The organism is Rhodococcus sp. 14-2470-1a, from assembly GCF_002259425.1.
Classification (GTDB): domain Bacteria; phylum Actinomycetota; class Actinomycetes; order Mycobacteriales; family Mycobacteriaceae; genus Rhodococcoides; species Rhodococcoides fascians_E.
In genome coordinates this window covers 1-111470 of record NZ_NPFZ01000025.1, presented here as the reverse complement: position 1 = coordinate 111470, position 111470 = coordinate 1, and the positions used below count along the sequence as shown (strand labels likewise).

Annotated in this window: 120 protein-coding genes and 1 pseudogene (1 of these 121 running past the window's edge); 59 read left to right on the top strand and 62 right to left on the bottom strand. The window is 65.4% G+C overall.

Features of this window, described 5'->3' with window-relative positions; all coding sequences use genetic code 11:
• The 3 genes in view from CH292_RS14015 to CH292_RS14005 are tightly spaced (at most 40 nt apart) and all read right to left on the bottom strand, a layout consistent with a single transcriptional unit that may run on beyond the window.
• Positions 1-188, bottom strand: partial view of an LLM class F420-dependent oxidoreductase gene (locus CH292_RS14015; RefSeq protein WP_020110461.1) — the 5' end (the start) only. It extends 583 nt beyond the left edge of the window; the window shows 188 of its 771 coding nt (coding positions 1-188); it begins with the start codon at positions 186-188; its stop codon lies off the left edge, out of view.
• 17 nt (positions 189-205) lie between these two features.
• Positions 206-724, bottom strand: coding sequence for a TIGR04338 family metallohydrolase (locus CH292_RS14010; protein ID WP_094627647.1), 519 nt, complete (start codon positions 722-724; stop codon positions 206-208).
• Between the two features lie 40 nt (positions 725-764).
• Positions 765-1100 carry a TfoX/Sxy family protein gene (locus CH292_RS14005; protein WP_020110459.1) on the bottom strand — a complete coding sequence of 112 codons (336 nt, stop codon included), beginning with the start codon at positions 1098-1100 and terminating at the stop codon, positions 765-767.
• Between the two features lie 82 nt (positions 1101-1182).
• Here CH292_RS14005 and CH292_RS14000 point away from each other — a divergent pair, with 82 nt between their 5' ends.
• The 4 genes from CH292_RS14000 to CH292_RS13985 all read left to right on the top strand — a co-directional run bounded on the left by CH292_RS14000 (position 1183) and on the right by CH292_RS13985 (position 3764).
• Entirely contained in the window at positions 1183-1587 is a 405-nt protein-coding gene (locus CH292_RS14000; protein ID WP_231383743.1) for a hypothetical protein, read from the top strand.
• A gap of 1 nt (position 1588) precedes the next feature.
• Positions 1589-1780, top strand: a complete 192-nt coding sequence (locus CH292_RS13995) for a helix-turn-helix transcriptional regulator (protein ID WP_033189486.1) — start codon at positions 1589-1591, stop codon at positions 1778-1780.
• A 77-nt stretch (positions 1781-1857) separates the two neighbouring features.
• Positions 1858-2592 carry a MerR family transcriptional regulator gene (locus CH292_RS13990; RefSeq protein WP_256978128.1) on the top strand — a complete coding sequence of 245 codons (735 nt, stop codon included), beginning with the start codon at positions 1858-1860 and terminating at the stop codon, positions 2590-2592.
• Between the two features lie 95 nt (positions 2593-2687).
• Positions 2688-3764 (top strand): ABC transporter ATP-binding protein, encoded by a 1077-nt coding sequence (locus CH292_RS13985; protein WP_026347797.1) that lies wholly within the window; start codon positions 2688-2690, stop codon positions 3762-3764.
• 6 nt (positions 3765-3770) lie between these two features.
• On the opposite strand, the gene CH292_RS13980 is transcribed toward CH292_RS13985, so the two are convergent.
• From CH292_RS13980 to CH292_RS13970, 3 genes are read right to left on the bottom strand one after another with little or no spacing between them, the layout of a single operon-like run.
• Positions 3771-4754 carry a hypothetical protein gene (locus CH292_RS13980; RefSeq protein ID WP_094655056.1) on the bottom strand — a complete coding sequence of 328 codons (984 nt, stop codon included), beginning with the start codon at positions 4752-4754 and terminating at the stop codon, positions 3771-3773.
• Entirely contained in the window at positions 4751-5938 is a 1188-nt protein-coding gene (locus tag CH292_RS13975) for a sensor histidine kinase (protein WP_094655033.1), read from the bottom strand. The genes CH292_RS13980 and CH292_RS13975 overlap by 4 nt, the downstream gene beginning before the upstream one ends.
• A 12-nt stretch (positions 5939-5950) precedes the next feature.
• On the bottom strand, positions 5951-6769 hold the full coding sequence (locus tag CH292_RS13970) for a DUF2786 domain-containing protein (protein WP_094655032.1): 819 nt from the start codon (positions 6767-6769) through the stop codon (positions 5951-5953).
• Between the two features lie 196 nt (positions 6770-6965).
• Here CH292_RS13970 and CH292_RS13965 point away from each other — a divergent pair, with 196 nt between their 5' ends.
• Genes CH292_RS13965 through CH292_RS28915 form a run of 4 tightly spaced genes read left to right on the top strand, consistent with a single transcriptional unit; the run spans position 6966 to position 10374 of the window.
• Complete coding sequence (locus tag CH292_RS13965; protein WP_019665128.1) at positions 6966-8237, top strand: ABC transporter substrate-binding protein; 1272 nt, start codon at positions 6966-6968, stop codon at positions 8235-8237.
• A gap of 30 nt (positions 8238-8267) precedes the next feature.
• Positions 8268-9383, top strand: coding sequence for a carbohydrate ABC transporter permease (locus tag CH292_RS13960; RefSeq protein WP_179277970.1), 1116 nt, complete (start codon positions 8268-8270; stop codon positions 9381-9383).
• On the top strand, positions 9380-10201 hold the full coding sequence (locus tag CH292_RS13955; protein WP_019665130.1) for a carbohydrate ABC transporter permease: 822 nt from the start codon (positions 9380-9382) through the stop codon (positions 10199-10201). Before CH292_RS13960 ends, CH292_RS13955 begins: the two co-directional genes overlap by 4 nt.
• Positions 10198-10374, top strand: a complete 177-nt coding sequence (locus CH292_RS28915; protein WP_020110448.1) for a hypothetical protein — start codon at positions 10198-10200, stop codon at positions 10372-10374. The genes CH292_RS13955 and CH292_RS28915 overlap by 4 nt, the downstream gene beginning before the upstream one ends.
• A 7-nt stretch (positions 10375-10381) precedes the next feature.
• Here the strand turns inward: CH292_RS28915 and CH292_RS13950 are convergent, their stop codons facing one another.
• Positions 10382-11068: a TetR/AcrR family transcriptional regulator gene (locus CH292_RS13950; RefSeq protein WP_019665132.1), complete on the bottom strand. Its 687-nt coding sequence runs from the start codon at positions 11066-11068 to the stop codon at positions 10382-10384.
• 152 nt (positions 11069-11220) lie between these two features.
• Between CH292_RS13950 and CH292_RS13945 the strand changes: the two genes are divergently transcribed.
• From CH292_RS13945 to CH292_RS13935, 3 genes are read left to right on the top strand one after another with little or no spacing between them, the layout of a single operon-like run.
• On the top strand, positions 11221-12138 hold the full coding sequence (locus CH292_RS13945; RefSeq protein WP_051127723.1) for an alpha/beta fold hydrolase: 918 nt from the start codon (positions 11221-11223) through the stop codon (positions 12136-12138).
• Positions 12116-12994: a metal-dependent hydrolase gene (locus CH292_RS13940; protein ID WP_094655031.1), complete on the top strand. Its 879-nt coding sequence runs from the start codon at positions 12116-12118 to the stop codon at positions 12992-12994. Before CH292_RS13945 ends, CH292_RS13940 begins: the two co-directional genes overlap by 23 nt.
• Entirely contained in the window at positions 12991-14046 is a 1056-nt protein-coding gene (locus tag CH292_RS13935) for a PDR/VanB family oxidoreductase (protein ID WP_019665135.1), read from the top strand. Before CH292_RS13940 ends, CH292_RS13935 begins: the two co-directional genes overlap by 4 nt.
• Before the next feature lie 155 nt (positions 14047-14201).
• On the opposite strand, the gene CH292_RS13930 is transcribed toward CH292_RS13935, so the two are convergent.
• The 4 genes from CH292_RS13930 to CH292_RS13915 all read right to left on the bottom strand — a co-directional run bounded on the left by CH292_RS13930 (position 14202) and on the right by CH292_RS13915 (position 17708).
• Positions 14202-15299: an inositol-3-phosphate synthase gene (locus tag CH292_RS13930; protein WP_019665136.1), complete on the bottom strand. Its 1098-nt coding sequence runs from the start codon at positions 15297-15299 to the stop codon at positions 14202-14204.
• The gene (locus CH292_RS13925) at positions 15292-15873 is read right to left on the bottom strand and encodes a PadR family transcriptional regulator (protein ID WP_019665137.1); all 582 of its coding nucleotides are present in this window, start codon (positions 15871-15873) and stop codon (positions 15292-15294) included. The genes CH292_RS13930 and CH292_RS13925 overlap by 8 nt, the downstream gene beginning before the upstream one ends.
• 157 nt (positions 15874-16030) lie before the next feature.
• Positions 16031-16885, bottom strand: coding sequence for a DUF1707 domain-containing protein (locus tag CH292_RS13920; RefSeq protein WP_019665138.1), 855 nt, complete (start codon positions 16883-16885; stop codon positions 16031-16033).
• A gap of 7 nt (positions 16886-16892) precedes the next feature.
• A complete protein-coding gene (locus CH292_RS13915) occupies positions 16893-17708 on the bottom strand; it encodes a DUF1707 domain-containing protein (protein ID WP_080738070.1) in 816 nt (271 codons plus the stop codon).
• An 88-nt stretch (positions 17709-17796) separates the two neighbouring features.
• Between CH292_RS13915 and CH292_RS13910 the strand changes: the two genes are divergently transcribed.
• The 3 genes from CH292_RS13910 to CH292_RS13900 all read left to right on the top strand — a co-directional run bounded on the left by CH292_RS13910 (position 17797) and on the right by CH292_RS13900 (position 22533).
• Positions 17797-18228 carry a DUF5318 domain-containing protein gene (locus CH292_RS13910; protein WP_026347800.1) on the top strand — a complete coding sequence of 144 codons (432 nt, stop codon included), beginning with the start codon at positions 17797-17799 and terminating at the stop codon, positions 18226-18228.
• Positions 18229-18419: 191 nt separating this feature from the next.
• The gene (locus tag CH292_RS13905) at positions 18420-20924 is read left to right on the top strand and encodes a transglycosylase domain-containing protein (protein WP_373454681.1); all 2505 of its coding nucleotides are present in this window, start codon (positions 18420-18422) and stop codon (positions 20922-20924) included.
• Between the two features lie 10 nt (positions 20925-20934).
• Positions 20935-22533 carry a glycosyltransferase family 87 protein gene (locus CH292_RS13900; RefSeq protein ID WP_179277969.1) on the top strand — a complete coding sequence of 533 codons (1599 nt, stop codon included), beginning with the start codon at positions 20935-20937 and terminating at the stop codon, positions 22531-22533.
• A gap of 132 nt (positions 22534-22665) precedes the next feature.
• On the opposite strand, the gene CH292_RS13895 is transcribed toward CH292_RS13900, so the two are convergent.
• From CH292_RS13895 to CH292_RS13855, 9 genes are all read right to left on the bottom strand, one after another.
• Positions 22666-23901 carry a TerD family protein gene (locus tag CH292_RS13895; RefSeq protein ID WP_179277968.1) on the bottom strand — a complete coding sequence of 412 codons (1236 nt, stop codon included), beginning with the start codon at positions 23899-23901 and terminating at the stop codon, positions 22666-22668.
• Positions 23902-23969: 68 nt separating this feature from the next.
• Positions 23970-24194, bottom strand: coding sequence for a helix-turn-helix transcriptional regulator (locus CH292_RS13890; protein ID WP_019665144.1), 225 nt, complete (start codon positions 24192-24194; stop codon positions 23970-23972).
• On the bottom strand, positions 24194-24793 hold the full coding sequence (locus tag CH292_RS13885) for a hypothetical protein (protein ID WP_256978127.1): 600 nt from the start codon (positions 24791-24793) through the stop codon (positions 24194-24196). Before CH292_RS13885 ends, CH292_RS13890 begins: the two co-directional genes overlap by 1 nt.
• A 72-nt stretch (positions 24794-24865) precedes the next feature.
• On the bottom strand, positions 24866-25627 hold the full coding sequence (locus tag CH292_RS13880; RefSeq protein ID WP_094655029.1) for an ESX secretion-associated protein EspG: 762 nt from the start codon (positions 25625-25627) through the stop codon (positions 24866-24868).
• Positions 25624-27078, bottom strand: coding sequence for a hypothetical protein (locus CH292_RS13875; protein WP_094655028.1), 1455 nt, complete (start codon positions 27076-27078; stop codon positions 25624-25626). Before CH292_RS13875 ends, CH292_RS13880 begins: the two co-directional genes overlap by 4 nt.
• Before the next feature lie 107 nt (positions 27079-27185).
• Positions 27186-27998, bottom strand: coding sequence for a hypothetical protein (locus CH292_RS13870; protein ID WP_020110437.1), 813 nt, complete (start codon positions 27996-27998; stop codon positions 27186-27188).
• Complete coding sequence (locus CH292_RS13865) at positions 27995-30322, bottom strand: phosphoribosyltransferase (protein WP_094655027.1); 2328 nt, start codon at positions 30320-30322, stop codon at positions 27995-27997. Before CH292_RS13865 ends, CH292_RS13870 begins: the two co-directional genes overlap by 4 nt.
• Positions 30319-31476, bottom strand: a complete 1158-nt coding sequence (locus CH292_RS13860) for an HpcH/HpaI aldolase/citrate lyase family protein (protein ID WP_094655026.1) — start codon at positions 31474-31476, stop codon at positions 30319-30321. The genes CH292_RS13865 and CH292_RS13860 overlap by 4 nt, the downstream gene beginning before the upstream one ends.
• A gap of 30 nt (positions 31477-31506) precedes the next feature.
• On the bottom strand, positions 31507-32610 hold the full coding sequence (locus CH292_RS13855) for a hypothetical protein (protein ID WP_019665151.1): 1104 nt from the start codon (positions 32608-32610) through the stop codon (positions 31507-31509).
• A 248-nt stretch (positions 32611-32858) separates the two neighbouring features.
• Between CH292_RS13855 and CH292_RS13850 the strand changes: the two genes are divergently transcribed.
• Both CH292_RS13850 and CH292_RS13845 read left to right on the top strand, forming a co-directional pair.
• A complete protein-coding gene (locus CH292_RS13850; RefSeq protein WP_019665152.1) occupies positions 32859-33434 on the top strand; it encodes a TerD family protein in 576 nt (191 codons plus the stop codon).
• Positions 33435-33559: 125 nt separating this feature from the next.
• Positions 33560-34657 carry a DUF475 domain-containing protein gene (locus CH292_RS13845; protein WP_019665153.1) on the top strand — a complete coding sequence of 366 codons (1098 nt, stop codon included), beginning with the start codon at positions 33560-33562 and terminating at the stop codon, positions 34655-34657.
• Positions 34658-34660: 3 nt separating this feature from the next.
• On the opposite strand, the gene CH292_RS13840 is transcribed toward CH292_RS13845, so the two are convergent.
• On the bottom strand, positions 34661-34948 hold the full coding sequence (locus CH292_RS13840) for a LuxR C-terminal-related transcriptional regulator (protein WP_051104900.1): 288 nt from the start codon (positions 34946-34948) through the stop codon (positions 34661-34663).
• A gap of 212 nt (positions 34949-35160) precedes the next feature.
• Here CH292_RS13840 and CH292_RS13835 point away from each other — a divergent pair, with 212 nt between their 5' ends.
• On the top strand, positions 35161-38934 hold the full coding sequence (locus CH292_RS13835; protein WP_094655025.1) for an AAA family ATPase: 3774 nt from the start codon (positions 35161-35163) through the stop codon (positions 38932-38934).
• Between the two features lie 43 nt (positions 38935-38977).
• Here the strand turns inward: CH292_RS13835 and CH292_RS13830 are convergent, their stop codons facing one another.
• The 3 genes from CH292_RS13830 to CH292_RS13820 all read right to left on the bottom strand — a co-directional run bounded on the left by CH292_RS13830 (position 38978) and on the right by CH292_RS13820 (position 41793).
• Positions 38978-39376: a response regulator transcription factor gene (locus tag CH292_RS13830; RefSeq protein WP_094627666.1), complete on the bottom strand. Its 399-nt coding sequence runs from the start codon at positions 39374-39376 to the stop codon at positions 38978-38980.
• Between the two features lie 170 nt (positions 39377-39546).
• Positions 39547-40230, bottom strand: coding sequence for a response regulator (locus tag CH292_RS13825; protein WP_170947527.1), 684 nt, complete (start codon positions 40228-40230; stop codon positions 39547-39549).
• 207 nt (positions 40231-40437) lie between these two features.
• Positions 40438-41793, bottom strand: coding sequence for a glycosyltransferase family 87 protein (locus CH292_RS13820; protein WP_019665158.1), 1356 nt, complete (start codon positions 41791-41793; stop codon positions 40438-40440).
• A 229-nt stretch (positions 41794-42022) separates the two neighbouring features.
• Here CH292_RS13820 and rpsF point away from each other — a divergent pair, with 229 nt between their 5' ends.
• From rpsF to dnaB, 6 genes are all read left to right on the top strand, one after another.
• Positions 42023-42310 carry a 30S ribosomal protein S6 gene (gene rpsF, locus CH292_RS13815; RefSeq protein WP_026347802.1) on the top strand — a complete coding sequence of 96 codons (288 nt, stop codon included), beginning with the start codon at positions 42023-42025 and terminating at the stop codon, positions 42308-42310.
• A gap of 58 nt (positions 42311-42368) precedes the next feature.
• Entirely contained in the window at positions 42369-42908 is a 540-nt protein-coding gene (locus CH292_RS13810; protein WP_019665160.1) for a single-stranded DNA-binding protein, read from the top strand.
• A gap of 43 nt (positions 42909-42951) precedes the next feature.
• Positions 42952-43194, top strand: coding sequence for a 30S ribosomal protein S18 (rpsR, locus tag CH292_RS13805; RefSeq protein WP_019665161.1), 243 nt, complete (start codon positions 42952-42954; stop codon positions 43192-43194).
• 16 nt (positions 43195-43210) lie between these two features.
• Positions 43211-43666 carry a 50S ribosomal protein L9 gene (gene rplI, locus CH292_RS13800; RefSeq protein ID WP_019665162.1) on the top strand — a complete coding sequence of 152 codons (456 nt, stop codon included), beginning with the start codon at positions 43211-43213 and terminating at the stop codon, positions 43664-43666.
• Positions 43667-43908: 242 nt separating this feature from the next.
• A complete protein-coding gene (locus tag CH292_RS13795) occupies positions 43909-46167 on the top strand; it encodes a bifunctional SulP family inorganic anion transporter/carbonic anhydrase (protein WP_033189499.1) in 2259 nt (752 codons plus the stop codon).
• Positions 46168-47000: 833 nt separating this feature from the next.
• Complete coding sequence (dnaB, locus tag CH292_RS13790; protein ID WP_027498586.1) at positions 47001-48398, top strand: replicative DNA helicase; 1398 nt, start codon at positions 47001-47003, stop codon at positions 48396-48398.
• Positions 48399-48414: 16 nt separating this feature from the next.
• On the opposite strand, the gene CH292_RS13785 is transcribed toward dnaB, so the two are convergent.
• On the bottom strand, positions 48415-49101 hold the full coding sequence (locus CH292_RS13785; RefSeq protein WP_094655024.1) for a methyltransferase domain-containing protein: 687 nt from the start codon (positions 49099-49101) through the stop codon (positions 48415-48417).
• A 282-nt stretch (positions 49102-49383) separates the two neighbouring features.
• Positions 49384-49995: an NAD(P)H-dependent oxidoreductase gene (locus tag CH292_RS13780; protein ID WP_019665166.1), complete on the bottom strand. Its 612-nt coding sequence runs from the start codon at positions 49993-49995 to the stop codon at positions 49384-49386.
• Between the two features lie 79 nt (positions 49996-50074).
• On the opposite strand from CH292_RS13780, the gene CH292_RS13775 reads away from it, so the two are divergent.
• Both CH292_RS13775 and CH292_RS13770 read left to right on the top strand, forming a co-directional pair.
• A complete protein-coding gene (locus CH292_RS13775) occupies positions 50075-50659 on the top strand; it encodes a TetR/AcrR family transcriptional regulator (protein WP_094627213.1) in 585 nt (194 codons plus the stop codon).
• Positions 50660-50741: 82 nt separating this feature from the next.
• On the top strand, positions 50742-51161 hold the full coding sequence (locus tag CH292_RS13770) for a glyoxalase superfamily protein (protein WP_256978125.1): 420 nt from the start codon (positions 50742-50744) through the stop codon (positions 51159-51161).
• Positions 51162-51167: 6 nt separating this feature from the next.
• On the opposite strand, the gene CH292_RS13765 is transcribed toward CH292_RS13770, so the two are convergent.
• Positions 51168-52388, bottom strand: coding sequence for an ATP-binding protein (locus CH292_RS13765; RefSeq protein ID WP_094627215.1), 1221 nt, complete (start codon positions 52386-52388; stop codon positions 51168-51170).
• Positions 52389-52752: 364 nt separating this feature from the next.
• On the opposite strand from CH292_RS13765, the gene CH292_RS13760 reads away from it, so the two are divergent.
• Positions 52753-54555, top strand: a complete 1803-nt coding sequence (locus CH292_RS13760; RefSeq protein WP_033190258.1) for a DEAD/DEAH box helicase — start codon at positions 52753-52755, stop codon at positions 54553-54555.
• Positions 54552-55082, top strand: coding sequence for an SWIM zinc finger family protein (locus tag CH292_RS13755; protein ID WP_019665171.1), 531 nt, complete (start codon positions 54552-54554; stop codon positions 55080-55082). The genes CH292_RS13760 and CH292_RS13755 overlap by 4 nt, the downstream gene beginning before the upstream one ends.
• Before the next feature lie 10 nt (positions 55083-55092).
• On the opposite strand, the gene CH292_RS13750 is transcribed toward CH292_RS13755, so the two are convergent.
• Positions 55093-55665 (bottom strand): nucleotidyltransferase family protein, encoded by a 573-nt coding sequence (locus tag CH292_RS13750; protein WP_094655022.1) that lies wholly within the window; start codon positions 55663-55665, stop codon positions 55093-55095.
• 143 nt (positions 55666-55808) lie between these two features.
• On the opposite strand from CH292_RS13750, the gene CH292_RS13745 reads away from it, so the two are divergent.
• Genes CH292_RS13745 through CH292_RS13730 form a run of 4 tightly spaced genes read left to right on the top strand, consistent with a single transcriptional unit; the run spans position 55809 to position 58042 of the window.
• On the top strand, positions 55809-56069 hold the full coding sequence (locus CH292_RS13745; RefSeq protein ID WP_019665173.1) for a PLD nuclease N-terminal domain-containing protein: 261 nt from the start codon (positions 55809-55811) through the stop codon (positions 56067-56069).
• A gap of 41 nt (positions 56070-56110) precedes the next feature.
• Positions 56111-56680 carry a hypothetical protein gene (locus CH292_RS13740; RefSeq protein WP_256978124.1) on the top strand — a complete coding sequence of 190 codons (570 nt, stop codon included), beginning with the start codon at positions 56111-56113 and terminating at the stop codon, positions 56678-56680.
• Positions 56681-56723: 43 nt separating this feature from the next.
• Positions 56724-57479, top strand: a complete 756-nt coding sequence (locus CH292_RS13735; protein WP_094655055.1) for an LLM class flavin-dependent oxidoreductase — start codon at positions 56724-56726, stop codon at positions 57477-57479.
• Complete coding sequence (locus CH292_RS13730) at positions 57476-58042, top strand: DUF6188 family protein (RefSeq protein WP_094655020.1); 567 nt, start codon at positions 57476-57478, stop codon at positions 58040-58042. Before CH292_RS13735 ends, CH292_RS13730 begins: the two co-directional genes overlap by 4 nt.
• A 34-nt stretch (positions 58043-58076) precedes the next feature.
• Here the strand turns inward: CH292_RS13730 and CH292_RS13725 are convergent, their stop codons facing one another.
• Positions 58077-58985, bottom strand: coding sequence for a LysR family transcriptional regulator (locus tag CH292_RS13725; protein WP_094655019.1), 909 nt, complete (start codon positions 58983-58985; stop codon positions 58077-58079).
• A gap of 67 nt (positions 58986-59052) precedes the next feature.
• Here CH292_RS13725 and CH292_RS13720 point away from each other — a divergent pair, with 67 nt between their 5' ends.
• Both CH292_RS13720 and CH292_RS13715 read left to right on the top strand, forming a co-directional pair.
• Positions 59053-60489 carry a malate:quinone oxidoreductase gene (locus CH292_RS13720; protein WP_256978123.1) on the top strand — a complete coding sequence of 479 codons (1437 nt, stop codon included), beginning with the start codon at positions 59053-59055 and terminating at the stop codon, positions 60487-60489.
• Positions 60490-60528: 39 nt separating this feature from the next.
• On the top strand, positions 60529-61041 hold the full coding sequence (locus CH292_RS13715) for a hypothetical protein (RefSeq protein WP_256978122.1): 513 nt from the start codon (positions 60529-60531) through the stop codon (positions 61039-61041).
• 9 nt (positions 61042-61050) lie between these two features.
• Here CH292_RS13715 and CH292_RS13710 read toward each other — a convergent pair whose 3' ends face one another.
• Entirely contained in the window at positions 61051-61968 is a 918-nt protein-coding gene (locus CH292_RS13710; RefSeq protein WP_256978121.1) for a LysR family transcriptional regulator, read from the bottom strand.
• A gap of 84 nt (positions 61969-62052) precedes the next feature.
• On the opposite strand from CH292_RS13710, the gene CH292_RS13705 reads away from it, so the two are divergent.
• On the top strand, positions 62053-63363 hold the full coding sequence (locus CH292_RS13705; RefSeq protein WP_094655016.1) for an NAD(P)/FAD-dependent oxidoreductase: 1311 nt from the start codon (positions 62053-62055) through the stop codon (positions 63361-63363).
• 18 nt (positions 63364-63381) lie between these two features.
• Here CH292_RS13705 and CH292_RS13700 read toward each other — a convergent pair whose 3' ends face one another.
• From CH292_RS13700 to CH292_RS13685, 4 genes are all read right to left on the bottom strand, one after another.
• Positions 63382-63750 (bottom strand): VOC family protein, encoded by a 369-nt coding sequence (locus tag CH292_RS13700; RefSeq protein WP_094655015.1) that lies wholly within the window; start codon positions 63748-63750, stop codon positions 63382-63384.
• 101 nt (positions 63751-63851) lie between these two features.
• A complete protein-coding gene (locus tag CH292_RS13695; RefSeq protein WP_094655014.1) occupies positions 63852-65075 on the bottom strand; it encodes an RNA polymerase sigma factor in 1224 nt (407 codons plus the stop codon).
• Positions 65076-65086: 11 nt separating this feature from the next.
• Entirely contained in the window at positions 65087-65455 is a 369-nt protein-coding gene (locus CH292_RS13690; RefSeq protein WP_020110410.1) for a YciI family protein, read from the bottom strand.
• 111 nt (positions 65456-65566) lie between these two features.
• Complete coding sequence (locus CH292_RS13685) at positions 65567-66724, bottom strand: epoxide hydrolase family protein (protein ID WP_094655013.1); 1158 nt, start codon at positions 66722-66724, stop codon at positions 65567-65569.
• A gap of 267 nt (positions 66725-66991) precedes the next feature.
• Between CH292_RS13685 and CH292_RS13680 the strand changes: the two genes are divergently transcribed.
• Together CH292_RS13680 and CH292_RS13675 are read left to right on the top strand one after the other, a co-directional pair.
• A complete protein-coding gene (locus CH292_RS13680; RefSeq protein ID WP_094655012.1) occupies positions 66992-68233 on the top strand; it encodes a CdaR family transcriptional regulator in 1242 nt (413 codons plus the stop codon).
• On the top strand, positions 68233-68970 hold the full coding sequence (locus CH292_RS13675) for an EAL domain-containing protein (protein WP_020110407.1): 738 nt from the start codon (positions 68233-68235) through the stop codon (positions 68968-68970). Before CH292_RS13680 ends, CH292_RS13675 begins: the two co-directional genes overlap by 1 nt.
• Here the strand turns inward: CH292_RS13675 and CH292_RS13670 are convergent.
• The 7 genes from CH292_RS13670 to CH292_RS13640 form a co-directional block, all read right to left on the bottom strand.
• Positions 68905-69555: a DUF998 domain-containing protein gene (locus CH292_RS13670; RefSeq protein ID WP_051127722.1), complete on the bottom strand. Its 651-nt coding sequence runs from the start codon at positions 69553-69555 to the stop codon at positions 68905-68907. The genes CH292_RS13675 and CH292_RS13670 overlap by 66 nt on opposite strands.
• Positions 69556-69805: 250 nt before the next feature.
• Positions 69806-70684 (bottom strand): hypothetical protein, encoded by an 879-nt coding sequence (locus tag CH292_RS13665; RefSeq protein ID WP_094655011.1) that lies wholly within the window; start codon positions 70682-70684, stop codon positions 69806-69808.
• Complete coding sequence (locus CH292_RS13660) at positions 70681-71025, bottom strand: Asp23/Gls24 family envelope stress response protein (protein ID WP_230621082.1); 345 nt, start codon at positions 71023-71025, stop codon at positions 70681-70683. The genes CH292_RS13665 and CH292_RS13660 overlap by 4 nt, the downstream gene beginning before the upstream one ends.
• Entirely contained in the window at positions 71015-71215 is a 201-nt protein-coding gene (locus CH292_RS13655) for a DUF2273 domain-containing protein (RefSeq protein WP_019665198.1), read from the bottom strand. The genes CH292_RS13660 and CH292_RS13655 overlap by 11 nt, the downstream gene beginning before the upstream one ends.
• 26 nt (positions 71216-71241) lie before the next feature.
• Positions 71242-71466 (bottom strand): hypothetical protein, encoded by a 225-nt coding sequence (locus tag CH292_RS13650; protein WP_019665199.1) that lies wholly within the window; start codon positions 71464-71466, stop codon positions 71242-71244.
• A gap of 19 nt (positions 71467-71485) precedes the next feature.
• Positions 71486-71761: an Asp23/Gls24 family envelope stress response protein gene (locus CH292_RS13645; protein WP_020110402.1), complete on the bottom strand. Its 276-nt coding sequence runs from the start codon at positions 71759-71761 to the stop codon at positions 71486-71488.
• A gap of 14 nt (positions 71762-71775) precedes the next feature.
• Entirely contained in the window at positions 71776-72255 is a 480-nt protein-coding gene (locus CH292_RS13640) for an Asp23/Gls24 family envelope stress response protein (protein WP_019665201.1), read from the bottom strand.
• Positions 72256-72448: 193 nt separating this feature from the next.
• Between CH292_RS13640 and CH292_RS13635 the strand changes: the two genes are divergently transcribed.
• The 4 genes and pseudogenes from CH292_RS13635 (at position 72449) to CH292_RS13620 (ending at position 75270) form a co-directional block, all read left to right on the top strand.
• Complete coding sequence (locus CH292_RS13635) at positions 72449-73030, top strand: RNA polymerase sigma factor (RefSeq protein ID WP_019665202.1); 582 nt, start codon at positions 72449-72451, stop codon at positions 73028-73030.
• Between the two features lie 7 nt (positions 73031-73037).
• Entirely contained in the window at positions 73038-73496 is a 459-nt protein-coding gene (locus tag CH292_RS13630; RefSeq protein WP_019665203.1) for a hypothetical protein, read from the top strand.
• A gap of 17 nt (positions 73497-73513) precedes the next feature.
• A pseudogene (locus tag CH292_RS13625) lies at positions 73514-74587 on the top strand (ATP-binding protein); the annotation flags it as partial.
• The gene (locus CH292_RS13620) at positions 74584-75270 is read left to right on the top strand and encodes a response regulator (protein WP_019665205.1); all 687 of its coding nucleotides are present in this window, start codon (positions 74584-74586) and stop codon (positions 75268-75270) included. The pseudogene CH292_RS13625 and the gene CH292_RS13620, both read left to right, overlap by 4 nt.
• A gap of 30 nt (positions 75271-75300) precedes the next feature.
• Here CH292_RS13620 and CH292_RS13615 read toward each other — a convergent pair whose 3' ends face one another.
• Positions 75301-77559 (bottom strand): bifunctional diguanylate cyclase/phosphodiesterase, encoded by a 2259-nt coding sequence (locus CH292_RS13615; protein ID WP_019665206.1) that lies wholly within the window; start codon positions 77557-77559, stop codon positions 75301-75303.
• Positions 77560-77762: 203 nt separating this feature from the next.
• Here CH292_RS13615 and CH292_RS13610 point away from each other — a divergent pair, with 203 nt between their 5' ends.
• The 4 genes from CH292_RS13610 to CH292_RS13595 are packed head-to-tail and all read left to right on the top strand — an operon-like array spanning position 77763 to position 80282.
• On the top strand, positions 77763-78200 hold the full coding sequence (locus CH292_RS13610) for a DUF6069 family protein (protein ID WP_094655054.1): 438 nt from the start codon (positions 77763-77765) through the stop codon (positions 78198-78200).
• A gap of 22 nt (positions 78201-78222) precedes the next feature.
• Positions 78223-78789 carry a MaoC family dehydratase N-terminal domain-containing protein gene (locus CH292_RS13605; RefSeq protein WP_019665208.1) on the top strand — a complete coding sequence of 189 codons (567 nt, stop codon included), beginning with the start codon at positions 78223-78225 and terminating at the stop codon, positions 78787-78789.
• Positions 78786-79508, top strand: a complete 723-nt coding sequence (locus CH292_RS13600; RefSeq protein WP_179277967.1) for a hypothetical protein — start codon at positions 78786-78788, stop codon at positions 79506-79508. The genes CH292_RS13605 and CH292_RS13600 overlap by 4 nt, the downstream gene beginning before the upstream one ends.
• 51 nt (positions 79509-79559) lie before the next feature.
• The gene (locus CH292_RS13595) at positions 79560-80282 is read left to right on the top strand and encodes a Clp protease N-terminal domain-containing protein (RefSeq protein WP_094655008.1); all 723 of its coding nucleotides are present in this window, start codon (positions 79560-79562) and stop codon (positions 80280-80282) included.
• Between the two features lie 40 nt (positions 80283-80322).
• Here the strand turns inward: CH292_RS13595 and CH292_RS13590 are convergent, their stop codons facing one another.
• Positions 80323-81519, bottom strand: a complete 1197-nt coding sequence (locus CH292_RS13590; RefSeq protein ID WP_020110396.1) for a multidrug effflux MFS transporter — start codon at positions 81517-81519, stop codon at positions 80323-80325.
• A 43-nt stretch (positions 81520-81562) separates the two neighbouring features.
• Here CH292_RS13590 and CH292_RS13585 point away from each other — a divergent pair, with 43 nt between their 5' ends.
• Positions 81563-82012 carry a MarR family winged helix-turn-helix transcriptional regulator gene (locus CH292_RS13585; protein ID WP_256978120.1) on the top strand — a complete coding sequence of 150 codons (450 nt, stop codon included), beginning with the start codon at positions 81563-81565 and terminating at the stop codon, positions 82010-82012.
• Here CH292_RS13585 and CH292_RS13580 read toward each other — a convergent pair.
• Positions 82009-82977 carry an NAD(P)/FAD-dependent oxidoreductase gene (locus CH292_RS13580; RefSeq protein ID WP_094655006.1) on the bottom strand — a complete coding sequence of 323 codons (969 nt, stop codon included), beginning with the start codon at positions 82975-82977 and terminating at the stop codon, positions 82009-82011. The two genes, CH292_RS13585 and CH292_RS13580, sit on opposite strands and share 4 nt — an antisense overlap.
• Before the next feature lie 118 nt (positions 82978-83095).
• Here CH292_RS13580 and CH292_RS13575 point away from each other — a divergent pair, with 118 nt between their 5' ends.
• The 3 genes from CH292_RS13575 (at position 83096) to CH292_RS13565 (ending at position 85101) form a co-directional block, all read left to right on the top strand.
• Entirely contained in the window at positions 83096-83770 is a 675-nt protein-coding gene (locus CH292_RS13575) for a thiamine pyrophosphate-dependent enzyme (protein ID WP_094655005.1), read from the top strand.
• Positions 83771-83772: 2 nt separating this feature from the next.
• Positions 83773-84693 (top strand): transketolase family protein, encoded by a 921-nt coding sequence (locus CH292_RS13570; RefSeq protein WP_094655004.1) that lies wholly within the window; start codon positions 83773-83775, stop codon positions 84691-84693.
• Between the two features lie 192 nt (positions 84694-84885).
• A complete protein-coding gene (locus CH292_RS13565; RefSeq protein WP_141216333.1) occupies positions 84886-85101 on the top strand; it encodes a hypothetical protein in 216 nt (71 codons plus the stop codon).
• 19 nt (positions 85102-85120) lie between these two features.
• Here CH292_RS13565 and CH292_RS28910 read toward each other — a convergent pair whose 3' ends face one another.
• From CH292_RS28910 to CH292_RS13555, 3 genes are read right to left on the bottom strand one after another with little or no spacing between them, the layout of a single operon-like run.
• Entirely contained in the window at positions 85121-85288 is a 168-nt protein-coding gene (locus CH292_RS28910) for a hypothetical protein (protein WP_019665217.1), read from the bottom strand.
• Positions 85289-85316: 28 nt separating this feature from the next.
• Positions 85317-86957 carry an alpha/beta-hydrolase family protein gene (locus CH292_RS13560; RefSeq protein ID WP_179277966.1) on the bottom strand — a complete coding sequence of 547 codons (1641 nt, stop codon included), beginning with the start codon at positions 86955-86957 and terminating at the stop codon, positions 85317-85319.
• 41 nt (positions 86958-86998) lie between these two features.
• On the bottom strand, positions 86999-87904 hold the full coding sequence (locus CH292_RS13555; RefSeq protein ID WP_019665246.1) for a hypothetical protein: 906 nt from the start codon (positions 87902-87904) through the stop codon (positions 86999-87001).
• 272 nt (positions 87905-88176) lie between these two features.
• Here CH292_RS13555 and CH292_RS29360 point away from each other — a divergent pair, with 272 nt between their 5' ends.
• From CH292_RS29360 to CH292_RS13540, 4 genes are all read left to right on the top strand, one after another.
• Complete coding sequence (locus CH292_RS29360) at positions 88177-88353, top strand: hypothetical protein (protein ID WP_256978119.1); 177 nt, start codon at positions 88177-88179, stop codon at positions 88351-88353.
• Positions 88275-88781 (top strand): serine hydrolase, encoded by a 507-nt coding sequence (locus CH292_RS13550; protein WP_306437380.1) that lies wholly within the window; start codon positions 88275-88277, stop codon positions 88779-88781. The genes CH292_RS29360 and CH292_RS13550 overlap by 79 nt, the downstream gene beginning before the upstream one ends.
• Before the next feature lie 11 nt (positions 88782-88792).
• The gene (locus CH292_RS13545) at positions 88793-89770 is read left to right on the top strand and encodes an SGNH/GDSL hydrolase family protein (protein WP_094655003.1); all 978 of its coding nucleotides are present in this window, start codon (positions 88793-88795) and stop codon (positions 89768-89770) included.
• Between the two features lie 110 nt (positions 89771-89880).
• Positions 89881-90522, top strand: a complete 642-nt coding sequence (locus CH292_RS13540; RefSeq protein ID WP_094655002.1) for a LysE family translocator — start codon at positions 89881-89883, stop codon at positions 90520-90522.
• Here the strand turns inward: CH292_RS13540 and CH292_RS13535 are convergent.
• From CH292_RS13535 to CH292_RS13525, 3 genes are all read right to left on the bottom strand, one after another.
• Complete coding sequence (locus tag CH292_RS13535; RefSeq protein WP_094655001.1) at positions 90418-91005, bottom strand: helix-turn-helix domain-containing protein; 588 nt, start codon at positions 91003-91005, stop codon at positions 90418-90420. The genes CH292_RS13540 and CH292_RS13535 overlap by 105 nt on opposite strands.
• 16 nt (positions 91006-91021) lie before the next feature.
• Entirely contained in the window at positions 91022-91525 is a 504-nt protein-coding gene (locus CH292_RS13530; protein WP_094627236.1) for a PaaI family thioesterase, read from the bottom strand.
• A 106-nt stretch (positions 91526-91631) separates the two neighbouring features.
• Positions 91632-92669 (bottom strand): NAD(P)-dependent alcohol dehydrogenase, encoded by a 1038-nt coding sequence (locus tag CH292_RS13525; RefSeq protein ID WP_094655000.1) that lies wholly within the window; start codon positions 92667-92669, stop codon positions 91632-91634.
• 126 nt (positions 92670-92795) lie between these two features.
• On the opposite strand from CH292_RS13525, the gene CH292_RS13520 reads away from it, so the two are divergent.
• From CH292_RS13520 to CH292_RS13510, 3 genes are read left to right on the top strand one after another with little or no spacing between them, the layout of a single operon-like run.
• On the top strand, positions 92796-93377 hold the full coding sequence (locus CH292_RS13520) for a TetR family transcriptional regulator (protein ID WP_094654999.1): 582 nt from the start codon (positions 92796-92798) through the stop codon (positions 93375-93377).
• Positions 93378-93401: 24 nt separating this feature from the next.
• Positions 93402-94289 carry a spermidine synthase gene (locus CH292_RS13515; protein WP_094654998.1) on the top strand — a complete coding sequence of 296 codons (888 nt, stop codon included), beginning with the start codon at positions 93402-93404 and terminating at the stop codon, positions 94287-94289.
• Between the two features lie 59 nt (positions 94290-94348).
• Positions 94349-94642: a putative quinol monooxygenase gene (locus CH292_RS13510; RefSeq protein ID WP_094654997.1), complete on the top strand. Its 294-nt coding sequence runs from the start codon at positions 94349-94351 to the stop codon at positions 94640-94642.
• Here CH292_RS13510 and CH292_RS13505 read toward each other — a convergent pair.
• From CH292_RS13505 to CH292_RS13480, 6 genes are all read right to left on the bottom strand, one after another.
• On the bottom strand, positions 94639-96498 hold the full coding sequence (locus CH292_RS13505; RefSeq protein ID WP_094654996.1) for a bifunctional diguanylate cyclase/phosphodiesterase: 1860 nt from the start codon (positions 96496-96498) through the stop codon (positions 94639-94641). The two genes, CH292_RS13510 and CH292_RS13505, sit on opposite strands and share 4 nt — an antisense overlap.
• Positions 96499-96648: 150 nt before the next feature.
• The gene (gene argG, locus CH292_RS13500) at positions 96649-98064 is read right to left on the bottom strand and encodes an argininosuccinate synthase (protein WP_094654995.1); all 1416 of its coding nucleotides are present in this window, start codon (positions 98062-98064) and stop codon (positions 96649-96651) included.
• A gap of 21 nt (positions 98065-98085) precedes the next feature.
• Positions 98086-99195: a DNA alkylation repair protein gene (locus tag CH292_RS13495; protein WP_094654994.1), complete on the bottom strand. Its 1110-nt coding sequence runs from the start codon at positions 99193-99195 to the stop codon at positions 98086-98088.
• Between the two features lies 1 nt (position 99196).
• Positions 99197-101572, bottom strand: a complete 2376-nt coding sequence (locus CH292_RS13490; RefSeq protein ID WP_094654993.1) for a lysylphosphatidylglycerol synthase transmembrane domain-containing protein — start codon at positions 101570-101572, stop codon at positions 99197-99199.
• A 39-nt stretch (positions 101573-101611) separates the two neighbouring features.
• Positions 101612-102199 carry a GNAT family N-acetyltransferase gene (locus CH292_RS13485; protein ID WP_019665261.1) on the bottom strand — a complete coding sequence of 196 codons (588 nt, stop codon included), beginning with the start codon at positions 102197-102199 and terminating at the stop codon, positions 101612-101614.
• Entirely contained in the window at positions 102196-103407 is a 1212-nt protein-coding gene (locus CH292_RS13480) for an MFS transporter (RefSeq protein ID WP_094654992.1), read from the bottom strand. Before CH292_RS13480 ends, CH292_RS13485 begins: the two co-directional genes overlap by 4 nt.
• On the opposite strand from CH292_RS13480, the gene CH292_RS13475 reads away from it, so the two are divergent.
• Positions 103406-103546: a hypothetical protein gene (locus CH292_RS13475; RefSeq protein ID WP_218830177.1), complete on the top strand. Its 141-nt coding sequence runs from the start codon at positions 103406-103408 to the stop codon at positions 103544-103546. The genes CH292_RS13480 and CH292_RS13475 overlap by 2 nt on opposite strands.
• Before the next feature lie 42 nt (positions 103547-103588).
• Positions 103589-104746 (top strand): macrolide family glycosyltransferase, encoded by a 1158-nt coding sequence (locus CH292_RS13470; RefSeq protein WP_094654991.1) that lies wholly within the window; start codon positions 103589-103591, stop codon positions 104744-104746.
• A 16-nt stretch (positions 104747-104762) separates the two neighbouring features.
• Here CH292_RS13470 and CH292_RS13465 read toward each other — a convergent pair whose 3' ends face one another.
• The 5 genes from CH292_RS13465 to CH292_RS13445 are packed head-to-tail and all read right to left on the bottom strand — an operon-like array spanning position 104763 to position 108234.
• Entirely contained in the window at positions 104763-105134 is a 372-nt protein-coding gene (locus CH292_RS13465; protein WP_020110368.1) for a hypothetical protein, read from the bottom strand.
• 26 nt (positions 105135-105160) lie between these two features.
• Complete coding sequence (locus tag CH292_RS13460; protein ID WP_019665266.1) at positions 105161-105904, bottom strand: AIM24 family protein; 744 nt, start codon at positions 105902-105904, stop codon at positions 105161-105163.
• Between the two features lie 8 nt (positions 105905-105912).
• Entirely contained in the window at positions 105913-106590 is a 678-nt protein-coding gene (locus CH292_RS13455; RefSeq protein WP_094654990.1) for an AIM24 family protein, read from the bottom strand.
• A gap of 1 nt (position 106591) precedes the next feature.
• Complete coding sequence (locus CH292_RS13450) at positions 106592-107215, bottom strand: AIM24 family protein (protein ID WP_371828326.1); 624 nt, start codon at positions 107213-107215, stop codon at positions 106592-106594.
• Positions 107216-107253: 38 nt separating this feature from the next.
• Positions 107254-108234, bottom strand: a complete 981-nt coding sequence (locus CH292_RS13445; protein WP_026347813.1) for an LLM class F420-dependent oxidoreductase — start codon at positions 108232-108234, stop codon at positions 107254-107256.
• 110 nt (positions 108235-108344) lie between these two features.
• Here CH292_RS13445 and CH292_RS13440 point away from each other — a divergent pair, with 110 nt between their 5' ends.
• Complete coding sequence (locus CH292_RS13440) at positions 108345-109547, top strand: thiolase family protein (RefSeq protein ID WP_094654989.1); 1203 nt, start codon at positions 108345-108347, stop codon at positions 109545-109547.
• 47 nt (positions 109548-109594) lie between these two features.
• Positions 109595-109975 (top strand): VOC family protein, encoded by a 381-nt coding sequence (locus CH292_RS13435; protein ID WP_020110364.1) that lies wholly within the window; start codon positions 109595-109597, stop codon positions 109973-109975.
• A 16-nt stretch (positions 109976-109991) separates the two neighbouring features.
• Here CH292_RS13435 and CH292_RS13430 read toward each other — a convergent pair whose 3' ends face one another.
• The gene (locus CH292_RS13430; RefSeq protein WP_026347815.1) at positions 109992-111086 is read right to left on the bottom strand and encodes a S1C family serine protease; all 1095 of its coding nucleotides are present in this window, start codon (positions 111084-111086) and stop codon (positions 109992-109994) included.
• Between the last annotated feature and the right edge of the window lie 384 nt (positions 111087-111470).

The following is a 111470-nucleotide window of genomic DNA, read 5'->3' as shown; positions in this document are numbered from 1 at the left end:
GCCCACGCGCCGAGCATGGTCCAGCACTCGAAATGCTCGCCGTCGAGGTCGCCGTACAGCGGATAGAAGTGGTCCCAGTTGAAGACGATGTCGACGCCTGCGTCCTCGGAACGGAGAACCGCGTCGCGGATGAGCTGGTAGTCGGGAGCGTGCTGGGGCTGAAGCTGAACGCCGATTTTCACAGTCATGACCTCCAGTATGCGCGCTATCCGATGCTGACGCCGCAGTCCAGCATCGTCGCGCGCAGCACGAACCCGGCTTCCTGGCCGATGATCTCGCCGACCAAAGTGATGAACAGATCCACGAACTCTCCACCGTGCGAGGAGTTCTCGGCGCGATCGAAGTGATGCGCCAGCTCGTGCAGAACCACCAGTTCACGCAGCGCCCACGCCTCGTTCCGGCGGTGAAGCGGAACGGCGATGGTCTGAGTGTCCGGTTCGTAGTGCGACGCCCCGGTGCCGGACCGCTCACGAACATGTACGACGCCGTCCGCATGCGGCCACCGGGCCTGCACCCAGTTCATCGCCAGAACCGCATCGACATACCTCTGCACGGACTCGATCGACGCGAACTTCCGCTCCACCGGCAGCGTGATGGTGGAGCCGTGTATCTCCACGGACCGCACAGTGTGCTCCTCGGCGCGATCGAACATGCGCCGGACCATCGTCTCCGCCTCGTACACCTTGGAACGCTGCGAGTCCCTCGTCTTCACCGGCGCGATCATAATGCCGCCCACCGACCGTTCACGTCCGGTTCCGGCGGATTCACCTCTGCGGGTGGGTGCGCTCGCTGTACTCCAGGGCAACGCCGATCCAGTAGTCCAGACCGTCACCGGCCACACCGTCGGAGTCGACGGTGATCCAGCCGTTGCCCATGTCGCGATCTCCCATGACCGCGGCTCGTGCTCCTCGTCGAGAAACCAGTTCTTCCGTCTGCGCGGGATCGGTTTTGACGAGCAGTTCGCCGTCGAAGTGGGCACCGACGGCGATCTTGCCGCGGACCATGAACTGCAGTCCGCCGAACATTTTCTTCTCCACGACGGACGGCTCGTCGACGAGTGCTTCGCGGATCCGATCCGCCAATTCCGCGTCGTACGCCATGGACGGATACTAGGACGCGGGAGGCGCCTCGTCGATGTATAGTCCGCTATACGTATAGCTTCCTATACATCGGAGGATGGACATGACCCGTCGTTGGTTCTACGCCGGATCGACCGGGCTTGCTGCAGCCCTGCTCGTCGCCGCAGCGGCCTGGCTCCTGTCCCCGGTCGCGCCGGGGCTGTCCGCGATAGTCTTCGGACTGTGTGCGCTCCCGGCGTGTGGCGCACTCGGATGGTTGTTCTGGGTGGCGCCTGTGACGATTCCGAAACAGGGACCGTCCGAGGGTGACGTCGAATCCACTTGGCTCAGTGCAGCATTGAGCGGAACAGCTACCGATCTGATCATCGTGATCGGCCTCGGCCTCGCGGCAGTGTCCATCGGTCGAATCGATGTCCCGGCAGCGACACTGTTGATCGGACTGCTGCTCGTCGCCCTCGCATCGTGCACCACACGCTACGCGATCGAGCGCCGACGAACCCTCGCGTGAGATGAAGAACGACGTTCGACGACGACGACTCCAACTCGGTTGGTCCCAAGCAGATCTCGCCGACCGCATCGGCGTCACACGGCTCACCGTCATCTCGATCGAGAAGGAACGCTACGACCCGAGCCTGCCCGTCGCATTCCAGCTTGCCGCGGTCTTCCGATGCCGAATCGAGGACATCTTCGACCCGCAATGACGCCGGACCGGACCTACGGCCGGATACGAAGAACTCGAATCTTCTCGGCGTCGTCCAGCTCGAAACAGAACCGCAGAGTGACGGGACTGCCCGAATCCGGCATGCTCGAACCCGCCGAGGTCGACGCCCACTCCGGTTATCGCTATTACACGACGGCGCAGGTACCGACGGCTCAGATCATCCGCCGATTTCGCAGTTTCGACATGCCGGAGCGCGAGGTGCGGGCGATCGTCACCACCCCGGACCCGACGCAGCGGGCCGGGCTGATTCTGGGGCATCTGGAACGGCTCGAACGTCAGGTGAAGGAAGCGGAGTCGTCGATCAGCGCGATGAAGAGGCTCCTCCGACCGACCGGGGCTTCCGTGGAGGTCACGCGTCTCGTCACCGACAAGGTCACGATCGCGGCGATATCCGGCGAGGTGGACTCGTCGAACATGCTCGAGTGGTATTCCGACGCCATGGCCGAGCTCGCCGCGGTGGTCTCCCCCGTCGGCAGTCCTGGCGGGTTGTACGACAACGACCTGTTCACCGACGGCCGCGGAACGATGACGGTGTACCTGCCCACGACCGATGCACCCCGGCTGGGACGGGTGCAACCGCTGACGATCGGCGGAACGGAGCTGGCGACGACGGTGCACCACGGCAGCCACGACGACATCGATGTCACCTACGGTGCGCTCGGGGTGTACGTCGAATCGAACGGCCTCGCGATCGCCGGGCCGGTGCACGAGATCTATCACGTCGGACCACGCGACACTGCCGACCCGAGTCGATGGCGAACCGAGATCGGCTGGCCGGTTTTCGGAACGTAGCCGACGGGTGCGGTTACCATTCGTCGTCGGCATCCGTCGGCACCCAACACTCGGATCGTCCGGCACGTTCCTGCCGGTGGAGGGATCTGTTTTTCATGGCTTCGATCACGTTCGACCGTGCCACCAGGCTTTTTCCCGGCTCCGACACCCCCGCGGTGGATGCGTTGGACCTGGAGATCGCCGACGGCGAATTCCTTGTCCTCGTCGGCCCGTCGGGCTGCGGTAAGTCCACGTCGCTGCGCATGCTCGCCGGTCTGGAGGAGGTGAACAGCGGCCGCATCCTCATCGGCGGCAAGGATGTCACCCACGCCGAGCCCAAGGATCGCGACATCGCGATGGTGTTCCAGAACTACGCGCTGTACCCGCACATGTCCGTCGCCGAGAACATGGGCTTCGCCCTCAAGCTCGCGAAGGCGAGCAAGGACGAGATCCGCAATCGCGTCCTCGAGGCGGCCAAGCTTCTCGACCTGGAGGCGTACCTCGACCGCAAGCCCAAAGCGCTGTCCGGTGGTCAGCGACAGCGAGTTGCCATGGGGCGGGCCATCGTTCGTCAACCACAGGTGTTCCTGATGGACGAACCGCTGTCCAACCTCGACGCAAAACTTCGAGTGCAGACGCGCACGCAGATCGCTCAGCTGCAGCGCAGGCTCGCGACGACCACCGTCTACGTCACCCACGATCAGGTCGAGGCGATGACCATGGGCGACCGGGTGGCGGTGCTCAAAGGTGGTGTGTTGCAGCAGTGCGCATCACCCCGCGAGTTGTACCGCACGCCGACCAACGTCTTCGTCGCCGGATTCATGGGCTCGCCGTCGATGAACTTGTTCCGCGTACCCGTCACCGATGGTGGCGTGCGGATCGGTGACCAGATCATCCCGGTGTCGCGGGGCACGCTCGCCGGCTCGACCGGTAGCGAAGTGGTGTTCGGCATTCGCCCCGAGCACGTCGACATCGTGTCCGACGGGCTGAAGTTGGAGGTCGACGTCGTCGAAGAACTCGGTTCCGAGGCCTTCGTCTTCGGTCGGGCCGACATCAACGGCACCACCCAGACGATCGTCGCCCGCGCGGACTGGCGTGATCCCCCGCAGAAAGGTGACGTGGTCGGCATCCGATTCGACGAGGCGCATGCGCACGTGTTCGACGGCTCCGAGGCCGGGGTCCGGCTCAGCTGACCCCACTCACGTAGGGAGTTCCGTACGAACAACGTCGTCGCCGTCGGTCACCACGATCGTCGCCAGTGCCGTCCGCCCCGCCGGGTGGATGCGCACGGTGACGGTCCCTGCGTCCGCACCGTCCAAACTGCGCGCCACCGCGCGGCGTACCTCGTCAGCGACCCGACGAGGTTGGTCGGTCAGGCCACCGTCGTCGAGCAACTGCACGGTGACGCCCCGCTCGCGGGCGGCTCGCGCTGCGGCCACCACCACCGGCACGTCCAGTGCGCGGGCGCGAATGCTGTCCCGCAGGGTGGCTTCCACCAGCAGCGCCTCGGTGCGGGCGGCGTCGTCCAGTGGGTTGTCGGCGATGCGCCTCAGGACAGGGCGAACCAAGTCGTCGAGCCGGTGTAGTTGGTGCTCACGTTCCTGTTCGGCCGCGCTCACGGCGGCGCGCTCGGCGAACGTCGCTGCGCGTTCTCGGCGGAGCGAGTAGATCGACGCTGCTGCCGGCCGGACGGCGAAAGCGAAGAACGTCGCCATGATCATGACCCCGGCACCCGTGACGAAAGTCGATGCTGCACCGGCGAAGTCAGGGGCAGCGGTCCAGTACACCGCGAACGCGGCCAGTTGGCCTGCCCACGCCCAGCGAATCCTCCCCCGTACACAGAGGAACGCGCAGAGCGCCGCCCCTCCCCCGACCGTGGTGGTCACCGCCTGGGACTGAGTCGCCCCCGTGTCCACGACGCGGATCAGTGCAACGAACTGCGCGGCCGGCACCGCTGCGACGGTCACTGCGGCCCACTTCGGAAACGGATCGCCTGGAACGGCGACGAGGAGCGCAGCGCCGACCGCGAGAAGCGCTATCACCAGGCACTTCTCGGCGACACCGTCGCCGCCGGGGCCCAGAATCGCGACCGCAGCCGCAGTCACGACCGACGCGGTGACGGCGTAAGAGCCCCGTGACTGCATTCCGATGATCGTCGACGCGTCACCCCGCAGCGAGCTCATACCGCCGCCCACTCGACGATCACCGTCGTGCCCGCACCCGGCTCGCTGCGGATACGAGACCATCCGCCGTCGAGCTGCGCCATCCGGCCGACGATGCTGACGTCGATGCCGAGACGGCCGGACCCTGTTGTAGCGGTGTCGAATCCGACACCGTCGTCCTCGACGGTCACACGGACGAGGCCGGGACGTAGCTCGACGGCGATACGGCACTGCGCGGCGGGGCCCGCGTGCACGACGCTGTTGCGTACGGCCTCTGCCGAGGCGCCCACCACCGCGGACGCCACAGCTCCCGGGTATTGAGAGCGACCGTCGTCGACGGTTGCTCCGACGGCGACACCGTGGTCCACTCCCAACGTGGACAGTTGCGCGAATATGCCGTCGGCCGACACCGTCGCGTCTCGGCTGGAATCGTCGACGACGCGGTCCAGCTCGGCCAGAGCAGACCTCGCGTCGGTCACGAGCCTGCCACCGGGATCGGCGCGATCCGTTGCCAGCAGAGTGCTCAGCACCTGGTCGTGGATCAGCGAATCGAACCGCGCTTTCTCGCGTTCGCGCGCCTGCGCGGCAGCGGCTAGCGCAGCACTGCGATCGAGCGATTGCTTGGTGGAATCCAGTATCGATCCGCTCCGCAGCGCCATGATCACCGCGGCGGTCAACAGCGCCGACAACCCGAACGACCACACCGCGGCATAGACGATGTCGGACTGTGATGCGCGGTTGCCGAACAACCCGACCTGGTCGACGGTGGCGATGGTCGAGGTTGCGACGAACTGGACGGCGAACGCGATCCACGGCTTCCACGCGAGTGTCGCGCACAGACCAGCCATACCCGCGAACGCCGACATCCACGTGCCCCGTGCAGAACCGTGCAGCACATCCCCGTTCCACGCGAGGAACCACAGGCAGGCGGCGATCAGAATTCCGACGGCCGCCGAACCTGCCGCTGGACCGATACGGCGGGGACGAGCCAGCGCCGCGACCAGCAATCCGACACCGGGACCGAAGATCAGCACCACGGCCAGCGGCGTCCACCATGACGCGAGAATGCCAGCGCCCTCCGCAATTCCGGACAGCGACACGAAGAAATATCCGACGAAACCTACCCCGAGGAAGCGGGCGACCAGGATGCGTAGGCGCTCGCCGGGTGAGAATTCACGGCTGTCCGTCTGCCTACGCCACGTCACGATGAGGTCAGATTACCGCCCGAGCTGCTTCGAACCGCGGCTGATCTCGGTTTCACCCCCGAGCCGCGCAGTGCGGCCCGCCCTGTCCCCCGCGCGACTGGCGCCGTGCGAGTACCCCGCACCCGCGCTTCGGCTCCGCCAGGTGCCGCGCGCGGTGGAGTTCGACGAGTAGTAATCCTTCAGCTCGACCTCCTTGTTCCGCAGGACAAGAGCCGTGCCCGCGTCCGGTTTCTCCTCGGACACTGCCTTCGATTCCGCCTCCTTCTTCACCGCGGCGAGGCGCTTGCCCACCCGCGTGGCGAAGGCAGTCTGAAAGTTCAACCGCGCCGTGACCGCAGCGACGACGACCGTCTCCTGGCGCTTGTAGCGTCGGCGACCGATCTTTTCCACCACCGTGCGTACCGCAGTCTCGTTCTTGTACTCGCCCGATTTGATGTAGGCGTCCGACGCCCGCACCATCTGGACGAGAAGGCTCGAATACAGCGCCTCGGTGGTGTCGATGTCCGACGCGAAACCGTAGGCGAACACCTGCGTCGACGACCGTGCGACGTCGCACGTCACGTCGTTGGCCGCAGCGATCGAGACGAACAACTGGACGAACGTCTTCAGACCGCGTTTGCCTGCCTCTCCGATGGGGACGACGCGCTGCGTCGGCGTCGCCTGCTTCTCGCGCGAAGCGCTGTGCGAGCGGGCCACGGCCAGATCGATCGACGTCGACGTCGCGAGACGCTGTGCGGCCTCCATGAACGCTTCCGCCTCGTGCGGATTGTCCGTCGACTCCGCCTGGCGGAGAAGCCCACCGATTCTGGTCAGCATCTTGTCCGAAGTCACCTGGGCGAGGCTACAACCACTCACCGACAGACCCGTCGCGTGAGGGTTGACCGATTCAGCAACGCCGGTAATGGCCCGCGGCGACCGAAATGTGTATAAGTTCCTATCGACATGTGCGTCGGGGGGAGCACATTCGCACATCAACTGTGCCGCCTCCCACACACACCACCGTGTACGAAGCAAGTGGAGAGAACTCATGGCGTCTTTGATCTCGAAGGTGGCGGTGCTCGCAACAGCAGCCTCGCTACTGACGCTCACCGCATGTTCCAGCGACAGCGGATCCAGTGATTCCGCATCCGAGAACACCGACGGCCGCGGACCCATCACCTACGTCGAAGGCAAGGACACCACCGAAACCGGTGTCGTCCGTCAGATCATCGAAGAGTGGAACGCGGCCAACCCGGACGAGCAGGTCACCTTCAAGGAACAGTCCAACGACGCCGACCAGGCACACGACGACCTGGTCCAGCACCTTCAGGCCGAGCAGAGCGACTACGACGTGATGGCTCTCGACGTCATCTGGACGGCCGAGTTCGCGGCGAAGGGCTGGCTGGTGCCGCTCGAGGGCGAATTCGCCCTCGACAACGCCGGAATCCTCCCGTCGACGGTGGACAGCGCGACGTACAACGGCACCCAGTACGCGGCCCCGAAGAACACCAACGGCGGTCTGCTGTTCTACCGCACCGACCTCGTGCCCGCAGCCCCAACCACCTGGGACGAGCTGACGGCCAGCTGCACCGTCGCCGTGGAGAACAACATCGACTGCTACGCAGGACAGTTCGCGTCCTACGAGGGCCTGACGGTCAACGCGTCGGAGATCATCAACGCCCACGGCGGATCGTTCGTCGCCGAGGACGGCAAGACCCCGACCGTCGACTCCCCCGAAGCCAAGGCAGGCCTGCAGGCACTCGTGACGGCGTTCCAGAACAACGTCATCCCCGCCCAGGACACCACGTTCAAGGAGCCCGAGAGCCAGCAGGCATTCGAGGACGGCAAGGCGCTCTACCTGCGTAACTGGCCGTACGTCTACGGCACAGCAGCCAAGGAAGGCTCCGCAGTCGCCGGAAAGTACGGTGTCGCACCACTTCCCGGCGTCACCGGCGTCGGAACCTCCACCCTCGGCGGATACAACGCAGCGATCAGCGCGTTCTCGCAGAACAAGGCCACGGCCGCCGACTTCCTTCGCTTCCTCCAGGGTGAGCAGGCTCAGCGCATCATCGCCGAGGGCGCACTGCCTCCCGTACTTGCATCGCTGTACGACGACCCGGCTCTCATCGCCGAGATGCCGTACCTCCCGGCCCTGAAGGAATCGATCGAGAACGCGGTCCCGCGTCCCGTCACGCCGTTCTACCCGGCAGTGTCGAAGGCCATCCAGGACAACACCGCCGCCGCGATCAAGGGTGAGAAGCAGGTCGACCAGGCTATCGCCGACATCCAGGCCGGCATCGAGTCCGCAGGCGCTAACTAAGCCTTCGGCTTTCGATTTCAGGAGAATTTCATGGCTCTACCTACTGGTGAACCCAGTGGGGCTGTAAACGTCGACGCGGCCGGGGGATCATCCTCCGGCCGCGGCGGGAGCGCAGCCAGCGGAGTGACCTCATCAGGCGGGAGCGCAGCCAGCGGAGTGACTCCATCAGGTCGGCATGTGCGCACCGACAAGAAGAGGCGATTCGGGCTGAGTGCCGGGCGCGCCTGGTTGCTCATCGCCCCGACTCTGGTGATTCTCGCAATCGTCATCGCCTATCCGGTAATTCGTGCCGTCGTCATGTCCTTCCAGAAGGACGCCGGTCTCGATCCCGCGACGGGAATGTTCGTCAAGGGCGGTAGCGCCGGATTCTCCAACTACACACACTGGATCCTGCAGCAGTGCACGTCGGCGTCGGGCACGCTCGTCCCGTGCCCACCGGGAACCCTGGGCTCGCAGTTCTGGGGTGCGGTCGGCAACACGGCGTTCTTCACCGTCGTGACGGTGTCCATCGAGGTGGTCATCGGATTCGCGATGGCCGTCATCATGGGCAAGACGTTCGCCGGCCGTGCCTTGTTGCGTGCCGCCATTCTGATCCCGTGGGCGATCCCGACGGCGGTGACCGCTAAGCTCTGGTACTTCATCTTCAGCTACGACGGAATCGCCAACAAGCTTCTCGGCACACAGATCCTGTGGACGGGAGACGCGTGGCCGGCAAGGTTCGCGGTCATCATCGCCGACGTCTGGAAGACCACACCGTTCATGGCACTGCTGATTCTCGCAGGCCTGCAGATGATTCCGTCCGATGTGTACGAGGCAGCGCGCGTCGACGGGGCGTCCGCGTGGCAACGGTTCACCAAGATCACACTTCCGCTCGTCAAGCCCGCGCTGATGGTGGCCATTCTCTTCCGCACGATGGACGCGCTCCGGATGTACGACCTGCCCGCCATCCTCACCGAGGGCAACCCGGCGACGCGGACCATCTCGATTCTCGTGGTCGAGCAGATCCGGCAAGGGTTCAACGCAGCGGCGTCCCTGTCGACCATCTCGTTCGTCATGATCTTCATCGTCGCCTTCGTGCTCGTGAAATTCCTCGGCGCGAACGCGGTTGCCACACAGGAGAACCAAAGAAAAGGCACGATCCGATGAAGACCGCCCGTATCTACCTCGGCGTCGTGATCATCCTCGTATGGGGGCTCGCGCCGTTCTACTGGATGGCCGTCACTGCGTTCCGCGACCCGCGGTACACGTTCGACACCACACCCTGGCCGACGCACGTGACCACGGAGAACTTCAGCAACGCTCTGTCCACGAGCAACGGAAACAACTTCCTCCGTGCAGTCGCCAACAGCCTGATCATCGGCGGCGTCACCACGTTCATCGCGCTGGTGATCGGAATCTTCTGCGCATACGCGCTGTCCCGCATCGACTTTCGATTCAAGTACATCGTCGTCGGCATCGTCCTGGGAGCATCGATGTTCCCCGTCGTCGCTCTGGTGACACCGCTGTTCCAGTTCTTCACGAACATCGGATGGATCGGCAGCTACCAGGCGATGATCATCCCCAACATCTCCTTCGTGCTGCCCCTGACCATCTACACACTGACGGCATTCTTCGCCGAACTGCCCTGGGAACTGGAAGAAGCCGCCCGCATCGACGGCGCCGGACGGTTCCAGGCATTCCGCCTGGTGATGCTTCCGTTGGCCGCGCCGGCACTCTTCACCACCGCAATCCTCGCGTTCATCGCCGCAGTCAACGAGTACCTGCTCGCCAGCCAGCTCTCCAGCGACAAAACCGAACCCGTCACCGTGGCCATCGCACGCTTCTCCGGCAACGACCCACACGTCGTGCCGTATGCGGCGATCATGGCAGCGGGAACCATCGTCGCCATCCCACTCGTCGTCATGGTGCTGATCTTCCAGCGCCGCATCATCTCCGGACTCACCGCAGGCGGCGTGAAATCATGACCGCTCAGGATCACCTGCAGATCCTCGCCGGCATCCTCGGCTTCTTCGCACTGATGGCCTTCATCGCCGCAGTCGCAGGCATCCTCGGCGGCGACCCGCCCGTCTGGCCCTCCGTCCTTCTGCTCGGCCTCCTCGCCGCCCTGACCTACGTGGTGCGCAAAATCCGAGCCTGACGGCGGGTCACTCCGCCGGCTCCGCTCCTGCCTTGAGCTTTGCCAGGGTCATGAAGATCGGCACGTCGCCGTCGAGGTCGATTTCCTTGCGCTGCAGGAATGCGTCGAGCAGTCCCCAGACAAGGGTCGTGAGTTGGTCGACGAAGTCGCCTGCGTCGAGTTCCGTGTCGTCCAGCCAGAGGTCGGTTGCGGCCAGGAGAGCCCCGACGGCGGCGCGGCACGCGTATTCGATGCCCGAGGTGTCGGCGTCGACCGAATCGAGAATCGTCTTCGCGACGGTGGCGAAGCGTGTCGCGATATCACGCCCGATGTCGAGGGGCGGAGCGATCGCAGGGTCTTCGGGAGTGGATCTGGACTGGGCGAGGAACCGGAAGACGTTGGGGTGGCGCCCCACCACATCCGCGTAACCGGAGATCGCATGTCGTAGCGCGGACACCGGTGCGTCGAGCAGGAAGTTGAAGTCGGATACGGCGAGCGTGTAGACCTCGTCGGCCATGCGCTGTGCCACGGCGCTGTACAGATCTGCCTTGTCCGCGAACTGCCGGTACAGCCTCGGCTTCGTGGCACCTGCCTCCCGCGCGATGTCGTTCATGCTCGGGTTCGGTCCGTGCGCGTCGATGACCCTGAACGTCGCGTCGACGAACTCCTCACGTGCCCTGGTTCTGCGGGCTTCGGGATCTCGCGAGGTAGGCATCTGGTCATTCTAGGTGTCGCCCCAGGTGGAGGCGGTCGTGTCTTGACACCTCCGCGGAGATTGTGGAGAGTTCACAGCAATGGCGTACCGGCGGTAACGTTAAACGTACTATCGGTACGGGGCGGATCGACGGGAACAAGCGGGGAGTGGGCATGACCATCGAGAAGGCGCGCGACCGAACACGCACCGTGCGTGTCGACGGTGCGGGGCTCTACGTGCAGGAGTTCGGCAACTTCGACGGCCCGGTGCTGGTGCTGGTGCACGGCTGGCCGGACACCCATCACCTGTGGGACGCGGTGGTCCCGTTGCTGACCGACAAGTTCCACGTCGTCACGTACGACACGCGTGGTCACGGCGAGTCCTTCGGTGACGGCACCGTCACGGAGATGACGCTCGAACAGTTGGCCGCGGATTTCATGGCCGTCGTCGACGCAGTGGCGGGGTCGATACCGGTGCACGTTCTCGCTCACGACTGGGGATCGGTTCAGGTGTGGGAGGCAATTTGCGAGCCGGGTGCCGACACCAGAATCGCGTCGTTCACCTCGATCTCGGGCCCGAGCCTCGACCATATGGGAATGTGGCTGCAGTCCACACCGACGAGCCCGAAAGCGCTGTGGCAGAAACTCACTCAGCTGGTCTCGGGTGCGTACACGCTGTTCTTCATGTCGGGGCCGCTGTCTCGGACTTTCTTCCGCATCTTCGGTAGGCGCTGGATCTGGTCGTTGCTCCTGCGCATCGTCGAACGCGTGGACAAGCGAAATCTCCATGTCGCGCCGACCCTGAACCGCGACATGGTCGACGGGTTGCGCATCTACCGCGCCAACGTCCTTCAGAAGGTCCTGAGGCCGACGGAGCGGTACACACACGTTCCGGTCCACTTGCTGGTCACGCGACGGGACCCTGCCATCAGACCCGCATCGTTCGACGGCATCGAGCGGTGGGTGTCACGGGTCAGCCGCACCGATGTGCGCTCCGGGCACTGGCTCCCCCTGAAGAACCCGGCTCTCGTCGCCGCCGAAACAACGAAGTTCGTGGAAAGGATCGATCGTGAACGATCACGACCCCGGTGAAGTGTCCTTGCAGGCACGTAACGTCGCCTTCGACTGGTCGGATACTCCGTTGCATTGGATGCCGAAAGAGCCCATCGCCTCGCACAGTCTCAGCGCGTTGAATCTGCTACTCCCCGAGGGGGAGCGGTGGTTCTGCGCCACCTACACCGAAGCTCTCCCCCTGATCGCCGACGCGAAACTGCGCGAGGACGTCCTCGGCTTCATCGGGCAGGAAGCCATGCACGCCGAGACGCACAATGTGGTGTTGTACGACTACCTCGACGCACACGGCGTCGATCCGAGGCCGTTCACGTCGCACTCCGAATATTTGATGCGCAAGGTGCTCGGGCCTCGGCCGGCGCTGTCGGCGAGAGCCCAGAAGCAGCAGCTGGTCGGACGAATCGCGATGATCGGCGCGATCGAGCACCTGACGGCTTTTCTCGGTGACTACGCGCTGAACTCGAGATGGGACGACTTCGACGGCGACCCCGCGATGGTGGATCTCTATCGCTGGCACGGTGCCGAGGAAGTGGAGCACCGCAACGTCGCCCACGACGTGGCAACGTATTTCGGCGTCGGGTACTTCCGGCGAAACTTCTCGATGCTCATCGCCTTTATCGGCTTCATCGTACTGATGCTGCGCGGCACGCGATTCATCGTCCGCCAGGATCCGACGCTGACCGACCGGGGTTACCTCGTCCTGTGGCTGCAATGGTTGGGTGCGATGCGCAGAGGATCACTCCCGTCGCTCGCCCAGATGACGAAAGGCGTTGCACGGTATCTGAAACCGTCGTACACCCCGGAGGACGAGGGCGACACCGCCCAAGCCGTCGCCTATCTGGCGAAGTCCCCCGCTGCCCGATCGGCACTGCCGTGAACCTCCAGCTACCTGTACCGACCACGATGCCCGGTGACCTCTACGGTCGTCACGAACGGGACCCGCTCCTCCGAGTGCTGGAACGGGTCATGAACGCGCACATGGGCACGATGCGTCTACTGCATCGCAAGGAGTTCGTGGGCGCGACGGACGATCGGCGACTCGAGGTAGTCGTTTCCGAGCGTCGCATCGAGGCGTTCGACGAGAACGTCGTGAGCTTCGTTCTGTCGGCGGCGCACGGCGGCGAGCTACCGTCCTGGCGCGCAGGAGCGCACATCGACGTCGAGATGCCCTCGGGGAGGCTGCGTCAGTACTCTCTGTGCGGGGATCCCGCGGACAGCACCCGCTATCGCATTGCAGTGCGGCGCATTCCGGACGGCGGCGGCGGATCGATCGAGATGCACGACCTGGAGGTCGGCAGCAGTTTGACCGTCCGAGGTCCGCGAAACGCGTTCGCCTTCGCAGTTCCCGGTTTCGGATCACCCGCGGACAGTCTACATTTCGTCGCGGGCGGGATCGGGATCACGCCGATTCTCCCGATGATGAGGCTGGCGCACCGACTGGGACTCGACTGGTCGATGGTCTACACCGGCAGAAGCCGAGAGTCGTTGCCGTTCCTGGGTGAACTCGACGAGTTCGGCGGCTCGGTGACGCTTCGAACCGACGATGTCGACGGAATCCCGACGTCGGAGATGTTGCTGGAAGGATCGCAGCCGGGAGCGGCGATCTACGCGTGCGGACCGATGCCGATGATCGGCACACTGCAACGCGGAGTCGACCCGGAGTCGGAATTTCACTTCGAAAGGTTCTCGGCACCACCGATTGTGAACGGCGTCGAATTCCAGGTGGTCCTCGCCAGTACCGGCGAACGGGTGACGGTCCCGGCGGACAGGTCGATCCTGGACGCGGTCATGCCGTTGCGCCCCGACGTCGCGTACTCCTGTCGTCAGGGCTTCTGCGGTACCTGCCGAGTCCCTGCAACGCACGCGCCCGACGGAATGCTGATCTGCACCGAGCGCACCGACGGGGACGAAGTGACCCTCGCCTTGTGAGCGGAGCCTGCCGAGTGACCTGCAGGCCACCGGGAGTGGAGCCTGCGGAGTGACTCGCAGGCCACCCGGGAGCGGAGCCTGCGGAGTGACTCGCAGGCCACCCGGGAGCGGAGCCTGCGGAGTGACCGTCAGGCTCCGCTCCACTCATGTGAGGGCTAGGCGTCGATGATGAACGCTTCGAGCTGCTGGCGCGCGACGTCGTCGGCGAGCTGCTTGGGAGGGCTCTTCATCAGGTAGGCCGAAGCCGGGATGACCGGTCCACCGATGCCGCGGTCGAGGGCGATCTTGGCGGCGCGGACGGCGTCGATGATGACACCGGCCGAGTTGGGCGAGTCCCATACTTCGAGCTTGTACTCGAGGTTCAACGGCACGTCACCGAAGGCGCGGCCTTCGAGGCGGACGTACGCCCACTTGCGGTCGTCGAGCCAGCCGACGTGGTCGCTCGGCCCGATGTGGACGTCCTTCGTGTTGAATTCGCGCTGCAGGTTCGACGTGACGGCCTGGGTCTTGGAGATCTTCTTCGACTCGAGGCGGCTGCGCTCGAGCATGTTGAGGAAGTCCATGTTGCCGCCGACGTTGAGCTGCATGGTGCGGTCGAGCTGAACACCGCGATCCTCGAACAGCTTTGCCATGACGCGGTGCGTGATGGTGGCACCGACCTGGCTCTTGATGTCGTCGCCGACGATGGGAACGCCTGCGTCGACGAACTTCTGGGCCCAGACGGGGTCGCTGGCGATGAACACGGGCAGAGCGTTGACGAACGCGACACCGGCATCGATAGCGGCTTGTGCGTAGAACTTGTCTGCCTCTTCCGATCCCACGGGGAGGTAGGACACGAGCACGTCGACCTTGGCGTCGCGGAGGGCCTGGGCGACGTCCACCGCTTCGCCGTCGGCCTCGGTGATGGTCTCGCGGTAGTACTTTCCGAGCCCGTCGAGGGTCGGTCCGCGCAGAACCTGAACGTCCTTCGGCGGTACGTCGGCGATCTTGATGGTGTTGTTCTCGCTCGAGAAGATCGCGTCGGAGAGGTCGAATCCGACCTTCTTGGCGTCGACGTCGAACGCGGCGACGAATTCCACGTCGCGGACGTGGTACTTGCCGAACTTGACGTGCATGAGGCCGGGAACGGTGACGTTCTCGTCGGCGTCCTTGTAGTACTCGACGCCTTGGACGAGCGACGCGGCGCAGTTGCCCACACCCACGATGGCTACCCGGATGGCGTTGCCGTCCGAAGTGTTGTTGTTCTCACCCATGTTCGGGTTCTCCTTCTTTGTTCGTAACGCTTTTCGGGTTGGGCGTGGCGGTCGGGCCCGCCTGCTCGGCAGCGATCACTTCGTTGAGCCAGCGGACTTCTCGTTCGCTGGATTCGAGTCCGAGCTGATGTAACTGACGGGTGTAGCGGTCGAGCGTCCCGCTGGCTCGATCCACCGCTTCGCGGAGCCCTTCTCTGCGCTCCTCGACTTGACGACGTCTGCCTTCGAGGATGCGCAGCCGCGCTTCCGCCGGCGTCCGGCTGAAGAAGGCGAGATGCACGCCGAAACCGTCGTCCGTGTAGTTCTGCGGTCCCGTGTCCGCAACGAGCTCGGCGAATCTCTGCTTGCCCTTGGGTGTGAGCTCGTAGACCCGACGTGCTCGCCGCTTCACGAGTGTGTCCGGACCGTCGTTCTCGGCGATCAGCCCATCCGCCTGTAGGCGGCGCAGGGCCGGGTAGAGCGAACCGTAGGAGAACGCTCTGAATGCTCCGAGGAGTCCGGTCAGTCGTTTACGCAGCTCGTATCCGTGCATCGGGGATTGAAGTAGCAGACCGAGAATTGCCAGCTCGAGCATGCCTACCTCTCCCCTCGACGTGTAGTCGTGCACCTGATGCGGTTCCCGAGCATATACACAAAATGTATCGGCTCGATATATGTACATACATCTATACAAGTCATAATGTAAGGACATTAATCTAAAGCGCAGATTCCTGCCGACGCAGGTGAAGGGGTCAGCCGGAGTACGGCGAGACGCGCACGATGTTGCCCGCGAGATCCGCCACGATCCGGCCGCCGCGACGGTCGGCGTCGTACGCCGTCACTGCAATCTGCGGAACGCCGTCGTCGGTGTCGATGGTCACCCAGTCGGCAACTGCATCGGGAACCCCCACGGCCGCCGGTGCTCCGGCGATCAGACCGGCCACGACGCCTGAGTCGACGAGCGTCCAATCGAACGGAATCTCCGACGGATCCAGCAGGTCGGTGGTGCGATACACCTCGAAACCGCCTGCGACGAAGACGCGTTCCCGACGTCCGTCTGCCGAGACCCGGTACACATCCGCGCGGTTGTCGTCGTCGACCTGAATGCTCAACTCCAGGACCTCGGTCGTTCCGAAACGTTCGATGTACCGATTGCGGAAGTCCTCGAGGCCCGCGGCGGTGTCGAAGACGAACGGCTGCGCGACGATCGGCGTCACGTCCGCCGGCAGGGGCATCGACGGTTGCGAGGGTGGTGACACCGTCGTCTCCTGTTGCGCTACAACGGGTTCCTCCTCGGAGTCTCGGGTCGCGAAGAACAGTGCCAACCCGGCGGCGATGATCACGACGGATCCGAGAGCGAGAAACACGCGGGGTTTCGGCGCGGACCGTCGGGCAACGGGTTCGGGGAGATCGACGTCGAGTTGCAGATCGCTGACCAGACGGTGCAGTTCGTCCAAGGTCACCGCGTTGCGGGCCCGTTCGCTGCGCAGACGATGCTCGCCGAAGGACAGCTGACCGTCGGCGTAGGCCGTGTCGAGCGCCGACGCGGTGAGCGCGCGGTCGATGTCGCGTGCGCGGAATGCGGTGGAACGGTATTTCGCCGCCATGAGAGTCCTACTTCCCGAACTGGAACGGGGTCACGTACAAGAAGTTGCCTGCCGGATCGACCGACATGGTGCCGCTTTCCTCGTCGGTGTTGTCTGCGCTGATCAACACCTCGGGACCGTCGGACTCACCTCGCATCTGAATGTTGAGGCTGTCGATCCTCGACAGATTCAGGCTCGCCGCAGCTCCGGCCACGACGGCAGCCAACTTCGGTAGGTCGACCGTCGCGAGATCGATCTGCTGCTGATCCGCCCGCCTGGACGTCGACCAGTCCTCGTCGAATTCGAGCACGCCGTCGCGGAAGTCGTAGGTGACCTGCTTCTGCGGCGCCCCGGGCGCGGGCATCCTGAGGATCGCGTAGGACTCGTACAGACCGAGACTGTCCACGACGGTGGTGCCCGTCCGAGCCTGCAGAGCGGCTGCGATATCCGCCACGATGGCGGGGTTCTGGTAGCCCATCTCACCGTAGGTGGCGACGGGGTCGCCCTCCGCAGCGCACGACCTGACACCGAACGTGATCGCGACGGCCGCTGCCACCAGCGGAATCGCGACCGCGAAGAACCCCAGGCGCGACGACCTCGCCGTGCGAACCGGATGTACCAGCTCGATCGGGTCGGCCATGGGAGCAAGGTCGGTCTCGTTCTGCAGGTCCTCGATGAGCGAGTGCAGATCCGCCAGCGTCTCCGCTTCCATCGCCAGGTCGATACGCGCCGCGTGCTCCTCCTCGGACAATTGACCGTCGGCCCGGGCCTCGTCGAGAGTGGCGCATGCCTGAGTTCGGTCGGTATCCCTCGCCCGGGTGGAGGGCGGAAGTCGCGTCGGCACAGGTGGAGCATAGTTTCGGGTCCCCGAATTGCCCAGATGCGGTGACACCGGCGCCCACCCGTCGGCGGCCGCACGTACTCTGGTTCTCGTGCGACTTCAGCGACAGGTGGTGGACTACGCCCTTCAGCGACGGTCGCTGCTTGCCGAGGTGTACTCGGGCAGGACCGGAGTGAGCGCCGTGTGCGACGCCGATCCCTATCTGCTCCGGGCCGCCAAGTTCCACGGCCGCGGCAGCGACGTCGTCTGCCCGATCTGCAGGAAGGAACAGCTCACCCACGTCTCCTGGGTGTTCGGCGAGAAACTGGGCCCACTGTCCGGGTCCGCTCGCACCGCGGACGAGCTGGTACGCCTCGCCGCGACGCAGGAGGAATTCTCCGTCCACGTGGTGGAGGTCTGCAGGTCCTGCAGCTGGAACCACCTCGTGCAGTCCTATGTCCTCGGCGCCGTGCCCGCGCCCAAGCAACCGCGACGGTCCCGGTCCAATTCTCGCGGACCTGGCCGTCGAACAGCGAGCGAGTGACACAATCGCATGCGCTGACCGACCCCGGTCTTCCATGTGAGTAGTGCCCGCCCAAGACCACTGGAGTTCTGTACGTGAGTTCCCCCTACGACAACACCCCCGGCGGTAGCTCCGGGGATCGTGACCCGTCCAGGCGCCCACCGAACGTGCCTCCCGGCACCTCCGGTCGTCCGCCGGGCCCACGTCCCCCGATGCCACCCCCCGGGCGTCGTCCGGCAGGACCTCCCCCCGGTGTCAGGCGCGACGCGCAAGGCCGTCCTCTCGGCCCACCGGCCGGGCCCCCGCCCCTGCGTCGTGACGCCCAGGGTCGGCCGATTCCGCCGAATCCACGCCCCCCGGCACGTGACGCCCAAGGGCGCCCTCTGCAGAACCCGCCTCCCGGCCGTCCCCCGCTGCCGAACGCCCGGCAGGATGTCCGACGCCCTGCCGCCGGTCCGCCGCCTCCCGTTCCACCAAACAATCTTCCGCCGACCGGACCTCCGGACGACGGTGTTCCACGCTCTTCGGGCAACGAACCGCCCGAACCGCCCGAGAGAGGTTCCGCCGCGAAAACGAAGAAGAAGTCCAAGTGGCGCACAGTTCGACGGACCTTGTACGTGCTGGTCGCGTTGGGTCTGATCGTTCCGATCCTCACCTTCATGGTGGCGTACACCGTCGAGGACGTCCCTCGTCCCGGCGACATCAAGACCAATCAGGTGGCGACGATTCTCGCCTCCGACGGCACCACCGAGCTGGGCCGGGTCGTCCCACCTGAAGGCAACCGGACCGACGTCACGATCGACCAGATCCCGCTGCACGTGCGCAACGCCGTGCTGTCGGCGGAGGATCGTGACTTCTACTCCAACCCCGGCTTCTCGATCACCGGCTTCGGTCGCGCGTTGCGCGACAACGTACTGGGCCGCGACAGCGCCGGCGGTGGCTCGACCATCACTCAGCAGTACGTGAAGAACGCACTCGTCGGATCCGAGCGCACTCTGACTCGAAAGATGCGTGAGCTCGTCATCTCCTCGAAGATGGCTCGCCAGTGGTCCAAGGACGACATCCTGGCCGCGTACTTGAACACGATCTACTTCGGTCGCGGTGCGTACGGCATCGCGGCAGCGTCGACGGCGTACTTCGGCAAGCCGGTCGACCAGCTGACGATCGAAGAAGGTGCCGTCCTCGCCGCGACGATTCAGCAGCCCTCCGGCTTGGACCCCGAGTTCAATCCCGAGGGTGCCCAGTCGCGGTGGAACTACGTGCTCGACGGCATGGTCAGCCAGGGCAACATCGATCAGGCTCAGCGCGCAGCCATGGTCTATCCGCCATGGATCCCCAGCTCGGCTGCATCGAACGACGACACCGACAGCGGCCCCAACGGACTGATCAAGGCGCAGGTTCTCCGCGAACTGTCCGCCGCGGGAGTCAGTGAGCAGGACCTGAACACCGAAGGCCTGCAGATCACCACGACGATCGACCCGGCCGCGCAAGCGGCCGCCATCGACGCGGTGAACAGCAATCTCGAAGGAGAGCCGGGCGACCTGCGCACTGCATCGGTGTCCATCGATCCCAGAACCGGTGCGGTCAAGTCGTACTACGGCGGCGCCGACGGCCGTGGATTCGACTTCGCGCAGTCCGGTCTGCAGACGGGCTCGTCCTTCAAGGTGTTCGGTCTCGCCGCGGCGCTCGACCAAGGCATCCCGCTGTCGCAGATGTACGACAGCTCCCCGCTGACGGTCAACGGCATCTCCATCGGCAACGTCGAGGGCGAGTCCTGCGGAACGTGCACCATCGCAGAGGCACTCAAGCGATCCTTGAACACGAGCTTCTATCGCATGCAGCTCGCCATGGACAACGGCCCCCAGTCCATCGCGGACATGGCGCACAAACTGGGTGTCGCCGAGGAAATTCCAGGCGTCGGACCCACGCTGACCGAAGGCGACGGCGTCGGACCCAACAACGGGATCGTCCTCGGGCAGTACCAGTCACGCGTCATCGACATGGCTTCCGCCTACGCCACCCTCGCCGCATCGGGCGTCTACCACGCACCGCATTTCGTGCAACGCGTCGTGACGGCCGACGGCACCGTCCTCCTCGATCGAGGCGCCGAGCCCGGCCAGCAGGTCGTCCCCGCTGCAGTGGCGGACAACGTCACCGCCGCGATGCGTCCCATTGCCGGATACTCGAACGGGCACAACCTCGCCGGTGGACGACAGTCCGCAGCGAAGACGGGCACGGCGCAGCTCGGCGACACCGGCGAGAACAAGGATGCCTGGATGGTGGGTTACACCCCGTCGCTGTCCACCGCCGTGTGGGTCGGTACCGAGCAGGGGCTGCCGCTGCAGAACAGCTACGGCGGCTCGATCTACGGCTCCGGAATTCCGTCGGACATCTGGAAGGACACGATGGACGGAACCCTCGAAGGAACGACCAACGAGACGTTCCCGACGCCCGAGCCCATCGCGGGACAGGCAGGCGTGCCGCAGTATTCGGCGCCGGCCGCGCCGACGACCGTCGCGCCGACGTCCGAGCCTCCGCCCATCACACTGCCGATCCCGACGGAGATCTCGCCGCCCGTGGTGATCACCCCGCGGCAGGTGGAAATCCTGCCCGGCGTGACCATCCCGCTACCCGGACTGGCGCCCGCTCCGACGCCGGAGACTCCTGCCGAACCGGAGGCTCCAGCGCAGGAACCCGAACCGGCCCCGGGCCGGTAACCTGTCCGGAGTGAGCGACAGCAACCCCGGCACCCCCGTCGAACGCAGGGTTGCAAGTCCGGGGCCGCTCGCGCCGGATCTTCGCTCGAACAGCGCCCGGGATCTACCCGCCACGTCGGACCCGATGGCGGCCGAACTCACGGCCGCCATCGGAGGCCCCGCCGGTCGGCACGCGCTGATCGGCAGGCAACGCTTCTTCACCCCGCTGCGGGTTCTGTTGCTGCTCGCCGTCGTGTTTCTCGCATTCGGCTGGTTCGCGAAGGCAGGCTGTATTCAACAGGCCCCCAACGGTCCCGACGGCGAGCTCGGGCTCGACTGGAGCGGCAGCCGTCAGTACGTGGCAATGTGCTACTCCGACACCGTGCCGTTGTTCGGAGCCGAACGTCTCGACGAAGGCGCCTTCCCGTACAAGAAGTCCTGGGAGGAAGTAGCTGCCGACGGCACAACCCAGATCCGCTACATGGAGTACCCGGTGCTGTCCGGGCTGTACCAATACGGGTCGATGGTCGTGGCCGAGGCATGGAGTTCGGTGTCCTGGTTGCCGCAAGCGCTCCCGGTCGCCGTCTACTTCAACGTCGTCGTCATCGGCTTGGCGATCGCCTGGCTGGTGACGGTGTGGGCCACCGCCATATCCGCCGGACGCAGAATATGGGACGCCGCCCTCGTTGCCGCGTCACCACTCGTCGTGGTACACGGCTTCACCAATTTCGACGCTCTCGCAACCGCTTTCGCCGCCGGCGCCCTCCTCGCCTGGGGCCGTAAGAGACCGATCCTCGCAGGTGTTCTGCTGGGGCTCGGCGGCGCCGCCAAGCTGTATCCTCTCCTGCTGCTCGGACCGCTCCTCGTACTGTGTTGGCGCGCCGGCAAGATGAGGGAATGGGGACAAGCCACCTGTGCGGCCGTCGCCGCCTGGCTCGCCGTCAATCTTCCCATCGCACTGCTCTATCCGAGCGGATGGTACGAGTTCTTCCGCCTCAACTCCGCCCGCGGCGCCGACCCCGACTCGATCTACAACGTCATCACGTCCTTCACGGGCTGGGGAGGCTTCGACGGCACCCTCTACCCCGGCGACAAACCGTTGGTACTCAACGCCGTCACCCTCGGACTCTTCGCAATCGTCTGCGTCGCAATCGCCTACATCGCAGTCAACGCCCCGATGCGCCCCAGGCTGGCGCAACTCTGCTTTCTCGTCGTCGCGGGATTCCTCCTGACCAACAAAGTCTGGAGCCCCCAGTACTCCCTCTGGCTCGTACCGCTCGCCGTCCTCGCACTACCGCACCGCCGACTCCTCCTCGCCTGGATGGCCGTCGACGCCCTCATCTGGTTCCCGCGGATGTACTACTACCTCGGCATCGGCAACAAAGGCGTGCCCGAGCAATGGTTCACCGCCGCAATCGTTCTCCGCGACATCGCCGTCATCGGCCTCTGCGCACTCGTCGTCCGGCAGATCTACCGACCCCAGGAAGACCTCATCCGCCGCAACGGCACCGACGACCCCATCGGCGGCGTCCTCGATCACACCCGCGACGTCCACCGCGTTTCCACCGGTACCCCTGCAACCCAGCCACCCGGGGACCGAACGGTTCATTCGGTCACTTGGAGTGACTGAACGGCACGTTCGCTCCGACGGGCGTCCGGTGCAACCCGGCCACCCGGGGACCGAACGGTTCGTTCGGTCACTTGGAGTGACTGAACGGCACGTTCGCTCCGGCGGGATGCGGGCGGCGGCGGGGCGAGGTTGTCAGGGCCGGATGTAGGGCCCGAGTTGAGGGACGGCTTCGCCGGCGTGTTTGGCGTTGATGCCTTCGCCGATGGCCTGGAGTTTCCAGTTGCCGCCGTCGCGGTAGACCTTGGCCATGACGAGGCCGGTGAACGGCATGCCGCCTTGCAGGGTGAAGCGTGCGAGTTCGGCGTTGTTGGTGTCGTCGACGAGCCGGCAGAAGGCGTTCTGGATCTGCTCGAAGGTCTGCCCTCGGTAGGAGGTCACGGTGAAGACGATGGCCGTGACCTGCGGGGGTACGCGGGTGAGGTCGACGTTCACTACCTCGTCGTCGCCTTCTCCTTCGCCGGTGAGGTTGTCACCCTGGTGCAGGATGGATCCGTCCTTGGCGCGGAGTTGACCGTAGTAGACGACGTCGGCGACGTTGTTTCCGGCGAACATGATGGCCGACGCGTCGAGGTCGACGTTGCCGCCTTTGCCGCCCCCGCCGAAGAAGCTGGTCTTCTTCGGTGCCTGGACGGGGTCCCAGCCGAGTCCCATGCGGATGATGGTCAGCGCGACTCCGCCGTCCTTCTTCAGCGTGACCTTCTGGCCTTTGCTGAGGCTGACGGGGCGTGCTTTCGTGAGGTTGACCTCGGGTGGACCTGCCGGCGCGGCCGGTGGTGGCGGCACGGGCGCGGCCGCCGGAGCGGGTGGTGGTGTTGCGGCGGGAGGCGGTGTCGGTGCTGCGGGGGCAGCCGGCGCGTCGTCGACGGATACGCCGTGGTCGGTCACCAGGGCTGCGAACCCGCCGGCATACCCCTGCCCGACGGCACGGACCTTCCATGCTCCGGAACGACGGTAGATCTCGACTGCGATGACGATGGACTCGCTGCTCAGGCCGTCGATGGTGTAGTGGTAGAGGGGATTTCCCTGACCGTCGCTCACGTACGCAGCCGGGGGTGCGGACCGGCCGAAGTTGGACGATGCATCCTCGAGCGTGATGACCGCGCGAATCTGCTCGATGTCCGCCGGTATCTGCGCGAGCGACACGGCGAGCTGTGCCGGTTGCCCGCCTTGGCCGGAGACCAGCCGAACGCCAGGTCCGGTCGGCTGGTTGAAGAAGACGAAGTCTGCGTCGGTTCGCACCTTTCCGTCCGCTGTCACCAGTAGGGCGGACAGGTCGGCGGGTGCGGACAGTTGCACAGAGACGAGAACATCGGCTGCTGTGATCGGGCCGTTCTGACCCTTTGCCAAGGGTTGGCCGGGAGCAGACATGAAAGAAGTCCTTCGGTCGGATGCGGATGCTGCACACCAATGTACTGGGTGGATTTGTCCGGATGGGGCTACTGCGTCCGGACGCTGAACAGGTCGCCGGGCGTGCACCCGAGCGCGAGGCACACCGCCGTCAGTGTGCTGAACCGAATTGCTTTGGCTCGGTCGTTCTTCAGCACCGACAGGTTCACGACGCTGACGCCCGCGACACGGGAGAGCTCGGCCAAGGTCATTCCGCGGGCATCGAGTATCTCCCCGAGATGGCAGGTGATCAGGTGTTCGGTGGGCTCACCCATCAGACCAATCCCTCGGTGTCCTCGACGAGCCTCGTGCCCTGTTGGATTGCTGCGTAGACGAATTGAAGGAATGCGGCGACCGCAATCGCGATCCAGACCCCGTCGAAGCTGGCCGCGGTGTCCAGCACATCGGTCAGCTCGAGCGATCCCAGGACGGAGTTGGTGCCCATCTGCCGCAGCATTCCGGTGAGGAACGGGTAGAGCACGACGACGCCGGCTACCACCGTCAGGTCGACCGTCGCACCCTTCCCGAAGGCCCGGCCGTCGATGACTCGGTCGCAGAATCGGTAGAGGAATGTCATCCCCACCAGCAACAGAACCAGCCCGACGACTGTCTCGGAGTATCGGAAGAAATCGATCATTCCCATCAGGCGTTGCACGTCGGACTTGGCGAATGCCAACTCGACCACGTTGCCGGGCTGGAGCTCACCGCCGTAGAGGCCGACGACGGGAGTGTCGACGACGGGCTCGACCGAGACCCGAACGTAGGACGACAGCCCGTACTCGAACAGCCTCCACGCCGACCAGCCGACGGCGATCAGGGCATAGATTGCCATCACTATCCGGTTCGATCGTCGCGATCCCAGTGACGAGCCCATGACAACTCCATATCGATAGTCGATAACAACGAATATCGATATAGTATCGAGAATCGTTATGGTGTCAACGGGTCATCGAACCGCCGTGGCTTTCCCGACGAGCCCCCGAACCTCCGCTACCAGCTCCGACACCGACACCGGAATCACGCTGATGATCGACGTGTGCCGGATCATGTAGCGCCCGTCGCCGGCGAAATCCACCCACTGCACACCGGTCGTTCCCTCGGTCAGCCTGCTGTCCGGTGCCGGGCCGGCGCACACCAGGATCTCGCCTGCACTGGACGGTGGACGGGAGAACAAACGCTCGTAGCGGTCGTCGTTGCTCGTGCGCGACATACTCTGCAGCAGGGGTGATCTCTCCGTGTCGCCTTCGGTGGCGGGCCGGCTTACATCGATCCGCGGGCCGGTGCCGCGCTCCACGTTCGGCAACACATCCACGACGGCACGCACACCTCGGAAAGGTTCCATCGTCTCCAGAGTGATGTCGCCGCCGGAGCGGTCGTCGATGCCGGGTGCCTGCGTCAGAACGACGGCTACGTCGTGTCCCACAGCCGCGTGCGCGCGCAGTTTCGTGTGCTCGGTGTCTCCGGTCCTCACGTGCCCGACGAGTTCCACCCGGACAACCGGCTCGACGATCGTCCGGATCGCGAAACGAAGATCTTCGTCCAGGATCTCGAGCGCGGCAGTCGTGGCCTCGTGACGTCTGCGGTGATAGTCGGCAGCGGAGTCGGCCATCGGACGATGCTGAACGGGGAACGGCAGGCGGTCTCGCCCGGATTGCTCGAGGAGCATCCTGAACACGAGACCGTCGAGTGTCCAATGCCGAAGTGTCACTCTCCGAGCACCGGGGGTGCCACGAGCGGAAGCGATCCGATCAGTTCGTCTCCGTTCACCGCGTCGATCAGGTAGCCGGGTGTCTGATGGACATCGTCGTCGCCACCTCCCCCTCCACGGCCCGCCGCAGGGGCCATGCCGCCCATACCCATTCCCGGGGTGCCGGGACGTCCAGCCGTCGCTCCGGCTGCCCCGGCGACACCGCCGCCCCCGGCCGCACCCAGTCCGCTCCCGGACGGGCCGCCGACCGACGAACCTCCTCCCGGTCCGCCGAAACCGCCTGCGCCCAGGCTGCCTGGACCCAGGCCGCCGCCACCGCGCACGCCGCCGGAGCCACCCGAAACTCCGGAACCCCCCGAACCGAACCGCGAGCCTGCGCCGCTACCTCCCGGCCGCCCGCCGGACCCGCCCGGGGCGAGTGCTCCGCCGACCGGTGATCCCGCCGCTGCGCTGCTGGTGGAGGAGGGTGCTCCGGTGCCCTGTGCTCCACCGTTTCCCTGCCCGGCACCGTAGGGGCTCGAATTGGTCTGGCCCGCAGGCGATGCAGCGGATTCTGCGGGCGCCCAGCTCGATGCCTCGGTGGAGGGAGCCTGCGGCGTTGCGGCAGCGTCGCCGCCTGGGTTCGCCGTAGTTGTCCCCGCGCTGCCGGGACCGGCACTGCCTCCGGACATACCGCCCCACCCGGAACCATCGGAATCCGGTCGAGACGCGCCAGGGGACGAAAAGGTAAGCCCCTCGGAACCGCTCAACGGGTTCAGTGCGGGCGGAAGAACCGGAACCTGAACGGCCGCTTCACGAATGACGGGCGCATACTGACTCTTCATCACGGTACGAGCAGCCTCCTCCGCTTCTTCGTGGAGGTGTTGGAAACTCTTGAGGTCACCGGGCAGCAGTGTTCTGGTGAGCCAGGAACCGACGTCGAAGATCTTCTCGCCGGTGCCGTACGGAACGGGCGGGGGCAGAGCAGCGCGGGTGGCACTCACCCCGGCCGACGTCGCTTGAACCTTCTGGGAAAGACCGTCGGCGGCCAGCATCAATTCGCCTGCCGAGGTCGCGTAGCGATCGACACCCTGCCCGGCGGCCTCGGCCGCGGCGCCCTGCCAGTTGGTCCCGACCTGGTTGGTCACCTTCAACGCGAAGGCGGCGGCGTCGGTTGCAGCGTTGTTGCCCAGAATTCGCCAGTTGCCGGACGTGGCGTCGATGTGCTCGGCCTGAAGCGCCTGCGCTTTGCTCCAGATGTCCTCGTGCGACATGACCTCGAACGGGTCGTCGTCGACGGGCCTGCCCTCGTACACCGCGGTGTACCCGAACTGCGCCATGGCGTTGTCCCTGATCTCGGCCCCGGCCTCGCGCGCCCGGTCGGAGCCACCGTTGAGTGCGAGATCCATGCCGCCGGGGAGGCCGATCACCGATGCTGCCACCGCCTCCGCTGTGGCCGGCTCCGGATTCACCGCCCGCTCCGGTCAGGTCCGCTCGCGTGCATCCCCATGACTGCCCCCTGTAGTGGTCCAACCAGCTTCTACGCAACCCTTTGCCTAGTTGGACGCACCGGAGACGCTCACGGTTCCCTGTGCTCCGCGATTCGCCCGAAAAACCAGTCGAGGATCTCCTCGCCCGCGCGTCCGCCGGTTGCGGTGGTGACGGTCAAGCCAGGTGGACGAAAGTTCAGTGCCTCGAGTTCGCCGTGTGCGGGCCGAATGGCATGGTCCGCGGCGAGCAACATGTCCGCGTCGAGTGCGCCGTCACCGGCGGCGAGGGTGATGGACTCCGGCCTCAGGGATCCGTCGTCGACGGCGCGGGCGTGGACCTCGGCGACGGCGCGGCTCTTGCTGACCACGTCGGGCATCGAGTAGATCTTGCGCCCCTGTTGAGACACGTTCCATCCACGCGCGGCGCACCACTGCGACCAGTCGTCCATGAACCCGGCAGGCACAGCGTCGGGCTCCACGACGAGATAGCAGAACAGGTCGTCGGCGGTGCGTCGTTTGAGAACCCAGTCGCCGTCGGCGCGTGCCGCGAGTTCCTGCTGGACGGCCGGTAGGTCGACGTCGTCGAAGGAGGCACGCCACGAGGCGTCGGGCACGCCGTCGACCAGGATGTTGCCTCCGTTGGTGGTGATGGCGTATCGCCACGGTGCGCCGGGCAGATCGATCCTGTCGAACTGCTCGACGGTCCTCGTCGTCGTCGGGACGACCACTGCCTCGGAGGCCAGTTTCTGCAGTAGTTCCGTCGAGCGCACGCTCATGTAGGACAACGGCCCGCCGTCGTACATCTCGACGCAGGTGACCGACGCGTCCAGCGGAAAGCCCAGAGCTGCCGACGAATAGATCATCGTGCGATCCAGGTCCACCGAGATCAGGGCAGTGCTCACGTGACGTCCTTGATCAGTCCCATGCAGGAGTACGCGAGATCGGGAACTTCGACGACGGGAACCCCCCTCGCCTCGGCGAGCATCCGAATGTGTTTGTGCTCGGGAGCTTTCGCATCACGTACCAGCACCCGCCAGGGAACGCGCCTCAGCAGGACCCGGGTGGTCTCTCCCACTCCTGGCTTGACGAAGTTGACGTGCGAGATGCCGAACTCCTCGCGCACCTTCTCCACCGACGCCCACCCGGTCCACGTCGGCGTCCGATCCGACTTCCCGATCGCCGAGGCCTCCGCGGTGGCGGCGTCGCGCACGTCGGCGAAGCGTGCGGAGACGGTGTCGAGGAGATGGTTGGAGACGTCGTCGGCGGCGAGTTCCGCGTAGTACTTGGCTCCGTGGAAGTCGCCGTCGCGGATGAGATCTGCGTTGAGGACGGTGCGGGAGACGAGGCCGGACACCGTCGAGTTGAGGCAGGCCGACGCGATGAGGAAGTCGTCTCTGGTGCCGTACGTTCTCGCGCAGTGGCCGGGGTCGGCCAGGACGGCGAGGTCGTCGTCGAAGTCGGCTCCGTCGAATTCCGCCAGTGCGGCCGAGAGTTCGCGTGCGATAGCGCCCTTGCCGGTCCAGCCGTCCACGAAGACGACCGATCGTGGGTCATGGTGGTCGGCCAGGTACTTCAGTGCCACGGAGTCGATTCCGCGATCGCGCACGATCGACACGGCGTAGTGCGGGATCTCGATGCCGTGCATCTCGTGAGCCCAGCGACGCATCAGGATGCCGACCGGTGTGCCCGCGCGTGCGAGCGACGCGAGAACGATGTCGTGTCCCCGTTCGGCGAGTACGAGCTCGGTGACGGTGCCGACGGCAAGAGCCAATCGAGATGCGCTGTCGTGCAGAACTTCTTCGAACAACTCGCGATATGCGGCGTCGGGTTGGTACTCGACGGGCAACGATTCGGCGTAGTGGGCCGTACCTTCCTGGATTCTCCGCTCGCGTTCGGCGACGTCTGCTTCCAGGGAGATGTCGGAGAGGTCCTTCAGCAGCCACGTCACCTCGTTCGGTGCGTAGGACCCGAAGTCCGGTCCGGTCAGAGGTGTCGCGCGTCGAGACACGATGAGCCGCTGTGGATCCGCGCCGCTGACCACGACTACCAGGACGTCGGAGCCGGATGCGGCCACGACGTCGGCGACGCCGCCGGACGCGAAGAGACGGTCGGTGTCCGCGGGTGCGTCGACGATCAGCACGATCTGCGCGTTCTCCGGTCCCGACGCGTTGTAGACGTAGCGGGCCTGTGCCTCGTCGTCTTCCGGGGCGAGGAACTCGAACCCTCGGCGAAGGGGGTAGCCCGGCTCGTCGAGTACGTAGGCCGGCGACCGAGTGGTGGTCTGGAACAGTGCCGGGTGCCCACGGTCCGACAGTGCGGCTGCGACTTTCAGTGGCAGGTACATCAGTTCCTCGTGCCCGAGTACGACGACGGGCCGCCCGGGCTCGAGTGCCGACGCGACGGCGTCGGCGACCTCGGCGGCCGCGGCGACGAACGACGCGGTGTCACCGGCACGGAAACCGTGACGGCCACCGTCCGGGACGGTCTCGGGCCAGTGCGCGTCGACGCGCGTGATGGTGCCTGCGTGGTCGGCGACGGGGTTGTACGCCGGTTCCGGCAACGCGACGACGGACTCGATCAGGTTGTCCGCCAGCGCGACGCGGCCCTGGGCGAGGCTCACCGAGTCGAGGGTGACTCCCAATTCCTCGGCCGCTGCGGCGGATTCCGCGAGATGCTCGTCGGTGCGCATGTCCACGAGCGAGGCGATGACGTACCGGGTGCGTGGCGTCACGGCGTGGAGAGCTCGAACAGCGTCGAGTGCTGTTCTACCGGTGGATATCTCGTCGTCGACGAGAACGAGTGGCAGCTGTGGGTCGAGAACGCGCGGCGAGGTGGGTAACAGTTGGTGATCGGTGGCGTGGGAGTGGCCTTCCTGGAACTCGGCGTACACACCGGTTCCCGGGACGTCTCGCCGCGTCGAGTGCAGGTAGCAGTGTGCGTTCAGGCGTGCGGCGACACAGTGGCCGAGTCCCGTTGCGGTTTCCGCGAAACCGAGGACGTCGACGTCGGATCCGCCCACTGCTTCGAGAACCAGGTCTCCCAAGGCGTCGGCAGCACCGGTCACGACGGATGGATCGACCGGAATGTGCTTGCCGAGTACCTCCGACACCAGCAGATGTGCGCGGCGGGGATTGCGCCGCAGTCCCGGACGGACGAGCTCCTCGATGGTCCAGTCCGACGAGGTGCTCGTGGTGGTCAGGTGTATTCCCGAGGTCGGGTCGGTCATCGCTCTGCTAGCTCTTTCAGTAGTTCGACGAAGGTGATGCCCTCGTTGGTCACCCCGAACGCGCGGGCGCGCAGTAGGGTTTGGTGCGCCCAATTGCGGTGCGGGCCCAGCTCGTTCATCTTGTTTCCGTATCCGGACGCCCGCACACCGCCTGCGTCGGATTCCAGGATGTCGAGAGCGTCGTGGTACTCCTCGTGGGTGACGGCCGACAGTGCGTGCACCGCCGCTACGTGCGACGGATGGATGACGGTCTTTCCTTGAATTCCGTTGGCGCGGTCCAGGGCAACCTCGCGAAGCAGCGCATCGAGGTCATGGCTGACGAGCTGGTGGCGGAAGCGCACGGCTTCCTGCTCGGCGAACGGTGTCTGGCGAAGCATGGGCCGGAACATGCGTTCGTGGTCGGCGAAGTACTCCCACACCGGTCCGGTGATGACGAACCCGGATTCGTTGCTCCGGCCCAGGTGGTTGACGATGGCGCTGACGACGTCGGCGACGACGCGCACGTCGTAGATGGTGAGGTCTCGGTCGCGACGGATCCCGAACATCCCGCACATGTCGGTGGCCCCGATGCGCACGGCGAGGATCTGTTGTCGATGATCCTGCAGCAGAGCGCGGATCGCGACGAGCTCGGTGTCTCGCGTTTCGCGGAACACCACCTCAGGTGACTCCAACACCGGCATCGAGAAGAGGCGTCGGCCGAGGCGGGTGGAACCGCGAGCGACCTCGTCGAGGAACGCACCTCCTCGTGCGGCGGTGAACTTGGGAATCACGAACCCCGCCAATGCCGACGCGTCGGTGCGGAGCGAGGTGCAGATGCGTTCGATCTGCTGCGAGGTTCGTGCGCGGACGAACACGAGCGAGCCGTGGACGTCGTCGGCGGCTAGGGCGTCGAGGGTCGCGACTGCGTTGTCGATCGCCTCTTCGAGGTTGTGATCGGCGACCGCGTCCTCGAGATCGATCACGAGCGAGCACACGCCTTCTGCGCTGCGCTTGATCAACGTCTCGGTCAGGTCCGCGCGGGTCGCGGGCATGTAGAGGGTTGCCCCGAGACCGACGGCGACGAGGCCGAGATCGCCCGCGGTGTCTATCTTTTCCGGCGCGTGCAGGAACAGTCGATCCAGGACTGCCCCGTCGAGATGTCTGAAATGTTGCACCGAGATCCTTCGCGGGTAGTGACAGGTGATCTAGCGAGCCGAGCCGCGCATTCGGTCGATCACCCCGGAGATGAAGCCGGAAATACTTCTCAGGTCCTGGAGGTAGGACCAGTAGTCGGGGTGTGTTCCTGTCAGCGTTGCGGTTGCACGGTCGATTCGAGCCAGCTGAGCATCCAACACCGACCCCCATTCGGCAACCAGGGAACGATTGACGGCGAGCTGTTGTGCATCTCGTAACTTGAAGCGCACCGCGCGTTCTTCGCCCGTTGGGTCGAGCTTCACCTCACGCAGCAGTTCGAGGCGATCGGTGACGGCGTCGACCAGTTCCTCGGCGTCGGACAGGTGGCTACGCGCCTGGGCGATGTACTCGAGCGCCTGCTCCGGGTTGGACGAGGAGAACGACGCGCGGGCCGCGGACAGGTCCTCCTCGGCTTGCTCGATGTGCCGGGCGCTGTGCTGTTCGTTGTGCGAGAGATCCGCGGAACTGGCGACGTTGAACTCGCGTAGCAACGCGGAGAACGCGGGGGCGAGACGATCGAATCGGGTGCGTACCGCTTCGACTCTGGTTTTCACCGACGTCAGCGCGGCTCTGGCCTCGGCGACGCGGCCCGGTGCTGCGGCAACCGCGGATTCCAGTTCTTCGGCGGCTTCCCGCACCGCCGCCGCGGCGGTACGGGCTCGCGGGGCGTCCTTCGAGCTCATCGCGGCGTCGAGGGCAGCGACCGCGGTGTCGACGCCGCGCCACGCCGAGCGAATCGAGGGGTAGTCGACGAATGCAGGATCGGCCGACGCGACGGCCAGTTGAGCCTTCTCGGCGAGCGCTGTGGCGTCCTGAGCCAGTCGCGGTGTCGCGGCGAGCGCGGATCGTGCCTGTTCGAGGTCGTCGCGATGGGCCGCGTAGAACCGGTCGACGGCTTTGGCTGCTTCGCCCAGCAGGTGGGCGGCGTTCTGGAACGCAGCCTGGGCCGGTCCGGTCTCGATGCCGTCGTACTGTTCCATCGCCGCGAGGTATGCCGCGCCTGCGTCGAAGCAGGCCTTCTCGGCCGGTGCCCACGCGGTGGTCGGATCCCGATCGGGGTACATCGACCGGACGGCGTCGACGCCGGACGACGCGATGGACTGGCGCTTGTCCATATCGAGAAAGGCAGCGACGGCCGTGCTCTGTGCCTGGGATCCGTGGGCCTCGCGCGCACGCGGATCCGACTCGCCCGAGCGGCGGAAGAGTCCAGGTCGGCGACTTGTCACCAGCCCGATAGTACTGACGGGAACTTCGCGGTGTGTGGTGCGCGTTAGCGTTGTGAACCGAAGACGAAAGTGACCAATCGGGCACGCGAGACACTACGGTGTTCCTCGGTAGGGGAACTCACGGCGAAAGGAAAGTCATGGGCGTCAGCCTCAGCAAGGGCGGCAATGTCTCACTCACGAAGGCAGCTCCCAACCTGACCGCAGTCACGGTCGGCCTCGGATGGGACATCCGATCGACGACCGGAACGGACTTCGACCTCGACGCCAGCGCCATCGCGCTCGGTGCCGACAAGAAGGCCCTCAGCGATCAGCATTTCGTGTTCTTCAACAACCTGAAGTCCCCCGACGGTTCCATCGAGCACACCGGTGACAACACCACCGGTGAAGGCGATGGCGACGACGAGCAGATCAAGGTGGACCTCGCCGCCGTGCCGCCGAACGTCGACACGATCACGTTCCCCGTGTCGATCTACGACGCCGACGCACGCTCGCAGTCGTTCGGTCAGGTCCGCAACGCGTTCATCCGCGTGATCAACCAGGCCGATCAGTCGGAGTTGGCGCGCTACGACCTCAGCGAGGACGCGTCGACGGAAACGGCCATGGTCTTCGGTGAGCTCTACCGCAACGGCGCCGAGTGGAAGTTCCGTGCAGTGGGCCAGGGCTACGCGTCCGGCCTCGCCGGAATCGCCCGCGATTTCGGAGTAAACGTGTAGTAAAGCCCAGGTCAAGATTGGGACTACCCCGCCTCTTCCTTCATGATTGAGGCGGGGTTTGTCGTGTGTAGACACAGCCCGGTTCGTCCCAATACCTGCGCCGGCTACAGAAAGGCCACACGCCCGTGGTTCTACGCATCTTCGGTTGGTCCATAGGCGTCACCATCGTTTCGGTGATCGTCGCCTTCCTCTACGGCGGTTGGCAGGCACTGTTCCTGGTGCTGATCCTCGGCGTTCTCGAGGTGTCGCTGTCCTTCGACAACGCGGTCATCAACGCGACCGTTCTTCGCCGCATGAGCGAGTTCTGGCAGAAGATCTTCCTCACCATCGGCATCATCATCGCCGTCTTCGGTATGCGGCTGCTGTTTCCCCTGGTCATCGTCTGGGCTGCGTCGGGTCTCGGCCCCGTCGCCGCAATCGATCTCGCACTCAACCCGCCGCCGAACGACGCCGCGTACTTCGACGACGGTCGTCCCAGTTACGAGACGCTTCTGACGGACGCGCACCCACAGATCGCGGCGTTCGGCGGCATGTTCCTGCTGATGCTGTTCCTCGGCTTCATCTTCGAGGATCGCGAGATCACGTGGCTGAGCTGGTTGGAGAAGCCACTCGCGCGGATCGGCCGGCTGGATCAACTCGCAGTCGTCGTCGCCAGCATCATCCTGGTCCTCACGGCCGAGTTCCTCGCCGAGGACGAGAAGATCTCCACAGTCATGGTTGCCGGTGTACTCGGCATGATCACCTACATCGCCGTCAATGGCCTCGGCGAGTTGTTCCACGTCGAGGAAGAGGGCGAGGAGGGCTCGGGCGGACCGAGCGAGCTTGCCAAGGCAACCGGCAAGGCCGGCTTCTTCCTGTTCCTCTACCTCGAGGTGCTCGACGCGTCGTTCTCGTTCGACGGCGTCATCGGCGCGTTCGCCATCACCGCGGACCCGATCATCATCGCTCTGGGCCTCGGCTTCATCGGCGCGATGTTCGTTCGGTCGATCACGGTGTTCCTGGTCCGCAAGGGGACGCTCAGCGACTACGTGTACCTCGAGCACGGGGCGCATTGGGCGATCGGTGCACTGGCGATCATCCTGATGGTGTCCATCGGCGTGCACATCAACGAGATCATCACCGGATTGGTCGGTGTGTTCTTCATCGGTGCGGCGTTCATCAGTTCAGTGGTACGGAACCGGAAGCTGGAAGCCGCAGGCACCGACACGCACATGCACGTCTAGTCCTCACCAATCGTCGAGCTTCGTATGGCCGTCCTGTAGCGCACGCGCGAACAGGGCGGCCTTCGTCGGTGCAGGCCTGCCCACGGCGGAGTATTTCTGACGAATCCGGGTCAGGTGAGTGTTGATGGTTCCCACGGAGATGTGGACGGATGCAGCCGCGACGGTTTTCGAGTCCGACGCGAACCAGGCGATCATCACTTCCACTTCCCGCGCGCTGAGCGGTGGTCTGCGATACACGTGCTTACTACGTTCTCCGATCGATGAAACAGACGTCGGTGCGTGCGTACGCATCGGTGCAACGAACACGGAAAAGTACCCCCAGACGAGAAGAATCCCGGACTTGAAAAACCATCACTGAAAACATCGATGACGCCCGACCGCCGTGGTCCGATCCTGTAGCCGTGACGGCCGTCTGGCCAGCCCAAACAGGGGGTCCGTACAGGTCAATACACCGAGACCTGCTTCGACCACCGTGAAACCGACCGTTCGCTTATAGTTCCGCCATGACAGCGGTCCAGCCCGATCCCCGCACCATCACCACCAAGGCCGAACTGACCGCGGGCCTGCGCTCGGTGCGGGAGAACTCGGGCAAGACGTATCGAGAACTGGTGAAGTTGTCCGGCGCCCTCCACGGCACCATCAGCGGATGGTTCTCCGGCCAACACCTTCCGATGGACGCCAGCGCCGACATGTTCGACAGGGTCCTGCGCGAGTGCGGCGTCGGCGACGCGGACGAACGAGCCCTGTGGTGGGACGCCATCGTCCGGGTGCGCCCCGCGTCGGGCAAGCGCCCCGACCGCAGCCGGGCGCCGTACAAGGGCCTCGAATCGTTCGAGGCGTCGGACGCGGAATGGTTCTTCGGACGGTCCGACGTCGTCGCCGAGCTTCGCGAGAAAGTACGTCGCGTCGCCGACGACGGGGGCGGGGTCGTCTTCGTCCTCGGGGCATCGGGATCGGGTAAGTCGTCGGTACTGCGGGCGGGTTTGGCGGCGTCCCTCGGCGGCGCCGGGGTGAACGGTGCTCGGGTGCACACCGGACTGTCCGGCATCGAAGCCTGGTCGACGACGGCAACCACGAGTTCCGATCCGACGGACCGAACGGACGGCAGTGTCGTCGTCCTCGACCAGGTCGAGGAGTTGTGGACGCTCGCCGGCGCGGATCGGCGGCACGCAGTTCTGGCTGCGGTGCAGCGGAAGGTGGTGGCGGGTGCCGTCGTCGTGATGGGTCTGCGCGCCGACTTCTATCAGAACGCGGTGGCCGAGGATGTCCTGAGGCCCGGCCTCGTCGACAATCCGATCGTGCTCGGTCGCCTTCGTCCGGACCAGCTGCGGGACGCCATCGTCGAACCCGCACGCAAGGCCGGAATCGGCGTCGACGACGCACTGCTTCGGACCTTGTTGTCGGAGATGGAGCCGTCGGGCACGGTGTTCGCGCACGATCAGGGTGCACTCCCGATGCTGTCGCACGCACTGCTCGCGACGTGGTCGACGGCGACGGGCCCGACGATGACCGTCGACGACTACTTCTCCACCGGCGGGATACCGGGGGCTGTCGGCCAGTCCGCCGAGGCCGTCTACTCGTCGCTCGACCCGGCCCAGCAGATCGCCGCGGCCCTGGTCTTCGTGCGATTGGTCAACATCGAGGACGACGTCCTGACGCGTCGACGCGTGGACCGCGGCGAACTTCTCCGCGGGGAGGACACCGACGCCGACGTCGAAGTGGTGGTGGAGCGTTTCGCGGCGGCGCGTCTTCTCACCGTCGAAGAGGACTCGGTGTCGGTGACACACGAGGTGCTGCTGACAGCCTGGGATCGGCTTCGCCGATGGATCGACGGGGACCGGCAGTGGCATCTGGTGCATCGCCGCCTCACCGACGCTGCCGTGCTGTGGGATCACAGTGGGCGCGACTCGACGGTGCTTCTGCCCGCGAGTCGCCTCGATGCCCTGCACGATTCGCTCGCCGAGGGCGACCGGGAGGGTGACCTCAACGTCGTCGAACGTGACTACCTCGCCGCGAGCGAGAGGCGAGTCGCTCACACCGAGTCGCAGCAGCGCAGGCGTCGGCGAGTGCTCGAGGTGTTGACCGCAGCGCTCGCGGTGCTGACGGTCGTGGCGGTGGTGTCGGCGGTGGTCGCGTTCTCGGCGAGCAGCGATGCGGACGACAGGCGCATCGAGGCCGAAGCCGCGTTGGCGGGTCAGTTGGCGGGCTCGGCCGAGCGTTTCCGCGCACTCGACCCAGGCCTGTCGGTTCATCTGGCCCTCGCTGCGTACGAGATCGATCCGGCGACGGCAGCGAGATCGGCGCTGCTCGACGCTTCCGCGGTGCATGCTCCTGTCCGGCTGCCCGGCGTGTCGGGCGAGACCGTCGCGCGAGTCGATTCCACCGGGGAGGTTCTCGCGGCTGCGGGCGCCGACGGCACGGTCCGGTTGTGGTCGCTCGGTGCACCGGCTCGCGCCCGCGGAACCGTCGACATCGGGGAACCGGGCAGCGCGCTCACCGTCGCGTTCGCGCCGACGAGCCGGACTCTGGCGGTGTCGGGTGCGTCGGGAACAAGCCTGTGGGACATCGCCGACGTCGATTCGCCGGCGCTCCTGTCGGCCGTCGGCGACGACGCGACGACGGCGAAAGCGATGGCGTTCGCGCCCGACGGATCGTCGTTGGCGCTGGTGTCCGGCGGCGGCGCCGTCTCGGTGTGGAACGTGGCCGACCCGGCGGCGCCCACTCTCGCCGTCGTTCCGGCGACGTCGGTCCCGATGAATGCCGTGGCGTTTTCTCCCGACGGATCGGCACTGGTCACGGCGGGCAAGGCTCGTGGGTTGCAGGTGTGGGAGATGCCGGCGCTGACCACGACCTCCTTCGAGATTCCTTCGGACGGCGGTACCTACGACTACCTGTCGGTGACGTACTCCCCGGACGGTCGCACGATCGCTGCAGGAACGACAGGTCGAGACGTGGCGCGTTGGGCCGTCGAACCCGGTGGTCGCCTCGCCGCACTAGCACCCCTGACCGGCTTCACCAGTTACGTCAACGACGTGGCATTCGACGGCACCGGATCGGAACTCGCCGCCGTCAGTTCCGACAACTCGATCAAGACGTGGGATGCGGCGACGGGTGTTCTACGTGAAACATTGCCGGGATCGACGGTCGTCATGTCGGTCGACTACGCACCGGACGATTCCGCTCTGATCACGGCGGGGCAGGACGGAGTCACCCGCGTCTGGCCCCTGCCTGGACCGGTGATGCCAGGACAGACCGACACCGTCTTCATCAACCCGACGGACGGCAGCGGAACACGAGTCCTCGCCGGCGTCGGTTCGCGCGGCGACGGCCTTCGATTGTGGGATGTCACAGATCCGAACCGACCGATCGCGTCCGCGAGGCCGCTGTCCCCGACCACCGCCGACCCGCTGACGGGTGCGGCGGCGCTGTCGTGGGATGGATCGTTGGCCGCCGGTGGCACGTCGTCGGGAGCGTTCCAACTGTGGGACGTCCGGGCGCCGCAGAATCCGATTGCGCTCGGAACCCCGCACGCCGCCGTCGACTCGCTCGTAGGCGTGTTGGTCTTCGGCCGTACCGGTGATCTGCTGGCCGTGTCCCCGCAGAACACTCCCGACGTCGAACTCTGGGACGTCCGCGATCCGTCGCGGCCCACGCGGCTGTCCGGCTTCGACGTCGGCAACAATCCGCAGGTCATGGCCTTCAGCCCGGACGAACGGACGCTGGCCGTTCCGACGCTGAACGACGAGGTCGAACTGTGGAACGTCAGCGACCCGGCGGCTCCGGTCAAGGTGTCGACCGTCGCGGGCTTCTCCGGCGACGCGCAGGCAGCGGCGTTCTCACCCGACGGGCGACTGCTCGCCGCGGGCAGTGCGGACCACACGCTCCGACTGTGGGACGTCGCCGATCCGACGACGCCGCGCCACGTCGCCCAGATCGTCGGTCCGAGGGAGTCGGTGTATTCGGTGGCGTTCGATCCGAGTGGCACCAGACTCGTTGCAGGCGTCGACGGCCAGTCGATGTGGATGTGGGACATCTCCGACCCGTTCGATTCGCGGACGTTCGCGACGCTGACCGCCTACGGCAACCGCGTCAACGACGCAGTGTTCACCGCAGGCGGTGCCGCAGTGATCGGCGGTGGACCGGAGAAGGACCTACGAGTGTGGCGGACCGATCCCGAGGACGTGGTCGAAAGGATCTGCGCCGGTGGAGGATCGACGATCACCCGGGAGGAATGGGATCAGTATCTCCCGGGATCGCCGTTCCGCGAGCTGTGCTGATTCGCGAGCTGTGCTGATTCGTGAGCTCGGCAGATGGTGGGCGTCAGAGATCGGCGATGTCGATCAGGCCGTCCTGCAGGGCACGGGCAACGAGTGACGCCTTGGTGGACGCGGTACGGCCGACAGCGGCGTACTTCGCGCGAATACGCGTGAGATGAGTGTTGACAGTTCCCAGCGACAGGAACAGCGACTTCGCGACCTCGACCTTGGAGTCGCACTTGATCCAGCCGGTGAGCACCTCGATCTCGCGCTGGGTGAGCATGGGCCGAGGGAGAAACGGTCCGGTTGCGCGCGATCCGCCGGTCGGAGGCAGCTGGATGGGCGGTGGGACGAGAGACATGGTCCGTCGCGGAGCTGCGTTGCCGAGCCCGCTGCCCGTACCCGAGGCCGAGGCGTCGAAGGCTGAAGCGCCGAAGGCTGAGGCGTCGATGCTGACTGTCATGTGAATTCTCCCCGAGGTTCCTGCGGTTGTGGCTTGGCACAACCATTCGCGTAAATGATCTTCACAGTTGACTGCCAGGTTTGTCTGCCCTGAAAACTAGGGGCATTGAAACGACAACCATGTACACGGCGTGCACTGTGACCGAGATGACGTTCAGGCGCGGTGGCCCGTCAGTTCTGGTTGGGTGGCTCCGGCATCGGCAGCCAGCCGTCTTCCACGGCCCGCTTGTAGAGATCGGTCTTGGTCGGCGCTGGCCTGCCTGCCTCGGCGTACTTGTTCCGGATACGCACGAGGTAGTCGTTGACCGTCTGCTCGGACAACCCGGCCAGCCGAGCGACGCGAGCAGCTTTCTCGCCGGATGCGTACAGCGCCAGGACTTCGCGTTGGCGTGGGCTGAGTCCGACGTCGGGAAGATGCGGATCACCGTCGATGGCCGCGGCCCAGTCGGTCGTGACCACCTGACCACCTGCGGCTGCTCGGCGAATGGCCGAGACGATCGCGGCGGCGGGTTCCGACTTGCGGACCACGCCGAGCACGCCCGCCCTCGCGGCGGAACGCACGAGGAACGGGTTCTCGGCACCGGTGTAGACGAGGACCTGCACGCCGACGGAGTGCAGCCTCTCGACGTTGGACCTCGGCGACGAACCGTCACCCAGCCGAAGATCGAGTACGACGAGATCCAGCCGGTGGCCGAGTCCTACGAGCTCGTCGACGGTGGTGGTCACGGCGACGAGCTCGAGATCGGCTTCGTCGGACAGAATGGCGCGGAGACCGACCGCGACGGACTCGTGGTCCTCGACCAGGCCGATCCGTCGGCGACCTGCCGCGGCGTCGGGCACGGTGTCGCTGCCCATCGACGTCTGCGCCGGCAGCGGTTGCCCTGCTGCTGGTGAATGCGGTTCATCCGCCGCGATGTGCGGTGTCGTCGCCCCCGGAACCACTGTCATTGCCCCACCTCTGATGTCTCAGCCGAGGTGAACTCGGCTGCCTGAGACGAATGTCGAACAACGCGATTGGTTCGTTACGTCTGCGGTGTGGAACGGGGAGAAGTCAGGACTCGGTCAGGGAGCAGCGGATGTCGACGACGTCGACGAGGCGGGAACGTCGGGCGCCGGGACGTCGCCGTCGCGGCGGGACGCATCGAAACGGGGCCGGGCCCGCGCGAACACGAAGAACGCGACGACCAGCAGTACTGCGCGACCCCAGACCCCGAATTCGACGAAGAATTCCTCGGTACCCGCATCGGTGCCCTGAGCGAGCGCGGCGAAGTACCGGAAGACGCCGATGCCCATCGACAGATCGGCCACCAGGTAGGCCGCGACCAGAGCCCACGGCACTCGGAGCAGGACGAAGAACGGGATGAGCCACAACGTGTACTGAGGTGAATGGACTTTGTGCAGCAGCAGGAATCCGCACAGCATGGATCCGCTGACAGCCACCCACGGGTACACGTGCTCGGTACTCGCGCGACGCACACCCATCCACAGCGCAAGACCGAACGCCGCGAACACCAGAAGGGGCGACAGAATGTCGACGGTGTTCTGGAACGCCGTCTCGGCCTGCTCGTGACTTTCCGCCGTCATCGCGTCGGTCACCCACAGTTGCCGCAGACCCCAGTACCAGATCGAGTTCGTGGTGATGTCGGCTTGCCGCAGACTCTGGAACGCGAACGACGCCTTCCATCCCTCGTATCCGAGGACCGCGAAGGGAAGATTGACGACGACGACGGTTCCTGCCGCAGCGGCGAGGACGGACAGCGCGCCGCGCAGGTCCAACTTGGTTCCCGGCACCCGGCCCGTCGCGCCGCCGTACGCGACGTACGCGGCGAGTGGGAGGACGAAGGCGCCCGGGTACAGCTTGAGACAGAATCCCACTCCCAGCAGTATCGCCGCAAGAACAGCCTTCACCCGCAACGACATCCGCATGCTCATCACGAACACTGCACCGACGGCCGTCGCGACCACGGGCAGTTCCCAGTTGTGGAACGCGTACATGACCAACGGTGGACCCACCGACCACAGCAACGCGGACTTGCCGGCCAATCGGCCCAGCATCCAGGCCGTGATCAGCCCGAACGGCGCGAGAAGCAGAGCCGTGTAGAGGAGGAACTCGGCGTCGGTGTGGGCCGGTACCGCACCCAGCCACATCAACACCCCGCTCAGCACGGGGTACTCGACCGTTCCACCCGTCAACACCCCGTTGGAGGTGATCGCCCCGTGAAGGTAGGGGAACACGTGGTTGTCGATGTCGCGGCCGAGCCACAGGAACTGAATGTCGGAGTAGCAGACCCAACTGTCCTTGACGGAGTCGAACGTCGTGCTCCGGCCGTTGTCGTAGAACGGCGCCACGGCACAGCGGGCCTTGTTGAGGTAGCCGAGAATCAACGTCAGCGCACAGGACGCGACCAGGACGATCATCGTCGACGTCGACGCGGCAGCCGATGGCAGGCGACGCCCACGAGACGACCGTCCACCCGGATGCATGAGGTAAGCCTAGGACGAGCCGAGGCGGTCGTCGGAACCGTCGTCTGATTTCGCAGGTCAGGGCATGGCCGTGTACCCTCCAAGGGTTGCTGACGCAACGACCCTCCTGCCGCGGATCGTCCGCGGCCGTTTTCACTCAGTCCACAGGAGGTGATGAGGTCTTATGCGTCATTACGAATTGATGGTCATTCTCGACCCCAATCTGGACGAGCGCACTGTCGCTCCGTCGCTCGATACGTTCCTCAACGTCGTTCGCAAGGACGGCGGCAGCGTCGACAAGGTCGACGTCTGGGGCAAGCGTCGTCTGGCCTACGAGATCGCCAAGCACGCCGAGGGCATCTACGCCGTTGTGAACATCAACGCCGCGCCTGCCACCGTCAGCGAGCTCGACCGCCAGCTCGGACTCAACGAGTCCGTTCTGCGCACGAAGGTCCTGCGACAGGGCAAGTAATTGTCGTTGCTCGCCTCTAGGCTGGCATCAACAAAGACTTACTACTGAAAGAGGAACCATGGCAGGCGAGACCGTCATCACCGTCGTCGGGAACTTGACGGCAGATCCAGAACTTCGTTTCACCCCGGCCGGTGCGGCCGTGGCCAACTTCACTGTTGCGTCCACACCGCGCACGTTCGACCGTCAGTCCAACGAATGGAAAGACGGAGACGCACTCTTCATGCGCTGCAACATCTGGCGTGAAGCTGCGGAGAACGTGGCCGAGAGCTTGACCCGCGGGGCACGCGTCGTCGTGACCGGCAGGCTCAGGCAGCGTTCGTACGAAACGCGTGAAGGTGAGAAGCGGACTGTCGTCGAGCTCGAAGTCGACGAGATCGGTCCCTCGCTTCGCTACGCCACCGCCAAGGTCAACAAGGCCAATCGTGGTGGAGGTGGCGGAGGCGGCGGCTTCGGTGGTTCCTCGGGTGGATCGGGCGGCGGACGCTCGAACTCCAACTCGGGATCCAATTCCGGCGGAGACGACCCTTGGGGCAGTGCCCCGCAGGCGTCGGGCTCCTTCGGTGGGTCTCGCGGTGGGGACGACGAGCCTCCGTTCTAGATCCTTCGTGATCGAGAACAACCAGACGTAACGGAGAAAGACCATGCCGAAACCGCCATTGCGCGACAAGGTGCTCAAGAAGAAGGCGTGTTCCTTCTGCAAGGAAAAGAACACACAGATCGACTACAAGGACACGACGCTGCTGCGTAAGTACGTCAGCGACCGCGGAAAGATCCGCGCGCGTCGAGTCACCGGCAACTGCGTCCAGCATCAGCGTGACGTGGCCGTTGCCGTGAAGAACTCGCGTGAGGTAGCTCTGCTGCCTTACGCCGCGACGGCACGATAAGAAAGGAGCGATCATCATGAAGCTGATCCTCACCGCTGATGTGGACAACCTCGGTGCGCCCGGCGACACCGTAGAGGTCAAGGACGGATACGGCCGCAACTTCCTGCTGCCCCGTGGACTGGCCATTCAGGCCACCCGCGGAGCCCAGAAGCAGGTCGAAGGCATCCGCCGCGCTCAGGAAGCTCGCGCCGTTCGCGGCCTCGAGCACGCCAACGAGCTCAAGCAGGCCATCGAAGGACTCGAGTCGGTTTCCCTGTCGGTCAAGACCGCAGGTGACTCGGGCAAGCTGTTCGGCTCCGTGACGGCTTCGGACGTCGCGTCTGCCATCAAGGCAGCAGGCGGACCGGTCGTCGACAAGCGCAGCATCGATCTCCCCAAGGCTCACATCAAGGCAACGGGCAAGCACGACGTCGTCGTGAACCTGCACCCCGATGTGGCTGCGAAGTTCAAGCTGGAGGTCGTCGGAAGCTGATTCAAGCTTCTGGCCCGATACGGCTGGAAAAAGCCCCACGAACCTTGGTTCGTGGGGCTTTTTTCGTGGTTTGTCACAAAAAATACACTGCCGCAACGGTTTTCAGTTGTGAGGAGACTCTCATCACGGGCGCGTGACCCAAGGTTTGCGTACCCTTTAACGAGGGGCGACAGAAGCACACAGATGTGCGTACGCGACACGCAAACGACCGACCAGACGCCTAGACGCCCGGAGGACCTGCCGTGACCACGACAGTCGACAAAGACTCATCGGACAGTGAGTCATCAACGAAAGGATCCGAGTCTCCATCTCGGATCGGGAGCATTCTGAAGTTCGACGTACCGGCATCGCTGGTCGTTTTCCTTGTGGCGGTGCCACTTTCGATCGGTATCGCAGTTGCATCGGGTGCGCCCGTGATGGCCGGGCTGATCGCAGCCGTGATCGGCGGCATTCTCGCCGGCGCACTCGGTGGATCGCCGTTGCAGGTCAGTGGACCGGCCGCAGGTCTGACCGTGGTGGTGGCCGAGCTTGTCAATCAATTCGGTTGGGCCGTAACGTGCCTCATCACCGTTGGTGCAGGTGCGGTGCAGATCCTGTTGGGTCTGAGCCGAATTGCCCGGCACGCGCTCGCCATCTCGCCGGTGGTGGTGCATGCCATGCTTGCCGGAATCGGTGTAACCATTGCGCTGCAACAGATTCACGTTCTGCTCGGTGGTGAATCCGAGAGCTCCGCGGTCGAGAATCTGCTGGCCATCCCCACGTCGGTTGCCGACGGCCAGTGGCCGTCGATCCTCGTCGGTGGCGTCGTCATCGCGTTGATGTTGCTGTGGCCGAGGCTGCCGGGTGCAGTGTCGAAGGTGCCCGGTGCACTCGTGGCCGTCGTCGCGGCAACCGCCTTGTCCGTTGTTCTCGATCTGAACGTCGAACGAATCGATCTGCCAGGCAACCTGATCGAGGCGCTGAGCCTCCCCGCGCTTCCCGAAGGCCAGTGGGCAGGCGTCGCCACCGGTGTTCTGACCATCGCGTTGATCGCCAGCGTGGAGAGCTTGCTGTCCGCCGTCGCGGTGGACAAGATGCACACCGGACCGCGCACCAACTTCGACCGCGAACTGCTCGGACAGGGTGCGGCCAACATGGTCTCCGGTGCCGCAGGTGGCCTCCCCGTCACCGGTGTGATCGTGCGCAGTTCCACCAACGTCAAGGCCGGTGCCAAGTCGCGTGCGTCGGCGATCCTGCACGGTCTGTGGATCCTGGTCTTCTCCGTTCTCTTCATCTCGGTCGTCGAGCTGGTTCCGTTCGCCGCACTCGCCGGTCTACTGGTCATGATCGGCGTGCAGCTGATCAAGCTGGCAGACATCAGGATTGCCCGCAAGACGGGTGACATCGCGGTGTACGCGGTCACCGTTCTCGGCGTGGTTGCACTGAACCTGCTGGAGGGCGTGCTGATCGGATTGGCGCTCGCCATCTTCCTGGTTCTCCGTCGCGTCGTGTGGGCGCACGTGCACGCCGACGAGACAGTCGACGGTTCCTGGCGCGTACACATGCAAGGTTCGCTGAGCTTCCTGTCGCTTCCTCGCCTGACCCACGTGTTGTCCTCCGTGCCAAGCGGTTCCAAGGTCAACATGGAACTTGCCGTCGACTTCCTGGACCACGCAGTGCACGAACATCTGCACGAATGGGTACGTCAGCACGAGCTCGGTGGCGGCACGGTGCAGATCGAGGAGAACGGATCCGCCTCGCTCGCAGCCGCAGCCGAAGCACCGCCGAAGCGCGGACTCGCAAGCGTCCGTGGCTCGCTGGCCCCGTGGTCGGCATGGCAGCTGAAGGAAGACAGTGCGGTCGACGACAACCCGCCCGCACTGCGACCGGTCCTGTCCGGCGTCGCCGAGTACCACCGGACCCACGCCGAGGCCATCAAGCCGCACCTGCAGGGCCTCACCGAATTCCAGGACCCGGACACGTTCTTCCTGTGCTGCGTCGACTCGCGGGTCATGCCCAACACCATCACCAGCAGCGGACCGGGTGACCTCTTCACCGTGCGGAACATGGGCAACATGATCCCCGCACAGGGTCAGGACACCTCGGTGGAAGCCTCGCTCGCCTACGGCGTCGACGTCCTCGGCACCAGCTCCGTCGTCGTCTGCGGCCACTCCGGCTGCGGTGCGATGAAAGCTGTCCTCGCCGGACCGGACAAAGCAGGCGACGAACGCGTCGTCGAATGGCTCGAACACGGCCTCGCAAGCCTCGAGGCCTACCGCAGCGGGCACCCCGTCGGACGCGCAGCCGCAGAACTCGGCTTCTCCGAAGGCGACCAGCTCGCCATGGTCAACGTCGCAGTACAGCTACAGACCCTCACCCGACACCGCGTCGTCGGCCGCGCCTCCGCAGAGGGGAAACTGAGGGTCACAGGGCTCTTCTTCGACATCCCCACCGCCCGCGTCCTCCAAATCAGCACCAAGGACATCACCGTCCTCGACACAGCCGAAATCCAGCCCGCCTGACCCGCCCGGCCCTCGGCCTCCAGCGCGTCTCACGCCCTACGCCCCCATTTCGGACCGAATGTACCGTCCGGTCACTCAGAGTGACCGAACGCCACATTGGGTCCGGATGGGGGCGTGTGTCGTCCGCCCGATTGGTGAGCGAACGTGCCGTTCGGTCACTTGGAGTGACTGAACGCCACATTGGGTCCGGATGGGGGCGTGTGTCGTCCACCCGATTGGTGAGCGAACGTGCCGTTCGGTCACTTGGAGTGACTGAACGCCACGTTCGGTCCGGGGGGGCGGTCCGAGAGGGGGCGGTGCACGGCGGTGTGGCAGGCGGGGTGGGGTGGCGTGCGGCGGGCGCGGATTCGGGCGGGATGCAGCGAAACCGGGCTGACGACTGGTTTTGTGAGTGTTCCCAGACACTGTGACGTGAATCACTGGTTTGTTCACTTCGCATTTACTCAACACGCCCGAGTTGTCAACTTGGGCGACACGCCGCGCAATAATTCATACACAGGACAGAAAGTTTATGTACACCCTTTGAGCTGGCGGAATGGTCGATATTCGGAAAGTTATACCCAGGTTATCCCCAGATGGTCAACACAGTTGTTCAGCACTATCCACATTCGATCCCCAGGTTCATCCACAGGCTGTGTTGTGACGGGAAACGATTGCGCCTAACGTCCCAGCAGCGTGTCTCCACCGGCAGAGGGGGTGACGCACGGAGGTGCCCGATCGTGGGTGCGCGTGCGGGATTCTTGTCGGTGGCGAGGGGTAGAAAATGTGTCGGTACGTAGTCGTGCGGTAGTCGGCTGCGAGGTTTCGTACGGGGAAAGGACGGTCGACTTCACGTGGCAGTTGTGGACGATCGAGGGCAATCGGACTACTCCTCCGAGCCGCCGCCCAGTGAAGCCCCGGGCGAAGATTTCGGTCGTCAACCCCCGCAGGACATGGCGGCGGAGCAGTCGGTTCTGGGCGGCATGCTCCTCAGCAAGGACGCCATCGCCGACGTGCTCGAGGTGCTCCGTCCCGGCGATTTCTACCGCCCGGCGCATCAGAGCGTGTACGACGCCATTCTCGACCTCTACAGCCGCGGGGAGCCCGCTGACCCGGTGACGGTCTCGGCGGAGCTGGATCGTCGCGGTGACCTGAAGCGGATCGGGGGTCCTCCGTACCTGATCACACTCACGCAGACTGTTCCCACTGCGGCGAACGCCGGTTATTACGCGGAGATCGTGGCCGAGAAGTCGATCCTGCGCAGGCTCGTGCAGGCCGGCACCCGCATCGTGCAGTTCGGGTACGCGGGTTCGGACGGCCAGGACGTCGCCGAGGTCGTGGATCGTGCGCAGGCAGAGGTGTACGAGGTCACCGAGCGTCGTACTTCCGAGGACTTCCTCCCCTTGGAGGAGCTGCTGCAGCCGACGATGGACGAGATCGACTCCATCGCCAGTCGCGGCGGTATCTCCCTCGGTGTGCCCACCGGATTCGCCGAGCTCGACGAAATTACGAACGGTCTTCACCCTGGTCAGATGATCATCGTCGCGGCGCGGCCTGGTGTGGGCAAATCGACCCTGAGTATGGATTTCATGCGGTCGTGCTCGATCAAGCACGGTATGCCCAGTGTCATTTTCTCGCTGGAGATGAGCCGCACCGAGATCGTGATGCGTCTGCTGTCGGCGGAGGCCAAGATCAAGCTCGGTGACATGCGTTCGGGAAAGATGACGGACGACGACTGGACCAAGCTTGCCCGACGGATGAGCGAGATCAGTGAGGCGCCGCTGTTCGTCGACGACTCCCCCAACCTGACGATGATGGAGATTCGCGCCAAAGCTCGGCGTCTGAAGCAGCGCAACGGTCTGAAGTTGATTGTCGTGGACTACCTTCAGCTGATGTCGTCGGGCAAGAAGGTCGAGTCGCGTCAGCAGGAAGTCTCGGACTTCTCCCGTCAGCTCAAACTTCTCGCCAAGGAACTCGAATGCCCGGTGGTTGCCGTGTGTCAGCTCAACCGTGGTCCTGAGCAGCGCACCGACAAGAAGCCGATGGTGTCCGACCTCCGTGAGTCCGGATCGCTCGAGCAGGACGCCGACATGGTGATCCTCCTGCACCGCCCCGACGCCATCGAACGCGACGACCCCCGTGGCGGCGAGGCCGACCTCATTCTGGGTAAGCACCGTAACGGTCCGACGGCGACCATCACAGTGGCTCACCAGCTGCACCTGTCGCGTTTCGTGGACATGGCGAGGGGCTGATCGCCGCGCTGGGTGTTCAGCTGGACGGGCCGTGGTGGCACACGAGCATCTGCGTGGCGCCCCGTTGGAACTCGTAGTCGACGTTCGCTGTGCGGCAGTGAATGTTTCGGTTGCGCAGTTCGTCGAGCAACTCGGCGAGCCGAGGATAGGGCTCCGACGACCCGACCGGGACGAGCGGAAAGATTCGCAGCTCGTGGGACGTGACTCGCATGAGTTCGACGATCGTGTCGAGGTGGAACGCGGCGTCGAGGGTGTCCGCGTAGCTGAACAGTAGGTGGGAGCTGAGCACCAGATCGAAGCTGGCATCGCTGAACGGCAACGATGGTAGCCGCCCGGGAACGTACCGGCCGGGGTGCCGTCGTATATCGGCCGAAAACTGTTGCGCAGCGGTGTGTCTGGCGAGTCGGTGTTCGTCGGGTCCAGCGAAGAACGTCCACGCGTAGTGGTCGGCGTGCCCGAGTACGTATGCGTGCCCGCGATCAGTCTCGGACAGTGCAACGGACGCGAGTCCCTCCGGGTCGTACGCGAAATACGCTACGTCGCAGGCTGTTACGTCGCTGCCGCGGTCGGTTGCCTCGCAGGTGAACCCGGAGGCGCCCGCAGGGCAGTCGAGGATGCGACGGGACAGATCGGAGTCGGTCAGGCCGAACATCGCACGATATTCGTCGAACGATCTTGCGGTCATCACTACGTCGAGGGTCATGGGGTGGTCCTCTCGGGATGGGGCCACCTCAGGCGTCGACCACGAACGCGACGTACAGGTGAGAATCGTCGGCCGACATGAGGCGGCCGAAGGAGTGTACAGGTCAGGGCCGCGGGTTCAGGGCCGCCACCGAAGCTGTACGAACGTGGTCACCTGATCAGTGAAACACATCAGCCCGTGAAAAGGCCCGACACGGATTGCCCGATACCCGGCCGAATCGGCGGGATCCCGTCGAACAGGCGAAGTATCGGGCAATCCATGCCGCTGCCCAGCCCCTGGCCCCTATGCATCGACGGTGGCACGCCCTGACACTCGGGTTGCAATAGCGTCGGCGATGACGTTCACCTCGGCGGCAAGGGTTTCGCGACTCTTGGTTTCGGATTCGTGCAGGAAGGTCGAGGATCCGAGTGTTGCCCCGACGTATTCGACGATGCCGCGTTCGATCTGGATGGCGAAGGCCTGGTCGATGCCGTGGCGCCCGAAGCTGTCGGCGTCGTCGGCTGCAACGGCGACGAGGTGGATGGTGAGTCGACCCAGTTTCTTGACGAACCCGGTGTCGGGGCTGTCGTCGAAGGCCCATCCGTTGATGAACACACGGTCGATCCAGCCTTTCAGCTGAGCGGGCATGGACCACCAGTACATGGGAAAGACGAGGACGAGGTGGTCCGCACGGTCGACGCGGGCCTGTTCGGACGCTATATCGGCGTCGAGGGTTCCGGTTCCGCGGAAGAGGTCCAGGTCGGCCCGGGTGAAGCGGGGGTCGAAGTTCTCGGCGGCGAGGTCTGCGAACTCCACCGTGTCGCCCGCGTCGACGAGTGCGTCGATGGTCGAGCGTGCGACGTGGTGGGTGAGGGAGTTCGGGTCGGAATGGGAGACTACGACGAGGCTGCTCACGGAGATCCTTTCGTTGGGCGAAGAACGCTATGTACCAAAGGTAGGTTACTATTGGTACATAGCGCAAGGAGGTGTGTGGATGGCTCGGACCAGGTTGTCGCGTGCCGAAAGGTACGACCAATTGATCGAGGTCTCGTGGGCGCTCGTCCGAGCAGAGGGCGCCGACGCTCTCACCCTCGGTCGGCTCGCGGAACGGGCGGGAGTTGCAAAACCCGTGGTGTACAGCCATTTTGCGTCCAGGGCGGTGCTGCTGGCCGCGCTCTTCCAGGAGTTCGACGACCGTCAGGCGGCCATGCTCGAGGAGTACCTCGACAACGCAGAAGCGACGCTCGACGGCCGTGCCGCGGCAATTGCCAACTCGTACGTCGGGTGCACGCTCGCGCAGGGCCGTGAACTCACCGGAGTACTCGCTGCGCTGGAAGGATCGCCGGAGCTCGAGCAGGTCAAACGCGCTGCAGACCAAGCTTATTCGCAGCGGTGCCGCGAAATCCTTGCCCCGTTCGTCCAATCGTCGACGGGGGTGTCCGTAGCCTCGATCACCGCGATCTTCGGCGCGGCAGAGGCGCTGTCTCGTGCGGCCGTGACGGGTGACCTGTCCCCGGATCAGGCCACGAGTGAATTGGCCGAGACCATCGTCGCCGTCGCCGGCAGGAGCGGGGCCTAGAGCGGGTGGATCCAGCGCTCGACGTGACATGCCGAGAAGCTTGTACTGTTGTCCCGGCGACGCGAACGTGAGGTGAGTGCACGTGAAGTGGAAGAAACGACCCAGTGACGCAGGTATCGCTCTGGGCCCGAGCATCCCGATTCTTCGCATGTTCGACGACGCGGCTACGCGGGCGTTCTACATCGGTTATCTGGGTTACGACGTGGAGTGGGAGCACAGGTTCGAGCCCGGGATGCCGTTGTACATGAGGGTTCGTCGTTCCGGTTCGGTGCTCGATCTGTCGGAGCATCATGGAGATGGAACACCGGGGACTGTCGTGTGGATTCCGGTTCAGGACATTCGGGCGTTCCATCGGCAGCTCGACGCCGCCGAGTATCGGTCGATGCGGCCGGGTCTGGACACCGATGCGCCGGGTGGGCCGACGCTGACCGTGATCGATCCGTCGTCGAACGTGCTGCGTTTCTGCCAAGTAGAGGACCCGGACGAGTACACCAACCGGTGAGACCGTTCACGGGTCGTAGCGTCGACGGCGCTGTTTGCGGGCAGGTACCTCCAGTGTCGGCATCGTTCGTAGCAGAAAACTCTCGAAGTGCGGTGTGGTGAAGACCGATTCGTTGTTTTTCGTGATGTGCAGCAGCCCTTTGTCCACCAAACCCGCCCGTGTTCGCGTGCACTGCGCGACGGTACGTTCGAGGGCTCGTGCGGTGTCGATCTCGGCGGGAGCATCCACGATTGCGCGCAAGTACGCGAGGTCCACGTCGTCGACGCGACCGAGGTTTCGACGGAAGAAGTTCTCGTCGACGAACTTCTCGTATTCGGGAACGGCGTTCTCGATGTCGGCCTCGGTGACGACGTCGGTGTTGCGAGCGTCCCAGACGACGAATCCGAGGGCGTGCAGCAGCGCCGGAAATTTCCCCGTGATCGTCGACGCGGCCAGGACCGCTCCGTCCGTCCACGACCCTCCACTGCGCAGCGTGGCGGCGGCATCGGCGTCGGCGAGAGCACCGAGAACCGGGAATTCGAACAGGCGGTCCGCGCGCGCTCGAACCTCGTCCACGGTCGGTCGGTTCGGCGGCTGCGCGCCCTCCGGTATCTCGTCGACGGGATCGGTGAGCCCTGCACCGACGACCGTGATGGGCAGTTCGCGCAGGTAGCAACGATGGAACGCGTCGATCAGCGCGGAGAGCTGTGCCGAGGTGAGCCGCTGTAGCTCGTCGATCACGAAGACGATGCCTGTGTCGTGGGCACGCGCGGCCTCTCCCAGCGCGAGGAGGGTTGCCGTCGTGTCCGCGGACAGCTGCCCGGTGTCGGCTGCCCCGGGCGTCGTCTCGGTCCATTCCGCGGTGAGGGGGCTGCTCGCTCCGAGCACCGAGGCGAACGAGCCGAGTACGCCGGACGCTCTTTTCGCCTCCGATCCCCAGTGCCCGCGGGCGGATACGGCCAGCAAGGCACTGCGGCATTCGAAGGCCAGTTGTCGTCGGAATCCGTCGTCGTCCCGTCGGACCGCATCGATGTCGACGATCGCCCAACGCCTCGACCGCGCGATCGAGACGTACTCGCGGAGCAGTACGGTCTTACCGGTGCCGCGCATGCCGGTGATCAGCTGCGACCGTGCGGTATGACCGCGTTCGAGGCCGTCGAGCAGAGAGATGAACGCCGACCGGTACTTCTCGCGTCCCGCCAGTTCCCTCGGCACCTCGCCCGACTCGGGTGTGTAGGGATTGTTCATAGGAAGAGTTATAGGGGCACTCGGCAGGTAAGTACATCGCTGCGAGAAACTCTGTGACATGCGAGAAAAGTGAGGTACCCCGGCCGCATGGATCGGTAATTGCACACTCCGGCACTTCGGTCTACTCTCGACGGTCTTCAACCCACGGATGGTGGCCGACCGCGCTGTCCCACTGCCGATCGCCGAACGATCGGAACCCGCCATCCCTCACCGCCCACCAGGTTGGGTCCGACGCGGTTTGTCGGACCTCACAGTGCCCTGACCGGAGGTCACGAACATTTTCACGACGGTAGACGCCCGAACCCACGAACCATCGGTCGATGCGAATCTCCCCGGAACACTGCAAGCGTGCTACTCGATCGAGTTGGACAAGTTCGCCTGGTGGGGGACGGGCAGCCCCTCTCAGGATGCCGTCGCGGCCGGACTACCTGCAGGAACGCCGGCGTCGTTGACCATCGCACTGCCCGACGCCGCCTCCCGATCGGTGCAGGCGCTGTCGGTCCCGGTTGCACTGGTGGACGCGCCGGACGCGCTCACTGCGCTCACCACGTGGCGACCGGGAGATCGCGCGAGTCGGTCGCTGCGGGTCTGGGCGCGCATAGCAGTGGCGTCTGCGGCTGGTGGGGACGTGGAGGGCCTCGTCTCGTCGCTGCCGATTGCTGGACACGCGGCGGTCGGACTCGACACGACGACGATCTGGTCTGCAGCGTCCACCGTCGACGCGGCGCTGCATCGGCGGGCGGGTGAGCCGACGCTTCTGCGGGCAGAACTTCGGCCGTATCAGCGGGCAGGCGTCGCGTGGATGAACGCAGTGGCAACGAGCGGCGGGGGAATTCTGGCCGACGAGATGGGCCTGGGAAAGACGGTGCAGGCGATCGCCGTCTTCACGCTGCGACGCGATGCGCCGCACCTGGTGGTGTGCCCGACGTCGTTGGTCGGCAACTGGGCTCGGGAGCTGACCAAGTTCGCGCCGGGCATCGAGGTTCACGTTCATCACGGGGCGTCGAGGACGCGGAGCCTCGAGCACGTCGGGCCGGGTTCCGTCGTGATCACCAGCTATCCGACGCTGCGAAGCGATGCGGACATGATCACGGAAGTAGACTGGGACACAGTGGTTCTCGACGAGGCGCAACAGATCAAGAACTCGGATTCGCAACAGGCGCGCGCGGCCAGGAGGCTGCAGGCGCACCTGCGCATCGCGATGACAGGTACTCCGGTGGAGAATCGACTCGACGAACTGTGGTCCCTGATGGCGTTCGCTTCACCCGACGTTCTGGGAGCACGTGCGCGCTTCCGGCGACGGTTCGTCGTCTCCATCGAGCAGAAGCGGTCCGACGCCGCGGCGGGTCGGCTTCGTGAGCTCGTGGGGCCGCATATTCTGCGACGGCGCAAGGTCGATGTCGCACCCGAACTCCCTGCCAAGGTGATGAATTCGGTGGTCTGCACGCTCACCCAGGAGCAGGAGCGACTGTATCGGCGTCACCTCGACAGCTCGTTGACCGAAGGATTCGGGACAGGGATCGGACGCAGGGGACGGATCCTGACGTTGCTCACTCGCCTCAAACAGATCTGCAATCATCCTGAGCTCGTCGACGGTACCGGTGCCGAAATCCAGGGCAGATCAGGCAAACTCGATCGGGTGACGGAGATGCTGTCGGAGATCGTCGACGACGGGCAGGCGGCGCTCGTGTTCACGCAGTATCGCGGGACCGGCGAGTTGTTGTCCCGGCATCTCGGTGACGAGGTCACCGGACATCCGGTGCCGTTCTTGCACGGCGGTCTGTCCACCGCGGCCCGCGAGACGATGGTCGACGAGTTTCAATCGGGCGACGGCCCACCGATTCTGATCCTGAGTCTGCGCGCGGCCGGGTTCGGCCTCAACCTCACTCGTGCGTCGCACGTGGTTCATTTCGATCGGTGGTGGAACCCGGCCGTGGAGAGCCAAGCGAGCGATCGCGCTCACCGAATCGGGCAGACGCAGACCGTCACGGTGCACACACTGCTCACCGAACGAACCCTCGAGCAGTCGATCGACGACATGCACGGACACAAGCGTGACCTCGCGGACATCGCGACCAGCGAAGCGACGCTCGACATCGGTGGCGATCTAGCGAAACTGTCGGACGGTCAGCTTCGCGAGCTGCTCGAGATCGGGGCGGGCCGATGAGTGACGATCTCGGGGTCACCGCGTGGGGGCGTGACTGGGTACGGCTGGCGCAGCCGACGTCCATCACCCGACCGAATCCAGCTCTTCCTCGGGCGCGATCACTGGTTCGGAACGACAAGGTCGGTGACGTCGTGATCTCGGCCGGGTCGATCAGAGCAACCGTGTTCGGGGCGCGTGACCAGCACGTCAGCCTGCATTGTCCCCTCTGGGCGGACGACGCTGCGGAGTCGGCCCGAGCAGCGCTGCGCGGTCTACCCGCCGGCGACGTGCCGGATTCCGTCCACGCCGAATGGTCGAAGGCAGGCATGCCCGTCGGTCCGAGTCGTGACGAGCTGACCGCCGACTGCGACTGCACGAAACGAACCAGTCCCTGTGTGCACGTGCTTGCGGTGTTCTTCGAGATTGCTCGACGCATGGACGAGCGCCCGGTATCGGCGGTCGAGTTGCGCGGGGTGAGTAGCTCGCCCGACGCCGACGCCGCTCGGCTGCCGATCGACGGCCTCGACCCGGCGACCTTCTACGGGTAGGACGGCGCATCTACTCCGGCCACGGGAGAACCGTCAGATGCGGCCAGATCGATGTCCACCGGGCGGCCTTCGACTCGTAGACGTGCCGCATCGGAAGCAGCGGGTTCGGCCTGATCACCCCGGCGAACACGTCGTCGAATCCGTGGGGTGCATACACCGTCGTCGTTCCGTCGTTCTCGCTGCGGGCCCCGAAACAGCAGGTGGTGGCCACGAAGTGGTCGATCCCGTCCTCCGTGCTTTGGAACGGCTTCACCGGTGCGCCGAAGCGATCTTCGTACCAGAGATGAACGCGGGCTTGGTTGCGGACCTCGACGTCGACTCCCAGATCGGCGAACAGAGTGTCCGCATGTCGAATGACGCGATCCTCTGATTCGTACGACAGGTCCGTGCCGTCGTAGTAGAGAAAGTCGTAATCGCGTATGCCGGCTCGAGGATCGGAGCCGGCGACGTGGTTCCAGACGGTCTGGAACAGGCCACCTGCCGTCAGATACCAGTCGGTGAGCCCGAGTTCTGGTCCACGCTCGAGGATCTCGACGACCACCGGATTGGTTTCGATTGCCGTCAGAAAGTCGTCACGCCCCATTCGTCCGATCGTGCCACAGCACCCGAGGTCGGGGTCGAGTCGTTCCGAAGGTGTACGGAATGTACATCGCAACGACGATGTGTGACGGCGCCTGCGTTCGTAGGGTGGAGTGCACATCACCGCTTCGACGAAAGGAACGTTCGATGTTGCTGGAACTCAGCGCGCAGGACGACACGGCCACCACGGTTTTCGGCCTCGGTTTCGGGGTTCTGATTCTGATACTTGTCGTCGCGGCGTTCGCGTTGTTCGTCGCCGCCCTGGTCAGCATTCTGCAGTCGAAGAACTACACGACCGCGGGCAAAGCGATCTGGGTCCTGATCGTGCTGGCGTTCCCGTTTCTGGGGACGATCGTGTGGTTCGTCTGGGGTCGCGGTTCGAGTTTCACGACCGACCGTCCGCGGTAGAACGCATGGACTGCGCCGACGTGGCGTGCGACGCTGGTCTCATGCGTACGGGGCGGATCGCAGGGCGAGTCGTGTTGGTCGGCGCCGTGGCGGCAGGGTTGGCGACCGGCATCACTCCCCCCGTCGCGCAGGCTTGCACGTGTGCCTACGGCCTTTCTCAGGTGAGCGACCGTGTTCGACAGCACTCGTCTCCCGACGGCGCGGTCTTCGTCGGGGTGGCGACCGATGTCCGCGACGACGGCAGCACACTCACCTACGACGTTCGGGTCAGCGAGATCTACGACGGTGACGTGGAGGCCGACGCCGTGGTGTCGACGGCTGCGGAGTCGGCCGCGTGTGGCTCGACGCTGGCGGTCGGTGACGAGTACATCTTCTTCGCCCAACGCGGTGAGTCGTCGCGGGATCGTTTGCAGGTCAACAGCTGTTCGGCGACGGCGCCGGCGACCGATCGTACGACGCTCGATGCTGCCGAGCGCTCCTACGGCACTCCCACCGTGCTGGAGGCCGATTCCCCTCCGATCGGTGCGACGCTGTGGCTCGGGGTCGCCGGCGTGGTCAGCGTGGCCGTTGCCGTCGGCGGGGTTCTTCTGCTGGGTAGGCGTCGATCCTGACCCTGGGGCGGGAGTGGAGGATGAAGTGGAAGAGAGGGATGTGATGACGCGATTCGGTGTTGTGCTGAGGCCGGAACTGCCGCCGGAGACCATCGTCGACGCGGCGCGTGCGGCCGACGAGGCCGGGGTGGACGAGATCTGGCTGTGGGAGGACTGTTTCTTCTCCGGGGGAATCTCCATGGCCGCAACTGTTCTCGCGGTGACGCCACGGTTGAACGTCGGGATCGGAGTTTTGCCCACCCCTCTGCGGAACGTCGCGGCCACGGCGATGGAGGTCGCTGCTCTGGCTCGGCTGTATCCGGGACGGACGCGGGTCGGGTTGGGTCACGGTGTGCAGGATTGGATGGGGCAGGTGGGGGCGCGAGTGCAGTCCCCGCTGACTCTTCTTCGCGAGCAGATGACGGCACTGACGAGTCTGCTGGCTGGTGAGACGGTCGACGTTCGGGGCCGTTACGTCTCGTTGGACAACGTCCGCTTGGATTGGCCGCCGGCGGAGCCTCCGCCGCTTCTGGTCGGTGCGACGGGCCCCAAAACCCTTGCTGTGAGCGGCGAGACGAGCCGCGGGACGATACTGACCAGCTCCACCACGCCGCAGCAGGTCCGCGACGCGATCGGCCACATCGGTGGTGGGCCGGGCCACGACATCGTCGTGTACGTGTCGGATCTGGTGGACGACCTCGACGAGTACACAGAGGCTGGTGCGACCACCCTGGTACTGGAACCAGGTCCGCAGACAACCGATCTGGCCGGCGTGTTCCAGCGCGCCGTCCACCTCGCGTCCGGTGGACCTCCCCGGTGACGAGTGTCGACGTGCAGAACGCAACAGTGCGGAACGTTCACCTCGACTTCGATCTGAGTATCGGCTTCGACGACGGTTCGGTGGTGGCGTTCAGTCAGCTCGACATCGGTGACACACGGTTCGACGAGGACAACCAGTTCGAGGGGCTGCGTGCACTGACGTCCCTGCTCACCACTCGGTGCACGATGTCCGAGTTGGCCGCGGACGGCACGCTGACGCTGCGGTTCGACGACGGAAGTGCCGTCACCGCAGCTCCCCGGGAGGAAGTCGAGTCCTGGGAGTACACCGCGCCGGACGGTGCGACGGTGCTGTGCCTTCCCGGAGGCATCATCGAAACGCTGGACGCGCCTGAAACGTCCGCCGCGCCTGCGTCACCGACCGGTTCACCGGCAATCGGCTCGACCGTCGTACGGATTTCCTCCGGTGAGCACGGTGGGATTCAATTCTCGGACGGCACGCTGCTGGCGACGAACGTGGATCTGGAGTCGGCCTATCTGGTTCTGCGCGAAAGCGTCGTTCGGGCCGGGCGAGGCATCGAGCTGTCCTCGGGTCATGTTCTCTGACATCGGGGTACTCGGGTAGGCCGGCTCCGAGTCCTCAGGGTCGAACGATGAGCTGATTCGCGTGTCGGGTGACGTGACGATGGAAGTGCGCGACGGGAGCTGTCGGTCGGCGTCGGCCTGTCGCCAGCCCGACCGATCGAGTGCGGTCACCGGTCAGGGGAACGGTCGTCACGCCGGCGACGGCGACCTCCGGCTTCGGTAGAAGCGCGATCCCGAGCCCGGCTCGTACGAGTGCCTCGATGGTGTCGATCTCACTGATCTCGAAGGGAACCCGCGGGACGAATCCGGCTTCCGCGCACCACGTGTCGAGCAGGGTGCGCAGCTGGAACGACGGCGGGCTGGCCACGAAGGCTTCGTCGGCGAGATCCTCGACCGCGAGTGCCCGACGAGACGCAAACGGGTGTGTGGCCGCTACGTGGACGAAGATCTGCTGGCTGCCCAGAACCGTCACGTCCAGGTCGTCGGGCGGAGGAATCATGACGGCGAGATCCAATCGGCCGTCGCGAATCATGTCCGCGAGAGCTTCGCCGTGTGCTTGCACCAGTCGAACCCTGACGCGGGGAGCGACTGCATGAAAGTCCGTCAGAAGGGCGGCCACCGAACGCGATCCGAGCGTCAGAGGGAATCCGAACCCGACGACTCCGCTGTCCGGATCGGCGTCGGACCGCACCGCGGCGACAGCGTCGTCGAGTTCCCGCATCACGTGGTGGGTGCGGTTGAACAACTCCCGGCCCGACGCGGTCAGACCGACCCCGCGACCCACCGGTTGGATCAGCGCCAACCCGAGGATGCGCTCGAGGCTGTGCACCCTTCTGCTGACCGAGGATTGGGGCACGTCGAGCCGGGCGGCCGCGCGGGTGACGTGGCCTTCCGCGGCGACGGCGTCGAAGGCGGCGAGCAGAGGCGCTACGGACTCCGGGCGGTCGAACGAGTAGTCATCCATTTGCGGATGATAATTGCTCGAAGATCTCATTGGACGGAACGGTCTCGTCGCCGCCAGCATTGACGGCATGACTTCACATGCGGAAATTCTGGACGTCGCGCTCGTCGGCGGCGGCGTCATGTCCACGACCCTCGGAACGCTGATCCAGAAGGTGCTGCCGGACAGGTCGATCGCGTTGTTCGAGCGACTCGACCGGCTGGCCGGCGAGAGCTCGGGTCCGTGGAACAACGCGGGTACCGGTCACGCAGGTCTGTGCGAACTCAACTACATGCCCGACGCCGACGACTCGTCCCGGACCGAGCAGGTCGCGCGGCAGTTCGCGGTGTCGAGGGCATTCTGGGACTCGCTGACGAGGAGCGGTGACCTCGATCCGTCGTTTCTGAAGGCAGTGCCTCACATGGACGTGGTGTTCGGCGATGCCGACGTGGACTACCTGCGACGCAGATGGGAGACGCTGACGTCGAACCCTCTGTTTCAGGGTATGGAGTATTCCGAGGATCGTGATCGAATTCGCGGCTGGGCGCCGTTGCTCGTCGACGGTCGCGCGCCGGGCGAGCGGATCGCGGCGACGTGGGACGCCGGTGGTGCCGACATCGATTTCGGCGCACTCACCGAATCGCTCGGCCGGACGATGGAGGCGCGCGGGTGCTTGATCCGCACCGGCCACGAGGTGACGCGTCTGCGCCGCACGCCGGACGGTCTGTGGCATCTATCGGGTCGAGTCCGATCGACCGGGCGGGTGTTCGAGGTTCGCGCGCGGTTCGTGTTCGTCGGAGCCGGCGGGTACGCACTGCGTCTGTTGCAGAAGGGTCGTGTTCCCGAAATCCGCGGGTACGGGGTATTTCCGTTCGGCGCCGAGTTCTTGTACACCGATGCCCCGGAGGTCGTCGCGCGGCACGGCGTGAAGGTCTACGGCAGACCGTCGCTCGGTGCACCTCCGATGTCGTTGCCGCACTTGGACAGAAGGCATGTCGACGGCACGACGTCGCTCATGTTCGGGCCGTACGCGACCTTCAGCACCCGCCTGCTGAAACACGGTCGCCTCCGCGATCTCTTCGGTACCGTCCGTCTTCGAAACCTGCCCGTTCTGTTGTCGGTCGGTATCGGCAACCTCCCCCTCGTCCGTTATCTCGTCGGGCAGGTTCTGGCGTCGTCGAAGCGCAAGTTCGCCGAGCTCGAAACGTTCTACCCCGCTGCCGACCCCGCGCAGTGGCGTCTGATTCAGGCCGGTCAACGAGCTCAGCTGATCAAGCCGCGCAGCAGATTTCGCGGTGATCTGATGTTCGGCACGGAGATCGTCACCGGCAGGGACGGATCGATCGCGGGCCTGCTCGGTGCCTCGCCCGGCGCATCGGTCGCGCCTTCAGCGATGATCGAGGTGTTGACGAGATGTTTCGCCGACGATCGTTCCGAGTGGCAGCCACGGCTCGACGCGTTGCTGGCTGCTGCCGGCTCACGCCATGGCGCACTTCAGGAACAATCCGACAGGTATGGTTTTCGGTGACGAGTGTCGTTGTCGGTCGGGGATGAGGTGGTGGAAGCGGTGAAGAATGTTGTCGCGCCTGGGCTGGTGCTGGTCGCTGTGGCTGCGATCGGTGGGTGCGCCGCGCCGCAGCCGGGCGACCCCAGTTGCAGCGACGCGGTGGCGTCGGATCTGCGTGTGACGGGAGAGGCCGCTCCCGAGTGGTCCGACGAGTGGCTGTCGCAGGCGGGTGGGGCGCTCGGCGGGGGCTGGGTGGACCCGGAGGGTGACGTCTTCGCGCGGGTCTACTCCTGTGTCGGGTTGGACCCCATCGCATTTCGGGAGATCACCGGTACGGGAAAGAAGGCGGAGCAGCGAGATGTTCGGGTGGGCGTCGCCGACTACCTGTATCGCGCCGGTGATGTGAGCACCCCCGACGGTCGGTACTCGGTCGACATCGCGGTGTCGAGGTCGGAGCCGGGCCCGGTTCGGTTCGGTGTTGCGTTCTCGCCGCTTCAGACAGAGCGGACGTACATCGACGTCTACTCCGGGGCCTTCGTCGTGCAGCAGATGCGCGAGTCCGGCATCCTGTGACCCCGATCGTCAGAGTGGCACCGGAGACGGCGCCGTATCGGCAAGTGCGGCAATGAGATCCCTCTGAATGTCCGTCGGGGGTATGGACGAGTCGACCACCGCGGAGACGGGAAGTTTCAGTCTGCGCTGCGCTTCGGTGCGGAACACCAGCCCGGTCTTCGGAGTGCTCTCGGCCGTGCTCGCGTAGATGATGGACCAGCATTCGGGGTGGTTGAGCAACTCCGCGCTTGCCGTGTGGTCCATGGCGACGGGTGGGCCGAAGGCCAGGCGTCGACCACTTCTTTTCATGGCTCCTTCGATCACCCGATGCAGCAGGATCTGCTCGCTGCGCTTGGGGAGGAGCAGTGGGTACTGAGCGAGCTGCTCGAGTCGCGGATCCGGCCCGGATGCCAGTGGGTGACTGTCGGCGAGTACGACGACGAGGTTCTCCTTCCACAGCTCGGTGACCTCGAGACCGGAGCGCTCGACGTTGCCTCGGATCAAGGCCACCTGGCAGTCGCCCGACGTGACGGCTTCGATCTGTTCGGCGAATCGTTTCAGGACGAAGTCGATCTCGGCTTCCGGATGCCGCTCGCGTACTTGGACGATCGCGGCGATTGCGTTGGCTGCGAACGTCATGTTGCCGGTCAGGCGCAGCTGATTCCGGCGCCTGGCCGTCAACGCGAGCGCGGACTGCTCGAGCTCGACCATGTGCCGTGCGATGGACATCAATTGTGTTCCGACAACGGTCAATCGGACCGAGCGCGACGACCGTTCGAACAGTGACTCGCCCATCTCGCGTTCCAGTTTGCCGATCTGGAGGCTGATCGCCGACTGCGAGACATAGCACCGCTCGGCGGCGCGCGAGAAGCTCAGCTCCTCGCCCACGGCGAGGAAGTACTTCAGTTGCCGAAGTTCCACAGCGCTCCAATCATGAGTTTTACTCATCGATACTATTCCAAATTTCCCGTTGATAGACCACTGGCCGGGGCGTTTCATGGAGTGTGGTTGCTCGATTGGAAAGGAAAACCAGTGGATACGTACGAGGTCGTCATCGTGGGATCGGGATTCGGAGCGTTGGCTGCGGCCAAGTCTCTGGGCAAGGCCGGCGTGAAGTTCTCGCTCGTCTCCAGCACGACGGAGCACCTGTTCCAACCGCTTCTCTACCAGGCAGCGACCGGCATGCTGTCGACCGGCGAGATCGCTCCACCCGTCCGGCGCATCCTCGCCCGTTACGAATCGGCCGATGTCCGGCTCGGTAAGGTCGTCGACGTCGACCCCGAGTTGCACCAGGTCACCTACATCGGCGCGGGCGGTAGCCACACCATCGGGTACGGCCGATTGATCGTCGCGACGGGCGCGACGCAGGCGTACTTCGGACGCGACGAGTTCAAGGACCGCACGTTCGCTCTCAAGACCGTCGACGACGCCGTCGCTCTGCGTGAGCAGATCCTGCGCTGCTACGAGACTGCGCACCACACCTCCGACCAGGAGGCGAGAAAGGAGCTGCTCAGTTTCGTCGTGGTCGGTGCCGGTGCCACCGGTGTGGAATTGGCCGGGCAGATCAGGGATCTCGCTCAGCGGTACTTCGCCGGAACCTTCCCGGACATCCATCCGGACGACGTGACGGTGACACTCGTCGACGGCGTCAAGGACGTGCTGCCTGCGTTCGGCGGCAAGCTCAGTACCTACGCCCGCGCCAAGTTGGAGAAGTCGGGCGTCGAGGTGGTCACCGGGGCCATGGTCACCGACATCGTCGACGACTCGGTCACGGTTCAGGATGTGGACTCGAAAACGTCGCGGACCATCGCCGCCAAGACCGTCATCTGGTCGGCCGGCGTGCAGGCCAGCGATCTGGCGGCCACGCTCGCCGAACGCACCGGCTGCGAGACCGACCGTGCCGGCAGGCTTCTCGTCCACGACGACCTGACCGTCGGTACGGCGAAGGACGTCTACGCCATCGGCGACGTGACCTCGTTGAACGGTCTGCCCGGTCAGTCGCCCGTGGCAATGCAGCAGGGCCGCCACGTTGCCAAGGTCATCACCGGAAAGGTGGACGCCGGAACCCCGTTCGCGTACACCGACAAGGGAAGCATGTCGATCGTCGGCCGGTTCAGCGCAGTGGTGCGGTTGTTCGGGAAGGTCGACATGTCGGGTCCCATCGCGTGGGTCATGTGGTTGGCGGTGCACCTGATGTACATGGTGGGCTTCCGCAACCGCTACGTTGCCGTGGTGTCGTGGATGAGCTCGTACATCGGAGACAAGCGCCCGCATTTTCAGTACACGGACAGATCCGCCGTACTCACGCAGGCGAAACAGCACGAGGACCGCGAAGCAGCCTAGGAGCAAGGCCGATTGTTTTCACTGCACTGCGTAGAGGGTGTTGCCGTCGATGTCGTCGAACTCGAACATCGGCGGCAGCCCCTCCCAGAGGAGAAGCTCGTTCGCCTTCGCCCCGTGCCCGACGAGGTGGGCGTGCAGGGCTCTGGCGTCCGCTGTCACCAACCGCACGCCGGTATCGCGGCCCGCGGAGAATCCCGGGTACTCCGTCAGTAGCGCGATCTCGATGCCGGGAGCGCTCATCTGCACCCAACGCGATCCGAGTTCCTCGATCACACGGTCCGCGGACTTCGTCAAACCCAGTGCAACGGAGTAGAACTCGATTGCACGGTCTTGGTCGGCGACGGGTATCGCCACCATTCTCACTCCGGTGACATGTGCGTCGGTCATGGTTACCTCCAAGGTCGATGTTTGTCCTTGTGCAGAGGTGGACTCGACGGAGCGATGGAAATCATCGCGGTGCACGAAAGGACTGTGAATCCGCCTCGGTTTCACAGCCGACGTAACTGTTTGTCCAGATAGGCACGGGTCGGAGGGTCTGCGGTGAGGGAGATGGCTTTCTCGTAGGCGGATCGGGCGGAGTCGACGTCACCCAGCTGAGCCTGCAGGTGAGCGCGCGCCGCCCATGCGGGCTGGAATCGCTCGGTTCCGTTCGTTCGATCGAGCAGATGGAGTGCAGCGAGGGCGCCGTCGGTTTCTGCGGTGACGACGGCGAGCGCAACGGCGCTGCCGACTGTCGGTGCCGATGTCTTTAGTGCGGAATACAATTCGCGCAACGCGGTCCAGTCTGTTCGGCCGGTCTTTCGGCGACCACAGTGCACGGCAGAGGCAGCTGCTTCCAGTTGGAAACGCCCGAGTGCACTGGAGCCTGCGGCCACCAGGCGGTGTGCCGCGACGAGGTGCTGCTCCCCGCGATGCAACAGGTCTGCGTCCCACAGGTGAAAGTCCTGCTCGGCCAACGGAACCAGTACCCCGTCTCGGCAGCGTGCCGGCATCCGAGCGGCGGACAGTTCGATCGATGCGGCAAGCCCGTGCGCCTCCGCGTCCTCCGGCAACACTGCGCACAGTGTCTCGGCGAGGTGCATCGCCTCACCGATCATGTTTTCTCGCACTTCGGATCCCGAGGCGTTCCAGTCGATCGCGAACGCGCCGTACACGGCCTCACGAATCGCGTCGACCCGTGCCGGCAGGGCACTCCGATCGGGTAGTTCGAACGGGATGTGCGCATCCCGGATGCGCTTCTTCGCTCGGCCCAGGCGTGCCGCCATCGTCGAGGCGGGTAGCGCGAACGCCTGCGCGATGTCCTTGGCCGTGAACCCCAGCACGACGTCGAGCATCAGCGGTGTCCTCACCGCACGGTCGACGTCGGGGTGGGCACACACGGCCATCAGCTCGAGCCGCTTGTCCGGCAGCGCATCGACATCGATGTCGTCGAGACGCGATTCGGCGTGGACCACGGGATCGAGCGCTACCGAGGTTCGATGTGCCGCCGATTTCCAGACATCCCGACGCTTGTTCCTGGCGGCGGTGAGGAGCCAGGCGTCGGGATCGGTGGGCACGCCGTCGCGTGGCCAGGTGGTCAGCGCCCGTTCCAGGGCGTCGGCGAGGGCATCTTCGGCGGCGACGATGTTGCCGTCCGCGGATGCGAGGAGGGCAAGGAGTCGGCCGTACGACGTGCGCACAGCATGTTCGGCCGACTCCTGCATTGCACTCATCGGTCGGCCTCTCAGGTCCACGCGCCGTCGACGAACGAGGTGGCGGCCGCTCGAACTTCCAGCACTCCGTACTGCGCGCCGGGGCACCGTTCGGCCCACATGAGCGCGGCGTCCTCGTCGGGTACCTCGATCACGAAGACACCGCCGACGCCTTCCTTCGTATCCGCGAAGGGGCCGTCCTGAACCTGCAGTTCGCCGGTGCGCAGAGACAGCGTTCTGGCGGACGAGCTGGACGTCAGAACCTCCGCGGCGACGAGCACACCGGCGGACTCGAGTGCGCGGCCGTACGCCCCGAACGCCTCCTGCATCTGGGCGATCGTCTCCTGGTCGAGGACGCCCTCCTCGGGCTCGGCATTGTTGAGGATCAGGGTGTAGCGCATGTGTCTCTCCTAGCGTCGATGTCCATTTTGTACCGGATCTTCGTGGTTGTACGTAGACATGACGATCGAGGGTTCTCGAAATCGACACGTAACGAGAATCCGTACGCCGGCCTACTCGGCCTCCAGGTTCCCGGCGAAGGCCTGGATGTCTGCGACGACGAGTTCGGGCACTTCGAGGGCGGCGAAGTGTCCACCGCGAGGGTGGACCGTGTAGCGGACGACGTCGAAGAAGCGCTCCACGAATTCGCGCGGTGGCCGGCCGATGTCTCTGGGGAACACGGCGATTGCCGTCGGAACGTGGATGACCGGGTCCCAGTCTCCCGTATCTGCCCAGTCTTCGGTATCTGCCCGGTCCTGATCGCCGCTCTCCTCGTCCCAGGCTGCGCCTTCGCTGTACAGGCGCGTCGAGGAGTGGATGGAGTTGCGCACCCAGTAGGTCATGACGTTGGTGATCAGGTCCTCGTCGCTCGGTAGGGAGTCCGAGTGGCGACCGAAGTGGTCGATGATCCAGGCGGCGAGGCCGACCGGCGAGTCGCTGAGACCGTAGGCGAGTGTCAAGGGCCTCGACGACTGGATGGACACATAGGCGGCGTCGTTCTCGCTCCACGAGTCGAGCGCGTCCAGGAAGGACTTCTCGTCGTCGGTGACGGACTCTCGGTCGACCATGAACAAATTGGGAAACGGAATGTCCGTGAGGTGCAATCCGAGAATGCGGTCCGGGTTCGCGCGCACCACTTCCTGGCCGACGACGCTGCCCCAGTCGCCGCCGTGGACGAAGTACCGGTCGTACCCGAGGGTCTCCATCAGCGCGACGAGCGGTGCGGCCGTGGTCTCCGGACCCGCGTCGCCGTCGGGCAGCTGTTCGGAGAACCCGAATCCGGGCAGGGACGGCACCACCACGTGGAACGCCGGGGCGTCGGCGTTCACGGGGTTGCGCAACGCGTCGATGATTCCTACGTATTTGGCGAACGAGTCTGCCCACCCGTGGAGCAGCACTATCGGTCGGGCGTCCGGACGATCGGATCGGGCATGGATGAAATGCAGGGTGCCGTCGGCGAGATGGTGTGGGAACTCGTTCAGTCGCGCTTCGACGCGGCGCCAGTCGTAATCCTGTACCCAGTAGGAGGTGAGGCGGCGCATCGTGTCGAGGTCGGTCCCCGTTCCCCATCCGGTTGCGTGGCCGTTCGGGAAGCGGGTGCGCGTCAGGCGGGCGGTGAGGTCGTCCAGGTCCGTTTGCGGTACGTCGATGGTGAAGTCGCTGATGTCCATGCGGCTCAAGCTAGAGCGGATTGCGGACATCTTCGGTCCGTGATTCTGAAACTCGTGCGCATTGTTGAAATGTGAATATGTCCAGTTCTGCTGGGGACTCGTCACAATTGCAGGGCCGAAGGGGTGAGTACAAGTCCTCGAATCCAACTCTGGATCCGCGTTTCGGCACCCAAACATTCTCTCGGTCCGTTTGTTGCTCTATCGTGACCTTCTACGACAACAGCGGAGGCCCCGGCCGCCCCGAACGTTTCGGAAGGTGAGAAGCGTATGGCAACCACGATGGTGTCCTCCGATTCGGCAGAGGGACTGAGCCTGGGAGGACGTCCGGCATCCCACCAACTTCGAGTCGCGCGGGATTCGACGCAGAAGATCATCGACCACGTGCTCGACACCACCCAGTGTCGTGAGCTGACCGGGAGGTCCGGCCGGACTGTCGTCGCCGAGGTGACCGCAGAATGCGTCGCGCTGGCGGCAGACGTTCTGGACAGCGGCGTACAACCGTCGACCGAAGCGCTCGGCCGTCTGCGCCGGTCCGCGGGCAAGTGGGCTCGACTCGGCGTTCCACTGGCCGCCATCCAGCACGCGTTCCACGAAGGGTTCTCGCGATGCCTTCGCATGATCGCCGGGCGCGCGGTGGACGGTGAGCACGGCGCGCTCGTCGACGGCGCGGTGCTGATGTTCGGTCTGCTCGACGTGGTGTCCGAGGCGGTGTCCTCGGGATATCTCGACGAATACAAGGCCGTGGCCGCGCAGGGTCAGGACCAGACGCAGGCACTGGTCACCGCCCTGCTCACCGGAGACCGGAGTGCCCCGTCCATCGCCGAGAGGTACGGCACCGAGCTCGCCGAGCGATACGAAGTCGTCGCGGTGCACTTTCCTCCGCACGCCGACGAGGTGGGCGCCCCTGTCGCGCGAGAGGCAGCGGCGACGCGCAAACTGCAACGGATACGGTCCGCGCTCGCCGACTCCCACGCTGCCGAGCCGCCGCTGGCGATCCTCAGTGCAACCGGCGGAACGATCCTCGTGCCGGATCCGGTGGCCGGTGTCGTCGAATCCCTGATCACCCGGTTGACGGAGGCGGGCGAAGTCCCCGTGTCCGCCTCGGCGGCGGTATCGGTGGCGTCGCGCATCGCAGCTGCCGCCGAGAACGCCTACGAGTTGCTCAGGCTGGTGCAGCGCTTGGACTATCGACCCGGCGTGTATCGAATCGCCGACTTGGCGTTGGAGTTTCAGATCGCGCGGCCGGGTGTCGGCCGTCGCCACCTCGAGAGGATGCTGGATCCACTGCGGCGCGTACCGGATCTGCTGCCGACCCTTCAGGTGTTCGTCTCCACCGAGGCCAACCGTAAGAAAGCAGCGAAACAGCTTGTGGTGCACCCGAACACCGTCGACTACCGATTGAAGAGAATTCAGCAGATCACCGGCATCGATCCGATGAAGTCGTCCGGACTCCGATCGCTCCATGCTGCCTTGATCGCGGACTCGCTCGACCCGAAGAGATCGGTGTGATGGCGCCGGTCACGTCTCTGTCCGCTCGCGCCGCACTCGTCGCGATCGACGACATGGTTCCGTGCTTCCAGCCGGTGGTCGCGTTGCGGACCGGTGATGTCGTCGGAGTCGAAGCGCTCGCTCGGTGGCCGACGGTCGTCGGGGTCGATCCAGCCGAGGTGTTCGCTCTCGCGCGCACGCGTGGTGTGGTGTCGGACATCGACTTCGCCTGCCGTGCCGCGGCGTTGAAGGAAGCACGCTCGGCGGATCTGCGGCGCGGACTGGCGTTGTACCTGAACTACGAGCCGTCGGGAATCACGGACATCGAACGCACCGAGGCGCACCTCGACGCCCTGGAAGGCGACGGCAGGGTGGTTCTCGAGATCACCGAACGCGGTCTCGTCGGAGACGCGGACAGGCTCCGCTCGATGGTGACGTCGGCCCGACGGCGGGGATTCTCCATCGCTCTCGACGACGTCGGTGCCAACCGCGGCACTCTCGAAGCGCTGCCGATCGTCGAACCGGACATCGTGAAGCTCGATGCGTCGGTGCTGCGCCGGCCCCGTGCGTTCGGAAGCATGCGCGCATTGTCGGCAGTCCGACGGTACGTCGCGTCCACCGGTGCAGTGATCCTTGCGGAGGGCATCGAATCCGAGCGGGATCGGGTGCGGGCGCTCGGCCTCGGCGCGACGCTAGGGCAGGGCTGGTTGTTCGGCGCCGCTGCTGCGGGCGCCGATCTTCGGGCTCGATTCGGCTGACGCGCGGAAGACGACGTGCAGCCATCGTGCGTCGAATCGCCGTAACACCGTTCGACGGGCCAGCGCGACGAGTACTGCTGTGCCGGTGACGGCCATCCATGTGGGCATCGGGTAGAGCGCCAGGCGTTCTCCCAGGCCGAATCCGAATGTCTGCGCCAGCATCAGGACCGCACCGACGACACCGACGAGCGCGCAGACCGCGGACCAGAGTGCGACCACTCGTCGCTCACGCCAGAAGTGCCAGGCGATCAACGCCAGAACCACGTGCCGAGCGATGAAGCCGGGCAGCACGGCGGCCCAGTGCAGGATGGTTCCGTCGTCGGCGGGGAAGAGTCCGGTCGCCGCGGTGCTGACCGCGATGATCACGGCCAGTGACAGGATCGCCTTCTTCACTCGTCCACTTCTGATGTGGCGGTGCAGGAACAGTGCTCCGACGAGTGTCAGGACTCCCAGGGCAACGAACGCGGCGTTCATGACGTCGTGCAGGGGTGAGCAGGAACCGACCTGGCACGTCGTCACCCCGAGTGAGCTGATCGAGTTGTCCTCGAAGCTGTACGGGGTACTCCACGCTGCTGCGGTGAACACTTCCGCGAGCAAGTAGGCGAAGCACAGGACCCACGCGATTCCTGCGGCAGCGTGATGGGCGTCGTGTGTGGATGTCGGTGAGGCGATAGGTAACTCTCTTCGTGGCGAGCCGGCGTTCGGCGAACGCTGTACGGACGATGGCGTGACTGTACGTGCCCAACCTGAGAGTGCAGCCCGAACGACGGCTCTTCTCGTCGACGCCCACCTGCCCAGAGCACCTGATCGATTCTCAGGATGCCCTCGCCCTCGATTACCTGGCCCGACCCGGCTGAATCAGCACCTGGGTGTCCACCTCGAGGCCGGACATGGCGCCGGCACAGGTTTCGCGGAGAGCAACGGCCGACGCGAGGAGGTCCGCGGACGGTGTGCCCGCGTCGCTCGCGCGGGCAGAGATTCGAAGCAGGCGGCCGGTGCCGGTGTCCACCACTCGACCACTGGCCGCATCGACCCCGGGTGACGACGCCAATGCGGCGGCCGCGTTCTGTGCGGCGGAGGTCAGGTCCACCCTGGCGTCGTCGCTGCCGATCAAGCTGTGGGCACGCCGGGCCCGGTGTGCCCACAGCCAGTACAGCCCGGCGACGGATACGACGACGGTGGCGCCGGTGAGCGCCCACGGCCACCACGACGTGTCTGCCCACCCGGCGGGGTTCCACGACTCGACCGTCCGCCTGGCGTCGTGCGCGAACTGCGGCAGCCGGTCGCGTTCCCATGCGGCAGCCGCCAATCCGGCTGCGCCGAGAACGAGGCCGACCAGCGCGGTGACCAGACGATCGACAGCGGCGGTGCCGACACCGATCGACGAACTTCGGACCCGCGCCGAGCCCTTGGCGATCCAGACGCCATCGGAACCCGACGGCCGGTGAGTTCGGCTGCGCGGCAATACGGCACAGACGAGCAGGACCAGCCCGATCACCGCGGCGACGATGCCGATCGGAAGCATCGCACCGAGCACGGTGACACCGAGTAGCCAGTCGATCGCAGGCGCGATCCAGGGTGCACCGTCGACGAGACCGAACTCGATCGACGCGTCGCGACCCAGAACGACGCCGACGACACAGAGGGCCAGCGCGAGAACCACGGCGACTGCACTCGCGCGAGGCGCCGCCTTCGGCGATACCTGTGTGGTCATTCGACTCGCCTTCCTGAACTCGTGACTTTCTCCGGCGCAACGTAACGCATCACGACATCCACGGTGTCGACCTCCAGCCCGCTCGATTGTCGAAGGTCGTCCGCCACGCTGGTTCGCACTCTCGCAGCGACGTCGGCGATGGGCGTCGGCCATCGCGTGGCGGCTTCGACCGTCGCCCGGACTTTTCCGTCTCGGACAGTTGCCTCCACGCGCGGAAGGGCTTTCGACGTGAGGCCACCGGTGACGGGTTCCACGCCGTCCACCCGGCTCGCCGTGATCTCGGCGATGCGGGTGACGGCTCGAACTCGTACCTCGAGGTGGCCTCGTTCGTCAGCGGTCATGGCGGCGGCCACGCGAGAACCCGTCGCGGCTCTGGAACATCGACACGTCCAGTTCGCCGTCGATGTAGCGACCGACGGCGAAACCGACGACGGCGAGGATCACGGCGAAGAGAAACCCGGTGAATCCGCCGGCAGCGGCCGCAATGGCCAACAGAAGTCCTACGAACAAACCGATGGTGGACGTCGTCATGATGATGCTCCTGCTAGATGTGAGGGCTAGATGTCGAAGTAACGTTTGGACCGCAGCCGCCCTGCGGGCCCGAAGATCCTGCGGTAGAGGTGCTTCCACGTGCGCCGACGAATCGTGGTGGGCGCGCGCGAGAACCTTCGGTCGACGGCGGCGAGTTCGGCTGCGTACACAGCCGGGTCGCCGCCGACGTCCGGATGGTGCTTCCTGGCCACCGCGCGGCGGGCGGCGGTGTGTTCGGCCGAACGGCTCATGCGTGAGTGGACCGCATCATCAGCGGATTACGTCCTCGACGGTGACGTGAACCGGGCCGTCGGCCACGGTAGCGACGGCCGTTCGGATCGCGTCGGCAGTGGCCGGAATCGGGCTGCCTGCACGCAGTATCACGTGCACGTCGACGCTGCCGTCCTCACGGATCCGAACGCCGGAGACGCGCCTGCCCGGCAGGTATGTCGCGGCTTCACCGAACATACCGCCGTGCAGACCCGCGACGCCCGCCGTTGCCGTCACCACGTCGGCGATGACTTCCGAGACGTCGGGTGCGCTCATATCGGGTCCTGATGTCACTGAACTCGCGTCCCGGACACTTCCTGCCCGGACTCGTCGTCACCCTCGTCGAGGAAGACGTCGTGCACGACGATGTTGACCTCGGTGACCTCGAGGCCCGTCATCCGCTCCACGGCGGTGATGACGTTGCGACGGATGCCCGACGCCAGGTCTGCGATCGACACTCCGTACTCGGCGACGATGTCGATGTCGACGGCGGCCTGACGCTCGCCGACCTCGACCGACACACCCTGCGACTGGTTGACGCGTGCACCGGGGATGCGCTCGCGCAGCGCTCCGATGGCGCGGGAGGTGCCGCCGCCGACGTCGTGGACGCCCTGGACCTCGCGGGTGGCGATGCCGGCGATCTTCGACACGACGGTGTCGGCGATGGTGGTGCGTCCGGTGGTGCTGACCAGTGCGGACGTGGTGGTCGCGCTCTTGGCAGCCGTTCCGGATGCGGCGTCTGTCGACTTGTCCAGCGTCTGGGTGCTCATGTTCTGTCCTCTCGCGAATCGATTGTGACGTCAAGTAGGTCGTAGCGAAGTCGAGAAAGCGCACGTCCGAAAATAGTGATGTGCATCACAATCGTGGTTCGCTGGTACAACGGTGTCGAATGCATCTCGTCCAGGTGGACACACGTGGCACGAGCACTTCGAGGACGGGGGCGCCGATGGCGGACACGGTTCGATGACCGACGATCCACCCGGCCGTGTCATGTCCGACGGCGGGCCGCTGTCCGATCACGTGCTCGTCAGCAATGCAGCACTCGGCGACACCGACGCCTTCGAGCTGATCGTCGCCAGGTACGGCCCGGAGATGTTCCGCTACGCCCGCAACATGCTCTCCGATCACGGTGCAGCCGAGGAAGTCGTCCAGGACGCCTTCGTCGCGGCATGGAAGGGATTGGATACGTTCAGGGGCGACTCCAAACTGCGGACCTGGTTGTTCTCGATGGTCTCGCACAAGGTCGTCGATCACCGGCGCAAGCGTGCGGTCGCACCTGCCGAGGACTGGGTGTTCGAGCGCCGAAGCACGGATGCACGCGCGGATCCCGAGGTCAGCGTCACGAACGACGACTTCATGGCGGATCTGGGGCGTGCGTTGGCCGAACTGCCCTACCGCCAGCGAGCGTGTTGGCTGTTGCGAGAAGTGGAGGGGATGACACATCCGGAGATCGGGCAGATCATGACACTGTCGGCAAGCGCGGTACGCGGTCACCTGGTTCGCGCCCGAGCAACATTGAGTGAAAGGTTGGCGGCATGGCAGTGATGCAGCTATGACGTCGGAACCGGACGACTGGGTGTTGCAGCGCGCGGCGCGGGAGCTGCGGGAGGCGCCGGAGGAGCCGCGCTGGTTCGACATCAGCAACTCCATCATCTCCAAGGTCCGTGCGACGACCCGTCGGACGTGGCCGGTGGATGCGCGGTTCCCCACGGCGCCGGAAGGCCGTGGATCCGACACTCTGCGCGTCAGCGATCACGTCGTGCGCACGGCAGTGCTTCGGGCACTGTCCGGAGTTCACGGGTGTCAGCCGACCGAGATCGCCGTGCACACGGACGAGCACAAGTGCACCGGGGTTTCGCTCTCGGTGGTCGGTGCGTACGACAGCGACCTTCAAGCTGTCGGAAACGATCTGGCGCGCATCGCCATGTCGATCGTGGCCGAGATCCTCGGTGTGTCGCTGACGCGCGACGACGTCGACGTGCACGTCGACGACATCGAGATACGGCCGTGAACGTTCGGCTCACGGTTCGACGAGCAGTAGTGAGTTGGACTGCTGCAGTGGTGGTTCCGTGTGCCGCGGCGGGACTCATCGACGTGCTGGGAACCGATTTCGACTCGAGTGGAATCAGCGCGCTGTTCTTCGTCGTCGTCCTGTGCGTGTCCCTTCTCGGGGGCGTCGTACCCGCAGCGCTGTCGGCCCTGATCTCCGGGTTCCTGCTCAACTACTTCTTCACCGAACCCCGCTACAGCCTCACGATCGCCGAGCCCGAGAACTTTCTCGTCACCGTGGTGCTGCTGGTCGTCGCAGTGGCGGTGGCCGTCCTGGTCGATCTCGCTGCCCGCCGCGCCCAGCAGGCCAGTCGCGCAACAGCTCTGGCCGAGGCCGACGCATTGCGCCGCGCGCTCCTCTCCGCCGTCAGTCACGATCTGCGCACCCCGCTCGCCGCTGTCAAAGCCGCGTCGTCGTCGCTCCGCAGCACCGACGTGGAGTTCTCCGCCGAGGACACCGCCGAACTGATCGCCACCATCGACGAGTCGGCGGATCAGCTGACGTCTCTGGTGGAGAACCTGCTGGACTCCTCCCGGCTGCAGGCAGGTGTGGTGCGGCCCTCCCTCGCACCGGTCTACGTCGAGGATGCGGTGCAGCGGGCACTGATCGGCGTGGAGGCCGACCCGTCGTCGACGGTCACCGACGTCGGCAGTGCCTGTGTACTCGCCGACGCGGGCCTGCTCGAGCGTGTGCTGGCCAACCTCGTGGGCAATGCCGTCCGACACGCTCCCGGCAGTACCGTGTTCATCCGTGCAACGGACAGCGGAGGTGGGACGACGATCACCGTCGCAGACAACGGGCCAGGTGTCACTCGAGCGGCTCAGCAGACGATGTTCGACGCCTTCCAGCGACTCGGGGACACCGACAACAGCGCAGGCGTCGGCCTCGGCCTGTCCGTCGTGCGCGGATTCGTCGAAGCGATGGGCGGCACCGTCCGCGCCCTCGACACCCCGGGCGGAGGGTTTACGGTGGCCGTGCAGCTCATGTCTCCGGAACCGACGTCGTCGGCAGCTCGGCCCGTTCCGTCGCCGAGCCCGAAGGGTGCGCAGTGACCGAATCACCGAGCATTCGCATCCTGGTGGTCGAGGACGAGCCCCAGATCGTTCGCGCGTTGCGCATCAACCTGAAAGTGCGTGGATACGACGTCGTGGCTGCGGCGTCGGGAGCCGAAGCGCTGCGGGTGGCGGCGGATTTCCACCCCGAGGTGGTACTCCTCGACCTGGGTCTGCCGGATTTCGACGGTGTCGAGGTCATCGGGGGTCTGCGCGGATGGACCGACGTTCCGATCGTCGTGCTCTCGGCGAGAACGGATTCCGCCGACACCGTGGACGCACTGGACGCCGGGGCCGACGACTTCGTCACCAAGCCGTTCGAGATGGACGTGTTGTTGGCGCGGTTGCGGGCGGCCTTGCGTCGAGGCCCGAGGGCGGTGGAAGACGCAGTGGTGGAGACGGATTCGTTCACGGTCGACCTGTCCTCGAAGACCGTCACCCGCGGCGGGGACGTCGTTCATCTGACCCGCACCGAGTGGGGAGTGCTCGAGTTACTGGCCCGCAACCGCGGAAAGCTGGTGTCCCAGCGCGAGATCCTGAAGACCGTGTGGGGTCCGAAGCACGAACGTGAGACGCATTATCTGCGAATCTATCTCGCCCAGTTGCGCCAGAAACTCGAGGACGATCCATCCCGGCCGCGTCATCTGCTCACCGAGACCGGGATGGGATACCGACTGAAATAGCGGGTGCCCGCGTCCTGGGGTGCCTCAGTGCTACTGGACGGGCACGGACGACGGGGCGGAGCCGCTGCCCTGCTTCAGCCAGTGCTGCAGCGGAGCAGGCCGCCCGTACAGGTAGCCCTGGGCGAACCGGCAGTGCAATGCCTCGATGGCGCGGGCCTGATGCTCGGTCTCGACGCCCTCCGCGACGATGGAGACGGGCAGCGCGCGCGCCATCGCGGCGATCGCGGAGACCAGTGAGCCGCCCGACGTATCGGTTCCGATCTCGGCGATGAACGAGCGGTCGATCTTCAGCAGCGCAATGGGCAGTTCACGGAGGCGACTGAGCGAGGAGTAACCGACTCCGAAGTCGTCCAACACGATCAGCACATCCAGTGCAGCGAGGCGGTCGAGGATCTTCTTCGCGGCGAACACGTCGTCGATCAACGCCGTCTCGGTGACTTCCAGTGCCAGATCGGAGCCTTGCAATCCGAGTTCGGCCAACAACTGTCCGACGAGCACCGGCAGTGACTCGTCGCGCAACTGAACGGGCGAGATGTTGACGGACATCGTGACGTCCTGGCCCTGCGCCCGCAATGCCGCCAGGTCCGTGAGGGCGGTTCGCAGGACGGCAGCGCCGATCTCGCCGATCAGGTCGGTCGACTCCGCGATGGCGACGAACTCGCCTGGTCCGCGCAGTCGCCCACCGTGCTGCCACCGCACCAGAGCCTCGTAGACGACGGTGGCGCGGGTCGAGGTCATCACGATCGGCTGGTAATAGACCACCAACTCTCCGCGCCGCACGGCGCCGCGCAGAGCGGTGGCCGTTTCGATCGCGGCCGTGGACGACGCCCGTAGGGACTCGTCGAAGTACGCGATGCGCGACGCGCCCTGCGACTTCGCGTGGTACATCGCGGTGTCGGCCTCGCGAATGAGGTCGTCGAGACGATGCGCCCGGTTGGTGGTCGCGGCGATGCCGACCGACGCGGTGATGTACGCGCTGGCGGCACTGAGAACGAACGGCTCGGCGATTCGGTCGACGATCGACTTCGCCAGTGCTTCCATCTCTGGTCGAGTGCAGCGGCCGATCACGATGAATTCGTCCCCCGCGTAGCGAACCACGGTGTCGACCGAGCGGACCGTGGACCGGATTCGGTGCGCTGTCGCCGCAATCATCTCGTCACCGACGCGGTGCCCGTAGGAGTCGTTGACGACCTTGAAGTTGTCGAGGTCGACGAACAGGATGAAAATTCTGCCCGGCTCGTCCCGCGCGCCGAGGCGCTCGAACTCGTCGGGCAACATGGTGCGATTGGGTAGGCCGGTCAGTGCGTCGTGCGCTGCGCGATATCTGGCGTCGTCCTCGCTGCGTTCCATCAGGCTCATGGCGCGTTCGCCGCGGAGGAAGCTGCCGATGAGGATGGCCGAGAGCAGTGTGGAGCGGACCGCGAGATCGGCGGTGGACAACGACGTTCCGAGGACGGGGATGGCCGCGCACACCAACAGCATGACGAAGAGGAACGCGGACCGACGCCGATGACGGGGTGTCGCACGCTGACGCTGAGCCATCGTGGCCATCTGCGGGTGCAGCGCTGCGAGTCCGAGCGAGACGTAGCCGACGAGGTAGATGCCGTCGAGCAGGCCAGGTGACAGTGGTGATGCCCGGGACAGGAAGTGGGCGTAGGCGATGTCGCCGACGAACACCGACAGCAACGCGAGCATCAGCAACCGCAGCGAGGTGTTGCCGCGCTTGGAGGACATCAACAGATACGCCGTCAGCGTGATCATGCCTGCGTCGACGGCAGGGTAGATGCCGTTGAGAACGGCCACGGCAGTGTCCATCTCGGTGTCGAGAAGGGGCGAGATCAGCAGGACCCACGAGAGGAACAACGCACCGATCGCGGTCAACGTCGCGTCGATCAGCGGCGTCACGTCGTCGCGGGAGCGGCGTTCGAGAATCCAGCGGGCCAGTGCGACGGCGATCAACACGTAGCCGCCGAGCATGAACGTGTTCGACAGCGCCGTCACGCCCGAGGGATGGATACTCGGGTCCCCGCGGAGGCTGACGCCCAGCAGGAACAGGATTGCGGTCCCGAACAGGCACCACCAGGAGGTGGCGTCGGCCGGCTTGTGTCTGCGGATGCCGACGCCGATCGCGAGGATGGCTCCGATGGCGAACGTGCCGAGAACCATCGACCGAACCGACGCGTCACCGACGAGAAACAGCACGGCGCCGACAGCGAGAACACTCGCGAAGCCGACGAACTTCGGCGCCCCGGCAAGCGTTCGATGCATCGACGGCGCCTTCGTGTTCATCGAAGGCCCCCTCACCTGCTGCTGTAGTCCACGAACCGGCTGTCAAGTTCGCCCTGTCGGGAAGATTACTGTAGGACCCCTCCACTGTGCTGGGAACCTCGTCACGAGTCCCGCGTCGGTGTGCGATGAGTTCTCGGATCGGTACGGGTCAGATCTGTCGAAGCAAGGCGCCCCTGGTCCTTGCGTACAGGCAGGAGTCACCCATGACCACGTCGATTTCAGGTATTTCTGCTCGGTCGTTGTCGCGGCCGCGTGCAGTGTTGTTCTCCGTGTTGCTCGCACTCGTGTTCAATCTCGTGCTCTGGGTGATCGGGTTGGCGGCAGGTGGAAATTTCGAACTGACCGACGCCGGAACCACCATGGCGGTCGCACCGGGCGGAGTCGTCATGTTGACGGTCCTACCCATGGTCGTAGGAATGGGCGTCGCCGCCCTCGTGTCGCTGAAGTGGCTTCCCGTCATCCGCATCGCGCAGGTCGTCGGAGTCGTTGCTCCCTTGGGCACCATCGCGATGACCCTCGCCGCCGACTTCGACGCGGCCAGCACGGTCACCCTCTCGCTCATGCACGTCGTGATCGCAGTGGTCGTACCGCTGGGCCTGGAAGCCCTGCGCCGGGGAGCCGTCGGGAGTGTGCACTCCTGACAGACGCGTAAAATCGGACACCATGAGTGCATCGGACGGCACAGGATCGCAGGACGACGCCGCATCACAGGACGTCCCTGGGCAGGTACGGGCCATGGTCGGGCAGAGTTACCGAATCGACGATGTGTACGAGGTGGGCAAGGCCAAGGTCTCGGAGTTCGCGAACGCGGTTCAGAATTTCCACCCCGCGCACTTCGACCAGGACGAGGCGACGGCTCTCGGCCACAGCAGCCTCGTCGCGCCGCCGACCTTCATGTCGCTCATAGCGTTCGTGGCACAGCGGCGGCTGTTCGAGGAAACGCTCAGTTGCTACGCGATGCCGCAGATCCTTCAGGTGGATCAGCGATTCACCTTTCATCGCCCGTTGCTGGCCGGGGATCGGTTGAGCTGCGAAGTGTCACTGGTGTCGGCGCGCCGGGCCGTGGGCGCGGATCTGATGGTCGTGGAGAACGAGATCTTCGACCAGCGCGATCAACCGGTGTTGACGGCGGCGACGACCATCGCCGCGTCCACGGAGATCCAGGCACCGGAGGACTTCATGAGCGCCGTCGAGCAGATCATGATGGCCGGAACGGCCCCCGTGGCATGAGCGGCGGCTCGCCCATGCCTGGTCTGCCGCATCCTGATCTGCCGCATCCTGATCTGCCGGGGCCGGAGGACATGCGTGGTCGGTGGGCGTCGTGTGCGGCCCTCACGGCGGCGCAGGGCCGGCCGGACCACTGCCACGCTCGCCCTGGTAGCGGTGCAGTGAACGGTGGGACGTGGCACTACGACGACGGCGGGGGCAATTGGGCGGCACTGAGAATCGCCGACGCCTCCGCTGGAGGTTCGAGTGGCATCTCTCGGGCTGTTCTCGTGGGGTACGACCACGAGTACAGCGAAACGTACTTCGGCGCGGCCGCCGAGTACTTCGGTGAACCCGAGACGGACCTTCTGCGCGGGTTGCCTGCCTGGACGGGCGACGTGGTGGCCGACTACATCGCGGACATTCAGCGGTCGGGCCTGTGGCTGGGGTTCGTCTACGTCTTCGAGCACGGCCGTTGGTCACGCGCCGAGTACAGCGCTCCCGACGGTTTCGTGATGCTGAATCTCCCGCCCGTCAGTGCGGAGGCGACGACCGAGCATCTGACCGAGTTCCTGAACGGCATCGCACGAGACCACGGTGTCACCGCGGTAGTCGACGCGTCGGCGGTGGCCGCCGCGGTGGCTGCGGGTCCGGCGGTCACGTCGGAGCAGCTGCGGGCGATGTTCGGGGCACGGCAGGTCGACATCGAGGCGGGCGTCGCTGCTGCGCGGCTGTTCGCCTGAAATCGTCAACTCAGGGTTGACGATGCTCGATCGTCAACCTATGGTTGACGCATGGTCGAACCAACGAAAATCCAACTCCCTGTCCGCCTCGACGATCTGATCGACGCCATCAAGAAAGTGCACGACGACGAGCTCGAGCAACTGTCCGACGCGGTCGTCGCGGCCGATTCCCTCGGCGATCTCGCCGATCACCTGATCGGTCACTTCGTCGATCAGGCGCGCCGGTCGGGTGCGTCGTGGACCGACATCGGCCAGAGCATGGGCGTGTCGAAGCAGGCCGCGCAGAAGCGATTCGTGCCGAAGGGGCCGGGCGGATCCGATTCCGCGATGGACGCCTCCGAGGGCTTCAAGCGGTTCACCCCTCGGGCCAAGAACGTCGTTGTCGCGTCCCAGAACGAGGCGAACGCCGCGGGCAATGCCGAGATCGCTCCCGCTCACCTGGTTCTCGGCTTGCTGACCGAGAAGGAGTCGATCGGTACCCGTTTCCTGCTGTCCGACGGCCGGACCGAACAGCAGGTGCGCGACGCGGCGCAGGCGTTGCTTCCCGCGTCGGAAGGCCGGTCCCCCGCGCTGATCCCGTACGACGCAGGCTCGAAGAAGGTGCTCGAACTCACCTTCCGCGAGGCTCTGCGTCTGGGGCACAACTACGTCGGGACCGAGCACGTGCTGCTGGCAATGCTCGAGTTCGAGAACGGCGCAGGTCTGCTCACCGACCTCGGCCTGGAGAAGAACGCCGTCGAGGAGCAGTTGGTGGCGGCTCTCGGCTCCCTCTGAGCGCTGCGCCTCTGTCGCCTGTTCGGACGGCTCTGTCTCGTCAGTCCTTTCGGCTCGCGAAGCAGGCGCCGGCGGCGATGAGCGCGCTGACGAACATGGCGATCACCATGGGAACGGCCGTCTCCTCGCCGCCGAGGCCGACAAGTGGCGAAATGACTGCGGCCAAACCGAATTGAAGTGCTCCCAGCACTGCCGAGCCGGTGCCGGCAAGCTGCGGAACCTGTGCGACGGCAAGGCTCGTCGCGTTGGCGAAGACGAAACCCTCGGCCACCAGGGTGAGGAACAGCAGAACGAGCGTCGGCCACAGGCTGATCCCAACCATGACGAGAACGAGCAGCAGTGTGGTGGTGACGACGAGGGCGGTAATTCCGGCGGTCATCATGCGCTGCAGAGGGATTCGATCGGCGAGCTTCGCGGTGATCGCACTTCCGACCATGAGTCCGAGTGCGTTCACGGCGAAGGCCGCCGAGTACTGACCCGCCGACAGGCCGAGCATGTTCTGGAGTACGAAGGGTGACGCGGAGATGTAGGCGAACATCACGCTGAACGCGAAGGCGAACGTCAGTGTGTAGGACAGGTATCGGCGGTTCTTCACCACCGTTCCCATGCCGCTGATCATCTGAGCGATGCCTCCGCCGCGGCGGTTCTCGCGGTCCAGCGACTCGGGAACCAATGCGATGGCGCACAGGAGCATCACGGCGGTCAGTCCGGCGATGATCCAGAAGACTCCGCGCCATCCGAGGGAGTCGACGACTGCGCCGCCGATGAGCGGTGCGATGACCGGCGCGACGCCGCCGATGATCATCATCAACCCGAACAGTTTGGCAGCGTGGCTTCCTTCGGTGCGGTCGGCGATGATCGCCCGCGACAGCACGACCCCCGCTGCACCGGCGAGCCCTTGCACGAACCTGGCAGCGATCAAGAACTCGACCGACGGCGCGAGTGCGGATGCGATGCCCGCAGCGAGACACACGGCTGCCCCGACGATCAACGGGACTCTGCGGCCGAGTTTGTCCGACAGGGGTCCGATGATCAGCTGTCCGATGGCGAGGCCGATGAGAAAGGTGGTCAGGGTGAGCTGAATGCTGCTGGCCGAGGTGTTCAGATCGGCTGCCATCGCCGGAAACCCGGGGAGGTACATGTCGGTCGCGAGAGGTGGTACGGCGGTGAGCAGTGCGAGTACGCCGATGAGTACGGCGCTCGGTGCTGCGGTCCGGGAAGGCGTGGTGGTAGTCATCGGCTACGACAATAGCTTATAAAATTATATGTATTATGTCGGTGTGACGGATACGACCGACCCCGCAGTCCTCGCCTCGGTGCTCCACGATCTGAGTTGGATCATTCAGCGCACGGATCGCGTGGAAGAGCTCGGCATCGAACGGCTCCCCGCGCCCGAGGTCACCGTGCTCAAGCAGATCGACAGGAACGCAGGCATCGGTGTGTCCGCACTCGCGGACATGCTGGCGATGCAGCCTTCCAACGTCAGTGCGGCAGTCCGCACCCTCGTCGAACGTGGGCTCGTGGTCAAGACTCCGTCGCCGACGGACCGGCGTGTCACGCAACTCGAGGTCACCGATCGGATGCGGCGCAACCGAACTCGCATCGAAGCAGCATGGTCGGCTCGAATCACCGAGGCGCTGAGCCGACTTCCCGACGAAGCTGCCGCGCAACTCGTGTCGGCAGCACCGGCCCTGATGCTGCTGACGAACGAGCTGCGCGACCGCACTTAGCTCACGGCGCCGGTCGAATCGTCCGGGCCGACGGGCAGTCGAGTGTCCTCCTCGATGAGGCTCGCGACGACACCGCCCGCGGCGCGGACGCCCGCTGCGGCAGAACCGATCACGTTCTCCATCGGGGCGGCGACGTTGCCCGCGGCGTAGACGCCGGCAACCGACGTCGCGCCGGTCTGATCCGTCGCGACGAACGACGCCCCGGCGGGTACGTCGCCCATCATCATGTCGGTGACCTCCAGTCCGAGGCTCACCAGAACGCCGGCGTTGGCGGTGAACGTCGGCTTGGTCACAACGGCGTCCACCGGAACCACCGAACCGGTGGTCAACTGGATGCCCACGAGCGCATCGTTCTCGACGGCGATCTTCTGTACGGCATCCGATATCACCGTGACACCCCGCGCGGCGAGCTTCTTCGATTCGTCTACGGTGGGCGTGAATTCGCGGGTGAAGAGCACCACGTCGTCGACCCACTGCCGCCACATCAGTGCCTGATGAACGCCGAAGGGGCTCCCGATGATGCCGACCTTCTTGTCGCGCACTTCCCAGCCGTGGCAGAAGGGGCAGTGCAGAACGTCGCGTCCCCACCGATCGACGAGACCGTCGATGTCGGGAAGTTCGTCCGTCAGGCCTGTAGTCACGAGCAGGCGTCGGGCGGTGAGGGTGGCGCCGTCGGCGAGTTCGACGGTGAAGTGGTTGCCGTGCGCGGTTGCCGCCGTCGCCGTGCCCTCCTGGATCACTGCGCCGTAACTCTGCGCTTCCGTGCGCCCGCGAGCGAGGAGTTCGAGCGGGGGAATTCCCTCCAGCCCGAGGTAGTTGTGGGCGTGCTCGGCCGGCGCGTTGCGCGGAGATCCTGCGTCCACGACGAGGACTCGCAGGCGTGCACGCCCGAGCGTCACCGCCGCTGCTAGTCCAGCCGGGCCGCCGCCGACGATGATGACGTCATGGTCGAGGTGTGTAGTCATGCGTCCACTGTGGCCCACTCGTAACCGTCTGGCAAGTAGGTTTGCCGATTCGGCAAAACGCGTTCCTCGGACGTATCGGCCTTGACCTCGAGTTCGGTTCAGGTTGCACCGTGGAGGCATGCACACGACATACGACGAACTGGCCGGCTTGATGACGCGCATGACCGGCGACGAAAAGCACGACGCGAGTGCGACGTCCACGCTCGATGTCATCTGGGTTCTGTATTCGACGATCCTGCGCACGGACCCCTCGAACCCGTCCGATCCGAGGCGGGACCGATTTCTGGTCTCGAAAGGCCACGGGCCCATGGCCTATTACGCTGTCCTCGCGTCGGCGGGATTCCTCACCGAAGAACAACTCGACGGATTCGGACGGTTCGACTCCCCCCTCGGTTATCACCCGGACCGCACGCTCGTACCAGGCGTGGAGATCTCCTCGGGTTCGCTGGGGCACGGCATCGGACTGGCTACCGGCACGGCGACGACGTTGGCGCTCCGAGGTTCCGACGCGCGCGTGATCGTTCTCGTCGGCGACGCGGAGCTGGACGAGGGAAGCAACGCCGAGGCGATCCAGTATGCGGGTCGCGCTGGGTTGGGAAATCTGACGGTCGTCGTCATCGACAACCGATCGGCCGGCCTGGGCTGGACAGGCGGAATCGGGGCGCGGTTCGCAGTCGAGGGATGGGCCGCCGAGGACGTCGACGGTCGTGACCACGACGCGCTGCACCGCGCATTCTCCAGACGGTTCGCAGTGCCCAATGTTGTTGTTGCACATACCGAGAGCAAGGAGTGAGAATGCTGGACACAGCGGCGAGGACGACCACGATCACCGACCAGCGCGAGCGCTTCTACCGAACGATCCCGGACCTGCTGGCCGCGGACGACAGACGCTTGCTCGTGCTGGCCGAGATCGGGGCGGGATACATCGCACCCCACGTCACCGATGCAGTGCGAGATCGTGTTGTCAACGTGGGAATACGGGAGCAGCTGATGATCTCGTTCGCGGGAGGCGCAGCGCTGGCAGGGATGCGCCCGATCGTGCACACGTTCCCACCGTTCCTGGTGGAACGGCCCTTCGAACAGGTGAAACTCGACCTCGGTCATCAAGGCGTCGGGGCAGTGCTCGTCAGTGCAGGGGGCTCGTATTCGATGGCTGCCGGCGGCGAGACTCACTTCGGGCACCGTGACGTGGCGCTGCTCGACACCCTGGACGGCTGGCGAGTGCACGTGCCCGGAGACGCCGACGAAGCCGAGAGCGCGTTGCGGTCCGCAATGGACGGCGACGATCGGGTCTACATCCGGTTGGACGGCACATCCAACGCGCGGCCGTATGCCGAGCATCCCGGTCTGACGGTTCTGCAGCGAGGGAGTCGCGGCACGGTCGTCGCGGTGGGGCCGACGGCCGACAACGTAGTTGCCGCTGTGCGCGATCGAGATGTGACCGTCCTTTACGCCGAACGCGTCAGGCCGTTCGACAGAGCAGGTCTCCGCACTCACCTCGCCGGAAACAGCGTCGCGATCGTCGAGCCGTACCTCGCTGGTACCTCGGCTCGCGAGGTGGCGCTGGCGCTGGTGGACGTACCGCACCGGCAACTCGGTGTCGGCGTCGGGCAGCAGGAGCTCCGCAAATACGGAACACCGACCGAGCACGAGCGCGCGCACGGACTCGACGTCACAGGTATTCGTACGTCGCTGGATGCCTTCTTCGGATTCTGAGTCGGTTTGGACCGCCCCAACCAAGTCGATCGACGGTAGAACCCCAGCTCAGCGGACTGTCTACGACTTGAAGGGCTCGCTGGGGTGAGGTTGACTCGACGTGGGAACCGCCGTAGTCACGGACCGCAGGGATCGACGTTGGGGGGATACATGAGGAGAGGACAGCACTCGCACCGGCGAGGTGACGTAGTGGTGGCCGCGCGCAACCTGGGCAAGCGCGCATGGTGCAGCGGGGTACCGGCCGGAACCGTCGGGGTGGTGGTCGACATCGACTGGCTCGGGGATCTACGCGTGGAATTCGACATCGCCGGAGATTGGCTCTCCGGTCGATGCGTCGTCGAAAAGGTCGTGACCGACAGTGACGTACACCTGCTCAGGCCCGCCGAGCGTCGGCTGACCGGAACCTGAGGTCACCGACGCACGGGGATCATTCGGTGTCGGTGGCGGGGCCGTCGTGGGTCGCGCCGCCCTCACCGGACCAATCCCCGGACTCCTCGCCCGCAGCGGGGTCGGACTGAACGTCGTCGTCGGCACCCGTCGGCGACGTGTCGGTATCGGTCGTGGCGGGATCGGGGTTCTTGTTCGTTTCACTCATGCGGCCCGGTTACCCCGAGTGCGGGATCTCAACCCGCGATGATCTCGCGAAGACGCTCGGTGTCCTGCGAGGTCCAGCCCTCGGGCTGAAGGATCTCGGCCCACAGGTCGACGGCGTCCTCGCCGTAGTTGTGACCGTATCCCGGCGGAACGTCGGTGGAGAACACCATGTCGAACGTCGTCTGCCAGAAGGTGACGAACGGGAACCATCGAACGCCGGGGTCGACGTCGACTCCACGGGGCTCGCGCAGCCAGTCCGGTTGATGCAGAAGAAGATCCGGCGACCACCACGTGATGGGATCCGACGCGTGCTGCCAGTACACCACACGGGGTTCGGCCCAGGGAGTGCCGATGTCGAGATCGCTCGGTCTGCCCGCGAACCGGACGTAGCGGCCGTCCGATATCACCGGGAGGATCTCGCGTGAACCCGCGTCGCGGTCCGCCGTCGTCTCCGCCCACTGCTTGGTGAAGTTGGGGTTACCGACCCACAGAGCACCGTCGGTGCGCGCCACCATGTCCCGTGCGCCACCGAAGGCGTCCTGCCCGCCGTACGCCCCCAGGCTCTCTCCGAATGCCACCAACTCGGGCCGCGTGCCCTCGGGGCGTTCGAGGATTGCGTCGTACACCTTGTCGAACAGCGCGCGTCCTGCTTCACGCGGTGAATCACGATCTGCGAGAAACGCTATGGGGCTGGGCAGGAACGAGTACTGCATCGACGCGATCGCCGTGTCGCCGCCGTTCATGTACTCGAACGATCCGGCGACGGCTTCGTTGACCCAGCCGCGTCCGGTGGTGGTGGCCACGGCGACGACGGCCCGGTCGAACGCACCGGTACGTTCCAGTTCCGCGACGACGCGGTCGGCGGCCTCGTCGATCGAATCGGCCTCCGCAGCCCCGACGTACGCCCGGATCGGCGTGAGAGCATCTGCACCGGTGAACGATTCGATCTGTTCGGCAGTCGGGCCGGACGCGACGAATCGCCTCCCCTCCATTCCGAGTGAATTCCAGTCTTCGTACGAGTCCGGTGAACCCGATTTCTCCATCGCGTCAGGCTGCTCGACGCCGGGGTGGCTACCTTCGTCGGCCAGTTTGGACGAGCTGGCAATGGTCGCGATGAGAACGTTGTTCACCGCTCCGTTGACGACGAACAGCGTCAGGATCGTGACGACGGCGATTCCGATTGCCTTCGCCGCGGGGATCGGTACGAACCTCGTGCACAGAACGGCCAGCCGACGAGCGCACCAGCGTAGTCCGCGAGCGGCGAGAAGCAGGAGGACGGCAACGACGACTGCGACGAGAAGTACTGCCAAATAGAGGATTCGGCCCGGACCTTCTACGTCGACCTCGACGAGCTGTCGTACGATCTGCTGCCACCACGATCCGAGTATCAGAAACAGTGGCACCACGATCGCGGTGAACACCGCCAGACCCCACCCCCCGTAGCGCTTCGTCGCATCGGACCATCGAGGACGAATTCCGCACCGATGCACCAGCCACACCACGGCGCAGCCGACGCCGTATCCCGTGGCGATGCTGATGCCCGACGCGACGCCCTGCAGATACCAGGCGCGCGGCAGCAGGGACGGGGTCATCGAGAAGGTGAAGAACACGACGCCGAGGAACAGAGCGGCCGGTTCGAGTCGCGAGCTGAACAGCCGCAGCGAGTGCATCGTCACATAGTAGAACCGAAGGCGCGGAACGGGGCCGTTTGTCAGTCGGGACGGTTGTGGATCACGCCGCGATCCACAGTGCCCGGTTTCGCCAGCGCGAGTGCATGTTCGCGCGCGCCGATGTGCTCGAAGTACCGTCGGGCAGAGCGAACGACCGCCGCGTGGGCATCGTCGGTGATGATCCGGTCCCACCATGCGCCGTAGAGGGATTCGAAGCCGAACGGGGCAACCATGTTCACGGCGCGCAGGATGGTGTCCGGATGTTCGGGAATCAAGTTGGGATAGCTGTACATGAAACCGACCCAGCGGCGGTCGGCAACCACGGTGAAGATGTCACCCGCGCACAGCGCCCCGCGCCCGTCGACGCCGTCGGCCCAGTGCATGACCGTTCCGCCGTCGAAGTGGACGCCTGCACGGAGGAGGGTGCGGCCGGGCAGTACTTCCGTGCGCTCACCGGACCACAGGACGACGTTGTCGGTCCGCGTCAGCCAACGGGCGTCACGTTCGTGAACGTAGATGGGGGCGTCGTCGAAGGCGTGGGACCACTCGACCATCGAGCTGTAGTAGTGCGGATGCGACAGTGCGATCGCGGAGATGCCGCCCAACTGGGCGACTCGGTCGACGGCATCGTCGTCGATGTAGGTGACCGAATCCCACATGACGGTCCCGCCGTGGCCGGGGACGAGGAGTGCACGCTGTCCGATGGCGAGCGCGGGGGAGGTCGCGAGTCCCCACAGACCCGGAATTTCCTCACGGATCTCGACGCTGTGGCCCTGCTCCCGGAGTTCCGCGAGCGACGTCCATCGCTGGCCGTCGTAGCCGACGTACTGCCGCTCGTCCTCGCAGATGATGCACGTGGCGGGAAGAACGTCGCGGCCTGCGGAGTCGTGGTCGTACTGGACTCCGCAGGTCGCGCAGATCGGCAGCCGATCACCCGTGACGGACACCCGAAGGAGGGCTGTCAGAGGAGAGCGAACTGTCAGAGACCGAAGGGGAGAACGCCCGGCTGCAACTCGAAGCCGCTGCTGCCGGCGGACGCGGTGCCGACGCCGCCGAGGATCAGGTTGATGAAGTTCGTGATCATAGGTGTCTCGTCTTTCGTATGTATTCCAGGTGAACCCGGTCGAGGGTACCGGTCGAATGCGGGCCCGACCAGGTACACGGGCCCGTCGGCACTGGGAGGTTCCTGTGAATCGCTACTCGTGGTCTCCTGGGACGCATGGCGCACACACGATCTCGTAGGCAGTTCTTCGTCATCGCAGGTTCGGCGGCTCTCGCGGTCTCCTGTGGCACGGACCCCTCCCCCGACCCCGCTGGATCCAGGCAGTCGGATGCCTCCGAACAACAGCCGACCGGCGCCGAGAAGCAGTTCGCCGCGCTCGAGCAGCGGAGCTGACGGCGTTCGCGCGATCCCTCGGCGACGCTCAGTTCCGTCTGGACCGCATCGAACCCGACCTGAACACCGCCCTGCCCGGCGACGACCGCGACACCACGACCCCGGCCGGCCTCGCCGCGGGATATCGGTCCCTGCTCACCGACGGGCCGCTGTCGAACTCGTCGAGAGCCACGCTCCTGGACTGGATGGCGGGCACGCAGACGTCGGACACCCGTTTCCGAGCCGGAGTTCCAGCCGGCTGGACGACGGCGGACAAGACCGGCACCGGGTCCTATGGAGTCTCCAACGACGCGGGTCTTCTGCTCGGGCCCGACGGGCGGCGAATTCTCCTGGTCGTGCTGTCGAGAACCGCGAACGACGATCCCGACGCCGCGGCCATGAACGAGTTGGTCGCAGACGCCGTCCGGGAAATCGGCGCGCGGGAGTAACGTCGTCCACTATGCGGCGCGCAGCACCGGGGATTTCTGTATCCACCAGGTTCACTGCTGCACTCGTCCTGGGCGCGGTGAGCATGCTGGCCGCCTGCTCCACCGAATCCCCCGACGCTCCCGAGTCCTCCGCGGTCGAGTCGTCCGGGCTCGAATCGCCCGGGCTCGAATCGCCCGGGCTCGAATCGCCTACGCCGACGGTCTCCGGCGGCACGGACATCGACTACGTGGCACTGGGTGATTCGGCAGCATCGGGGCCGTTGATTCCCCGGTCGACGGGGACGCCCGGGTGCCTGCAGTCCGACTCCAACTATCCGCATGTCCTCGCCGGGCTCGTCGGTGCGGCGTCGTTCACGGACGTCTCCTGCTCCGGGGCGCGGTCGGAGAACATCGTCACCGAGCAACAACAGACCAACAGTGGGCCGATCCCGCTGCAGCTCGATGCGTTGTCGTCGGACACCGATCTGGTGACCGTCACCATCGGCGGCAACGACGTCGACCTCGTCGGGCAGGCCCGCGGATGCGTCAACTTCTCACCGGAGCCGAACGGAGAGTCGTGCGCGGACGCATCGACCGCCGGAGGCACCGATGTGCTTGCCGACGCCATCGCCGCGGCGGCTCCTGGGTGGGGTGAGGTGTTCGAGGCCATCGGCGAGAGGGCGCCGAACGCGCAGGTGGTCGTCGTCGGATACGGAACGTACGTTCGCCCCGGTGGGTGTTACGGAACGCAGGCGGTGTGGGCCCGCGATGCGGATTATCTGCAGGCGAGCGTCGACCGGATGAACGACGCACTGGCCCAGCAGGCAACCGAGCACGGTGCTCGGTTCGTCGACGTGCGTCCGGTCAGCGTCGGACACGATGCATGTGCCGCACCCGCGGAGAGGTACCTCGAAGGTGTCGTTCCGGCGAATCCCGCAGCGCCGCTGCATCCCACTGCCGCGGGAATGGCGGCATTCGCCCGGGTCGTCGCGGATTCGATCGGTCTCTAGCTGACTGCGCCCGACGGGGGTGCACCGATTCAGCTGTCCGAAGAGTGAGCGGGCCAGGATCGTAGAAGTGGACCGATACATCGGCGTCCGTCGGTGACACTGTGGGAGGCATGGTGTCCACGGCAGCTGTGCTGGGTGTCTTCGCTGTCGCTCTGGCGATGGTGCTGACTCCCGGCCCCAACATGGTGTATTTGGTGTCGCGCAGCATCTCTCAGGGACGCAGTGCTGGACTGGTGTCCTTGGGCGGTGTCGCGCTGGGGTTGGTGGTGTACGTGATCGCCACCAATCTCGGCCTCGCTGCCGTGTTCGCGGCGGTCCCGACGCTGTATCTCGTGATCAAGATCGTCGGCGCGTGTTACCTGCTGTGGTTGGCTGTCTCGGCTGTGCGCGGTACGACGAAGGTGTTCGAAGTCGAGGGCTTGCATCGGGATTCGAACCGCAGATTGTTCACGATGGGGCTGTTCACCAACCTGCTCAACCCCAAGATGGCCATCATGTACATCTCGGTGATTCCACAGTTCGTCGATCCCGCGGCGGGTTCGGTGTTCCTGCAGGGCATCGCCCTGGGTGGGGTGCAGATCGGTGTCGCGGTGACCGTCAATGCGCTGATCGTCGTCGGTGCCGGGTCCATCGCTCGGTTCCTGGCGTTACGTCCGACCTGGATGAGGATGCAGCGCTACGTCATGGGAACTGTGTTGGGGCTGTTGGCTGTTCGGCTCGCGACCGACGGAAGCCGCCCGGCTCCTGCGTGAGCGTCGCTTGTCCGAATCCTGCCGTTCGCGCATCATGTCCGACGCGGCAGGCCCGGCGACGAAGTGAGCTCTGCTCTCGGCCAGAGTGCGTCCGGTACGCCGATCGACGAAGACCGGGTCGATGGTTTCGCCGTCGGCGTCGACGAGAACGACCTCTCGGTCCTCGTGTTCGATGTGTTCGTTGCCCCACGCGTACAACGCCACGATGACCGAGCTGAGTTCACGGCTGCGCTGCGTGGCGACGTACTCGAATCGCGGAGGCCGATCACTGTACCGGCGACGCTCGAGCAACCCGGATTCGACGAGCGATTTCAGCCTGCGCGTCAACATGTTCGGCGCGATGCCGAGGTTCTGCTCGAACTCGTCGAACCGGGTGAAGCCGTCGAGGGCGTCGCGCAGGATCAGGAGCGTCCACCACTCTCCGACCTGTTCGAGCGCGGACGCGATAGGGCAGCCCATCGTGTCGAAAGCGTTGCGCTGCACGGTTTGTACCTCGGCCTTACCTCGGAGGGATGACCAGCAGTGAGCTCGTGCCGGTAGCGACGAGCTTACCGTCCTTGTCCACGATCGAACCTTCGGCGAAGATCACGCGTGAGCCCCGCTTGGTGACCGTTCCCGTCCCGACCAGCGGACCGGAGGTGTCGAGAATGTTTCTGAGGTAGCTGACGTTCAGATCGATCGAGGTGTAGCCGACGCCGGCGGGCAGCGTCGTGTGCGCGGCGCAGCCCACGAGGGTGTCCAGAAAGGTGCAGGCCAACCCGCCGTGCACGGTACCGATGGGGTTGTAGTGCGCTTCGGACGGTGTGCACTCGAAGACGACCTTGCCGTCGCTCACCTCGACGGGAGCGAACTGCATGAGGACCGCAATGGGCGGTGGTGGCAGTTCGCCGGAGGCCACCGCCTGCATGATTTCCAATCCGCTCAGCGTCGAAGCGTGACGCAGCACCTCTCGGGGGCTGACCCAGGAGAAAGTCTGCGAACGCTGGTGTTCCTCGGTGAGCATGGCTACCCCTCGCAGCTAGTGACTTGCACGATGCAAGTCAGTATGCGCCTCGGCTCCCATTCCCGCAAAGTCGACCCGCAGGCGACTCCTCGTCGCAGTGGGGGCTTCAGTCCAGATCGGACATGTCGAGGACGAATCGGTAGCGAACGTCGCCCTTCCTCAACCGATCGAACGCGTGGCCCACCTCGGCGGACGGCACGGTCTCCACATCCGCGGTGATCCCGTGTTCTCCGCAGAAATCCAGCATCTCCTGCGTGTAGCGACGTCCACCGCTTCCCGCCGAGCTCAAGGACTTCCGGCCCACGAGAAGGTCCATGATCTCGATGGACTGCGGACCGAGGAAACCCAGCGAGCACAGGGTGCCGTCCAAGGCGAGAAGCGACAGGTAGGGCGCGACGTCGTGCGGAACGGGTACACAATCGACGATCAGATCGAGGCTCCCGCGCGCGGCGAACATCTGCTCGGTGTTCGTGGACACGACCGTGCTGTCGGCGCCCAGTGCGGCGGCCTCGCCGACCTTCGTCGCCGACGTCGTGATGACCGTGACCTCGGCGCCCAGTGCTCGAGCGAACTTCACGGCGAGGTGACCGAGACCGCCGATCCCCGCGATCCCGACGCGTACTCCCGGACCCATGTTCCATCGCCGCAGCGGTTCCCAGACGGTGACACCTGCACACATCAGCGGGGCAACGGCGGCCGGATCGAGGCCGACCGGGCGGCGGTAGACGAACGCGTCGCGGACCACGTATTCCCGCGAGTACGCGCCGATCGTCGTCGTCCCGTCGATTCGATCGGTTCCGCCGTAAGTCAGTGTCGGAAACTCGCGGCAGAAGTTCTCCTGGTCGGCGACGCACATGTCGCATCGACCGCAGGAGTCGACGATGTTGCCCACCGCCACGGCGTCGCCCACCGAGAAGTCCGTGACGTCGGAGCCGACGGCGGTGACGGTGCCGACGAACTCGTGGCCCGGTGTCACCGGGTAGGTGCCGGACGGATCGCTCGTCAGATGCAGGTCGGTATGGCACACGCCGCAGTGCGACACCTCGACGGCGACGTCGCCCGGCCGCAGTTCTCGTCGTTCGAGAACGGCCCTCTCCAGCGGGGTGTTCGGTGCTGTGGCGCGGTATCCCGTCGTGGCTCGCATGGCGTCTCCCGAGGTGTCGATGTGTTCGGCGGGATGGTTCCAACCAACTAGTTGGTCACACCACCGTAGCTGCTTTTGCCGAGGATGCAACCAACCAGTTGGTGACAGCAGGCTAGGCTGGCGCGCATGGGTGACGCAGTGGCAACGCGGGAGCGGATACTTCATGCCGCCACCGAGGAGTTCGCGCGCTACGGAATCGCCGGCGCGCGGGTGGATCGAATCGCGGCGAACGCGTCCATCAACAAGTCTCAGATCTACAGCTACTTCGGCAGCAAGGACAAGCTGTTCGACACGGTCTTCGACACCCGCGTCGACGAAGACATAGCCGGGGGTCCCCTCGATGCCGACGATCTGCCGGGTTACGTCACGTCGCTGTACGACATGTACCTGGGCGACCCTCAGCTGGTTCGTCTGCTGACCTGGGCGCGGCTGGAACGAACCCCGACCGGGAATCTGTTCCACCACCGCGGCGAGGACCACGACAATCAGAAGCTGGCACCGCTGCACGACGCGCAGAAGCGCGGGACGGTCGTGAACGACGTTGCCGTGGAGGACCTCTGGTCGATGGTGATTGCACTGGCAGCCACGTGGGCGCAGGCCGCGATAGTCCACGTCGCCGACTCCGACGAGAGCGACGCCGTACACGAGCGCCGCAAATCGGCTCTCGCCGAGACCGTCCGACGCGCGTTCTGTGTGTCGCAATCATGAGACGGCGACCATGAGACCACGACCATGAGTGCGAAGGCGCGCAGTCCGAAATCCCGTCGACCGCCCGCGACGCGCGCGGGAACGGCCGAGGCCGGAGAGTATCGAATCGACACCGGGACAGCGACACTCGTGCGCGATTCCCTGTCCGCCGACGGGTGGACGCTCGAGGTGAACGGCGTACCCAGCTCGCACATCGACGCCCTGGATCCTCAGCGGCTCGATTTCGAGTACATGAGGTGGATCGCGTCTCTCGTCGAGCATCACGATTCTTCGGGCACGTCTGCTTCGCGCTCCGCATCCTCGAACGGCAAGCTGCGGGCCCTGCATCTCGGCGGTGGCGCGTGCACCCTCGCGCGGTACTTCTCGGCGGTGTATCCCGATGCGCGGCAGGTGGTAGTCGAGTTGGACGGCAAGCTCGCGGAGTTGGTACGTGACTGGTTCGATCTACCTCGTGCACCGCTGCTCCGCATCCGGGTGGGCGAGGCGCGTGCCGTCACCGAAACCTTGTCCGAGAACAGTCGCGATCTGGTTGTGCGAGATGTGTTCGCCGGTGCGGTGACTCCGCGGCCACTGACCACCCGGCAGTTCACCGAGCATGTCCGACGGGTTCTGTCGCCCGGCGGACTGTACGTGGTCAACTGCGGCGACACCCGGGACTTGACGATGGCGAAGCGTGAGGCCGCGACCATCGGTGAGATCTTCCCGTACACCTCGATCGTCGCCGATCCGGCGATGCTCAAGGGCCGTCGTTACGGCAACGTCGTGATCGCGGGGAGCGACGTCCCACTCGGCGACGACCCGGCACTGGCCCGGGAGTTGCTGGGCGGCGCAGTCCCCGCTCAGGTCTGGACGGACGAGCGGGTGCGGGCGTTCTGCCGCGATGCGAAGCCGCTGTCCGACGACGAGGCATAGGCTGGGCCGAACAGCTGCACAGCCGAATGCTCGAAAAGAAACTACCCAGGAGATTCACCATGACGTTGGTTGCCCTGCTCGATGTGACACTGAAGCCCGAAGCCCTCGACGAGGGCAAGCAGGTTCTCGGACGGGTGCTCGCCGAGACGCGGGCGTTCGAGGGGTGCCTCGGGGTGGACGTCCTCGTCGACCATGAGGACGAGACCCATTGGATCGCTTACGAGCGTTGGGAATCGGCGGAGGCGGACGCCAAGTACCGTGAGTTCAGGGCAGGTCCGGGCAAGACCACCGAGTTGGGTCCACTGTTGGCTGCCGTGCCCGGGTTGACCAAGTACACGGTGTCCGACATCTAGGTGGTTACCGGACGACCGGTGTAGAAACCCTGCACCATGTCGACGTCCAGTTCGACGGCAACGCGGAGTTCTTCCTCCGTCTCCACGCCCTCCATGATCAAGGTCGCACCGACCTCACGCGCGAACGCGGCGAGAGCCGCTGTCGCCGCTCGCCGTGTCGGGTCGGTGTCGATCCCGTGGACGAGGGTGTAGTCGATCTTCAGTGTGTCCGGCTTGAGTTCGACGACCTGCCTGAGGCCGGAGAATCCCGCGCCGACGTCGTCGATGGAAATGCGAACGCCTGCCGCTCGTAGCCCCTCGACCGATCGGGCAATGGCCCGGTAGTCGTCCACGCGTTCGTGTTCGGTGATTTCGAGGTAGAGCACCCGAGAGTGAAGGTGGGGGCGCAGCCGCGACAGCAGATCCGTCGAGCGGATGGTGGACGCGGACGCGTTCAGCGAGACGAACGCCGTCTCCGGCAGGACGTGCATCGCACTCAATGCGGCGTCGATCGCGGCCAGTTCGAGTTGTGGTCCGACTCCGGCCGCGGTCGCGTCCTTGAACCACATCAGTGGGGATCCGTGTCCGAACGGAAAGCGCGACAGCGCTTCGTATCCCACGACGGCAGTGGTCGCAGTCTCGCAGATCGGCTGGAACACCACCGTCGGGCCGCCGTCGGAGACGAGACTTTCGATCCGGTCCCGAACCAGCAGTGGATCGTGCGAGCGGCGGGGATCTCCGTCGGAGTGTTCCTGTTTGTTTCGGTACAGCTCGATGTCCGCCAACGCGATCAATTTTCGGACGAGGGTGCCGGTGGCGTCACCGCGAATGGTCGTGTCTCCGGCCGATCCGACGCTCGTCGTGAAGGGCGGACCGCTGAACGATTCTTCCAGCGCGGCGCGTAGCCGCTGCTCGGCGTCGTCGACCTCGGCGCGAGTGCCGATGTGCACGCAGACGAACTCGTCTCCGCCGAGCCGTGACACCACCGAGTCCGTGGTCGGGTCGTTTCTGCCGTCTCCACTCCCGGTCGACGCCGCCTGCTGCAACCGGTCTGCGACCTCGACGAGAACGGCGTCACCGGTCGGGTGTCCGTAGCGGTCGTTGACGGCCTTGAACCGGTCGATGTCGACGACCACCACGCCGATTGCTCGGGATTCCACCTTCGTGCCTGCTCGGGCGTAGTTCAGTTGGTCGACCATGTCGAAGAGTCCGCGGCGGTTCCACAACCCGGTCAACGAGTCGCGGAGTCCGACCTGTGCGCGTTGACGAAGGAAGCGAATGTAGGGGCGCAGCGCGAACGGTGTGATGAAGAGAGAGCCGATCGTGACGACGCGTGAGGCGACCGACCACGGTTCCATACCGCTGCGGGCCGCCATCACAGCGAGATAGACAAGAACGAGGGCGGCGAGAATCAGGTGCGCAGTGAGTACTCGCGGCGACGTTCCGACGATGGCGAACAGCGCGACGATGGCGAACATCGCGCACCCAGGCATGGCCACGAACGGTGATTCGTGCGCGAGGAGAACGAAGAGGATGCCGATGTCCGCCCACAGGACGTACACGTTGGCCATCCGCCGGCTGGGCCACCGGCCCAGGATCCAGGCGAGAGCAACCGGAACCGTCGACGCCGACGCCAGCGCCACCAATACCGATTCCACGTCGGTGAACTGCCCCGACGGGATCATCAACAGGCCGGCGATACCGAAGGACGCGGTGAGAAGCCCGATCAGCTTTCGTCCCCAGGCTTCACCCTCGGGAGCTTCGGCGACCGGGACGTCGGGTTCGTAGGTGTTGATGCCGTGCCGAGTCGGCGGTTGGGGGTGCGACCGATCGGTCTGCGAATCCGAACCGGACTCGGTGACACCCTCCACGGTCACTGGACCTCTCGTTCGCTCGACGCCGATCGAGCCTGCGTCGAGCGAGGCAGGCGCACTCCCTGTACTTCGAGGGCCCCCACCCCGTCGAATCGACCTGGTCGAACCGTACCAGCGATCAGGTTATGCGACGGGGTTTCGGGCAATCGGACGTCAGTCGGTACCGGACTCGATGGCGGCGTGGTCGAGGGCGTCCGAATTGACCTGGTCGGAGTTTCCGCCCGCGGAAATGGCTGCTGCCCCACCGGCGGGAACCTGACCGACGAGATCCTCGAACGCCGTGACCTGATGCTGGGAGGCGTACTGCTCGAGCTTGCTGCGCGAGTCCGCGATGTCCAGGTTGCGCATGGTCAGCTGACCGATGCGATCACCGGGGAAGAACGCCTGGTCCTTCGCGCGCTCCATCGACAGCTTCTCGGGGTGGTAGCTGAAGTTCGATCCCTGGGTATCGAGGATCGTGAAGTCCTGGCCGCGGCGCAGACGTACGGTGACGCTTCCGCTGACGACGTTGCCGACCCACCGCTGCAGGCCTTCGCGCAGCATCAGGGCCTGCGGGTCGAACCAGCGGCCCTCGTACAGCAACCGACCGAGTCGACGGCCCTCGTTGTGGTACGACGCGACGGTGTCCTCGTTGTGGACCGCGTTGATCAGGCGCTCGTAGGTGATGTGCAGCAGCGCCATGCCCGGTGCCTCGTAGATGCCACGGCTCTTGGCTTCGATGATGCGGTTCTCGATCTGATCGGACATGCCGAGACCGTGACGTCCGCCGATGGTGTTCGCTTCCATCACCAGGTCGACGGCACTGTCGAAGCGCTTGCCGTTGATCGCGACGGGACGGCCACGCTCGAACTCGACCGTGACGTCCTCGGTGTCGATGGCGACCTCGGGGTCCCAGAAGCGGACACCCATGATGGGGTTGACGATCTCGAGCGACGTGTCGAGGTATTCGAGGCTCTTGGCCTCGTGCGTCGCGCCCCAGATGTTGGCGTCGGTGGAGTACGCCTTCTCCGCGGAGTCGCGGTAGGGCAGGTTGTGCTCGGTGAGCCAGACCGACATTTCCTGACGGCCACCCAGCTCGGTCACGAAGGCCTTGTCCAGCCACGGCTTGTAGATTCGCAGTTCCGGGTTGGCGAGCAGACCGTAGCGGTAGAACCGCTCGATGTCGTTGCCCTTGTAGGTGGAACCGTCGCCCCAGATGGAGACGCCGTCCTCCTGCATCGCGCGGACCAGCAGAGTGCCGGTGACGGCGCGGCCGAGGGGTGTGGTGTTGAAGTAGGTCTGCCCCGACGAACGAATGTGGAAGGCGCCGCACGTCAGCGCGGCCAATCCCTCTTCCACCAGCGGTTCGCGGCAGTCGACGAGGCGAGCCTGCTCGGCACCGTAGGCGCGGCCACGGGCGGGAACGTCGGACAGATCCGGTTCGTCGTACTGGCCGATGTCGGCGGTGTACGCGTACGGGACAGCGCCGTGTTCACGCATCCACGCCACGGCAACGGACGTGTCCAGGCCGCCGGAGAATGCGATGCCGATGCGCTCATCGACGGGAAGTTCATGCAGTACCTTCGTCACGCGAGCATGGTATCTGCTCGATCAGCCCAGGTTGAAAACGGTACGAGCGAGGGTCGAACCGTTCACCTGGATCTCGAGCACATGTTCACCGGGGTAGTACCGGCGAGTGCTGATGGGCCGGAACGAATGTGACCGCGTGAGAACCGCGGGCGAGCCGGGTGCGAGCGTCCGTGTGGTCAATTTGAAGACCTTGGGGCTGCGTGTGCCGTTCGCTCGAACATGGTGAAGGACGTAGTCGACAGCGACCGCCTGCTCCGACGTCGACGCGAGCTCGAACCGGAACGTCAGCTCGCCGCCGCTGACCACGTTCGTCGGGGTCACCGTCAGGTCGTGCACCGTGACGCCGTCGGGCGGCGCGAAACCGAGCAGCGCCAAGGCGTCGGGATCGCCCTTCTTGACCAGGGTGCGCAGCGCGTGCCGAACGAGCCTCGGGGTGTTGTCGTCCGGCGCCTCGGTCCAGCGGCGTGCGGTCGTGACGACGAGCGTCGGGTCCGTGCGGCTCAGATCGTTCAGATGGTTGGCTACCGATCGACGCACGTACTCGGACTCGTCGCGGTACAGCGCGTCCAGGATGGGGACGGTCGCGTCGGGCCGGGCGGTGAGTGCCTTGACTCTCCTCGCCCACGGCAGAAACGGACGGGTGCCCTCGGTGGCGAGTCGGCGGACATGCTCGTCCTCGTGTGAGGTCCACGTCAGGGCCGCTTGGAGCGTGCGGTCCAGGTTCGCGTCCATGAAGGTCCTGATGGCGAACTCGGACGTCAGACGCGGGGTGAGGTCGGCGAGCAGCGCCAAGCCGGAATCGAACGTCGCGGTGTCCGCCGTTGTCGGTGCCACTTCCGGGCCGGGCTTGCTGGAAGTGGTTGCCCTGACGCCGACGGCCTCGGTGACGGGCCAGATCATCCATCCGGTGAAGGTGCTCTTCTTCAGCGCAGTGCGGATCTTCTTCTCGAACGGCGCGTAGGCCGCCGGCAGTTCGGCGAGCAGGGCGTCGCGGACGACGCGGGTACGGTCGCTCAGGCTCAGTCCGTCGAAGTCCCTGGTGGTGGCCAGTGTCGCGGGCATTCGCCCGCCGAGGTGCCGGACCAATTCGGTAACGACTCCGGCGCCGAGGAGTTCGTCGGCAGTGGGCATGTCACACCATGTCCTTCTTCGTCAGCCAGCGGAGAGTCGGCCACCCACAGAAGACCGGCAGCCAACACGTGAGCACGCGATAGAGCAGCACCGACGGGACAGCGACGCTCGCGGGGAGTCCGAACGCCGCGAGCCCGCCGATCAGGGCGGCCTCCACGGCGCCGACGCCACCGGGTGTGGGCGCTGCCGATGCGAGGGTTCCGCCGATCATCGTCACGACGGTGACGGTGACGAACGTGGTGCCGCCGCCGAACGCTTCCACGCTCGCCCACAGGGCCAGTGCGGCGCCCAGAGTGGTTGCCGCACAGCCGAGGACGATGATCGCGAATCGTTTGGGGTCCTTGGCCAGATCTCCGAGTTCACCGAACACCTCCTTCAGCTGCGGGCGCACGGCATTGCGCAGCCAGCGCCGAAGCGTCGGTACGAACAGGACGGTGCCGAGGATGCCGAGGACGACACCCGCGATCAGATAGAGCACCGTCGCGTCCGGTACGAAGTGCGCCAGGTCGGCCGATGTGCCTGCGGCGACGGAGAAGAAGACGAGCAACGAGACGTGCGTGATCACCTGGACCGATTGCTGCAGTGCCACAGCGGCGGTCGCACGTACCGCGCCGAGGCCGCCCTTCTGCAGAAAGCGGACGCTCAGCGCGAGGCCACCGACCCCGGCAGGCGTCGTCGTCGCGGCGAACGTGTTGGCCACCTGCATGATCGTGAGGTTCCGAAAGCTGACGAGTCCGGATGCGCACGCCCACAGTGCCGCGGCCGCACCGACGTACGTCAGCGCCGATACCGCGAGTCCGAGCAGTGCCCACCACCAGTTGGCAGTCTGCAACTCGGTGACGAAGGTCGGGACGGCGCTGATGAACGGGTAGGCGACGTACACGAGACCGATCAGCAGGACCAGTTGGATGATCTGGTTCCGGGTGAAGCGAGTGACCTGCTCGGTGGCGATCTTCTCGGTGCCGGTCTGCTTCACGACTTCGTCGCGTACCGACTTCATGATGCCCTTGCCGTCGGGGACGGACTCGAGCACGCGCGCGGGAATCGCGGTCTTGGTCAACCGCCCGGCTGCAGTGACGACGATGTCCTCGCCGAGGGTGTCGACGGCGATCCGGACTGCCCGCTCCTCACCGAAGAGCGCGGATGTCGAGATCAGAAGTTGCGCGACGTCGGACTGCATCTGCGCGTCCGATGCGCCCAGCTCGGCGCTGGAGAACCCGCCGAACAGGGCCGTGCCGTCGTCGTTGCGGAGCTCCGCGCTGCGCAGATCGCCGTGGGAGATCTGAACCTCGTGCAGTGTCTGGAGTCCGTTCCAGATGCTCGACGCCAACTCGTCGGGTGAGGTCTCGTCGACGGGGACGCCGCGGGGTGCGCTGTGGGCGTACAACGCCCAACCTCGGTCGAGTGCCGACACGGCCAGAGGCCTGCTGCTGGCGACGCCGAGGTCGCCGATGGCGATGCCCATCAGTGCGCGGTGTTCGACGGCTCGGCGCATCGACGCGTGCAGAGGCGCGCTCTCGCTGTTACGGAACGACAGCCATCGCCACACCTGTCGGAGGGCTCCCCCGCTACGTTGGTTCTGGCCGTACATCTCGACGATGATCTCGGGCTCCGGTCCTTCCGCTGCCGCCGAGAGAACCAGCGGGCCTGGCCCCGCAGGCTTCAGTACTTCCAGCGAGATGACGGTGTGACCGCGTTTGGCGAGGAGCCGGACGGCGGCGTCGAGCGGAACCTCGAGCGCAGGCGTGCCGACGACGAGAACGATCAGTGCGCCGACCAACCACCCGACGGACAGGCCGAGCATCGACCGAGCCGGCACGACGGTACTGACGAACAGGTGGATCGGCACGAAGGCGAGCAGCAGGAACCACCACACCCGACGCCACCGCGCGGGTAGCCACGGGCCGGACACCGTGAGGACGGCAGCCAGCATCGCGATCCAACGGGAGTCGTCGAGGAACTGGGACAGGAAGGTGTCGAGACGATCCGGCACGTCGAGGTGCCAGTCCGGGGTCGAGATACCGGTCCCGGTGATGGACAGGGACAGGCCTGCGATGAGTCCTGCCGCCGCATACCCCGCGAGGAGCTTCCATTTCCGTCCGGCGATCAACCCGATGAGGATGCCGAAGGGCAGTGCCAGAATCGCGACGCCGTACAGAAGGTAGACCAGATTCGACTGATCGGGGCTCAGTACACCCAGGATGTTCGACACCGACATCTCGAGGGCGTCCCACTGATTACGGGTGATGAGCGAGCCCGCGATGACCGTCGCGAGCAGCAGCACGGACAGCACCACACGCAGGATGTCGCTTGTCCGTCGGACGAGCGGTTGCAACAGACTCCCGGTGACCGGAATGTCCCGCCCGTCGACTCGCACGTGCGCCAACTTACCGTGGCGGTGCCGCCGACCGGCCGACTACCGCGCCAGTCGACGCACCAGCTCGTTACGAACAGCGGGCCATTCGGACTCGACGATGGAGAACACGACGGTGTCGCGCAGGGAGCCGTCGGGCATGCGTTGGTGGTTACGCAGGATGCCGTCCTGCTTGGCGCCGAGCCGTGCGATGGCGGTGCGTGATTGCAGGTTCATCCAATGGGTACGGAATTCGACTGCGATGCAGTGCATTTCCTCGAACGCATGAGTGAGCAGCAGCAATTTGCTCGCGGTGTTGGTTCCGCTGCGCTGAGCGGAGGTGGCGTTCCAGGTGGACCCGATCTCCAGTCGGCGGTTCGCGGCGTCGGCATTCATGTACGTCGTCATGCCGATGATCTGCCCCGTGTCGTTACGGCGCACGGTGAACGGCAGCATCGACTGGGCGTCGAGCAGGCCGAGTCGCCGATCGATCTCGGCGGCCATGTTCTCCGGCCTCGGCACCGAGGTGTACCAGAGGTTCCAGAGTTCACCGTCGCGAACGGCGTCGGAAAGTCCTTCGAGGTGGTCGTGGCTCAGCGGTTCGAGCGTCACGACGTCGTTGGTCAACGTCACCGGCTGCAGGAAAGTCACGCGGCCGACGATACGTCAGTGCGCTTGCGCGAGCGGGTGAGCAGCACGACCGAAGCGGCTGTCACCGCGACCAGCAGCGCAAGGACGACCACGACATCGTGGAATGCCGCCGCGTACTCGTGCGGATGGCCGGGAATCCCGGCTGCGGTGGCGTCGGCGACGGGGTTGTCGGGCATCGAGGCCGTGACGAACGCGGTGAGCGTCCACGCATAGCCGGCGACGAGCAGAGCCTCGCCGCCGATGCGGAACAGGTTGAGGACGCCCGCAGCCGTGCCGGTCTGCTCCGGGGGAACCGCCGCGAGAGCTTCTCCGTCGACCAAACCGATGGGTAGACCGAATCCCAGGCCGACGGCCACCATCGGCACCACGATCCACCACAGGGAAGAGTCGGGCCGCAGCGCGAGCATCCCGAGATCGCCCAGAACGAGAGCGGCGAGACTGACGCCGATGACCGTCTTCGGCGTAACCGACCCCGTTGTGATCAGCTTGGCCACGACGGCAGGTGCGAGCAGAACGGGGACCGTCATCGTCAGCATGAACAGGCCCGCGGACGTCGGATCCATCGATGTGATGCCGCTGAGTGCATTCGGCAGGTAGGTCAGGAGGGTGACGAATCCGATCGCGCCCGCGACGGGCACCAGGCACAGGCCGAGGAAGGTGCGGTTGCGTAGGAGGCCGACGTCGAGAATAGGGGCCGAGCCCACGCGTTCGGGCCGGACGCGCGGCAGTACGACTGTCCCCGCCAGCGCGACGATCAACACCGCTGCCTGCGCGAGAAAGACTCCTCGCCAGCCGATTCCGCCGACGAGGAAGCCGGAGATCGTGGGGCCGAGCGCAAGTCCGAGCCCGTTGACTGTGCCGAACGCGGCGAAAGCCGTTGCGCGGTCGGCACCGGTGTAGAGATGCGACAGGATCGATGTCGATCCGACGAGCACAGCCGCGGCGCCGATTCCGGCGATAACCCGGGCGGCGTCGAGGATCTCCACCGAGGGAGCGGCGGCACTCACGATGCCGGCCAGGCCGGTCAGCGCGACACCGAGCCGAAACGAGATGTGATGCCCGATGCGGTCCGACACTGCGCCCCACACGACCGTGAACAGCGCGAATACGAGGTTGAACCCGTTGACGACCCAGTGCAGCGGACCGGGGGCGTCGCCGAGGTCGCGCGCGATGTCCGGTAGTGCGATGGCCGTTCCCGCGATCGACATGGGTACGACGAATTGCGCCGCGAGAACGACGGTGTTCCAGGTCGATCGGGGCAACAGTCGCAAGGTCACGCTGCGCAGGCCGGAACTGAACGAGCGGTTCCCCGGCCTGCTGGACCTCATCGCCAACGAGTCGCCGTAAATCGGGTAGCACCGCGCGAGAGCACGCGTTAGCGTCGTCGACATGCACATCGCGATGATCGGCACGACGGCGCCGAGCCACATCTACCCTTCTCTCGGCCTGATCGTCGAGTTGGTGCGCCGCGGGCATCGGGTCACGTACGCCGTCGGTGAACAGCTGGCCGGGCTGGTCGAACCCCTTGGGGTGGAGGTGGTTTCGTTCTCCTCCATCCTCCCGCAGGGTGAGGACGACTGGCCGGACGACCCGGCGTCGGCGATGCACGTGTTCCTGGACGAGGCGCTGGAATCCTTCGCCGGATTGACGGCGTTCTACGACGAGGACCGCCCGGATCTGTTCCTGTACGACATCGGCGGTCTGGCGGCACCGGTGTTGGGTCGTCGCTACGACGTCAAGGCCGTCCAACTCTCACCCGCGATGGTCGCATGGGATGGATACGAGGACGATCTGTCCGAGATGCTCGGTCCACTACGAGCATCCGAGACGGGGCAGAAGTACCACGCCGCGTACTCGACATGGCTCACCGACAACGATATTCACGTCGACGCCTGGGACTGGATCTCCCATCCCGAGCACGTTCTGTCGCTGATTCCGCGTGCGATGCAGCCCAATGCGGACCGGGTACCGGACCGGGTGCAATTCGTCGGCCCGTGTCTCGATGCCGGGCGTCTTGCCGAGACAGGCTGGACGGCCCCGAATGCACGCGTTCTCTACATCTCGTTCGGTACCGGGTTCAACGAGCGGCCGGAGTTCTACCGCACTTGCATCGAGGCGTTCGGCGGAACGGACTGGCACGTGGTGATCTCCATCGGAAACCGTGTCGACGCAGCGGAATTAGGGGACGTGCCGTCGAACATCGAGATCCATGCGCGCGTTCCGCAGCTCGCGGTCCTGCGTGCCGCGTCGGTGTTCGTCACCCACGCAGGAATGGGCGGCTGCACCGAGGCACTGTGGTTCGAGGTCCCCACGGTCGCCATCCCGCAGGCGGTGGATCAGTTCGGAAACGCGTCATTGCTCGAGGAACTCGGAGTCGGCGTCCAGCTCCAGAACGACGAGGTGACGGTGGAATCGCTGCGCGACGCCGTCGGGAAGGTCGCAGACTCCGCGGACATGCGCCGACGCCTCGCCGACATCGGTGCCGACGTCCGCGGATGCGGTGGGATCGACAAGGCGGCCGATGCGGTGGTGAGCGCAGCGAGGTGAGCTCTACTGCTCGCGTCTAGTCGAGAGCGCTGACGCTCATGCCGTAGGGCAGGAAACGCACCTTTCTCGTCGGGTCGGTGTTGTCCTTGTGTGCTCGCAGGGCGTCGAGTTCGGTGGCGAACACCTGGTCGATGGCAGCACCGTCGTCGGAGACGGTGTAGATGGTCCAGACGCCGTCGCCTTTGTCGCCGGTGGTCTCTGGCTCCGGAGCGGGCTTCCTCGTCGGCGCTGCCGCCTCACCGAAGAATGCACCCCATGGCCCGATCGCACCGGATTGGCCGATGATCTTGCCGACCTGGCCGACGACGTCACGCAGTCCGTCGCTCGCTTCCTTGGCGAAGCGATCGAAGTCTTCGGGGTCGATGTTGAACGGTCCGTTGTTGGTCATGTCTCCAGTGTGCGCCCGCTGCGGGATTACTGCTGAAGCCGTGCACCGATCGTGTTGTGCAGGGCCCGGAGACTGTTCTGACCGAGGGTGACGGTCTGCGACTCGATGTGGCGCAGCAGGTGACCGTCGTCGAGGACCTTTTCGCTGGACTGGATCAGCACGGTGCCTGCTCCGGTGAAGTCGAACTGGCGTTCTTCACCACTGTTCGCGCCGAGGAATCCGCGCGCTGCGCCCAGAAAGTTCTGCATCCAGCCTGCGTCGAAGTGATGCGATGGCGACGGGCAGTCGGCCCATCCGACGAGCGCTTCCGGGTCGATGCGCAGTGGAGGTTCGGCGAACATGACCTGCCCGTTCGACGACGCCAGGAACTTGCCGGTACCCAGCAAGGTCAGGAATCCAGGAACGATCGACTGCTTCAGATCGAGGGTCGGCTCGAACGCAAGAAGGTTCGACGCCCGGATGGTCAGATTGCCGTTGTCGAGGTCGTAGGAGTTGATGTTGAAGCCGCGGTCGCCGAGGATCAGCTTGCCCTGACCCTGTGCGAGCACCCAGTCGTTCGAGTACAGCGGCGAGGAGAATCGCGCGGCGACGATGGCAGGCATCGACGTCTGGCCGAGCGGTTCGAAGCGCACGTTGCCGTAGTAGGCGATCATCGCGCCCTTCGACGTGAACCAGGGCTGGCCGGCGAGTTCGACGCAAAAGGCATAGTCGTTGCCGGGGACGTTGTCGTTGACCGGGAGCGTGTGTGGGGTGTGGATCTCGAGGCTCATGTCAGCTCCTAGAACTTCTGCTCGGAGGCCTGGACCCAGACGGTCCCGAAGCCCGTCATCTTCAACTGGATGGCCTCGCCGCTGCCTTTACCGACGGCGTCACGCCATCCGACGTTGGCGGAGATGTCGACCTCGATGTTTCCGATATGACAGACGTACGCCTGGGGATCGACCACCACCTGGGGGTGCTCCGGCCCGACCTGCAGTGGAATGGCCCCGCCGTGAGACAGAACGGCAACGCTGCCCTGCCCGGTCAGCTGAGTGGTGAACAAGCCCTGGCCGGTCATCGCTCCTCGAACTGCTCCACGCACACCACCCTGTGAGGTGAGCGCGACGATCGAGCTCTGGAGGTAACCGTCGTGCGCGAGCAGGCGGTCCGCTTCGACGGTCAGCCTCGACGACCCGTCGAGGTGGATCACTTCGACGTACAGGCCCGCGTGGCCGTAGAAGACCTCACCCTGGCCTTCGGCCGCCATCATCGCGACGTGCTCGCCGGACATCATCCTCCCCGCCATGCCCGCCACGCCACCCATCGACGGCATGGCACCCGCCGATCCACCCATCGAGTGCGGGATGAAATGGACGTCGCCGGTGTAGTAGAGCATGGAACCCTTGCGTGCCAACACGTTCTGGCCCGGTGCGAGGGTCGACTTGACGACTTTGCTGTTGACGAGTTCCAGCGGCATGTCAGCGCTCCTCGGGCTGGATGTAGACGACGCCGTGGCCGTCGAAACGCAGCGAGAAGGCTTCGCCGCTGCCGCCTCCGATGGCGGATCGCCAGGTCACGTCCGTCACGAAGCTCTGGTTCAGCTGCCCGCGGTGGGCGACGAACGCGTCGGGATCGACGACGAGCGGGTACTGCGGGTCGACGGCCAGCGCGATGAGCGGCCCGCCCGCCGACAGCAGTGCGACCTGGCCGCTTCCGCTGACCACCGTCGTGAACAGTCCTTGGCCCGACGACGCTCCGCGGAGGCCGGAGAACTTGACCTCGGTCTTCAGCTGACCGGTGAGAGCCAGTAGCTGCGACGCTTCGACGTGCATGGAGTCACCGGAGATGTCGACGATGGTGACGTCCTGGGCGTCGACGGCAAAATAGACGGTGCCTTTACCGGAAACCTCCATCAGAGAGAGGGATTCGCCCGTCACCTTCTGCTTGAGCGCAGCGCGCAGACCTCCACCACCGCCCATTCCGGCGTTCTTGAAGGCGACGTCGCCCTCGTACGCGACCATCGATCCGGTGATCGCGCGCAGCGAGTCACCGTTCAGATTCGCGACGAGCACTCGGTGCCCGTTCAAAGTCAGCTGAGCCACGGGGGAACTATGCCACGCGCAGTTCCCCCGTGCCAGCTTTACCCGACGAGCGGCTTCAGGGTTTTACCTGCAAGTTCGACGACGCCGGGCTCGTGTCCATTGGTGACCAGATTGATGATGATTCCGTCGATACCGTGGTCGAGAACGCGCTTCTGGATCTGCCCGGCGATGTCGTCGGGAGTGCCGCAGAAGATGCGATCGGTGGCGGCCGCGGCATCGTCGTCGGACAGGTTGGACACGTCGACGCCGGTGGAGAGCAGGTAGTCGTTCCTCAGCTTCACTGCCTTGTCGCCGTCCTCGTCGATGATGACGAACGCGAGGAAGCTGGTTTCGAGATCCTTGGGATCGCGGTCCACCTCTTCGCAGCGCGCTTCGACGGCTGCGACCTTGCGCGGCAATTCGCTTGCGTTGCAGATGATGTTGAGGTGATCCGCGAACTGCGCCGCGAGACCGAACGTCTTCTTCTCGCCGCCGCCGCCGAGCATGATGGGCAGATCGTCGCGGATGCGAGGCTCGTTGATCGCGTTCTCGACCTGGTACCAGAGGCCGTCGAACGTCGGTCGCTGACCGCGAAGCATGGGTTCGATGATCTGGAGGGCTTCGTCGAGACGCTCGAAACGGTCCGTGAACGTGCCGAACTCGAGCCCGAAGCTGGTGTGCTCCAGTTCGAACCAGCCCGCACCGATGCCGAGGATCGCGCGTCCGCCGCTGACGACGTCGAGCGTGGTGACGGTCTTGGCGAGTATTGCCGGGTTCCGGTAGGTGTTGCCGGTGACGAGGGCCGACAGCTGGATGGTCTCCGTGGCACTGGCCAGCCCCGAGAGGGCGGAGTACGCCTCGAGCATCGGCTCGTCCGGCTTGCCGATTCCGGGGAGTTGGTAGAAGTGGTCCATGACGAACGCGGTGTCGAATCCCGCGGCTTCTGCCTCGCGCGCCTGCGCGATGACCGTGGGGAACAGTTCCTTGACGGAACCTTCGTAGCTGAAATTGGGCATCTGGTAACCGAGACGAATAGTCACGTACTGAACGCTACTCCCGTCGGTGACGTATGCCACCTGGACGAGTTGACTATGCAAAGATATAGTCAGGCTAGCTAGGGTAAAGCAAAGCCAGTCGAAGGGGTCTTGCCATGTCACACACATTCGGCCGCGACGCAGTCATCGTCGAGGCGGTCCGTACTCCGGTCGGTAAAGGCAAGGCCAGCGGGGCGCTGCACGGTGTGCATCCAGCCGATCTGCTGGCGCACAGCCTCCGGGCCCTCGTCGAACGAAGCGGGATCGACCCGGCGATGATCGACGACGTCATCACCGGGGCGGTCACGCAGGTGGACGAACAAGCCTTCAACATCGCTCGGACGGCACTGCTGGCTGCCGGTTACCCCGAGTCCGTGCCCGGCACTACGGTGGACCGCCAATGTGGAAGCAGCCAGCAGGCAGTGCATTTCGCCGCGCAGGGTGTCATGTCCGGTGCGTACGACATCGTCGTTGCTGCCGGCGTCGAATCCATGGGACGTGTGCCGATGGGTTCCAACGTCAGGCCGGGTTCCAACGTCAGGCCGGGTTCCGATCCGCGAGGGATCGGCTTCAGCGAACGATACGCCGAAGGGCTTGTGGCGCAGGGTCACAGCGCCGAGCTGATCGCAGCGAAGTGGGGATTCGACCGGACCGCTCAGGACGAGTTCGCATTGAACAGTCATGCCAAGGCCTACGCCGCCGCCACCGGAGGCAGGTTTTCGAAAGAATTGGCACCCCTGGCGGAGTTGGATCACGACGAGATCATCCGTAGCGGCGGAACGCTGGAATCGATGGCTGCTCTACGGTCGGCATTCGTCGATGATGCAGTAGGTGAACGCTTCCCACAGATCGACTGGTCCGTCACCGCCGGGAACAGTAGTCCGCTCAGCGACGGCAGCGCCGCTTTGCTGATCACGACGAGCGAGATCGCCACGCGCTTGGGGTTGAAGCCTCTCGCGCGCCTGCACAGCGTCGCTGTCGTCGGATCCGATCCGTTGTACATGCTCACCGGCGTCATTCCAGCGACCGAGAAGGTGTTGAAGCGGGCGGGCCTGGGCCTGGCCGATATCGATTTGTTCGAGGTGAACGAGGCCTTCGCTTCGGTGGTTCTGGCATGGCAGAAGGAAACCGGTGCAGACTCGTCCCGGGTGAACGTCAACGGCGGAGCCATCGCGATCGGCCACCCACTCGGGGCAAGCGGAGCACGAATCATGACGACGTTGGTCAACGCCATGGAGCAGAACGATGCCCGATTCGGTCTGCAGACGATGTGCGAAGCAGGCGGGCTCGCGAACGCGACGGTTCTGGAACGGGTCTGAAGCAGGTTTTCGCTGCAGAACACGTGCATCGGGTGAACAATCGGACCATGCCGACACTCGAACTCACAGGACCACCGTTCTCCGGATTCGCCGTCGACGACATGGAGGCGGCCCGAGCGTTCTACGCGGACACGCTCGGGCTGACCGTCGAGACAGGTGAGATGGGCATGCTCCACCTTCGTCTGAGCGACGCCGTCGAGATTCTGATCTACCCGCGGGAGCGGCACGAACCCGCGCCGTACACCATTCTCAACTTTCCGGTCGCGGACATCGACGCCGCCGTCGACGCGTTGACGGCCGAAGGAGTTGTCTTTCAGCAGTATCCGGACATGGGAACCGACGAGAAGGGGATCTTCCGCCACGGCGGACCGCTGATCGCCTGGTTCACCGACCCGTCCGGCAACATCCTGTCCGTGTTGCAGGCGTGAACACTGCGGGTGCGAATCAGGCGGTGGGAGTTCCCAGCTCGAGCGTCACGGGTTGCTCCTGACGAATACCCTGCTCGGTCACCCACTCGAGACGCATCGTCTCCCCCGGCCTGCGCCCGATCATCTCCGCCGACATGTCCTTCGAGGATCGAACAGGTCTGCCGTCGACGGAGACGATCACATCGCCGTCGGCCAGGCCGGTTCTCATTGCGGGAGAGTCGTTCCGAACAGACGTCACCGCAGCTCCCTGCGACGGGCCCGCCGAACGGAAAGCCGACACGTCCCGGATCGACACCCCGAGATACGGCGTCGGGCCGACGTGGACAGTCCCACCCGAGCGTCCGGTCCGCACCTGTTCGACGACGGCCATGGCGTCGTCGATCGGGATGGCGTACGCCTCCGGAGCTTGCGTGGCTCTGGCGTCGTCCGAGAGCCCGGCCGCGTCCACTCCGATGACGTCTCCCCATGCGTCGACGAGCGGTCCGCCCGAGTCGCCGGCGCGAACGTCGGCGTCGATCTGAATCATCCCGGTCAGCTCGTTGCTGGTTCCGTCGACCGAGTTCTGCGCGGTGACAACCCGATCCAGTGCGACGATTTTCCCCGGCGCCGGGACGAGAATTCCGCCGCCTGCCGCATTCCCGACGGCTGTGACCGCGTCACCGACCGCGAGGTCGGCCGAGGACCCGATGGGCGCCGGCGGGAGATCCGACGCGGTCGCCAACTCCAGTACCGCAAGGTCACGGGACTTGTCGTAGCCCAGCACCGACGCGTCGTAGATCAGGCCGTTGCCCATGTGCACGGCAGTCACAGCCGTCGCCTGTTCGACGACGTGGAAGTTCGTCAGAACCAACCCGTCCGCGCCGACGACGAATCCCGTTCCGGCCACTCCGTACGTGCCGAACTCGGCGGAGATCGTGACCACCGTCGGATCCACGCGGGCGGACAACTGCTCCGGTGTGAGCGGGGGCCCCGCGGGCGCTGGTGGTGGTGCCGGAGGCAACGCAACCGGAGGCTGAACAGCGTCGAACCCACCCGGCGCCAGCTGGGGTGCCAGCGCCGTCGCCGCGAGCGTCAGCACCACCACGGTCACCGCCCGACCAGCTGCCTGCATAGCCTCCGATTATGGCCGCCCGTCGACGAAAATGCGCCTGTCTCAGCAGCTGCATTCTGCTGCTGCCGGTCTGGTAGACCCACTGCTTGCTGGAACACCACTGCTGCCCGCCAGGCTCGACTCGCTGACTGTACTGGCCGCCGCTCCGCCCGTGTTCTCTTACGCCTCGAACTGCGCCCCCGTTCGTTCGGCCTTGCTGTTGCGGGCATGACTGTGCGCGGCACACGTGGAGCGTGTGTGCCGCTGGCAGCCTGCTGGTGGTCATCGACCTGGTGGTGGGTCCTGTTCCGGTGGGCTCGCTTCAGGGGTCCTTGGTGTGGGGGTGCTCGGTGTGGGGGTGCTTGGTGTGGGGGTGCTTGGTGTGGGGGTGCTCGGTGTGCGGTT

What these genes read in the sequence shown, in the direction of transcription:
- CH292_RS14010 (WP_094627647.1), bottom strand. Translation starts at nt 724, where the DNA reads ATGATCGCGCCGGTGAAGACGAGGGACTCGCAGCGTTCCAAGGTGTAC.
- CH292_RS14005 (WP_020110459.1), bottom strand. Translation starts at nt 1,100, where the DNA reads ATGGCGTACGACGCGGAATTGGCGGATCGGATCCGCGAAGCACTCGTC.
- CH292_RS14000 (WP_231383743.1), top strand. Translation starts at nt 1,183, where the DNA reads ATGACCCGTCGTTGGTTCTACGCCGGATCGACCGGGCTTGCTGCAGCC.
- CH292_RS13995 (WP_033189486.1), top strand. Translation starts at nt 1,589, where the DNA reads ATGAAGAACGACGTTCGACGACGACGACTCCAACTCGGTTGGTCCCAA.
- CH292_RS13985 (WP_026347797.1), top strand. Translation starts at nt 2,688, where the DNA reads ATGGCTTCGATCACGTTCGACCGTGCCACCAGGCTTTTTCCCGGCTCC.
- CH292_RS13980 (WP_094655056.1), bottom strand. Translation starts at nt 4,754, where the DNA reads ATGAGCTCGCTGCGGGGTGACGCGTCGACGATCATCGGAATGCAGTCA.
- CH292_RS13965 (WP_019665128.1), top strand. Translation starts at nt 6,966, where the DNA reads ATGGCGTCTTTGATCTCGAAGGTGGCGGTGCTCGCAACAGCAGCCTCG.
- CH292_RS13960 (WP_179277970.1), top strand. Translation starts at nt 8,268, where the DNA reads ATGGCTCTACCTACTGGTGAACCCAGTGGGGCTGTAAACGTCGACGCG.
- CH292_RS13955 (WP_019665130.1), top strand. Translation starts at nt 9,380, where the DNA reads ATGAAGACCGCCCGTATCTACCTCGGCGTCGTGATCATCCTCGTATGG.
- CH292_RS28915 (WP_020110448.1), top strand. Translation starts at nt 10,198, where the DNA reads ATGACCGCTCAGGATCACCTGCAGATCCTCGCCGGCATCCTCGGCTTC.
- CH292_RS13950 (WP_019665132.1), bottom strand. Translation starts at nt 11,068, where the DNA reads ATGCCTACCTCGCGAGATCCCGAAGCCCGCAGAACCAGGGCACGTGAG.
- CH292_RS13945 (WP_051127723.1), top strand. Translation starts at nt 11,221, where the DNA reads ATGACCATCGAGAAGGCGCGCGACCGAACACGCACCGTGCGTGTCGAC.
- CH292_RS13930 (WP_019665136.1), bottom strand. Translation starts at nt 15,299, where the DNA reads ATGGGTGAGAACAACAACACTTCGGACGGCAACGCCATCCGGGTAGCC.
- CH292_RS13925 (WP_019665137.1), bottom strand. Translation starts at nt 15,873, where the DNA reads ATGCTCGAGCTGGCAATTCTCGGTCTGCTACTTCAATCCCCGATGCAC.
- CH292_RS13920 (WP_019665138.1), bottom strand. Translation starts at nt 16,885, where the DNA reads ATGGCGGCGAAATACCGTTCCACCGCATTCCGCGCACGCGACATCGAC.
- CH292_RS13905 (WP_373454681.1), top strand. Translation starts at nt 18,420, where the DNA reads ATGCCACCCCCCGGGCGTCGTCCGGCAGGACCTCCCCCCGGTGTCAGG.
- CH292_RS13895 (WP_179277968.1), bottom strand. Translation starts at nt 23,901, where the DNA reads ATGTCTGCTCCCGGCCAACCCTTGGCAAAGGGTCAGAACGGCCCGATC.
- CH292_RS13890 (WP_019665144.1), bottom strand. Translation starts at nt 24,194, where the DNA reads ATGGGTGAGCCCACCGAACACCTGATCACCTGCCATCTCGGGGAGATA.
- CH292_RS13885 (WP_256978127.1), bottom strand. Translation starts at nt 24,793, where the DNA reads ATGGGCTCGTCACTGGGATCGCGACGATCGAACCGGATAGTGATGGCA.
- CH292_RS13865 (WP_094655027.1), bottom strand. Translation starts at nt 30,322, where the DNA reads ATGACCGACCCGACCTCGGGAATACACCTGACCACCACGAGCACCTCG.
- CH292_RS13855 (WP_019665151.1), bottom strand. Translation starts at nt 32,610, where the DNA reads ATGGACAAGCGCCAGTCCATCGCGTCGTCCGGCGTCGACGCCGTCCGG.
- CH292_RS13850 (WP_019665152.1), top strand. Translation starts at nt 32,859, where the DNA reads ATGGGCGTCAGCCTCAGCAAGGGCGGCAATGTCTCACTCACGAAGGCA.
- CH292_RS13840 (WP_051104900.1), bottom strand. Translation starts at nt 34,948, where the DNA reads ATGCGTACGCACGCACCGACGTCTGTTTCATCGATCGGAGAACGTAGT.
- CH292_RS13835 (WP_094655025.1), top strand. Translation starts at nt 35,161, where the DNA reads ATGACAGCGGTCCAGCCCGATCCCCGCACCATCACCACCAAGGCCGAA.
- CH292_RS13830 (WP_094627666.1), bottom strand. Translation starts at nt 39,376, where the DNA reads ATGACAGTCAGCATCGACGCCTCAGCCTTCGGCGCTTCAGCCTTCGAC.
- CH292_RS13825 (WP_170947527.1), bottom strand. Translation starts at nt 40,230, where the DNA reads ATGGGCAGCGACACCGTGCCCGACGCCGCGGCAGGTCGCCGACGGATC.
- CH292_RS13820 (WP_019665158.1), bottom strand. Translation starts at nt 41,793, where the DNA reads ATGATCGTCCTGGTCGCGTCCTGTGCGCTGACGTTGATTCTCGGCTAC.
- rpsF (WP_026347802.1), top strand. Translation starts at nt 42,023, where the DNA reads ATGCGTCATTACGAATTGATGGTCATTCTCGACCCCAATCTGGACGAG.
- CH292_RS13810 (WP_019665160.1), top strand. Translation starts at nt 42,369, where the DNA reads ATGGCAGGCGAGACCGTCATCACCGTCGTCGGGAACTTGACGGCAGAT.
- rpsR (WP_019665161.1), top strand. Translation starts at nt 42,952, where the DNA reads ATGCCGAAACCGCCATTGCGCGACAAGGTGCTCAAGAAGAAGGCGTGT.
- rplI (WP_019665162.1), top strand. Translation starts at nt 43,211, where the DNA reads ATGAAGCTGATCCTCACCGCTGATGTGGACAACCTCGGTGCGCCCGGC.
- CH292_RS13785 (WP_094655024.1), bottom strand. Translation starts at nt 49,101, where the DNA reads ATGACCCTCGACGTAGTGATGACCGCAAGATCGTTCGACGAATATCGT.
- CH292_RS13775 (WP_094627213.1), top strand. Translation starts at nt 50,075, where the DNA reads ATGGCTCGGACCAGGTTGTCGCGTGCCGAAAGGTACGACCAATTGATC.
- CH292_RS13765 (WP_094627215.1), bottom strand. Translation starts at nt 52,388, where the DNA reads ATGAACAATCCCTACACACCCGAGTCGGGCGAGGTGCCGAGGGAACTG.
- CH292_RS13755 (WP_019665171.1), top strand. Translation starts at nt 54,552, where the DNA reads ATGAGTGACGATCTCGGGGTCACCGCGTGGGGGCGTGACTGGGTACGG.
- CH292_RS13750 (WP_094655022.1), bottom strand. Translation starts at nt 55,665, where the DNA reads ATGGGGCGTGACGACTTTCTGACGGCAATCGAAACCAATCCGGTGGTC.
- CH292_RS13745 (WP_019665173.1), top strand. Translation starts at nt 55,809, where the DNA reads ATGTTGCTGGAACTCAGCGCGCAGGACGACACGGCCACCACGGTTTTC.
- CH292_RS13740 (WP_256978124.1), top strand. Translation starts at nt 56,111, where the DNA reads ATGCGTACGGGGCGGATCGCAGGGCGAGTCGTGTTGGTCGGCGCCGTG.
- CH292_RS13735 (WP_094655055.1), top strand. Translation starts at nt 56,724, where the DNA reads ATGACGCGATTCGGTGTTGTGCTGAGGCCGGAACTGCCGCCGGAGACC.
- CH292_RS13725 (WP_094655019.1), bottom strand. Translation starts at nt 58,985, where the DNA reads ATGGATGACTACTCGTTCGACCGCCCGGAGTCCGTAGCGCCTCTGCTC.
- CH292_RS13720 (WP_256978123.1), top strand. Translation starts at nt 59,053, where the DNA reads ATGACTTCACATGCGGAAATTCTGGACGTCGCGCTCGTCGGCGGCGGC.
- CH292_RS13710 (WP_256978121.1), bottom strand. Translation starts at nt 61,968, where the DNA reads ATGAGTAAAACTCATGATTGGAGCGCTGTGGAACTTCGGCAACTGAAG.
- CH292_RS13700 (WP_094655015.1), bottom strand. Translation starts at nt 63,750, where the DNA reads ATGACCGACGCACATGTCACCGGAGTGAGAATGGTGGCGATACCCGTC.
- CH292_RS13695 (WP_094655014.1), bottom strand. Translation starts at nt 65,075, where the DNA reads ATGAGTGCAATGCAGGAGTCGGCCGAACATGCTGTGCGCACGTCGTAC.
- CH292_RS13690 (WP_020110410.1), bottom strand. Translation starts at nt 65,455, where the DNA reads ATGCGCTACACCCTGATCCTCAACAATGCCGAGCCCGAGGAGGGCGTC.
- CH292_RS13685 (WP_094655013.1), bottom strand. Translation starts at nt 66,724, where the DNA reads ATGGACATCAGCGACTTCACCATCGACGTACCGCAAACGGACCTGGAC.
- CH292_RS13680 (WP_094655012.1), top strand. Translation starts at nt 66,992, where the DNA reads ATGGCAACCACGATGGTGTCCTCCGATTCGGCAGAGGGACTGAGCCTG.
- CH292_RS13675 (WP_020110407.1), top strand. Translation starts at nt 68,233, where the DNA reads ATGGCGCCGGTCACGTCTCTGTCCGCTCGCGCCGCACTCGTCGCGATC.
- CH292_RS13665 (WP_094655011.1), bottom strand. Translation starts at nt 70,684, where the DNA reads ATGACCACACAGGTATCGCCGAAGGCGGCGCCTCGCGCGAGTGCAGTC.
- CH292_RS13660 (WP_230621082.1), bottom strand. Translation starts at nt 71,025, where the DNA reads ATGACCGCTGACGAACGAGGCCACCTCGAGGTACGAGTTCGAGCCGTC.
- CH292_RS13655 (WP_019665198.1), bottom strand. Translation starts at nt 71,215, where the DNA reads ATGACGACGTCCACCATCGGTTTGTTCGTAGGACTTCTGTTGGCCATT.
- CH292_RS13650 (WP_019665199.1), bottom strand. Translation starts at nt 71,466, where the DNA reads ATGAGCCGTTCGGCCGAACACACCGCCGCCCGCCGCGCGGTGGCCAGG.
- CH292_RS13645 (WP_020110402.1), bottom strand. Translation starts at nt 71,761, where the DNA reads ATGAGCGCACCCGACGTCTCGGAAGTCATCGCCGACGTGGTGACGGCA.
- CH292_RS13640 (WP_019665201.1), bottom strand. Translation starts at nt 72,255, where the DNA reads ATGAGCACCCAGACGCTGGACAAGTCGACAGACGCCGCATCCGGAACG.
- CH292_RS13635 (WP_019665202.1), top strand. Translation starts at nt 72,449, where the DNA reads ATGACCGACGATCCACCCGGCCGTGTCATGTCCGACGGCGGGCCGCTG.
- CH292_RS13630 (WP_019665203.1), top strand. Translation starts at nt 73,038, where the DNA reads ATGACGTCGGAACCGGACGACTGGGTGTTGCAGCGCGCGGCGCGGGAG.
- CH292_RS13615 (WP_019665206.1), bottom strand. Translation starts at nt 77,559, where the DNA reads ATGAACACGAAGGCGCCGTCGATGCATCGAACGCTTGCCGGGGCGCCG.
- CH292_RS13610 (WP_094655054.1), top strand. Translation starts at nt 77,763, where the DNA reads ATGACCACGTCGATTTCAGGTATTTCTGCTCGGTCGTTGTCGCGGCCG.
- CH292_RS13605 (WP_019665208.1), top strand. Translation starts at nt 78,223, where the DNA reads ATGAGTGCATCGGACGGCACAGGATCGCAGGACGACGCCGCATCACAG.
- CH292_RS13600 (WP_179277967.1), top strand. Translation starts at nt 78,786, where the DNA reads ATGAGCGGCGGCTCGCCCATGCCTGGTCTGCCGCATCCTGATCTGCCG.
- CH292_RS13595 (WP_094655008.1), top strand. Translation starts at nt 79,560, where the DNA reads ATGGTCGAACCAACGAAAATCCAACTCCCTGTCCGCCTCGACGATCTG.
- CH292_RS13590 (WP_020110396.1), bottom strand. Translation starts at nt 81,519, where the DNA reads ATGACTACCACCACGCCTTCCCGGACCGCAGCACCGAGCGCCGTACTC.
- CH292_RS13580 (WP_094655006.1), bottom strand. Translation starts at nt 82,977, where the DNA reads ATGACTACACACCTCGACCATGACGTCATCATCGTCGGCGGCGGCCCG.
- CH292_RS13575 (WP_094655005.1), top strand. Translation starts at nt 83,096, where the DNA reads ATGCACACGACATACGACGAACTGGCCGGCTTGATGACGCGCATGACC.
- CH292_RS13570 (WP_094655004.1), top strand. Translation starts at nt 83,773, where the DNA reads ATGCTGGACACAGCGGCGAGGACGACCACGATCACCGACCAGCGCGAG.
- CH292_RS28910 (WP_019665217.1), bottom strand. Translation starts at nt 85,288, where the DNA reads ATGAGTGAAACGAACAAGAACCCCGATCCCGCCACGACCGATACCGAC.
- CH292_RS13560 (WP_179277966.1), bottom strand. Translation starts at nt 86,957, where the DNA reads ATGCACTCGCTGCGGCTGTTCAGCTCGCGACTCGAACCGGCCGCTCTG.
- CH292_RS29360 (WP_256978119.1), top strand. Translation starts at nt 88,177, where the DNA reads ATGGCGCACACACGATCTCGTAGGCAGTTCTTCGTCATCGCAGGTTCG.
- CH292_RS13545 (WP_094655003.1), top strand. Translation starts at nt 88,793, where the DNA reads ATGCGGCGCGCAGCACCGGGGATTTCTGTATCCACCAGGTTCACTGCT.
- CH292_RS13540 (WP_094655002.1), top strand. Translation starts at nt 89,881, where the DNA reads ATGGTGTCCACGGCAGCTGTGCTGGGTGTCTTCGCTGTCGCTCTGGCG.
- CH292_RS13530 (WP_094627236.1), bottom strand. Translation starts at nt 91,525, where the DNA reads ATGCTCACCGAGGAACACCAGCGTTCGCAGACTTTCTCCTGGGTCAGC.
- CH292_RS13525 (WP_094655000.1), bottom strand. Translation starts at nt 92,669, where the DNA reads ATGCGAGCCACGACGGGATACCGCGCCACAGCACCGAACACCCCGCTG.
- CH292_RS13520 (WP_094654999.1), top strand. Translation starts at nt 92,796, where the DNA reads ATGGGTGACGCAGTGGCAACGCGGGAGCGGATACTTCATGCCGCCACC.
- CH292_RS13515 (WP_094654998.1), top strand. Translation starts at nt 93,402, where the DNA reads ATGAGTGCGAAGGCGCGCAGTCCGAAATCCCGTCGACCGCCCGCGACG.
- CH292_RS13510 (WP_094654997.1), top strand. Translation starts at nt 94,349, where the DNA reads ATGACGTTGGTTGCCCTGCTCGATGTGACACTGAAGCCCGAAGCCCTC.
- CH292_RS13495 (WP_094654994.1), bottom strand. Translation starts at nt 99,195, where the DNA reads ATGCCCACTGCCGACGAACTCCTCGGCGCCGGAGTCGTTACCGAATTG.
- CH292_RS13475 (WP_218830177.1), top strand. Translation starts at nt 103,406, where the DNA reads ATGGGTACGACGAATTGCGCCGCGAGAACGACGGTGTTCCAGGTCGAT.
- CH292_RS13480 (WP_094654992.1), bottom strand. Translation starts at nt 103,407, where the DNA reads ATGTCGATCGCGGGAACGGCCATCGCACTACCGGACATCGCGCGCGAC.
- CH292_RS13470 (WP_094654991.1), top strand. Translation starts at nt 103,589, where the DNA reads ATGCACATCGCGATGATCGGCACGACGGCGCCGAGCCACATCTACCCT.
- CH292_RS13465 (WP_020110368.1), bottom strand. Translation starts at nt 105,134, where the DNA reads ATGACCAACAACGGACCGTTCAACATCGACCCCGAAGACTTCGATCGC.
- CH292_RS13460 (WP_019665266.1), bottom strand. Translation starts at nt 105,904, where the DNA reads ATGAGCCTCGAGATCCACACCCCACACACGCTCCCGGTCAACGACAAC.
- CH292_RS13455 (WP_094654990.1), bottom strand. Translation starts at nt 106,590, where the DNA reads ATGCCGCTGGAACTCGTCAACAGCAAAGTCGTCAAGTCGACCCTCGCA.
- CH292_RS13440 (WP_094654989.1), top strand. Translation starts at nt 108,345, where the DNA reads ATGTCACACACATTCGGCCGCGACGCAGTCATCGTCGAGGCGGTCCGT.
- CH292_RS13435 (WP_020110364.1), top strand. Translation starts at nt 109,595, where the DNA reads ATGCCGACACTCGAACTCACAGGACCACCGTTCTCCGGATTCGCCGTC.
- CH292_RS13430 (WP_026347815.1), bottom strand. Translation starts at nt 111,086, where the DNA reads ATGCAGGCAGCTGGTCGGGCGGTGACCGTGGTGGTGCTGACGCTCGCG.